102 protein-coding genes and 1 pseudogene (1 of these 103 running past the window's edge) are annotated in these 115,343 nt (G+C 35.2%); 41 read left to right on the top strand and 62 right to left on the bottom strand.

Features of this window, described 5'->3' with window-relative positions; translation table 11 throughout:
• From cheB to ACMAZI_RS10420, 6 genes are all read right to left on the bottom strand, one after another.
• A protein-coding gene (cheB, locus tag ACMAZI_RS10445) for a chemotaxis-specific protein-glutamate methyltransferase CheB (RefSeq protein WP_412475121.1) crosses the window boundary here: on the bottom strand, positions 1–761 show its 5' end (the start). It extends 1,117 nt beyond the left edge of the window; 761 of the gene's 1,878 nt are visible here — the first part of the coding sequence; the start codon lies at positions 759–761; the stop codon falls past the left edge of the window.
• A gap of 26 nt (positions 762–787) precedes the next feature.
• Entirely contained in the window at positions 788–2,884 is a 2,097-nt protein-coding gene (locus ACMAZI_RS10440; RefSeq protein WP_412474057.1) for a methyl-accepting chemotaxis protein, read from the bottom strand.
• 35 nt (positions 2,885–2,919) lie between these two features.
• Positions 2,920–3,393 carry a chemotaxis protein CheW gene (locus ACMAZI_RS10435; protein ID WP_115362070.1) on the bottom strand — a complete coding sequence of 158 codons (474 nt, stop codon included), beginning with the start codon at positions 3,391–3,393 and terminating at the stop codon, positions 2,920–2,922.
• A 25-nt stretch (positions 3,394–3,418) separates the two neighbouring features.
• Positions 3,419–5,377 (bottom strand): chemotaxis protein CheA, encoded by a 1,959-nt coding sequence (locus tag ACMAZI_RS10430; protein ID WP_412474056.1) that lies wholly within the window; start codon positions 5,375–5,377, stop codon positions 3,419–3,421.
• 147 nt (positions 5,378–5,524) lie between these two features.
• Complete coding sequence (locus ACMAZI_RS10425; RefSeq protein ID WP_115362074.1) at positions 5,525–6,361, bottom strand: chemotaxis protein CheX; 837 nt, start codon at positions 6,359–6,361, stop codon at positions 5,525–5,527.
• Between the two features lie 15 nt (positions 6,362–6,376).
• A complete protein-coding gene (locus ACMAZI_RS10420) occupies positions 6,377–6,790 on the bottom strand; it encodes a response regulator (protein WP_115362076.1) in 414 nt (137 codons plus the stop codon).
• A gap of 366 nt (positions 6,791–7,156) precedes the next feature.
• Here ACMAZI_RS10420 and ACMAZI_RS10415 point away from each other — a divergent pair, with 366 nt between their 5' ends.
• On the top strand, positions 7,157–9,130 hold the full coding sequence (locus ACMAZI_RS10415; RefSeq protein ID WP_412474055.1) for a hypothetical protein: 1,974 nt from the start codon (positions 7,157–7,159) through the stop codon (positions 9,128–9,130).
• Between the two features lie 31 nt (positions 9,131–9,161).
• Here ACMAZI_RS10415 and ACMAZI_RS10410 read toward each other — a convergent pair whose 3' ends face one another.
• From ACMAZI_RS10410 to ACMAZI_RS10395, 4 genes are all read right to left on the bottom strand, one after another.
• Positions 9,162–10,193: a pseudouridine synthase gene (locus ACMAZI_RS10410; RefSeq protein WP_115362080.1), complete on the bottom strand. Its 1,032-nt coding sequence runs from the start codon at positions 10,191–10,193 to the stop codon at positions 9,162–9,164.
• 117 nt (positions 10,194–10,310) lie between these two features.
• Positions 10,311–11,840: an SMC-Scp complex subunit ScpB gene (scpB, locus tag ACMAZI_RS10405; protein ID WP_334678751.1), complete on the bottom strand. Its 1,530-nt coding sequence runs from the start codon at positions 11,838–11,840 to the stop codon at positions 10,311–10,313.
• Positions 11,841–11,861: 21 nt separating this feature from the next.
• Positions 11,862–12,758, bottom strand: a complete 897-nt coding sequence (locus tag ACMAZI_RS10400) for a segregation and condensation protein A (RefSeq protein ID WP_115362084.1) — start codon at positions 12,756–12,758, stop codon at positions 11,862–11,864.
• A 25-nt stretch (positions 12,759–12,783) separates the two neighbouring features.
• Positions 12,784–13,443, bottom strand: coding sequence for a site-2 protease family protein (locus ACMAZI_RS10395; protein WP_115362086.1), 660 nt, complete (start codon positions 13,441–13,443; stop codon positions 12,784–12,786).
• Positions 13,444–13,580: 137 nt separating this feature from the next.
• Here ACMAZI_RS10395 and ACMAZI_RS10390 point away from each other — a divergent pair, with 137 nt between their 5' ends.
• The 10 genes and pseudogenes from ACMAZI_RS10390 (at position 13,581) to ACMAZI_RS10345 (ending at position 24,238) form a co-directional block, all read left to right on the top strand.
• The gene (locus ACMAZI_RS10390) at positions 13,581–13,991 is read left to right on the top strand and encodes an NUDIX domain-containing protein (protein ID WP_115362087.1); all 411 of its coding nucleotides are present in this window, start codon (positions 13,581–13,583) and stop codon (positions 13,989–13,991) included.
• Positions 13,979–14,935 carry a hypothetical protein gene (locus ACMAZI_RS10385; RefSeq protein WP_412474054.1) on the top strand — a complete coding sequence of 319 codons (957 nt, stop codon included), beginning with the start codon at positions 13,979–13,981 and terminating at the stop codon, positions 14,933–14,935. The genes ACMAZI_RS10390 and ACMAZI_RS10385 overlap by 13 nt, the downstream gene beginning before the upstream one ends.
• Positions 14,932–15,900, top strand: coding sequence for a hypothetical protein (locus tag ACMAZI_RS10380; protein WP_334678749.1), 969 nt, complete (start codon positions 14,932–14,934; stop codon positions 15,898–15,900). Before ACMAZI_RS10385 ends, ACMAZI_RS10380 begins: the two co-directional genes overlap by 4 nt.
• Positions 15,901–16,035: 135 nt before the next feature.
• A complete protein-coding gene (locus tag ACMAZI_RS10375; RefSeq protein ID WP_115362092.1) occupies positions 16,036–16,248 on the top strand; it encodes a hypothetical protein in 213 nt (70 codons plus the stop codon).
• An 8-nt stretch (positions 16,249–16,256) separates the two neighbouring features.
• Complete coding sequence (locus ACMAZI_RS10370) at positions 16,257–16,457, top strand: hypothetical protein (protein ID WP_115362094.1); 201 nt, start codon at positions 16,257–16,259, stop codon at positions 16,455–16,457.
• Positions 16,458–16,574: 117 nt separating this feature from the next.
• A complete protein-coding gene (trmB, locus tag ACMAZI_RS10365) occupies positions 16,575–17,327 on the top strand; it encodes a tRNA (guanosine(46)-N7)-methyltransferase TrmB (RefSeq protein ID WP_115362096.1) in 753 nt (250 codons plus the stop codon).
• A 21-nt stretch (positions 17,328–17,348) separates the two neighbouring features.
• Positions 17,349–19,232: a DNA primase gene (gene dnaG / locus ACMAZI_RS10360; RefSeq protein WP_115362098.1), complete on the top strand. Its 1,884-nt coding sequence runs from the start codon at positions 17,349–17,351 to the stop codon at positions 19,230–19,232.
• A gap of 18 nt (positions 19,233–19,250) precedes the next feature.
• Positions 19,251–19,592, top strand: a pseudogene (locus tag ACMAZI_RS10355) (RNA polymerase sigma factor region1.1 domain-containing protein); the annotation flags it as partial.
• Complete coding sequence (gene rpoD, locus ACMAZI_RS10350; RefSeq protein ID WP_233500263.1) at positions 19,566–21,002, top strand: RNA polymerase sigma factor RpoD; 1,437 nt, start codon at positions 19,566–19,568, stop codon at positions 21,000–21,002. The pseudogene ACMAZI_RS10355 and the gene rpoD, both read left to right, overlap by 27 nt.
• Before the next feature lie 104 nt (positions 21,003–21,106).
• Entirely contained in the window at positions 21,107–24,238 is a 3,132-nt protein-coding gene (locus ACMAZI_RS10345) for a DEAD/DEAH box helicase (protein ID WP_412474053.1), read from the top strand.
• On the opposite strand, the gene ACMAZI_RS10340 is transcribed toward ACMAZI_RS10345, so the two are convergent.
• The gene (locus ACMAZI_RS10340) at positions 24,231–24,971 is read right to left on the bottom strand and encodes an inositol monophosphatase family protein (RefSeq protein WP_412474052.1); all 741 of its coding nucleotides are present in this window, start codon (positions 24,969–24,971) and stop codon (positions 24,231–24,233) included. The genes ACMAZI_RS10345 and ACMAZI_RS10340 overlap by 8 nt on opposite strands.
• 2 nt (positions 24,972–24,973) lie before the next feature.
• Positions 24,974–25,885, bottom strand: a complete 912-nt coding sequence (locus ACMAZI_RS10335; protein WP_412474051.1) for a hypothetical protein — start codon at positions 25,883–25,885, stop codon at positions 24,974–24,976.
• 330 nt (positions 25,886–26,215) lie between these two features.
• Here ACMAZI_RS10335 and ACMAZI_RS10330 point away from each other — a divergent pair, with 330 nt between their 5' ends.
• Genes ACMAZI_RS10330 through ACMAZI_RS10320 form a run of 3 tightly spaced genes read left to right on the top strand, consistent with a single transcriptional unit; the run spans position 26,216 to position 31,834 of the window.
• Complete coding sequence (locus ACMAZI_RS10330; protein ID WP_115362108.1) at positions 26,216–27,160, top strand: methylenetetrahydrofolate reductase; 945 nt, start codon at positions 26,216–26,218, stop codon at positions 27,158–27,160.
• A 1-nt stretch (position 27,161) separates the two neighbouring features.
• Positions 27,162–30,845 carry a methionine synthase gene (metH, locus tag ACMAZI_RS10325; RefSeq protein WP_412474050.1) on the top strand — a complete coding sequence of 1,228 codons (3,684 nt, stop codon included), beginning with the start codon at positions 27,162–27,164 and terminating at the stop codon, positions 30,843–30,845.
• Positions 30,846–30,853: 8 nt separating this feature from the next.
• Positions 30,854–31,834 carry a glycosyltransferase gene (locus ACMAZI_RS10320; protein WP_162929491.1) on the top strand — a complete coding sequence of 327 codons (981 nt, stop codon included), beginning with the start codon at positions 30,854–30,856 and terminating at the stop codon, positions 31,832–31,834.
• A 15-nt stretch (positions 31,835–31,849) separates the two neighbouring features.
• Here ACMAZI_RS10320 and ACMAZI_RS10315 read toward each other — a convergent pair whose 3' ends face one another.
• Positions 31,850–33,562 carry an ABC transporter ATP-binding protein gene (locus ACMAZI_RS10315; RefSeq protein ID WP_412474049.1) on the bottom strand — a complete coding sequence of 571 codons (1,713 nt, stop codon included), beginning with the start codon at positions 33,560–33,562 and terminating at the stop codon, positions 31,850–31,852.
• An 81-nt stretch (positions 33,563–33,643) separates the two neighbouring features.
• Here ACMAZI_RS10315 and ACMAZI_RS10310 point away from each other — a divergent pair, with 81 nt between their 5' ends.
• Positions 33,644–34,042 carry a hypothetical protein gene (locus ACMAZI_RS10310; RefSeq protein ID WP_412474048.1) on the top strand — a complete coding sequence of 133 codons (399 nt, stop codon included), beginning with the start codon at positions 33,644–33,646 and terminating at the stop codon, positions 34,040–34,042.
• Between the two features lie 3 nt (positions 34,043–34,045).
• On the opposite strand, the gene ACMAZI_RS10305 is transcribed toward ACMAZI_RS10310, so the two are convergent.
• Together ACMAZI_RS10305 and ACMAZI_RS10300 are read right to left on the bottom strand one after the other, a co-directional pair.
• A complete protein-coding gene (locus ACMAZI_RS10305) occupies positions 34,046–34,540 on the bottom strand; it encodes a hypothetical protein (RefSeq protein ID WP_120404112.1) in 495 nt (164 codons plus the stop codon).
• Positions 34,541–34,549: 9 nt separating this feature from the next.
• Positions 34,550–34,855 (bottom strand): hypothetical protein, encoded by a 306-nt coding sequence (locus ACMAZI_RS10300; protein WP_115362122.1) that lies wholly within the window; start codon positions 34,853–34,855, stop codon positions 34,550–34,552.
• Positions 34,856–34,969: 114 nt separating this feature from the next.
• Here ACMAZI_RS10300 and ACMAZI_RS10295 point away from each other — a divergent pair, with 114 nt between their 5' ends.
• Positions 34,970–35,749 (top strand): endonuclease/exonuclease/phosphatase family protein, encoded by a 780-nt coding sequence (locus ACMAZI_RS10295; protein WP_412474047.1) that lies wholly within the window; start codon positions 34,970–34,972, stop codon positions 35,747–35,749.
• On the opposite strand, the gene ACMAZI_RS10290 is transcribed toward ACMAZI_RS10295, so the two are convergent.
• Entirely contained in the window at positions 35,713–36,615 is a 903-nt protein-coding gene (locus ACMAZI_RS10290) for a phosphatidylserine decarboxylase (RefSeq protein WP_115362126.1), read from the bottom strand. The two genes, ACMAZI_RS10295 and ACMAZI_RS10290, sit on opposite strands and share 37 nt — an antisense overlap.
• Before the next feature lie 124 nt (positions 36,616–36,739).
• On the opposite strand from ACMAZI_RS10290, the gene ACMAZI_RS10285 reads away from it, so the two are divergent.
• Positions 36,740–37,828 (top strand): S1C family serine protease, encoded by a 1,089-nt coding sequence (locus ACMAZI_RS10285; protein ID WP_158536878.1) that lies wholly within the window; start codon positions 36,740–36,742, stop codon positions 37,826–37,828.
• On the opposite strand, the gene ACMAZI_RS10280 is transcribed toward ACMAZI_RS10285, so the two are convergent.
• From ACMAZI_RS10280 to lepB, 11 genes are all read right to left on the bottom strand, one after another.
• Positions 37,818–38,744, bottom strand: a complete 927-nt coding sequence (locus tag ACMAZI_RS10280; protein ID WP_120404111.1) for a FecCD family ABC transporter permease — start codon at positions 38,742–38,744, stop codon at positions 37,818–37,820. The genes ACMAZI_RS10285 and ACMAZI_RS10280 overlap by 11 nt on opposite strands.
• Entirely contained in the window at positions 38,741–39,403 is a 663-nt protein-coding gene (locus tag ACMAZI_RS10275) for an ATP-binding cassette domain-containing protein (RefSeq protein WP_412474046.1), read from the bottom strand. The genes ACMAZI_RS10280 and ACMAZI_RS10275 overlap by 4 nt, the downstream gene beginning before the upstream one ends.
• Entirely contained in the window at positions 39,400–40,119 is a 720-nt protein-coding gene (locus ACMAZI_RS10270; protein ID WP_412474045.1) for an ABC transporter substrate-binding protein, read from the bottom strand. Before ACMAZI_RS10270 ends, ACMAZI_RS10275 begins: the two co-directional genes overlap by 4 nt.
• A 75-nt stretch (positions 40,120–40,194) precedes the next feature.
• Positions 40,195–41,205: an ABC transporter permease subunit gene (locus ACMAZI_RS10265; RefSeq protein ID WP_115362136.1), complete on the bottom strand. Its 1,011-nt coding sequence runs from the start codon at positions 41,203–41,205 to the stop codon at positions 40,195–40,197.
• On the bottom strand, positions 41,202–42,161 hold the full coding sequence (locus ACMAZI_RS10260) for an ABC transporter permease subunit (protein ID WP_233500257.1): 960 nt from the start codon (positions 42,159–42,161) through the stop codon (positions 41,202–41,204). The genes ACMAZI_RS10265 and ACMAZI_RS10260 overlap by 4 nt, the downstream gene beginning before the upstream one ends.
• 90 nt (positions 42,162–42,251) lie before the next feature.
• Complete coding sequence (locus ACMAZI_RS10255) at positions 42,252–43,898, bottom strand: ABC transporter substrate-binding protein (RefSeq protein WP_115362140.1); 1,647 nt, start codon at positions 43,896–43,898, stop codon at positions 42,252–42,254.
• A gap of 123 nt (positions 43,899–44,021) precedes the next feature.
• Entirely contained in the window at positions 44,022–44,711 is a 690-nt protein-coding gene (locus ACMAZI_RS10250) for a hypothetical protein (RefSeq protein ID WP_133296941.1), read from the bottom strand.
• A gap of 56 nt (positions 44,712–44,767) precedes the next feature.
• Positions 44,768–45,451 (bottom strand): class I SAM-dependent methyltransferase, encoded by a 684-nt coding sequence (locus ACMAZI_RS10245; protein ID WP_158536879.1) that lies wholly within the window; start codon positions 45,449–45,451, stop codon positions 44,768–44,770.
• Positions 45,429–45,713: a hypothetical protein gene (locus ACMAZI_RS10240; protein WP_412474449.1), complete on the bottom strand. Its 285-nt coding sequence runs from the start codon at positions 45,711–45,713 to the stop codon at positions 45,429–45,431. Before ACMAZI_RS10240 ends, ACMAZI_RS10245 begins: the two co-directional genes overlap by 23 nt.
• A 141-nt stretch (positions 45,714–45,854) precedes the next feature.
• The gene (locus tag ACMAZI_RS10235) at positions 45,855–46,232 is read right to left on the bottom strand and encodes a hypothetical protein (protein ID WP_115362147.1); all 378 of its coding nucleotides are present in this window, start codon (positions 46,230–46,232) and stop codon (positions 45,855–45,857) included.
• Between the two features lie 708 nt (positions 46,233–46,940).
• Positions 46,941–47,705 carry a signal peptidase I gene (gene lepB, locus ACMAZI_RS10230; protein WP_412474044.1) on the bottom strand — a complete coding sequence of 255 codons (765 nt, stop codon included), beginning with the start codon at positions 47,703–47,705 and terminating at the stop codon, positions 46,941–46,943.
• Between the two features lie 136 nt (positions 47,706–47,841).
• Here lepB and ACMAZI_RS10225 point away from each other — a divergent pair, with 136 nt between their 5' ends.
• Positions 47,842–48,234 carry a hypothetical protein gene (locus ACMAZI_RS10225; protein ID WP_120404105.1) on the top strand — a complete coding sequence of 131 codons (393 nt, stop codon included), beginning with the start codon at positions 47,842–47,844 and terminating at the stop codon, positions 48,232–48,234.
• 24 nt (positions 48,235–48,258) lie between these two features.
• Here ACMAZI_RS10225 and ACMAZI_RS10220 read toward each other — a convergent pair whose 3' ends face one another.
• The 3 genes from ACMAZI_RS10220 to groES form a co-directional block, all read right to left on the bottom strand.
• A complete protein-coding gene (locus tag ACMAZI_RS10220; protein WP_120404104.1) occupies positions 48,259–48,666 on the bottom strand; it encodes a response regulator in 408 nt (135 codons plus the stop codon).
• A gap of 547 nt (positions 48,667–49,213) precedes the next feature.
• Positions 49,214–50,857: a chaperonin GroEL gene (groL, locus tag ACMAZI_RS10215; RefSeq protein WP_115362154.1), complete on the bottom strand. Its 1,644-nt coding sequence runs from the start codon at positions 50,855–50,857 to the stop codon at positions 49,214–49,216.
• A 28-nt stretch (positions 50,858–50,885) separates the two neighbouring features.
• A complete protein-coding gene (gene groES, locus ACMAZI_RS10210) occupies positions 50,886–51,173 on the bottom strand; it encodes a co-chaperone GroES (protein ID WP_115362156.1) in 288 nt (95 codons plus the stop codon).
• A gap of 206 nt (positions 51,174–51,379) precedes the next feature.
• Between groES and ACMAZI_RS10205 the strand changes: the two genes are divergently transcribed.
• The 6 genes from ACMAZI_RS10205 (at position 51,380) to ACMAZI_RS10180 (ending at position 59,873) form a co-directional block, all read left to right on the top strand.
• Positions 51,380–53,146 carry a chloride channel protein gene (locus ACMAZI_RS10205; RefSeq protein ID WP_158536880.1) on the top strand — a complete coding sequence of 589 codons (1,767 nt, stop codon included), beginning with the start codon at positions 51,380–51,382 and terminating at the stop codon, positions 53,144–53,146.
• A gap of 139 nt (positions 53,147–53,285) precedes the next feature.
• The gene (locus tag ACMAZI_RS10200; protein ID WP_412474043.1) at positions 53,286–54,452 is read left to right on the top strand and encodes a hypothetical protein; all 1,167 of its coding nucleotides are present in this window, start codon (positions 53,286–53,288) and stop codon (positions 54,450–54,452) included.
• Between the two features lie 63 nt (positions 54,453–54,515).
• Positions 54,516–56,156, top strand: a complete 1,641-nt coding sequence (locus tag ACMAZI_RS10195) for a hypothetical protein (RefSeq protein WP_412474042.1) — start codon at positions 54,516–54,518, stop codon at positions 56,154–56,156.
• A gap of 28 nt (positions 56,157–56,184) precedes the next feature.
• A complete protein-coding gene (locus ACMAZI_RS10190) occupies positions 56,185–56,706 on the top strand; it encodes a hypothetical protein (RefSeq protein ID WP_412474041.1) in 522 nt (173 codons plus the stop codon).
• A gap of 51 nt (positions 56,707–56,757) precedes the next feature.
• On the top strand, positions 56,758–59,400 hold the full coding sequence (locus ACMAZI_RS10185; RefSeq protein ID WP_412474040.1) for a hypothetical protein: 2,643 nt from the start codon (positions 56,758–56,760) through the stop codon (positions 59,398–59,400).
• Positions 59,382–59,873, top strand: a complete 492-nt coding sequence (locus ACMAZI_RS10180) for a hypothetical protein (RefSeq protein ID WP_412474039.1) — start codon at positions 59,382–59,384, stop codon at positions 59,871–59,873. Before ACMAZI_RS10185 ends, ACMAZI_RS10180 begins: the two co-directional genes overlap by 19 nt.
• Before the next feature lie 2 nt (positions 59,874–59,875).
• Here ACMAZI_RS10180 and polA read toward each other — a convergent pair whose 3' ends face one another.
• Positions 59,876–62,542 carry a DNA polymerase I gene (polA, locus tag ACMAZI_RS10175; protein WP_412474038.1) on the bottom strand — a complete coding sequence of 889 codons (2,667 nt, stop codon included), beginning with the start codon at positions 62,540–62,542 and terminating at the stop codon, positions 59,876–59,878.
• A 72-nt stretch (positions 62,543–62,614) separates the two neighbouring features.
• On the opposite strand from polA, the gene ACMAZI_RS10170 reads away from it, so the two are divergent.
• Positions 62,615–63,082 carry a GAF domain-containing protein gene (locus tag ACMAZI_RS10170; protein ID WP_115362172.1) on the top strand — a complete coding sequence of 156 codons (468 nt, stop codon included), beginning with the start codon at positions 62,615–62,617 and terminating at the stop codon, positions 63,080–63,082.
• On the opposite strand, the gene ACMAZI_RS10165 is transcribed toward ACMAZI_RS10170, so the two are convergent.
• Positions 63,079–63,576 (bottom strand): RDD family protein, encoded by a 498-nt coding sequence (locus tag ACMAZI_RS10165; protein ID WP_115362174.1) that lies wholly within the window; start codon positions 63,574–63,576, stop codon positions 63,079–63,081. The genes ACMAZI_RS10170 and ACMAZI_RS10165 overlap by 4 nt on opposite strands.
• A 183-nt stretch (positions 63,577–63,759) precedes the next feature.
• Here ACMAZI_RS10165 and trxA point away from each other — a divergent pair, with 183 nt between their 5' ends.
• The 5 genes from trxA to ACMAZI_RS10140 all read left to right on the top strand — a co-directional run bounded on the left by trxA (position 63,760) and on the right by ACMAZI_RS10140 (position 66,575).
• A complete protein-coding gene (trxA, locus tag ACMAZI_RS10160) occupies positions 63,760–64,098 on the top strand; it encodes a thioredoxin (RefSeq protein WP_330220808.1) in 339 nt (112 codons plus the stop codon).
• Positions 64,099–64,162: 64 nt separating this feature from the next.
• Entirely contained in the window at positions 64,163–64,744 is a 582-nt protein-coding gene (gmhA, locus tag ACMAZI_RS10155) for a D-sedoheptulose 7-phosphate isomerase (protein WP_115362178.1), read from the top strand.
• Between the two features lie 110 nt (positions 64,745–64,854).
• A complete protein-coding gene (locus tag ACMAZI_RS10150; RefSeq protein ID WP_115362180.1) occupies positions 64,855–65,508 on the top strand; it encodes a MotA/TolQ/ExbB proton channel family protein in 654 nt (217 codons plus the stop codon).
• A gap of 14 nt (positions 65,509–65,522) precedes the next feature.
• Positions 65,523–66,050: an ExbD/TolR family protein gene (locus tag ACMAZI_RS10145; RefSeq protein WP_115362182.1), complete on the top strand. Its 528-nt coding sequence runs from the start codon at positions 65,523–65,525 to the stop codon at positions 66,048–66,050.
• Positions 66,051–66,065: 15 nt separating this feature from the next.
• Complete coding sequence (locus ACMAZI_RS10140) at positions 66,066–66,575, top strand: biopolymer transporter ExbD (RefSeq protein ID WP_115362184.1); 510 nt, start codon at positions 66,066–66,068, stop codon at positions 66,573–66,575.
• A 58-nt stretch (positions 66,576–66,633) separates the two neighbouring features.
• On the opposite strand, the gene ACMAZI_RS10135 is transcribed toward ACMAZI_RS10140, so the two are convergent.
• From ACMAZI_RS10135 to ACMAZI_RS10090, 10 genes are all read right to left on the bottom strand, one after another.
• A complete protein-coding gene (locus ACMAZI_RS10135; protein ID WP_412474037.1) occupies positions 66,634–67,917 on the bottom strand; it encodes a hypothetical protein in 1,284 nt (427 codons plus the stop codon).
• Between the two features lies 1 nt (position 67,918).
• A complete protein-coding gene (locus ACMAZI_RS10130; RefSeq protein ID WP_412474036.1) occupies positions 67,919–68,671 on the bottom strand; it encodes an outer membrane lipoprotein-sorting protein in 753 nt (250 codons plus the stop codon).
• Positions 68,672–68,829: 158 nt separating this feature from the next.
• Positions 68,830–70,728 carry an AgmX/PglI C-terminal domain-containing protein gene (locus tag ACMAZI_RS10125; protein WP_120404098.1) on the bottom strand — a complete coding sequence of 633 codons (1,899 nt, stop codon included), beginning with the start codon at positions 70,726–70,728 and terminating at the stop codon, positions 68,830–68,832.
• A 9-nt stretch (positions 70,729–70,737) separates the two neighbouring features.
• Entirely contained in the window at positions 70,738–70,998 is a 261-nt protein-coding gene (locus tag ACMAZI_RS10120) for a hypothetical protein (protein WP_115362193.1), read from the bottom strand.
• Positions 70,995–71,894 carry a hypothetical protein gene (locus ACMAZI_RS10115; RefSeq protein ID WP_412474035.1) on the bottom strand — a complete coding sequence of 300 codons (900 nt, stop codon included), beginning with the start codon at positions 71,892–71,894 and terminating at the stop codon, positions 70,995–70,997. Before ACMAZI_RS10115 ends, ACMAZI_RS10120 begins: the two co-directional genes overlap by 4 nt.
• Complete coding sequence (locus ACMAZI_RS10110; protein ID WP_334678726.1) at positions 71,894–74,722, bottom strand: tetratricopeptide repeat protein; 2,829 nt, start codon at positions 74,720–74,722, stop codon at positions 71,894–71,896. Before ACMAZI_RS10110 ends, ACMAZI_RS10115 begins: the two co-directional genes overlap by 1 nt.
• On the bottom strand, positions 74,722–76,113 hold the full coding sequence (locus ACMAZI_RS10105; protein ID WP_120404096.1) for a hypothetical protein: 1,392 nt from the start codon (positions 76,111–76,113) through the stop codon (positions 74,722–74,724). Before ACMAZI_RS10105 ends, ACMAZI_RS10110 begins: the two co-directional genes overlap by 1 nt.
• Before the next feature lie 11 nt (positions 76,114–76,124).
• The gene (locus tag ACMAZI_RS10100) at positions 76,125–76,838 is read right to left on the bottom strand and encodes an outer membrane beta-barrel domain-containing protein (RefSeq protein WP_115362201.1); all 714 of its coding nucleotides are present in this window, start codon (positions 76,836–76,838) and stop codon (positions 76,125–76,127) included.
• Positions 76,839–76,915: 77 nt separating this feature from the next.
• Positions 76,916–80,119 carry a UvrD-helicase domain-containing protein gene (locus ACMAZI_RS10095; RefSeq protein ID WP_412474034.1) on the bottom strand — a complete coding sequence of 1,068 codons (3,204 nt, stop codon included), beginning with the start codon at positions 80,117–80,119 and terminating at the stop codon, positions 76,916–76,918.
• Positions 80,119–82,425, bottom strand: a complete 2,307-nt coding sequence (locus ACMAZI_RS10090; RefSeq protein WP_412474033.1) for a PD-(D/E)XK nuclease family protein — start codon at positions 82,423–82,425, stop codon at positions 80,119–80,121. The genes ACMAZI_RS10095 and ACMAZI_RS10090 overlap by 1 nt, the downstream gene beginning before the upstream one ends.
• An 82-nt stretch (positions 82,426–82,507) precedes the next feature.
• On the opposite strand from ACMAZI_RS10090, the gene ACMAZI_RS10085 reads away from it, so the two are divergent.
• Entirely contained in the window at positions 82,508–83,356 is an 849-nt protein-coding gene (locus ACMAZI_RS10085) for an Hsp33 family molecular chaperone HslO (RefSeq protein ID WP_115362207.1), read from the top strand.
• Between the two features lie 3 nt (positions 83,357–83,359).
• Here ACMAZI_RS10085 and ACMAZI_RS10080 read toward each other — a convergent pair whose 3' ends face one another.
• Positions 83,360–84,202 carry a hypothetical protein gene (locus ACMAZI_RS10080; RefSeq protein ID WP_412474032.1) on the bottom strand — a complete coding sequence of 281 codons (843 nt, stop codon included), beginning with the start codon at positions 84,200–84,202 and terminating at the stop codon, positions 83,360–83,362.
• Positions 84,203–84,463: 261 nt separating this feature from the next.
• On the opposite strand from ACMAZI_RS10080, the gene ACMAZI_RS10075 reads away from it, so the two are divergent.
• The 5 genes from ACMAZI_RS10075 (at position 84,464) to ACMAZI_RS10055 (ending at position 92,990) form a co-directional block, all read left to right on the top strand.
• Complete coding sequence (locus tag ACMAZI_RS10075; RefSeq protein ID WP_115362211.1) at positions 84,464–86,494, top strand: heterodisulfide reductase-related iron-sulfur binding cluster; 2,031 nt, start codon at positions 84,464–84,466, stop codon at positions 86,492–86,494.
• Positions 86,475–88,415: a hypothetical protein gene (locus ACMAZI_RS10070; RefSeq protein WP_115362213.1), complete on the top strand. Its 1,941-nt coding sequence runs from the start codon at positions 86,475–86,477 to the stop codon at positions 88,413–88,415. The genes ACMAZI_RS10075 and ACMAZI_RS10070 overlap by 20 nt, the downstream gene beginning before the upstream one ends.
• Complete coding sequence (locus ACMAZI_RS10065; RefSeq protein ID WP_412474031.1) at positions 88,402–89,451, top strand: hypothetical protein; 1,050 nt, start codon at positions 88,402–88,404, stop codon at positions 89,449–89,451. Before ACMAZI_RS10070 ends, ACMAZI_RS10065 begins: the two co-directional genes overlap by 14 nt.
• Positions 89,448–90,206, top strand: coding sequence for a hypothetical protein (locus tag ACMAZI_RS10060; protein WP_115362217.1), 759 nt, complete (start codon positions 89,448–89,450; stop codon positions 90,204–90,206). Before ACMAZI_RS10065 ends, ACMAZI_RS10060 begins: the two co-directional genes overlap by 4 nt.
• 117 nt (positions 90,207–90,323) lie before the next feature.
• Entirely contained in the window at positions 90,324–92,990 is a 2,667-nt protein-coding gene (locus ACMAZI_RS10055) for a valine--tRNA ligase (protein WP_412474030.1), read from the top strand.
• Between the two features lie 28 nt (positions 92,991–93,018).
• Here ACMAZI_RS10055 and ACMAZI_RS10050 read toward each other — a convergent pair whose 3' ends face one another.
• From ACMAZI_RS10050 to ACMAZI_RS10035, 4 genes are read right to left on the bottom strand one after another with little or no spacing between them, the layout of a single operon-like run.
• Positions 93,019–93,555, bottom strand: a complete 537-nt coding sequence (locus tag ACMAZI_RS10050; protein ID WP_115362221.1) for a GNAT family N-acetyltransferase — start codon at positions 93,553–93,555, stop codon at positions 93,019–93,021.
• Between the two features lie 51 nt (positions 93,556–93,606).
• Entirely contained in the window at positions 93,607–94,539 is a 933-nt protein-coding gene (locus ACMAZI_RS10045; protein ID WP_115362224.1) for a hypothetical protein, read from the bottom strand.
• Entirely contained in the window at positions 94,520–95,254 is a 735-nt protein-coding gene (locus tag ACMAZI_RS10040; protein ID WP_115362226.1) for an EI24 domain-containing protein, read from the bottom strand. The genes ACMAZI_RS10045 and ACMAZI_RS10040 overlap by 20 nt, the downstream gene beginning before the upstream one ends.
• A gap of 3 nt (positions 95,255–95,257) precedes the next feature.
• On the bottom strand, positions 95,258–95,668 hold the full coding sequence (locus ACMAZI_RS10035) for a DUF309 domain-containing protein (protein ID WP_115362228.1): 411 nt from the start codon (positions 95,666–95,668) through the stop codon (positions 95,258–95,260).
• 130 nt (positions 95,669–95,798) lie between these two features.
• Here ACMAZI_RS10035 and hisC point away from each other — a divergent pair, with 130 nt between their 5' ends.
• The 5 genes from hisC (at position 95,799) to ACMAZI_RS10010 (ending at position 100,453) form a co-directional block, all read left to right on the top strand.
• Entirely contained in the window at positions 95,799–96,932 is a 1,134-nt protein-coding gene (hisC, locus tag ACMAZI_RS10030; RefSeq protein WP_115362230.1) for a histidinol-phosphate transaminase, read from the top strand.
• Positions 96,929–97,933 carry a fumarylacetoacetate hydrolase family protein gene (locus ACMAZI_RS10025; protein ID WP_120404089.1) on the top strand — a complete coding sequence of 335 codons (1,005 nt, stop codon included), beginning with the start codon at positions 96,929–96,931 and terminating at the stop codon, positions 97,931–97,933. The genes hisC and ACMAZI_RS10025 overlap by 4 nt, the downstream gene beginning before the upstream one ends.
• Positions 97,933–99,039, top strand: a complete 1,107-nt coding sequence (locus tag ACMAZI_RS10020; RefSeq protein ID WP_233500258.1) for a homogentisate 1,2-dioxygenase — start codon at positions 97,933–97,935, stop codon at positions 99,037–99,039. Before ACMAZI_RS10025 ends, ACMAZI_RS10020 begins: the two co-directional genes overlap by 1 nt.
• Positions 99,040–99,041: 2 nt before the next feature.
• Positions 99,042–99,671, top strand: a complete 630-nt coding sequence (locus ACMAZI_RS10015) for a flavin reductase family protein (RefSeq protein ID WP_334678717.1) — start codon at positions 99,042–99,044, stop codon at positions 99,669–99,671.
• A 131-nt stretch (positions 99,672–99,802) separates the two neighbouring features.
• Entirely contained in the window at positions 99,803–100,453 is a 651-nt protein-coding gene (locus ACMAZI_RS10010) for a hypothetical protein (RefSeq protein WP_412474029.1), read from the top strand.
• Positions 100,454–100,487: 34 nt separating this feature from the next.
• Here the strand turns inward: ACMAZI_RS10010 and ACMAZI_RS10005 are convergent, their stop codons facing one another.
• The 15 genes from ACMAZI_RS10005 to ACMAZI_RS09935 all read right to left on the bottom strand — a co-directional run bounded on the left by ACMAZI_RS10005 (position 100,488) and on the right by ACMAZI_RS09935 (position 115,210).
• Entirely contained in the window at positions 100,488–101,234 is a 747-nt protein-coding gene (locus ACMAZI_RS10005) for a hypothetical protein (RefSeq protein WP_412474028.1), read from the bottom strand.
• 95 nt (positions 101,235–101,329) lie between these two features.
• Positions 101,330–102,610 carry a trigger factor gene (gene tig, locus ACMAZI_RS10000; protein WP_120404085.1) on the bottom strand — a complete coding sequence of 427 codons (1,281 nt, stop codon included), beginning with the start codon at positions 102,608–102,610 and terminating at the stop codon, positions 101,330–101,332.
• A 111-nt stretch (positions 102,611–102,721) separates the two neighbouring features.
• On the bottom strand, positions 102,722–103,486 hold the full coding sequence (gene truA / locus ACMAZI_RS09995; RefSeq protein WP_412474027.1) for a tRNA pseudouridine(38-40) synthase TruA: 765 nt from the start codon (positions 103,484–103,486) through the stop codon (positions 102,722–102,724).
• Positions 103,473–104,444 carry a hypothetical protein gene (locus tag ACMAZI_RS09990; RefSeq protein WP_120404083.1) on the bottom strand — a complete coding sequence of 324 codons (972 nt, stop codon included), beginning with the start codon at positions 104,442–104,444 and terminating at the stop codon, positions 103,473–103,475. The genes truA and ACMAZI_RS09990 overlap by 14 nt, the downstream gene beginning before the upstream one ends.
• The gene (pssA, locus tag ACMAZI_RS09985; RefSeq protein ID WP_412474026.1) at positions 104,425–105,186 is read right to left on the bottom strand and encodes a CDP-diacylglycerol--serine O-phosphatidyltransferase; all 762 of its coding nucleotides are present in this window, start codon (positions 105,184–105,186) and stop codon (positions 104,425–104,427) included. The genes ACMAZI_RS09990 and pssA overlap by 20 nt, the downstream gene beginning before the upstream one ends.
• On the bottom strand, positions 105,179–105,775 hold the full coding sequence (locus ACMAZI_RS09980) for a hypothetical protein (protein WP_412474025.1): 597 nt from the start codon (positions 105,773–105,775) through the stop codon (positions 105,179–105,181). Before ACMAZI_RS09980 ends, pssA begins: the two co-directional genes overlap by 8 nt.
• A gap of 36 nt (positions 105,776–105,811) precedes the next feature.
• Positions 105,812–106,405: a hypothetical protein gene (locus ACMAZI_RS09975; RefSeq protein WP_412474024.1), complete on the bottom strand. Its 594-nt coding sequence runs from the start codon at positions 106,403–106,405 to the stop codon at positions 105,812–105,814.
• On the bottom strand, positions 106,405–107,955 hold the full coding sequence (rseP, locus tag ACMAZI_RS09970; RefSeq protein ID WP_412474023.1) for an RIP metalloprotease RseP: 1,551 nt from the start codon (positions 107,953–107,955) through the stop codon (positions 106,405–106,407). The genes ACMAZI_RS09975 and rseP overlap by 1 nt, the downstream gene beginning before the upstream one ends.
• A gap of 8 nt (positions 107,956–107,963) precedes the next feature.
• Positions 107,964–108,782 carry a phosphatidate cytidylyltransferase gene (locus ACMAZI_RS09965; protein WP_115362254.1) on the bottom strand — a complete coding sequence of 273 codons (819 nt, stop codon included), beginning with the start codon at positions 108,780–108,782 and terminating at the stop codon, positions 107,964–107,966.
• A 12-nt stretch (positions 108,783–108,794) separates the two neighbouring features.
• Complete coding sequence (gene uppS, locus ACMAZI_RS09960; RefSeq protein WP_115362256.1) at positions 108,795–109,547, bottom strand: polyprenyl diphosphate synthase; 753 nt, start codon at positions 109,545–109,547, stop codon at positions 108,795–108,797.
• A gap of 7 nt (positions 109,548–109,554) precedes the next feature.
• A complete protein-coding gene (gene frr / locus ACMAZI_RS09955; RefSeq protein WP_115362258.1) occupies positions 109,555–110,112 on the bottom strand; it encodes a ribosome recycling factor in 558 nt (185 codons plus the stop codon).
• Positions 110,113–110,122: 10 nt separating this feature from the next.
• Entirely contained in the window at positions 110,123–110,830 is a 708-nt protein-coding gene (gene pyrH, locus ACMAZI_RS09950; protein ID WP_115362260.1) for a UMP kinase, read from the bottom strand.
• 67 nt (positions 110,831–110,897) lie between these two features.
• Positions 110,898–111,782: a translation elongation factor Ts gene (tsf, locus tag ACMAZI_RS09945; protein WP_115362262.1), complete on the bottom strand. Its 885-nt coding sequence runs from the start codon at positions 111,780–111,782 to the stop codon at positions 110,898–110,900.
• A 26-nt stretch (positions 111,783–111,808) separates the two neighbouring features.
• Positions 111,809–112,591, bottom strand: coding sequence for a 30S ribosomal protein S2 (rpsB, locus tag ACMAZI_RS09940; protein WP_115362264.1), 783 nt, complete (start codon positions 112,589–112,591; stop codon positions 111,809–111,811).
• A gap of 186 nt (positions 112,592–112,777) precedes the next feature.
• Positions 112,778–115,210, bottom strand: coding sequence for a DNA translocase FtsK (locus ACMAZI_RS09935; protein ID WP_115362266.1), 2,433 nt, complete (start codon positions 115,208–115,210; stop codon positions 112,778–112,780).
• Positions 115,211–115,343: the final 133 nt, after the last annotated feature.

Raw genomic sequence — 115,343 nt, 5'->3', positions numbered from 1 at the left:
GATAGGCCTAGAAATAAGTATCCCTTATTAACAATACACCTATTAAGACTTTTCATGACCTTGTTAATTTGTGCTTCATTAAAATATATAAAAACATTACGACAAAGAACAAAATCAAACTCTTCTTTATATTCAGGACTATCATCATTTACAAGATTATGTGTCTTAAAACGACAATATTTCTTAAGATCATCACTAACTTTTACAAAGTCAGAAATATCTCCACTTCCCCTATACCAATTCCCGGCAAGATACTCTTTTGGTACTTTTTGCAGCTCTTTCCAATAATACACACCCTTTAGCGCATGCTTAATGGACGCTTCGCAAATATCAGTCCCTAAAATTTCAAATGTAAAACTTGGATCAATCTTTTTAAGATGATATTTTAACACCATCGCCAGGCTATAGACTTCGTCACCTTTACTACAAGCAGCACACCATATCTTAAGCTTCTTACGACCTTTGGATTTTGCTCTTTCAATTATTTTAGGTAATGATTTAACAATGAAATCAAAATGGCCCTTTTCACGCATAAAGAAAGTGTAATGAGTAGTTAGTAGCGATATAAGAGCATTCTTTTCTTGATTGCCTGGTTTTTTGATGAGAGTTAAATATTCATCAACACCATTCAATTTCAATTCAACGATTCTCTTATCAATACGAGATTTGATCATGGCGTTGTTTTGCGCTGTAAAGTGCGCTCCACTCTCTTTTGCCATCACATCAGCAATCTCAATATAGCTTTTTGCCAAACTACCCATTATCTCTATCTCTCAACTACTTCTTCTTAAACCGCTTTATCAAATCGATCATCATCTTCACTTGGATATTCTTCACTTGATACTTCCATAACAGGATCATCTGCTGTTTCGGCAATAGCTACTGGTTCATAACTATCTTCTTCAACAATCTCTGGTTCAAAACTTGGAAAGTCTTCTTCCGTTTTTACAGAGTGACTTGCTGTTGGCTGATAAGTATCTTCTGTTTCAAAACTAGTCGTTCCAATAGAATCAATTAAATCATCTTTAGATACTTGGCTTACATGAACTTTTCCTCCAAGTACTTCACTTTCTAGTTCTTCAACAATATTATTTAAGATAGTAGTCTGTTCAGATAAGCTATCTGCAAATCCAGACGTCTCTTGAGCAATCGTAGAGTTAGAATGAGTAACTTCATCTAACTGATTCATTGCTACAGTGATATTATTAATACCTTCAGCTTGTTCTTGAGATGCTGTAGAGATTTCGGCCATTAACTTAGTAACAGCTTCAACATTGCCAACAACCTGGTCAAGAATTCTCCCACAACTTTCAGATACGTCTACACCTCTTTCAACACTAGATTTTGCATCTTTAATAAGTGATTCAACATTTCGTTGTGTCTCTTCTACAATAGATTGAACTTTCTTAATTGAACCACCAAGTAGGTCCTCAATCTCAAGAGCAGCGTTACCACTCATTTGAGCGAGATTACCAACCTCTTCAGCAACAACAGCAAATCCCTTCCCATGTTCACCGGCCCTAGCCGCTTCAACAGAGGCATTAAAAGATAATAGCTTTGTTTGGAAAACAATATCGTTAATAACATTTGTTTTCTCTGAAATTTCCTTAATAACGTCAACGATCTTAACGATCTCTTCGTTACTACGGCTCATTTCTTTCATGATATCTTCATTATTACCGTTGATTTGATCAATAGCATTTACCATATCATTTACGGCAAGCTTACCTTCCTGAGCAACCTTTTGAGACTCATCAGCTTTTTGAGTTGATGTTCTTGCACTCTCAACACTCTTATTTACCATTGCTGAGATTTCATTTAATGTCGCGACAGTTTCTTGAATAGCACTTGCTTGCTCCGTTACAGAAGACGAAACCTTAGAAGAGGCCATCGACATATTAGTACTCGATTTTGCAGTTACTTGTGATGACTCTCTTAATCTCATACTTAGATCAACAATAGCCTTAATTGATTTAGAGAAGTTATATTGGAAACCAAATGCAAATAGTGCAATAACTCCAAATAAACCTAGAACAGTATAAGTGACTTGATTTTCCTTTACCTTAATCCCAGCAACTTTTTCTTCAATTCTCTTATCCACAAGATTTACTACACCATCAATGAGAACGATTGTCTTACCAGCATACTCTTGCGATAATTTCATATGACGATTTAATTCAAGTTGATTGTCATATAATTTTTTAAATGTGCTTACATAACCATCTATAGATTTATTAAAGTCATCAACAATATATTTCTTATAATTTCTCTTAACTAGCTCATCTTTGATTCTTTGTGACTCGGCCATTGCATGCTTAACATATTTCTCAGTTCTTCTAAGGAGAAAATCTTTTTCATATCTTCTTAGACTTAGGAGAGAAACCATAAAGGAATCACCCAAGTTATAGTTTTTAATATGCTCCTCGATGTTGCGAGCATAACTTCTAAGCTCTCCTCTTAATCCATCTTTAGAATCACCTTCAATCTTAGTATGCCTAGCTATTTCTTTGAAATTGTCTTTATATGCTAAATAGGCTTTATCTAATGCTGGCCAATCGACCTCAGCAGCAAAGTCAAACTTCGTTTCCTTCATTTTATTAAGTAATTTATCATTATAACTTGAAAACTCGTGAAACTGCTCAGCTGCAAATTCATCTTTAGTGATCACAAACTCTTTTTCATATGAGATTTGTTCAACGATATTCTTTGCCACAATTCGAAATGAATCCTTTTTCTCAAGGTCCTTATTAATTGTATCGGTAAGGCTGTCAACTAACCCATTAAAAGAGTAAATTGCAATACCTAAACCAATACCAAACATAAGAAAGATCCCTAAGAAACTAAGAATAGTCTTCTTACTCATTGATAGTTTTGTCTTTGACATAATTTTCCCCAAAATTTTGTTTTATCTTTTCTCTATTAAGCTGCTTTTTTTGCTAAACCAGTTAACTCGTCAATGTTTAGAATTGACTCCAGTTCAACAAGTTGAATAAGAGTGTCTGTTTCACTATGTCGATAAACGCGATTCAGACGATCTCTTTTCTTCGTTTCAATTGATGCAACTTCTTGAATTTTATCCTCATCAACAGGAAGAACTTTACAAATATTATCTACAACTATTCCAAGGCATAATTCTCCAAACTCTACGATAATTACGGCCTCTTCATTTGACTCTGAAGGCTGTACACCAAGCCTTGTACGCATATCAATAATAGAGATAACTTGACCTCTAAGGTTCATAATACCTACATAATACTTTGGACTAAATGGTACACTAGTCGTCTCTGGTAAAGAGATTAACTCTCTAACCTGTAACAGAGGAATTGCGTAGTGCTCTTCTCCAAGTTTAAATTCTAAGTATCTTTGTGTTACATCTGTCATTTCTTTTTCCATAATATCCCCACATCAAATGCTTAAATTAAGCGACGTTTCTTATTGAACTTTTATTTTTTACTTTTGCGACTTTATCAACCACTAATTCTTTTAGGTCTAAAATTAAAGCAGGCTTACCATTACCTAAGATAGAACTTCCCATAAAGCCTTGAGTGTTTTTTATGTCATTACCTAAACTCTTAATAACAACTTGTTGTCTTCTTAGAACATCATCTACAATTATAACGAAGTCCATATCTTCTGTTCTAACAACAAGAGCAATTTCATTCTTATTATCTTCTTGTGGCTTATGTCCTAGTAACTTACTTAATCTGAAAGCCGGCATGACCTGTCCTCTTAGAACAACACAACCACCAACATTATTTACCTTGCGATAATTTTCTTCTGTTACAGATAAAGTCTCATGGATTAAATTAAGTGGAACAACGTAGTTTTCACTACCAACTCTTGTTACCATTCCTTCAATAATTGCCATTGTAAGTGGTAGTTTAATTCTAAAAACAGAACCACTTCCTAATACGGACTTAACTTCAACAGCTCCAGAGATGTCTTGGATATTTCTTTTTACAACATCCATTCCAACACCACGTCCTGAAATCTCACTAACTGCTTCTTTAGTTGAGAATCCTGGAGCAAAAATTAGATTTATGGCATCTTGATCTGCAATTTTATCGGTGCTTTTAATAATACCTTTTTCAATTGCTTTATTTCTGATAACGGCCGGGTCGATTCCCTTTCCATCATCATTAACTTCAATCACAAGACTATTACCCTCGTGATATGCTTTAATTTGGATTTCACCTTTTTCAGATTTACCGACAGCAAGGCGATCCTCGCTAGTTGCTTCAAGTCCGTGGTCAACAGCATTTCTAACGATGTGGACAAGAGGGTCAGAAAGTTGCTCTAAGATATTCTTATCAACTTCAGTGTCCTCTCCAACAATATTTAAATTTACTTTTTTTCCAAGGGCCTTTGATGTATCTCTTACAATTCTTTGTAGTTTTGAGAATGTCGTCTTTAATGGAACCATTCTCATCTTCATAGAGATATCTTGAATTTCTTTTGTGATTTTTGCTAAGTGGCTTACACTCTTTCGTACATGATCATCAATTACTAGATCATCACATTCACTAAGTACTGTTTGAAGAATAACAAGCTCTCCAACATAGTTATTTAATTTTTCAACTCGGCTAACTCCAATTCGAATTGTTTCTTCTGGCTTAGCTGGTTTTTTAGCAGCTGCAGCAGCCTGTTTTGGCTCTGTTTTCTTCTCTTCTTTCTTTACTGATTCAATAGGAATAACATTTTCTTGTGGCTTGTCTGAACTAACAGGTGCTATTAAGTCAACCTCTTCAGCAGCGGCATCACCATATAAGAGGCGGTCTAGATCACTAATATCATCATTACTTGGACGAGTTGCTAGCGCTTCCTCATCTTCACCATTTTCATCACTAGCAAAAATCTCTTCTAATTCTTCTTCCTCAAGATCATCAGAGTCCTCAGACTCATGTGAATCATCTTCAGCAACGACTTCCTCGTTAAAGTCTTCAGATTCCTCAGGAAGATTTGATATTTTTAATTCCTCATGCTCAAAGTCAGCACTACCAACGGATTTGATAAGTTCAATAATTTCATCGGATTCAAAACGGGCCTCAATATCTTCTCTAAGGCCTACGATCATATGATTTAAATGGTCAGAACATTTTAGAAAGACATCAATTACATCAGCAGAGATTTCCACCTCTCCTTTCTTAACTTTTAAAATCAGCTCTTCCATTTCATGTGTGAACTCTGCCACATCACTAAATTCAACGGCCCTTGAAGTCCCCTTAAGGTTGTGAGCAAGACGAAAAATCTTATCAACATGATCATCAGGGTTTTCAACACCTGACTCAAGTTCAAGGAAAGATTCCTCACAGTCTTCTAGAAGCTGAATTGCCTCTTCAAGGAAATCCATTTTTAATTCTAATTCAAACTCATCCATAAATCACATCTCGTTTGGTTTTTATCTCATCTATTTTTCGGACATATTGAAAAATAAATTAGTGTTTTTGGGCACTTATTAAAACTTTCTGTAAATAATCTTTACTTCTTAAATACTTATCATTTCATTTAAAACCTAAGTTATTAACTATTCGTTAACACCTAGGAGAATATAAATATAAAATGAACCCATTTTAGTTGCTAAAGGGATCATTAGTGATTCATATTTGTTTAATTCGATCTCATCAAAGTTCTCTCTCAGTAAAACTGACGGTATCGCTCGGTCTATGACAATTCCTTTATTTTGATTTAGTGTGGCCTTGGCCTGCCCAAGAGTAATATTTGTGAATTCAGCAATAGCGTCCTTCACATCTTCATTAAGTTCCATATACTCTTCACCAAAAATGGCATTATAAATACTAATGAATACAGCATCGGGAAAACAAATCAGTAATCTTCCTTCAAACGCCTCATTTTGAATATCAATTGATCCAATTATTCCTATTTCATAACTTTCAAAGTCCTTGGCCTTAGAGACTTTCCCAGGTAAAACCTTCAAATTTGCCTGAACTCCAAAAGTATCAATAGCTGCTTGAATAAATGGGTTTACAAAGTTTACATCAAGAACAATTCTCTTCTTTTTAAGATTAAGTTCTTCTAACTTACTAGTAATTGAGTCTGTAAAATTGAATTTCTGATCAACGAAATCACTCTTTAATTCTCTAACTAACTTTGGCTTTGCATTGATTGTATAAATTAAGATCTTTCTTTCCTGCGCAGAAGAAAATAACCTAAAAATCTCATTATAGATATTTGGTGAGATATACTCGACTTTTTTAAAGTCTAGTATAATCAACTTATCCTTTTCATCTTCTAAGATAGCATCAAAGATCATTGCAAGTGACTTAACACAATCCTGATCGATATCTCCCGAAAAGACTAATACGGAAAAGTGGTTTTTGGTAATCCTCTCTACCATGCCCATTACAAGCGCTCCTCGTTATCCTTGTGGAAACCTTTTTTTCAGTGCTAACGACAGTCTCTTTTTAAAAGAATCTGAATCGAATGGTTTGATTACGTATCCATCAACGTCACTTGCGATAGCTTCTTGAATTTGGGCAACATCTTGCTCGGCCGTAACCATAACAAATGGCATTTCTTTGAAATTCTCACTCCCTCTTATTGTTTTTAACAAATCAAGTCCGGTAGCATTTGGCATACTCCAGTCAGAGATAATAAATGTGATTTCGTGAGGTCCACCTTTGTTTTCGACAATCTTTTTTAAAGCATCTTTTCCATCAACAGCCTCAACAAACTTGTCGGCACCTAGATCACGCAACAGCTTCTTAACGATCTTTCTCATTGTGCTCATGTCGTCCACAATTAAGAAAGAGAACTTCTTTAAATCGTACATTTCTTTATCTCCTGGGGAATGTATATTTCCTACTATAACACCGTGATATCACTCTAAATATTTGGTACGTTCTTTCCCATAAATATTTATCAATTAGATTCTCACTGAAAACTTAGTAACTATGATGACTTATCGGAGATATTGAGATTTTTTTTATATTGATTTATGTCAATGTTTTACTTTTGCTAACATTTCTATAAATAAATTCCCTTACAAACAATGAGACTTATTTTGACTTTATTTTTTGCCACTAGAAACCATGGCCATATAAGTTCAATACGTTACGGCCGTTTACACACTATACAGTTATAGATAAGGTTTACACACCTACAGTTATATCAGTTAGTTATGTGATACAACCTAAGAATGAAACAATTCACTATCCTCACATTATTCTTAATTAGCTTAACGACCTCTGCTGCAAACCCTGAAATTTCAGAACCAGTGAAGGAACAAAAAGAGAGTAAGTTTACTTATTTTTTAAAGAATTACCTAACCAAAGAGAATATAAAGCGTAATCTTGTGGATGCTTTTAATAGTTTAACTATTAGCCTCGATACCGATATCTTCAAGATCGACCTATATGATGGCCTAAGTTTGAAAGGTAAGTATGAATATGAAGTCGACAAGTCTTATATTCCAGGCCAATACACAAGACGTGACAGATTTGAATTTAAAATAGATCACGATAGCAAAAGAACATTTTTTCCTGAATTACAATCACCTCTATTTTTAAAAGGTAATCGTAAAAACGAAGTTATTATTTCACGTCAATATGTTAAAAAAATTGATGCTATGAAGGCACTACCATTTAACGTTGCCAAGCTACCAATTAGAGCAAAATACGTTGATCGTTTAAATGAAGGAGACTTCATTTCCATACCGGCTTCAATGGCACTTACTACAGGTTTTTCATATAGTGACGTTGCTCCTGTCTTAAAAACTGGTCTCACTGGTTTTTATACATTTGCAGGAGAATTTCTTATTCAAGTCTACAAACTTGAAGATCAAAAAGTAAGAGTTAAGATTATTGCAGAAAAGAAGAAGGCCAGAGGACTTAGTTTTAAAAGTAGCTTTGGTGTCGAATTATTCAGCTTCGAAATTCTAGGATTTGATGTTGATCATGAATATAAAATAGACTGGATCAAACTCGATACATCGAAAACAAAAGGTAATATTATTCTATCTGACTATGTTTTTGATCTCAAAGATGAAGAAGTTCGTAAGGTCTATAATAATCTATTCAATAATGTATTCAAATTCAAAGAAGCAAAACTTCTTGCTGAATCATTAAATACAGATCTTCTCGATCGCTACTACGTAGTAAACCTTGAAGATGTCGATCGTCTTGCAGTTGCAGACAAAGACCAAGAGGCGCCAAGAGTTGAAAGAGTCTTCAAAGGTCACAACCGTTATACCTCAAATTCATCAGGGGTAACTCTAGACTTAGATTTTCTAAAGCTTAGCTCACGTGGCCACTATATTAACAACCGATTCAACTTCGAGAGATTAGATGGCTCTACAATCGCCTTTTATTATCCTAATTATACGAAGAGATCAGAATCCAAAATCACAATTCAAATTTTTGATACAAAAGAAGAAAAGGTTCTCTCTTATTATGGACTTACTTCTTCTCATGAGGATCATAAATTCTTAAATGTCGGGATGAACTTCATAAGACGTGACAATGAATTTAGAAAATCAGAGCAAAGAAGATATAAGAAGGTTCTGGAAGGGATTGTACCTGAACGTTTCAAGAAGGATGTACTAGATAGTATCTCACTAGAGAGGAGATACGTTAACTTTAGTTCAAATCTTAAGATGATTTTTAAAGGCCCTGCCTTTTCAGTATTTGATAAATACACTCTGGAAGAATTCATCTCAATCATGCAAGAAAAGTTAAAAGGTAAAGACGTTATTCGTTTATCAAATCGTCACCTTCATAAGACTGATCACTTTTACACGTGGCAACTTGAGCGTGAGTACTTCAGGAAATCAAAAAAGTTAGCTGAGTACTTCTACAATATTATTAAGAGTGATTCTCCATATCAAGAAAAAGTGGAGAAGTTCACAAAGAAGCTCAAGAGATTAAGAAATGAATACCATGTTATGCAAATACTTGCAGATCTCCTACCACAAGATAATCTGGAGGATTACCTCTATTTTGACTTACTAATTACAGATGATTCTGAAACATTAGTTGATCTACAATTTGGAACTAATGACTATAAAGAAATTTATGGCCAATTAGAATACCTCGATCGATATATTCGACGAAATGGTGAAGACTTAAGAATAGACACAAGAATAGAAGATATCCAGATGTCCATAAATGATTAAAAAAAAGCCGCTTATCTAAGCGGCTTTTTTATTATTTAACAAATTCAACATGAACTGGTTTTTCATTAAGCTCTTTCTTAGCAATTCGAGCCTTCTTCTTTTCCTGTCTCTTCTTATGAGCAGCTTCTTTTTCTTCCCAAGCTTGACGACGAATTTCTTTCTCTTTCGCCTTCTTAGTCTCAGCAATATCAGTTAATGATTTGTAATATGTTTCTTTTCTGAACTTAGTGAAGGCCTTATCATCAGCTGCAGTACAGTTTTGATGACCTTTCTTTTTAAGATTAACTGATTTTTTACTTGAAATATATTCAACAGCTTTTGCCGTTTTATTTCCAACGTTATCGATACCAATAGCTGCAAGAAGACTCTTCTTTGAAACTAAACGATATGAACCTGGGGCAATTCCATCAACTGTTAGTCCACCAATTGCAACACGCTTTAGTTTATCAACAGTTAGTCCCGCACCTTCACACATGCGACGAATCTCACGATTCTTTCCTTCAGTAATTCTGAACTCTAACCAAGTCTTTGTTTCAAGTTGCTTAATAACTCGAACCGCCTTAGGTTTTGTCATAACACCATCAATATAAACACCAGCTCTTAATTTCTTGAGAAGGAATTCATTAACAGCACCAAAGATTTTAACTTCATAGACTTTAGTTAAATCTGAACTTGGGTGAATAACAAGGTTTGCAAAATCACCATCATTTGTCATGAGAAGCAGACCTTCTGAAAGGTAGTCCAGACGACCTACAGGATAGATCCTCTCACTGATCTCTTTACAAAGATCAATAACAGTCTTTCTACCTTCTGGATCATTAACAGTTGTCATAACACCACGAGGCTTATTCATAACCATATAGATTTTTTCAACAGCACCAAGATCAGCTGCTTTACCGTCAACTACGACCGCATCAACTTCAGGTGCTACTTTTGTTCCTAATTCTCTAATTGTGATTCCATTAACTTTCACACGACCTTGAACAATTAAATCTTCGGCCTTCCTACGTGAAGTAATTCCACAATCAGCAATAAATTTTTGTAAACGTACTAGTTTAGACATTTGATACTCCTATCTGCCATCACGGCGGTTAAAAGGTTATAAAGAAAAAGCTTACGCATAGATAGAACTAAACGTAAGCTTTTACAAGTATTTAAGTAATTATTTCTTGATTATATATTACTCAGGACGTGAGTCTGAATCTTCTAAGTCCTTGTTATTTAAGAAATCAAGGTCCAGATCCAAATCACGGGCCCCATTAATTAAATTCTGAGTTGTTTCATTGATGCTATCATCAAGGTCAACGGCCATCTCATCTTGAGGTAGTGAAGTCTCTCCACCAAAAAGTTTAGAGAAGGCATCATCAAGGGCCTGGGCCAGCTCATTAGCTTCATTATCCGTTTTCGTTTCATCAATAATTGCAATTTCTTCAACTTCTTCAACTTTCTTCTCAGTTGATTCAGGAGTTAAGATTGCTTCGGCCACTTCACTAAGAGCCTCATTAACAGAATCTTGAGCTTCAACTTCTTGTGCCTCAATCTCAGACTCATCTTCATTATTATCTTCAAATTCTATTGGCTCATCTTTTATGACTTCACCAGAATCTAGATCGATCATTTCAAAGTCATCTTCCTCTTCTTCAGGTACATTAAATGGACCTTTAGAAAGGTCTTCAATAACTTCAGGACAAGTAATGGCCGTGAATATTTCAGAGCTAGCTGACTCTTTATTAGCACCAGTAACTAGAGAATTATCAAGATGTTGCTCAAGTAGGTCAAAGGCAGTTAGAGATACTTCATCTCCTTCCCCTTTCTTACGTTTTCTTTCTTGAACTCTAAGTGATTTTGTAAATGCTGTTTCAGAATCAATCGACTTAATTGATGCTGCAATATTATCAAGTTCTTCAATTTCATCTTGGTCAAAGCGCGACTTAAGGTCAGCATTAACAAGAGTTTTAATATCTTCAATTTTTCCCACACCTTGAGTAGCAATTTCAGATAGCTCGTGCTCAGGTGGTAGTTGATCAATATTTGCAAGATTAAATACTTCTAAAAACTCTGGAGTCGTTCCATAAAGAACTGGTCTACCGACTTCATCAGAGCGTCCTGCAACTTTAACAAGTCTCTTATCCATAAGTCCGCGCACAATATGAGAACTATCAACACCACGGATCTTTTCAACTTCAATTTTTGAAACTGGCTGCTTATAAGCAATAATAGCGAGTACTTCAAGAGCTGTTGGAGATAAAACAAGCTCGTTAATTTTAAATAAATCTTGAACATATTTAGAGAAAGTTGCTTTCGTTCTAAATTGATAACCATTAGCAACTTCTTGCAGTCGAATACCATGATGCTTTAACTCGTATTCTTCCTGAAGTCTTGAAATTGCTTCGTGAACTACTCTCAGTGGAATATCATCATCAATTAGAGCCTTAATCTTCATTAATGGAACAGGCTTATCGCTCATGAAAACAATTGTTTCAATTGCACCACAAATTGTCTCTTCGTTAAGGCCAGTTCTCGCCTTCCAAAGCTTATCTTCTTGAAGTTTTTCATCTGCAAAGTCTGACTCTAATTTTAAGTATTCCTCTGGATACTCAAGATCATCATCTGAAGGCATAAGGGCCATCTCAAGCTCTTCAAGCATCTCTTCATCTGTCGATACAAACTCTAAGTTTAAATCTTCATTCATTGTGTTGTTTTCCATCATAAATCTCTCTAAATATGTATGCTATTGTTGTATTGCTTGTTCTAGTTCTTGAGCATCAATTTGCTCAGCTGTATTTTCATCTTCAAAGCCATCTGCCTGAGTTACGTCAAAGTCATCGAGTGATCTAACAACATCAACATAGACTTGACCAAAGTTTTCATTTTGAAAAATCTCTAGTCGCTTAAGTCTTGCTAGCTCTAATAATGAAATAAATGTGATAACAACGTTATCAATCGTATTCTTACCATCGGCCGAAACTTTTGCAGTACTCTCACCAGTCGTTGTTGCAATTCGACTATTGCTATCGTTTTCTAAAAGCTCTTCTAAATTAGTTTTCTGACCAACTGATAAATAACTCTTTAAGAATTCTAGTTTTTCTTTAATCGATAAACGATCTCTTTTAACAACCGTGTACTTACGATTTTGACGGAAAATAAAGTCAATCATCGTATCAGTTAACTTCTCGAGATCCATTGGTGTAAGAATTGAGTTTACAATCTCTTTGCGATTAATCTTTGGCTTAACAAAGATATCAACACCTTTTTGTGGTAGCTCCATCAGGCGTTGTCCCATTTTTTGATAAAGAGCTAACTCCTCAAGGCGGCGAACAAGTTCTGCATGAGAAGTGATATTAAGAGAGCCTTCTGCTCCCAATTGATTGTGCAGTTTTGCCTGCTCTTCTTCTGTGACGGCATTCTTAGATTTAAGTAAAACAAGAGTTGCAGCTAAGAATAAATAATCACCTGCAATATCGAAGTTTAACTCTTTCATATTTGCAAGATAATCCAGGTACTGCTTTGTGATCTTTGTAAGATCAAGCTCCTTAATTGACATCTGCTCCTTCTGAATTAATAGAAGAAGTAGAGACAAGGGGCCATCAAACGTATCCGTTTTAACCTTAATCGTTGTGTCTAACATGTGTTAATCCCTCAAAATCCTATTGCTAGGAAAGAATAGCTGCAAAACCATTCATTAAAATCAATCCAAGCCCCATTACTGGTCGAATGACATAGCCTAAAATTGGTGTAAACCAAAGTACTAGGATGAAAACGAAGCTAAATCTTTGGAGCTCTTCATATTTGCGTGCTGTATTGTAGTCTAAGTATGCTGCTACCATCTTTGAGCCATCTAATGGCGGAAATGGAATCAAGTTGAATACTGCTAAGACGACATTAATCATTACAGAGTATTCAAGCATTTGTATGAATTGTGATTTCAGTGAGAATGTTGCAGGAACATAGGCGTAAACCATTCCAAAAAGAAGAGCAGAAAACACCATCAGCAATAAATTTGCTCCAGGGCCTGCAAAGCTAACCCAAAAAAGTCCTGACTTAATATTTTTAAAGCGGCGAACATCCACAGGAACTGGTTTTGCCCAACCAAATGGGATCCATCCAGCAAAAATAGCAACAAGTGGAAAGATAACTGTTCCCACAAGATCAATATGTGGAGCTGGATTTAAAGTTAAGCGCCCAAGTCTATCGGCCGTATCATCTCCATATCTCTTGGCCATCCATCCGTGACCAAACTCATGAAACGAGATTGCCAGTAAGAAGCCTGGTAAGGCCAACGTCAATTTATTTATTATCTGCATTAAATCCATCGCAATAATCTACCAAAAACCACGGGAATCGACAAAAAATTGCGACGCAAAATGAACGGAATGTAAGACAAATTAAAGAAATTTACCCATTTTTTGCCCAAGCCACTGTAATTTCAAAATTTTGCTATAATAAAGATATGAATTCACTGCATAAAAAAGTCCAAATTATCACTCTGCACAAAGAGAAAAAGGCCCTCCTTCTCCTTGAGATGAAAGCCGATCGAGGATTTGGTTGGCAAAATGTAACAGGATCTGTTGAGTCTGGAGAAGATATTTTCACTGCGGCCAAAAGAGAACTCTTAGAGGAAACGGGAATTGAGGAAGCTGAATTAGTTCAACTCTCCCAAGAATTTAAATTTCATGATCGTTGGGGAAAGGATGTTATTGAATATTGTTTTGCGGCCCTCACTAACAAGGATGAAATAACAATATCAAAAGAGGAACACCAAGGTTTTAAATGGCTTCCTATAAACGAAGTCCAATCCAAAGATTTTAAATACGAAAGTAATTTTCTAGCATTTCAAGAGGCTATAAATTGTCTAAGTTAATTCTTCTCCAATTATTGATGATTACTCTTCTCTTTTCAAATGCAAGCCATGCAAATGAAGAGAAGCTCTTTAACGACCTACTAGAGCTTGGTCGAGAAGATAATGCTCAAAAAATCAACTATCGTAAGCGCTTTAAATACACTAAGAATAATTTCAAAGTACGTACATTTCGAAGTGTTATTTTAAAGAACTCTCTCGTTGAAAACCTAGAGGGAACAAAGTTTTACCGAGTGCCAAAGAATACGATTATTCGTACACAAGAAATAAGACCAGGATCAAAATACTATTACCTTGTTCCTAAAAGCGGTGAAATGAAGGATGTTAAATATGTCACACAAGGACAAAATTTAAACCACTTAGAGAATATTCTCACCTTCCATGAGAAAACATTTAAACCCTTTAATCGAGATAAATTTAAGGCCGTGGAATTTGATAAAAAACAGATCCATACCTACTTACACCTTCAAGCAGGAGTTGGTTCTTCATCGCCTAATTTCTTCACAGATGGCCTATCTCTTAATGCTACAAACTTCACTCTTGAAGCAGGTGTCGAGACATTTAAGGACCTTCCAGTATTTGTAAACTTCGAGTACCTCTCACAAAATAGCGGACAAGAAGTTCAATTCAATACTTACTCTATAGGCTTAAGAATTGAATACCGATATCGTATTAACGATGATTCATTTATTACGGCCGGACTTGGGGCCAATCGTTCACTATATTCTTCGGCCGAAGTATATGGTCAGTCAGTAGACCACTCTCTTGACTCATTTGGGGCCAACTTTAGCTATAATTACAAAAGTTATTTCTTAAGTTTTGATTTAAAAAAACAAACATATACATTTGATGCAAATGTCTTCTTTCCAAATACATCACTTACTGATGATAATTCAGCGACAATGCTAAGTCTCAGTATAGGAAAGGAGTTTGAGGTTTCCATATGATAAAAGTGTTCCTAATCCTCTTACTGACTTTTAATACTCTTGCAACTCAAGGAATTATACGAGTTCATGAAGCACCAGTTGTAAGCGAGCCCAATGCTAGTGGAAGAATTCTTATGCGCATCAGAAAGGGTGACAGTGTTTATTTACATCCGAACTATCTAAATAATGAAAACTATTATGTTACGTTAACGAGAGATGGACGAAAGGCCTATATTAGGAAAGACTTCATTAAGCTGGTATTAAATAATGACTCAGAGGAAATTGGAAACACAATCTATGTAAAGAACGACCCAACTGATTATGTAATAGATGAACCAATTCCTGATGAATATCCCCTAAAGGGCCATCCTACAAACCGGGCCCAAGTGGACCTCATATTTAAGCAAGGGCCAACTTCGCGTTACGGCTACACCTCTCAAGTTCAAAGAGAGAGCAATGGTTTTGAGGGTAGTCTAAATATCAAATACTTAAGACCTGCAAGCTTTGATGACGAAAACCGCCTCTACTTTGGCTTCTATGGTGGTATCTCAACAGGACAGAGTGAGTATCAGTTAAATGGAGATATTTTTACGAAAGAAAGTAGTTCAATTTTTACATTAGGACCTGTTGTTTCATACACCTTTCATAAAAGACAATACTTTGAAATCGAATCGATGCTTCAAGTAGGTGTTAATTATCAAAGACGTTTTATTTCTCAGGATGACCAGACAAATTCCATTGCTGAAGAGAAGTTATTTTCTGGCATGATGTTCAATATTCGCCTTGCAGTTAATCTATCTCATAAAAGAGCATTCAGCTCAAAACACACCTACTTCTATCACGGCCCAGTGATTGATATTAAGCTTCCATCAACACTTGACTCTGATGCTCAGTTTACTCATGGGCAACTATGGTCCTCACCTTCCGTTTCAACAGAGCTTGAAGGAACCTTTGGCTATAATGTCGGAATCACCTATCGTTACTAGGGTTTAGACGACCTAGGTAGTTTTTTCCCCGTCTAAAAGAAAACTCATATATTTTTAATTAATAAATTTAAGTGTCGATATAGTTAGTGTCATTGTTTTAGCAAGGATTGCTAAGCATAAATCAGGAGGAAGATTATGACAGTTTCATACAAAGGCACAGAAGTACTATTCCAAAAATTAGGTAATAACTGGTTTATTTTCGCTGAGATTAACGATGAGGTTGTTTACTCAACGATGCCAGACGGAATGGATCCTTATTCAACAAAACTAGAACTATATGAAGTAATTGAAGATCACATGAAAAGAGTATCATCAATGAAAAAGAGCTCAGCTGAAGCTGCAGCTTAGGATATCCAATGGGTGTAAAAAAATACACAAATTTATACATGGGTGCTCGCTCACACGAGCATGAAGCACCCACTACATCAAAAGAGCACAATAAGCAGCAAGACAAACTTGAGATCGAACAATTGAAAAAAGCTATTGCTGATCGATTCAAAGATCCAGAACAAGTCAAAAAAGCTGCACGCATTATTGAAGAAATGCTCAATCGCTAAGAATTCAATAAAATTCTCTTAATCCAAGTATGTAGAATCTCTTAATAGAGCCTATAATACCTTGCCTGAGCGACTTGAATTTGATAACTAGGTGCAATAATCATTTAGGAGTTCAAGTTGCCAGTAAAATCAGACGCTCAAGAAGCGACAAACGATCCATTTGCTTATGAACAAAATAAGGATAAGTCTTTTTCAAAAGACTTCCAATACAAGCATCGTAATCCATACCACGATAAACTAACTGAATTTAGTGAGTTCGTTCTTCGAGATGAAGAGGCCGAAGAATACCAAGGGAAATGGAATAGCGAAGTTTTCAAACAAGATGGTGAATTATGTCTTGAGATTGGATCTGGTTACGGACACTTCATGCTCCAATACTGTGACTCATATCGCGACCAAAACTTTGTCGGACTCGATTATCGTTTTAAGAGAAGCTACGCCCTAGCAAAGAAATTAAAATCACTACCATATAGAAATTTCAAATACTTAAGAGCAAAAGGTGAAAGAATTGAGCATCTTTTTGCTGAAAACGAGCTTGATAAGGTTTTCTACTTCTTCCCTGATCCATGGCCGAAGGCACGTCATCACAAGAAGAGACTTTTTCAACTTCCTTTTTTAGAGAGAGCTTACAAAGTTATCAAGCCAGGTGGATACTTCTTTGTTAAAACAGATCACGATGGATATGCTGAGTGGATGAAGGAAGTTATTGAAAAACAGGATCTATTTGAACTTGAATTAGAAACTAAAGACCTTTGGAATGATGCTCCAGATCACTTACTTTGCCAATTTAAGACGAAGTTTGAGAAAATATTTATCGAGCAAGGTGTAAATATTAAAGCTTTTGTTCTAAAATCCAAAAAAGCAAATTAATTAGCTAGGTTAGTCACACACATGTCTTTACAACAACTGCGCGAAAAAATCGTCAACGAGATCCCGATTTCAGATTTAATCGAGCGCTATGGTGTGCACTTAGTTCGAAAGGGAAATAATCTCTATGGAGTCTGCCCTTTCCATGATGACACAAACCCTTCTATGTCTGTCGTCAACGATAAGCGAATGTATAAATGCTTCTCATGTGGAGCCGGTCACAGTCACTTTGATTTTGTTATGAACCTGCAAAGCATGGAATTCATTGAAGCAATGAAGGATATATGTGACAAATTTGGAATTGATTTTGACTCTTATACAAATAAGAAAGAGAAATCCAAAGAGTTCATTTATGCTGAAAAACTACTTAAGGTGGCATCAACTATATATTTTCAATCTGGCCGAAACCTCAAGCCAGAGCAGTATCTAGACTTTCTAAAAAATCGTCACTTGAGTGATGAGATTGCTGACCTCTATCAACTAGGGTTTGCCCCAAAGAAGAATAGTGTCTATGACTATGTATGCTCTCTTCCCAAAAAAGACCGAAATGAAATTCTTCAAACGGCCTTAAAAATAGGAATTATTAAACACAATAAAGATAATGGGTCCCATTATGATACTTTCAGGGAGCGTATTATGTTTCCTATTTGGGACCACTACGGTAAAGTTATTGGCTTCACAAGCCGAAGAATTCACGAGTATCAACACGCTAAGTACATGAATTCTATAGAATCGTTCATATTTAATAAGAGAAACCTACTCTATGGCCTCCATCTTGCAAAATCTTTCATTAGAAAGCGCGATAGCGTTATCGTCGTAGAAGGAAATATGGACCAAATTGCAACTTACAAGAAAGGATTCGAAAATAGCGTTGCCATCATGGGTACGGCCCTTGGTGATAATTCCCTGCGTACACTTAAGTCTATGACGAAAAATATTTATCTCGCTCTGGATAATGATGAAGCAGGATATAAAGCATCGCAAAGAACAAACCGCCAATTCTTGGAACACGGTATTTTACCTAAGTTTGTCGACTTATCTCCACATAAAGATCCTGATGACTTTCTTGATAAAGAAGGTACTCTTGCTTTCCAAGATCGAATTGATAATGCCCAGGCCTTTATTGACTATGAATTTAACAAGTTGCTTCCTCAGCGACCAATAGAGATTCTCGACGAAAAGTTAAATCTTCTTAAACAAGCCTTTGATATTGTTTCACCTCTTGGCAATGACCTTAATGCCAATGAAAGGCTTGTGTCATGGGCAAAGAAACTTGGCCTAGAGTCTAGTAAAGAGAGTATTCTCGACAACTATGGACAATTCTTAAAAGATTCGAAGAGCTCAACTTTTCAACCTAAAATTACTAATCAAAATACCCCGCAAGAGGAACCTCCTGCATACGATGAAGATTATATGGCAAACTTTGTGGAAGACTCTGCAAACGGGATGCCAAGTTACCCTGAAGAAGAGGATAAGATTTCCAAAACAGAGGAAACTTTATTGCTTGCTATCATTGAACATCCGGATTGCCTTGAGTATGATGAAATGACCGATCTACTTGATTTTATGCAGTCAGATAGGGTAAAAGAATATATTTTGAATCTAAAAAATTTAATCTTTGAGATAGATCAGAGGGAATTTAAAAACTTTGCACTTTCGAGTTCTTCCGAATACGGCCTTGAAGAAATTATCAAAAAAGGCATTATAAAAAATAAAGGAATCCAACTAGAAAAAGAGAAAGCTGTAAAAATAATTAATGACCTTCGAAAAAAATTAATTAAAGAAAATCTTAGAGAAAAAAGACAACTCCTAAAGTTAAAAAGAAGTGAGATAAAAACTCAATCTGAATTAACTGAGTTGTTAAAAGAGATTCACGACATCGAAAAAAAGTTATTTACTTTGAAGTAAAAATTGGAGAAACCGAACATGTCAAGTGCTGCACAATTTTTAAAATCAAAGGGGTTTGAAAAACTTATCTCTAGAGGTAAGGATCAAGACACCCTGACTCCAGAAGAAATCAATGATGCGATTCCAGCAAGTATCATTGCTCCTGAAGAACTTGACCTCATCATGCTTGCTATCAACGAAGCTGAAATCGAAATTACAGAGCAAGAATTTGAAGAAGAAGATGAGGGGATCAAACTTGATGGTACAGAAATTATCGAAGAAACACTTTCTAAAGAAGAGAAAGCTGAACTTAGAAGTGCCTCAACTGATCCAGTAAAATTATATTTAAAGAGAATGGGATCTGTCGCTCTTCTAACAAGAGAAGGCGAAGTTGTAATTGCAAAAGAAATTGAAGAAGGTGAAAGAGAAATTATTCTTTCATGTCTAAAGTCTTCACACGCAATCGCAGAGATCATCACTCTAAAAGATCGTATTACTGAACTAGAAAACCCGACAGAGTTTGTTAGAGAACTTGTACGTGGTCTTGATGACGAATCAACTCAAAAAGATGTTGATAAAGTTAAGAAGACAATCATCAACCTTTGTGATGAATTAACAAGTATCTACAATGAAAACGTTAATGAAGATGATGGAACATTTGAAAAATTCTCTAAATCAGAGAAAGAAAGAATGGACCGTATTGCAACAGATCTTGCTGATCTAACTTTCAATAGAAAAATCATTAATAGCTTTGTTGAGCCAGTTAAGAAATACTATCTACAATTTAAAGACCTTTACGAACAACAAGATCGTATCTTTAAATTCCTTGAAGTAGAGACAATTGAAGCATACCGTGAACTTCATGAGAAGATTATGGAAGACGATGCATTTAAACGTGCATTTGCAAAAGAGCTTTTCACAACAGATGCTAAAGTAGAACAACTTGTTCGTAACCAGGAAGATATCCTTAGAAAACTAAGAAGATTATCTCAAGAAGCTGGAATGAGCTTTGATGATATCGAAACTGTTTATAAGATTATCACTAATGGTGAAGAAAGAGCTGACCGCGCGAAAGCTCAACTTGTTGAAGCCAACTTAAGACTTGTTGTTTCAATTGCTAAGAAATATACAAACCGTGGACTACAATTCCTTGACCTAATTCAGGAAGGAAATATTGGTCTAATGAAAGCAGTTGATAAATTTGAGTATCGTCGTGGTTACAAGTTCTCAACTTATGCAACTTGGTGGATTCGTCAGGCAATTACTCGTGCCATTGCTGACCAAGCAAGAACAATCCGTATCCCAGTTCACATGATTGAAACAATCAACAAGATGGTTAGAACTCAAAGACAACTTATCCAAGAGCTAGGGCGTGAACCAACTCCAGAAGAAATTGCTGAGAAAATGGAAATGCCAGTAGATAAGGTTAAGAAAGTTCAAAAGATCTCTAAAGAGCCAATTTCTCTTGAAACTCCAATTGGAGAAGAAGAAGATTCATCTCTTGGAGACTTCATTGAAGACAAGAAGATCATTTCACCTGCCGATGCTGTAATGAGTATTACATTATCTGAGCAAACTCGTTCAGTACTTTCAACTCTTACACCAAGAGAAGAAAAAGTTCTTAGAATGAGATTTGGTATTGGTGAAAAGTCAGACCACACTTTAGAAGAGGTTGGTCAAGACTTCTTCGTTACTCGTGAGCGTATTAGACAAATTGAAGCAAAAGCGCTTCGTAAACTAAGACACCCATCGAGAGCAAAACTTCTAAAATCGTATATCGAAAATAGTTAAGTATTTTAGGCCCCTATTCAGGGGCCTTTCTTTTTAACAGAACAATGACTATTACATTCTCTAATTTTACGTTATAATAAGACTTTTAAAGATAAAGCTTATTTATGACACAAGAACCTGGACTCGATCTAGCAAAAAAATATTTTACGACGTTGGCCATTTCTAAGGCCAGAAAACTTCTCGGCTATGGAAAAGTATCCCTTTCATTTAAGAAAGGTAGTCTTGATGGTTACCTCATCACAACAGGAATCATTAAAGAAGATCGTCCTTACGAATCTAAAGTCGTCTATAAAAAACGTCTTGAAGGTACAGATGAGCCACCTCTTTCAACCACTTGTGATTGTTTAGAGTGGACAGCTGAGAAACATTGTCATCATACTGCGGCTTTATTTATGTATTATATGGCCACTTCTGGCGACCAAAGTGACAATAGTACACAACTTCCCCCAATCGGAGGATATGGTGTCTACCCTCTTGAGTACGGAACTATTATTAATGGCCCGCATGAATTAGAAAATGCTCCACATGGGCCAACATATTCAACTCTTAATTATTCACTTACTAATAAGAAGACGATTGAGTTTCCAATTCCTGAAACATTGAACGGAAAACTTGTCTTTAATATCGCTCCTAATAAAGAGCAACGAATTGATTTTCAAGACGACTTAAAATCAAGTATTCGCTTTGCTATTAAAGATGACGATAGAACCCATCGTAATATAAGCGTTTTTGAAAACCTTTATCTCTTCAATTGGGATACTGGTGAACTCTTCTCTCTTCCAAGTGAAGTAAGAGAATTTGTATCATCTCTAAGATCTAATATTCACTCTTATAAAATTGATGATGCACTAAATCTCGCCTACTCAGAAAGATTAAAAAAGTATATTTCCTTTGAAGTAGAAGGTAATGAATTTGATATTAATGAAATTGAATCCCCTGATTTAAGAGTTTATATCAATAACTCTCAAAGAAAGGGATATAATAACTTTTCTGTAGAGTTCTTTAATAAGGAAGATAAGAGAACAAGACCACCACAATTCTTCTCTTCCCTTACTTTTGAAGGTGGATACCTCGATTTATTTAGAAAGAAAAGTGAAGCATATAACTTTTTAAGAGAAGTTCAGCACTATTTTGAAACAGGTGTTGATGGTTACAAGAAATCTCTTTCTGGTAAGAGTAAAAAGTCAGCTTGGATTCGTATCATCTCTGAAGTTGTAAGCAAAGAATATACACTTAGCTTTGATCATGAAAATCATAAACTCTATAAATATGACAATAAACTTCAACGATTAATTTTTAAAATCATGGTTACAGAGTTTGGAGATCATTTTTTCCGCTACTCTTATCATTATAGAGATAGTAACGAAGTTATTTTTCAAGTTTCCATGTCTCAAATCACTCAAGGACTTTCAAAACTATTTAGTGTGACTAAACCTTATGGTGTTGAGATCTTTTACGATAATAATGAACTCAAAAGCTGGAACTCTCGTATTCGCTTTGAAAGAAAGCAAATTGGACGTTCTGGCTGGTTTGATCTCGAGTTAGAGATCGATGAGCTCGATCAAGATGTTATAAAGAATGTCGATCTAGAAAATAATATCGCCATTACAAAAAGTGGCGTCGTCCTTTTAAATAATGAGCAAAAGGATCTTTTAAAGTTTGTTCAAAAATATACAAAGTTTGAAGCAAAAGAAGAAATACAGGAAGGTAAATTCAAAAAATTCATCCTACCATTTTCTCGCGCAAGAATATTTGAACTTTTTGAACTCAAAAAGATTGGGCTTGAGGGAGCTCTAACAGATGAAGAAGTTGCACTTTGTGAACGTCTACAAAACCTTGAAGGTATCCCTGATTACCCACTATCAAAGCACTTTGATGATATTTTAAGGCCATACCAAAAAACAGGATATAATTGGCTAAACTTTCTTTATGAAAATAAGCTTGGAGCCTGCCTTGCCGATGATATGGGTCTTGGTAAGACTATTCAGACAATTGCTTTTATCGATAGCATCTATGACGAAATCGATAAGGTTCTAATTGTTTGCCCTGTCTCTCTCCTACTGAACTGGGAGAATGAGTTTAAGAAATTTTCAAATATTGATGTCCATATTTATCATGGCGCAGATAGAGAGCTTCCAGAAGATGGTAAAGCAAAAGTTATTCTAACTTCATACGGTATCTTAAAGAGAGAGCTTGAAGCTGAATTTGAAGAAACAAATTATGACATTCTGGTTCTCGATGAAGTCCAGCATTTAAAGAATATGAGATCTCTCGGTGCTCATTCAGCTAGAAAGATTAAAGCAAACTTTAGAGTTTGCCTCACAGGTACGCCTGTCGAAAATGATTTGGCAGAATTCTATAATATTATCGACTTAAGTATTCCTGGAATTTGGGGAGATCTACGATTTATAAGATCGAGCTCAACACCTAAGTCACGAGTATATGCTAGAAAAACAGCTGCACCTTTTATTCTTAGACGAACAAAGAGCCAGGTTCTGACAGACTTACCTCCGAAACTAGAAAATAATGTTCTTCTTAGCTTCAATGATGAGGAAGAAGAATTTTATAAGAATAAACTTCAGTCAATTAAGAACAATATTAATAATGCTCCAAAGAATAAAAAGTATGGTGAGATTCTAAAAGGTCTTCTCGAACTTAGACAAAGTTGTCTTTGGCAAAATCATTCGAATAAGATGACAAAAAATATTCGAAGCTTGGCCTCAACTAAAGTGGACTACCTCATTGAAAGTTTAGAGCAAATTGTTGAAGAAGGTCATCAAGTCATTATCTTCTCACAGTTTACAACATATCTTGATATCATTGGCTCGGCCTTTGACGAGCAGACTTGGAAGTATTCTAGAATCGATGGCTCTCTTAACGTAAAAAAACGTCAAGCGGCAGTTGATGAGTTCCAAAGTGGAAAAACGAAGTTATTTTTAATCTCTCTTAAAGCCGGTGGTGTTGGTCTAAACCTAACAGCAGCAAGTTATGTATTCATAATGGATCCATGGTGGAACCCAGCAGTAGAATCTCAAGCCATTGACCGAGCTTACCGTATCGGTCAGAAAAATACTCTAAACGTTTTTAGGCCAATTATTAAAGGCTCTGTTGAAGAGAAAGTCTTAAAGTTACAAGAGATCAAAAGAGAGCTATTTAAAGAACTTCTTCCTGAAGATGAAGATGAGTTATTTAGCGGTAAATTAACAATGAAAGACTTTGAAGAGCTCTTTAACTAGACTTCAAGCGCTCAATTTCTTCATGGACAATATCTTTTAGCTCATCACGGCAAAAAATAAATGGCCCATTAAGCTTCTTGTCTGCTAGATCAATGATTTCATCAGAATAAATTCCTCTTGAATGACATATCACTACTCCAGCGGCGATATCCCAAATATTCTTATCGCGAAATGAAATGACACATTCACATGCGCCTGCGGCAAGAAGTCCAAGTTTAAAAGCGATTGAGCCGAGTGGAGCAATACGGAAATTCTTCGAGAAGTCCTTCTTATATGCACCCTTCTCCCACTCTGAACGAGAAATCATTATATTTATAGCATCAGCATGAGCATGTCGACTTCCCAATGGAAACTTCACATCACTTGTAATTTCAAACCCTGTAAATGGATTATAGATCCAACCAAAGTTTCTTTCATCTTTGATATCTGCCGAATACAATATCGCCATCGAAACTGCACATTCACCATAACCTTTGGCAAACTCACGTGTTCCATCAATTGGATCTAGCACAATGACAGGAAATTCAAAACGCTCCTGATCTTCTTCTGAAAAAAAATTATAATTATGACCAGACTCTTCAAAGACCTTCTTTATATAGTCCGAAACAAAAATATCAAATTCAGTAACAATACTCTTATCTGCTTTTCTTTCAATGGACATATCGCCCCAAGACAAGCTTTCTAGTTTATCGTGAATACCTTCTTTTATTTTATCTAATTCATTTCGATACATATCTACCTTATGTGAAAGACGATCTCATGCTTAAAAGTTTTTTCTTGTTCAAGATCAACAAGTCCTTCTTTCATATAGAAATCATTATTTGAATCTAGAGCATCAGTAACTCCAAATGCTGGTGAAATACGAACAAATTTTGCACCTGGATAAGTCCATATCGATAGATATGGTATATTTCCAAAGTCTATATTTACTGATTTTTCATTAACTAAGTTCTTAAGAGTAACATTTGAAGAAATAATGTCCTTAAAGACCATCTCTTCGCCTCTGAAGTTCTCTTGATTAACAAAAATCCTTCGATTATTCATAATCTTCTTATTATCGGCATCATGAAAATTAACGAGATCATTTTCTAAAAAGTAAGCTCCTCTTTCTTCTTCACGATCTAATTCGATAAAGCAGTCTTCGACTCTTTCATACCCTAATGGGAGATTGAATGTAGGCCCAAATCCAAGGGAGAAGAACATCTCTTTCTTATCTAGATTTTTAATAACAAATGAAACAGTAAGTTTTGGCCCATAGACCATATAAGTTATTTCTATACTATAACGAAAAGGAAAGATAAGCTCTGTGTCATTAGTATTTGTGTGGACAAAGGTTATGCGATCGCGCCTCTGGTTCTTTACTTCAAATAGAAGCTCTTTTAAATAACCATCCTTTTGCATGCGATAATACTTACGGCCAAGCCAGTATTGATCATCCTTAAGCTTTCCTACTATTGGAAATTGAATTTGAGGCTTCCATGGATGTAAAGTAGGATGCCCCTGCCAAAGGTATTCAACATTTGACTCGAGGTCAAAGATAGAAAGAAGTCCCGCCCCAAGAGACGATACTGATACGCGAATAAATTCACTTTCTAAATGGTATACTTGATTCTCTTCCATCGATGAATCCTCACTTATTACTATCATATCAGCTTTTCTTTCAACATGAAACTCATAAACCCCTGATAATACTTATATTATTCCAATATGAAATCACCTCTGCATTCCAAATAGAGAAAAGATACGAAATCGAAGAGTCCTTAGATAAAACATCTTCAACAAATTGATGGATTTATTTAAATAAATTTTCCCTCATTCGTCCTGCCTCAATAGTCTAAAAATTCAAATTACTCAGATTCATTCGAATTAACCTAAGGCCTCAAAACTTGAGGCCCCTACCTTCCCTTAAAGCTTTATTTATCACTTATAAATGATTAAAATAAGGTTTCACAACAAGCACATAGGGATTTAGATTTAATGAAAGTAATTGAACACATTGATAAGGCCACAAGCCCATTATTTAGTTTTGAAATTGTTCCTCCACCAAGAGGAAAGAATATTTCTGCAGTAACTGATATTGTAAAAAAACTTTTACCATTCAATCCTTCATGGGTTGATGTAACAGCTCATTCAGCTGGTGCATATTATAATGAAAAAAGTGATGGTTCTGTTGAAAGAAAAATCTATAAAAAACGTCCAGGTACTGTTGGTATTTGTGGAGTTATTCAAAATCGCTTTAAGATCGATACTGTAACTCACCTTCTCACTCAAGGCTTCACTAAAGAAGAAACCGAAGATGCTCTAATCGAACTTAACTACCTAGGCATTCACAATGTATTAGCATTGCGAGGCGATGCTCTTAACTACAATAAGAAATATGATCTTTCTCGAAAGAGAAATTTCTATGCCAAAGATCTTGTTGAGCAAATTAGTGATGTAAATAAAGGTGTATACCTCGACGATATTTCAAATAGTTTTCCACTAGACTTCTGTGTTGGAGTTGCTGGATACCCAGAGAAGCATTTCGAGGCCCCTAATCTTGCAACAGATATCCATTACTTAAAACAGAAAGTAGATGCTGGAGCTGATTATATTGTAACTCAAATGTTTTTTGATAATAGCAAGTACTTTGAATTTGTTGATAAGTGTCGCGAAGCAGGTATTACTGTTCCAATCGTACCAGGAATAAAGGTTATTAAGAGAATGAATCAATTCTCAAATGTCCCTCGTCACTTCTACGTTGATTTTCCTGATGAATTTGTAGCTGAGGCCCATGAAAACCCTGATCACATTATTGAGATTGGGATTAACTGGGCACGTAAACAAACAGAGGAGTTATTAAATGCAAATGTTCCTTCTGTTCACTTCTATGTCATGAACGATTGTGACAATGTATCAAAAGTTTTAAAGGGCCTATACTAAAATGACAAATGTAACTGATATTCGTAGTCAGCTTGAAGACAAAATAAAAAACCGAATTCTATTTCTTGATGGTGCTATGGGAACAATGGTTCAACAATACCATCTAAAAGAAGAAGACTTTCGAGGTGATGTTTTTAAAGATACTAAAATTGATCTTAAGGGAAACAATGATCTATTAAATCTGACTCGTCCTGAAATTATAAAGGAAATTCACCTTAAATATCTCGAAGCCGGTGCTGATATCATTGAAACAAATACATTCTCTGGAACGCGAATCGCACAAGATGATTATAACCTCAGTGAATATGCCTATGAAATAAATGTTCAAGCTGCAAAGATTGCAAAAGAAGCTTGCCTTGAATTTATGGATAAGAATCCTGATAGGAAATGCTATGTAGCAGGGGCCCTTGGGCCAACAAATAAAACGGCTTCGATCTCTCCTGATGTTAATAATCCTGCATTCCGCGGGATTACTTTTGATGAGCTCGTGGATAATTACTACGAACAAACAAAAGGGCTAATTGATGGTGGCGCCGATTTACTTCTTGCAGAAACTTCCTTTGATACTTTAAATCTAAAAGCAGCAATTTTTGCAATGAGAAAGTATCTCGATGACAATAATCTTGATACTCCTATTATGCTTTCAGTTACAATTACTGATGCCTCGGGAAGAACCCTCTCTGGACAAACTGTTGAGGCATTTTGGAATTCAATTGAACACGCAAGGCCATTTAGCGTTGGTATTAACTGCGCTTTAGGTGCAAAGGAGATGCGTCCATATATTGAAGAATTATCGAGAGTTTCAAATTGTTATATCTCTTGCTATCCAAATGCAGGGCTGCCTAATCCTTTAAGTGATACTGGTTATGATGAAAAGCCAAATGAAACAGCTTCCCTTCTAACTGATTTTGCGGAGTCAGGGCTTGTTAATATTGTGGGTGGATGTTGTGGAACAACACCAGAGCATATCAATGCAATTTATAATCATTTAAAAGATATTAGGCCTCGTAGTATTCACGATTTACCTGAGACTCAAAGACTATCAGGACTTGAGCCACTGAATTTAAATCACCATGGGCAAAGACCTTTTATCATGGTTGGAGAGAGAACAAATGTAACAGGCTCTCCTCGCTTTGCTCGATTAATACGAGAAGAAAACTTTGAAGCTGCACTAGATGTTGCCCGCCAACAAGTTGAAAATGGTGCCAATATAATTGATATTAACTTTGACGAAGGTCTTCTGGACTCTAAGGCTTGTATGGTGAAGTTTCTAAACCTTATCGCTTCTGAGCCAGACATCTGCAAAGTACCAATTATGATCGATTCTTCAAAATGGGAAGTTATCGAAGAAGGTCTAAAGTGTGTTCAAGGAAAAAGTATTGTGAATTCAATCTCGCTAAAAGAGGGGGAAGAACAATTTAAAGAACATGCTAAGAAGATCCTTCAATATGGAGCTGCCGTTGTTGTTATGGCCTTTGATGAAAAAGGACAAGCTGCTTCAAAAGAAGAAAAAGTTTCAATCTGCCAAAGAGCATTCAAGATTCTAACAGAAGAGGTTGGTTTTCCAGCAACAGATATCATTTTCGATCCAAACGTTCTGACTGTTGGAACAGGAATTGAAGAACATAATGATTACGCAATTAACTTCATCGAAGCAGTACGAGAAATAAAAGAGACTTGCCCTGGTGCACTTACTAGTGGTGGGATATCAAATATTTCATTCTCTTTCCGAGGAAATAATGTCGTTCGCGAGGCAATGCATAGCTCTTTTCTCTATCATGCAATTAAAGCAGGTCTCGATATGGGGATTGTTAATGCTGGAATGCTTGAAGTCTATGAAAACATTAAACCTGAGCTTTTAGAGAAAATTGAAGACGTTCTATTTAATCGTAAAGAAAATGCAACAGATGAACTAATAGACTACGCCGAACAATTTAAAGGCGTTAAATCAAAAGCTAAAGAAGATGACTTATCTTGGCGTGAAGGCACTCTTCAAGAAAGAATTTCTCACTCTCTTGTAAAAGGGATTGGAAAGTTTATTGAGGAAGATGTCGAGGAAGCAAGACAAGAGCTAGGCTCACCTCTTGATGTTATCGAAGGCCCATTAATGAATGGTATGGGTATTGTTGGAGAACTTTTCGGTGAAGGGAAAATGTTTCTCCCACAAGTAGTTAAGAGTGCTCGAGTCATGAAACAAGCTGTCGCCTATCTTGAACCATACATGGAAAAAGATAAGGAAGGTAAAAGTAAGAAGAATACTTTTGTTATCGCAACAGTAAAGGGTGATGTTCACGACATCGGTAAGAACATTGTTGGTGTTGTAATGGCCTGCAATGGATATAACGTTGTCGACCTAGGAGTTATGGTAAGCTGTGAAGATATAATAAAGGCAGCAAAAGAACATAATGCAAAAATCATTGGCCTTAGTGGTCTGATTACTCCTTCACTTGATGAAATGATCCATAATGTTGCAGAATTTAATCGTCAAGGACTTGAAACACCAGTTCTAATTGGTGGTGCCACAACAAGTAAGACACACACTGCAGTAAAAATTGCACCAGAATGTACAAGTCCAGTCGTTCATGTAGGAGATGCATCTCAAACAGTTGGAATATGTAACAGCTTATTAAATGAAAAGCTTCGCGAAAACTTTATTAAGGATCTTAGAGATAATCAAAAAAGAACAAAAGAATATTTTGAAAATAAAAAAGACTCTGTTCAGGCGACAATACCTCTTGAGGAAGCTCGTAAGAGAAACCGCATTAATCCAGAGGATACCTTTAAGGAATTTACCCCTCCGTATATCGGTGAAAGAAAGTTCGACGATATTGAAGTAAAAGAAATTGCCAAGTATATTGATTGGTCTCCTTTCTTCTGGACTTGGGAACTTAAAGGAATTTATCCAAATATTCTCTCTCATAAAGATTATGGTGAAGAAGCTAAGAAGTTATATCAAGAGGCCCAGGATATTCTCGATGATATTATCGATAATAATCGTTTCAAACCCAAAGCCGTTCTTGGATTCTGGCCAGCATATTCAAAAGAGGAGGAAGTAATCCTTCTCGATGAAAATAAGAATGAATTTGGTACTTTTAATTTCTTACGCCAACAAAAAGAGAAAACACAAAACGATCGACCTTATTTATCTCTAGCAGACTACATTCTTCCTAAAGGGGATAAACAAGACTATATCGGGTCTTTTGTCGTTACAATTGGTAAAGAGGTTGAAGAGTATGCAAAAACTTTTGAAGACAAAGGTGATGATTATACTTCAATTATGGTTAAGGCCGTTGGAGATCGCTTAGCTGAAGCTTATGCTGAATTAATCCACGAAAGAGCACGACAAATGTGTGGAATTGAAAAAGAGCGAGAGCTCTCACTTGAGGAGCTTATAAAAGAAAAGTATACAGGAATTAGACCTGCCGCTGGTTACCCTGCTTGCCCAGATCACACTGAAAAAAGTAAAATCTGGGAATACCTAAAGGTTGAAGAACATACTGGTGCAATCTTAACTGAAAGCTATGCGATGTATCCAGCGAGCTCAGTGTCAGGCTACATTTTCTTTAACCCTGGCGCAAAATACTTTAATATTTTGAATATTGCAAAGGACCAAGTTGAGTCTTATGCCAAACAAAAAAATCAGAAAGTAGAAGAAATTGAAAGATGGCTAAGGCCAATTCTATAGGAATTAATATGCACGTTTGTATTCATCATCACACCGCTCTTCCAATCAAAACATATGGTGGTGTCGAAAGACTTGTTTTTTGGCATATGAAAGAACTCATTAAGTTCGGACATAAGGTTACATTTATTGGACCAGCAGAGAGCCAGGTTACAGAATACGGTATTCAACATATACCTTGGTCAAAGAAAGATAATTGGCAACAACTTGTGCCTGATAACACAGATGTTATTCATCAATTTTTCAATGATGATATAAAACTTGATATTCCTTATTTAATTAATATTGGAGGCAATGGTTTTCCTGGTGAAAAGTTTGATCTAAACACTGTTTTTGTTTCCAAGTCCCATGCAAGAAATCATGGATCAACAAGCTACGTAAACAACTGCCTTGATATGGAAGAGTATCCTGCCATCTATAAAGAAAAAGAGATTAAAAATATTAAGAATCTTCTATTTCTAGCAAAAGCATCTTGGCGAGTTAAGAATTTAAAACAATCAGTAAAGATAGCAAGACAGACAAATAAGCATCTTCATATTTGTGGCGGTGGTTCAAAGTTATTTGGTTGGCATCCCCTCATTCATAACCATGGAATGGTAGGAGGACAACACAAGCTTGATCTAATGCGCGAATGTGATGCACTCTTGTTTGCAGTTCGCTGGCATGAGCCTTTTGGATTAGCAATTATTGAGGCCATGACTCAAGGTCTACCAGTATTTGGCTCAAGTTTTGGCTCACTTCCTGATTTAATTGTGGAAGGTACAGGAAGAACATTCTATTCTCATGAAGAGATCATCGAATACTTTAATACAACTAAAGACATTTATGATCGTGAATATATTAGAAATTATGCTTTAAAGAACTTTTCTATGGAAAACTTCACAAATGACTTTTTAGAAAAGTATAAAATTGTCATGTCTGGTGAAAAGCTAAATAAAGTGGCTCCAGAGTGGATACACCCATTTAGAGCAGGAAAAAGGCTACCATTCTAGGTAGCCTTCACTATCTTAAGATCTCATACTTAATTCATATAGTTTTTTGTACTCTCCACCTAAGGCCATCAGTTCTTCGTGACGTCCCTGCTCAATCTTTTGTCCATCTTTTAAAACAATTATTTTATCGTAATTTTGAATTGTTGAAAGCCTATGAGCAACTGCAACAACTGTCTTATTCTTTGCAAGATCATTTAATGATTCTTGAACGACTTTTTCAGATTCATTATCTAAGGCAGAAGTAGCTTCATCAAATAAAAATACATCATTATCTTGAAGATAAGCACGGGCTATCGTTAACCTCTGAGCTTGACCTCCTGAAAGCCTTACTCCTCGATCACCTATAATAGTCTCAAGCCCTTCAGGTAGTTCATTAATATAATCTGTTGCATGAGCAACCTTAAGTGCTTCCTCCAACTTCTCTTCCGATACATCTTTATCTAACATCAGGTTTTCTCTGATTGTAGTGTTAAATAAGAAAATATCCTGAGAAACAAGACCAAAGTATTCGCGCAAGCCTTTAAGTGTAAAGTCAGAAGAGTCAACTCCGTCAATCTTATAACTTCCCTTTTTAACTGGATAAAGACCTAAGAGAACATTAATCAAGGTCGATTTACCTGATCCAGAAAGTCCAACTAACGCTACTTTCTCACCTTTTTCAATATCAAAGCTTAAGTTATTGATGACTTGGTTATCACCATACGAGAAGTCTAAGTTTTTGAATGAAATTTTTTCTTTTAACTCAAAGTTTTCTTGAGTTCCAGGATCAGCTTCATTTTCAACTTTTAAAAACTTAAAAATTCTTTTCTCTGCCGCTTGTGCCTGATTAATTTTCAGGTTTCCGTCATTAGTTTTTCTAATCGGATCTTGAATCATTGCCATGATACCAATAAAAGTAATAAAGTCTCCCGTACTCATTGAACTTCCAGAAATCTTAATCTGAGCAAAAACAATAACGGCAGAAAGAGTTAAAGTTGTAATAAATTCAACTAAAGGATGAGAAAACTGCCTCATCACTTCTGCTTTCATTTGAAATTCAAAAAATTCTCTCTGATAACTTTTGAAAAAATTTCTTGTATAGTCTTGAAGATTGAAGGCCTTGATAATTTTTTGTCCACCAACACCTTCACCAATAATATGAGTCATGTCAGATAAGCGCCTTTGAACATCTTCTTGATGGGCACGTACCCTTTTTCCAAAGAATGTAAAAACAAAGAGCATTAGAGGTAAGATTGCAAAAGTAACTAAAGTTAGTTGCCAGTCGATATAAAATGCATAACCAAGAAGTACAATCAGCGTCACTGGTTCACGGACCATAGTGATAATCCCACTAATCCCCTGAGAGTAGATCATTGTATCATTTAAGATTGTTGAAATGACATCACCCTGCTTTGTTGTTGTATAAAATGAGATTGGAATATCTTGGATTTTTGAATAAATCTTCGTTCTAATCTCACAGATAGCGTCATTCATTGAATATTCCATCCAATAAAAATGAAAGAATCTTACCGGTAAGTTAATCAAGGCAAGTAAACATAGAAGACCCACAAGACTCAAGATATCTTCCATAGTCGAATCAGGTGATAAACCTTTATTAAATAAAGGACCAATGAGCGCAACTTGCCCACCTTTAATCAAGGCCATTCCAACACCAAAGAGCATACTTCCGATAACTCGTAGGCGATGGCGATGTATCAATGGCCATATATTTTTAATAGTTTCAAACATGTAAAACCCTTGCTAAATTATAAATAGATAACTTCGTTAGTTTAGAACAAAATTATTAATTTGCACACCATGTTAGGTACTATGACTGAAAACTATTTCCAAAGACTCAGGGCACAATACCCAATTAGCTTTTTATCTGATGAAAGGCTGGAATTATTACTGAATAATATAAGAAGCGAAGATGAATTAAAAACAATCTTTAGTTACCTACAAAAGCATCTAAAATCATCGCCGAATCATAAAGAAAATGGAGAGCTCCTTTTTTCTTATATTGATAAAACTCAATACTCTGTTCGTGAATGGATTGAAGCAATAATTCTATTTGATAATTGGTTAGCAAATCAAGGCCGAAAAACTGACTTCAAAAAAATGATTGGATATATTGAATGTTCAACAATGTCTCCAGAAAATAAAATGCTAAAATACAATTTAAAAGAACTCGTTGAAAAAATGCTCAACGAGTTCGGATTCGTTGGTTAAATATTATCTTGCTAATTGAAGAGAGCTTTCAATTAAATCGTTATAATTACCGTGCCCCCACATAAGAACCTTTTGTTTTTTTACGATATTTCTTGAATTTTTCTTATGATTTTTCTGTAAGTCTTCAACGAAGCGATTTAATTGATCAAGCATTGAGTTTAAAATTAATTCTTCTGTTTTATCAACATATACTTTTTGTAGTTTAAGAGAGCGATTTTCTTTTCTTGTAAAGTAATTCTCAATCATTGAATTTGTTACTTCTCGAACTTCTTTTCTTATATTCTCTGGAGAATTCGCAACGACTAAGCTATTTGCATCTTTATTTATATAATAGTGATTCTGATTTCTCGCTAATATTCCTTTTTTCTTCAAGCGAATACAAAGGGTACCAATCATGGAAATATCAATACCTGTTTCATCAGCGATCTCAAATATTGTTTTTTTACTATTTCCACAAGATTCTAAAATAGCTCTTTCAATCATAAGTAAACGTGTCATATCAGCTCCCTAAGCACCAATTAATTTTCTAAGAAATAATTTATTTTCAATTTCACTTTTAAACTCAATACAATCATTACGACTTAAGCCAAATGAATGCTTTTCTAAGAACTGGATTAATTCTCCAATCTCAGATGAATTCGATTCTAATTTTTCTTTGATAATAAAGTATTCACTGGCCTTTAAATCACAAGCACCAGTCATCAAGCGAAATAGTCGTGTTTGTTGAATTTCAAATAAAGCTGATAACTTTTTATAGGTATAATCAGGGTACCTTTTTCTTACTTCATTAAATAATTCGATTTGTTTAGACATCAGTCCTCCTTAGTTAAAAGGAAAGTAAATGTAAGAGATAATTAAGGCCAAGAGTGCTGAATCTGGTGTTTTCTATTTTTCTATTGATGAAAAATATGTTTTCATTAATGAAATATGTTTAAGTTCACAGTAATTACATCAAATATTCGCTTCGATAATCCAGCAGATGGAGAGCACGATTGGCACAATAGAAGAAAGCTTCTGGCATGCGCAATTAATAGCTATCATCCTGATATTATTGGAACCCAAGAAGGATGGCAACCTCAACTAAAGGACCTTGAAGGACTACTCCAAGGACTTAAGATTGTTGAAGAAAATCGACAATGGATCGATGATCGAATGTATCCCTCTATATATTATAGGCCTTCAAAATTTAAACTTATTCACTCTGGAGACATCTGGCTATCTGAGACGCCGTATATTGCAGCTTCAAAATCATTTGGAAGTGCATTTCCTAGAGTATGTACATGGGCAATTTTAGAAGCAAGAGCGAATAATAAGAAATTCTTTGTTGTGAATGCTCACCTTGATCATTTAAAGACTAATACAAGACAAGAGCAAATAAATGTTCTTATCAATGAAATAAACCGTCTAAGGTCTGATTATCCAGTCATACTGACAGGAGACTTTAACGAATCACCTTTTGAGCAAGTGCGCTCAATTATCAATCAAAGAATCCCCGAGCTCATAGACCCATGGCTTGAGCACAAGCATGAAGAATGTGAAAGTCACCATAGCTTTAAGGGACAACGAGAAGATGGCTCACGCATTGATTGGATTCTTTGTTCAAAAGATAAATTAAAATGCGAAGAGATCTTAATGCACAAGGAAGAAAGTGATGGGATATACCCGTCGGATCACTTTCCTGTAGTTGCAACGATATCTGCTAAGTGAATATAAGTTTCAATACCATTTTTTGTATTATTGATTATATCGTCTGAAGGTGACCACTTACCTTTTTCACCTAATACAATTACAGTCGATCCACCAAAGAGGAAGTAACCTTTTTCCTGACCTTGCTTACATTCTTTAAGATCACTTGTTTGAACAATACGGCCAACCATCGTGGCCCCTACTTCAACATAAGCTAATTTTCCGAATTTTTCAGTCTCGATAATCGTTACTTCACGTATATTCGTAGAAAAAATATCATTTTTCATTTTTAAAGCGATGGGATTTACCGAGTGATAAGTACCATCAACTTTATAATAGTCAATGACTTGTCCATCTAGTGGATAGTGGAATCGGTGGTAATCAACTGGACACAATCTTGCCAATAATAATGGGCCATCATTAAAGACATCCTGCCACTTCTTATTCTGGAGTAATTCAGTTGAATTTAAATACTTTCCTTTTACTGGAATTTTATAACTATTCTGAATTGATTCATATCCAAAATATCTCGCTTCACTAAAAGCAGGCATTTCGTTTTCAGCAGCGTTAAATTCACGCTTACCATCTTTGAATCGTCTAATAAAGAATTCGTTGAAGCTACCATATGGATCATCTAATGAACGGCCTTCAGCTGGCAAATAGTCATCAAGGTTAATTTCAAAATCTTTTACAAATTTTGGAATTTTATTCTTTGTAAATGTCATACTTTGTAATTCACCATAGAAAGTCGACACTATAGATGAAGTAACAGCACCAGACAAAAGCTTTCCAATAGGGTTTGAGTATAAAAAACGAACAGCTCCATCTCCATAAACCTTTTCAACTTCAACCTTATTCGTATATCGATTATAATAGCGTATATCCACTTATCCCCTCAGAGTTCTTACAAAAATTTGACATTTATCTGAATCAAGAATTCATTAAATATGATTATATATGTATAATGGGATAAGCGTCAAAAGAGTTAATAAAAAGAATATGAGGATTATTATGAGAACAAAAATAGGACATTTTTTCTTAACTTTTTTATTACTAGCTTCGTTTAATACACATGCATTATTTAACGAAGGCCAAGCAAGATTAGAGTCTGAAAAGAATACCATTTCTATATTTAAAGATTCAGTGAATTCTGTTGTGAATATCTCTAGTCTTGGCAAACTAAGAGCACGTCGCGGCTTCTTCTTTAGCTCATCAACAAGAGAAGTCGTAAAAGGTGAAGGTTCTGGATGGATCTGGGACAAAAATGGACATATTATTACCAATTATCATGTCGTTGAAGGCGCCGATAATTTCTTAATTCGTTTTAATAATAATAAAAAAGAATACAAAGCAACACTTGTCGGAACTGAGCCAGCAAAGGATATCGCTGTATTAAAGTTACTAGAAGTCCCTAGAGATATTACTCCATTAAAGACTGGAGATTCAAATAATGTTCAAGTCGGTCAAAAAGCAATTGCCATAGGATCACCATTTGGTCTGGATGCAACAGTGACGACAGGAATAATTTCAGCAAAACAAAGAGGAATACAAGGAATTGGTGGAGTAGAAATTCGCGGAATGTTACAAACAGATAGTTCAATTAATCCAGGAAACTCTGGTGGACCACTTATTGATTCTTCTGGAAATGTTATTGGTGTTAACACAATGATCTTTTCAAGCTCAGGATCATCGGCAGGAGTTGGATTTGCTGTTCCAATTAATATCGTTAAGAAAATTGTCCCTCAAATAATCAAGTTCGGAATGGTTAAAAGACCAGGACTAGGAATTGCTATTGCTGAAAAAAGAGAGCTTGCTTACTTCTACGGAATAGACCTAGAAAAAGGGCTCCCAATACAAAGTGTAAGGCCAGGCGGGCCATCTGAGAAGGCCGGACTAAAAGGTCTTTCACAAAATCCTAGAACAAGAGAAGTGAAGCTAGGAGATGTTATCTTAAAAGTAGATGGTAAAGAAATTAACGATTTTGATGATATTTTTAATATTCTCTACGAATACAAAGTTGGTGATATTGTGGAAGTTCTTTACCGTCGCGGTAGCGCACTTAAGAAAGCAAAAGTTAAACTAGAAGAAATTAAGCGCTAGGCTTTTTAAACAGTTGGAGTACTAATACTGGTGCTCCAACACATGCTGTAATCGCACCAATTGGAATAATACTATTCTCCAATATAACCCTAGATAAGAGATCACAAAGAACTAAGAAAGCGCCTCCAAAAATAAAAGTTGGAAGTAGATTCTTTTGATAATTTGCACTTATCAAGCGTCTTGTAATATGCGGAATAATAAGCCCAACAAAGCCAATTGGTCCACATTGCCACACAATGATTGCAACAAGAAGATTTGAAATTAAAATCAGAGTTGCATTAACTTGACGAGTTTTTACTCCTCTTGTTTTTGCAAAGTCTTCACCAATTGATATCATGGCCAAATTTCTTCGATTCGCGATAAAAAAGACGAGGCCGATTAAGTAGAGAGGTAATGTATAAGTAAAGCTTTCAAAACCAACAATTGAAAGGCTTCCCATCATCCATCTTATTAGACGTGCAATACTTTCATTTCCAAGTAGACTTTGAACAAAGACGATAGCGCTTGAAGAAAATATTGATAAGCACACTCCAAAGAGAAGAACTTTTTGAGACGAAAACTTATTTAAATATAGGAATAGAAGAATAAATAGAAATGTTGAAGATAGGGCAATATAAGCACCTAATGAGTAACTTTCAAATCCGAGTTCAGCAATTGCTAATCCGAGTGCAGCAACACTTGAAAAACCTAATGTATAAGGTGTCGCCAAAGGATTTCTAAAAATGACTTGTGTAGTATTTCCAATAATAGAAAGAAGTCCACCAACAATAAAGGCCAAATAAACACGAGGAAATCTTAAGTTTTCTAATATATAGAGACCCTGCTTATCAAAATCAATAAATCCGCTACGTCCTAAAAAAGGCGCAAGAGCGATTACTATAATAGCGACAAAATAAAGCAGGATACCTTTTTTCATAAAATATACCTTCTTCCATCAAAGCTTTGATAATTGAATTCTTTTAAAAAGACTTTATCAAATGCTTTGTCATCTAAAGCTTTTGAAGTTTTCCCATCAAAGCTCACACAACCATCATTGAAGGCAAGAAGTTGTTGGCAATTATCAATTACAAAATTTAGATTATGACTAACGATAAAAAGAGACTTCTCCCAGCTCTTTAAAAATTCAGAAAGTAAGTCAACGTATATAGGATCTAAATAATTAGTTGGCTCATCTAAGAGCGTATAATCACAATCATAATAAAAAATTGAAATTATATTTAATCGCTGTTTTTCACCACCACTTAATGTTGAGACAGGGCGATTGAGTAATGTTGTAAAATTAAAATGTTTTATAAGATGATTTAAAAAGTCTGAATTTTGGGCCTTATTTCCACGTGCATAAAAAAGAACCTCACTAGCAAGCATATCACTCTGCAAAGAGGTTGCGTCACCACAATAGGCAACATCACCTTCACATATGATACTCCCTTGAAAGTCTTCAAGTTGTGCAATCATTTTCAAAAAGCTAGACTTACCTGCTCCATTTGGACCGATGACACCACAGCTTTTCTCGCTCAACGTGAAGCGCTCCACTTGAACTCGACTGTCAATGGATGCATTTTCTAGTTTAATCATTTTAATATTTCTCTGAAGTCTTCTATTAAGTTTAAAGTTCGAGGTCCAAGAACAACAGCATAGTCCTTTTCGTATAGGTATATTTTATCCTTAAATATTGAAGATCTCCAATTCTTTGCATTTTCAATCTTTCGATCTGAGACTCTAATTAGAATATCGAATTTGAGCTTTAAAAGGTTTTCAAGATCTAACAAAGGATAACCATTACTAGAGATAACATTTGTTGCGCCAAGCCTGGTAATAATTTCATTGAAGTAATTACCAGTTCCAATGGCCCTCAATTCATGAAGTTTAGAGTTTTTAAACTTCTCATCGATAACCATTAAGACCTTTTTCTTCTTCTTTAAAGGACTTAATAATGAATTCATTTTTGATTGAAATAATTTTATTTGCTTATCTTTATCTAAATTGAAACTTTTATTAATAGTTTCAAACATTGCCGTTGCATCAGCTAACTTCTTATATGGTATTACAATTGTCTTTATTCCTACCTTTTCAAGATTTTCTTTTATTCGACTCCCTTGAACTTCGGCCAATAGGACAGTATTCACATTCTCTTTAATGAGCTTCTCTAGGCTAATTTCAAAAGAAGTACCAAAGCGCGGTAACTTCTTAGCATCAGACGGGTAATTACAATAATCCGAAACACCAACAAGAAGATCTTGTGCATCTAGAAAATACATTGCTTCTGTGTAACTAGGAAGTGTTGAAATCACTCTAAATTTTTGTGCGAAAATATTATAGAAAAAGAGAGCGGAGAATATTAAGATGAATATTCTCACGCTTACCTCTTATTGCATTTTTGGATCAAGTGCGTCTCTTACTCCGTCTCCAACGAGTACAAGTAAGAAGAGACTTGTAAATAGTGCAGCTGATGGATAAACAGCTAGCCACCAAGCAATTCTAAAGTTTTGATGTGCCTGATTTAATAACTCACCCCAAGATGGCGTTGGAACAGCAAGTCCAAATCCTAGGTAATCAAGTGAAGCTAGTCCTGAAATACCAGCAGCAATTGAAAATGGAGCAAAAGTAATAATTGGCCCAAGTGAATTTGGTAGAATATGTTTTACAATAATTCTTGAAGTCGATGCTCCCATTCCGCGAGCAGCTTCAACAAATTCTTGCTTTCTATTCTTCAAGAACTCTCCACGAGCATAGTAACTCATTCCCATCCATCCAAAGATAGAAGAAATGAAAATTAGAAGCGTTAGAGTCGGCTTAAAAATTGAAATCATTGTTAGAAGTAATAAGAATACTGGAACTGTACTGAAGATCTCAACAACACGTTGTCCGAAGAAGTCAACTTTCCCACCAAAGTATCCCATGATACCACCAAAGAAGACTCCCATTACAGTCGAAAGAAGCCAAACTAAGAATGCATAAGCGATTGAATACTTATAACCGTAGAGAAGTCTTGTGAATACGTCACGTCCTCGATCATCTGTTCCCATGATATTTTCATCACTTGGAGGAGCTGGATACTCATATACATCTTTATTCGATTCGTATGGGTCCCATCTAACAATTGGCCAAATAGCACTATCCATATCAAGCTTTCGGTAGTCAGTTACATAAACATTTGTGATACCAAAATCTCTTGGATGATAATCTTTAAACACAGGGAAATATGACTTTCCTTGGTATGTCATATAGATAGGCTTACTATTTGCAATTAAAGGTGCAGCTGCCGTTAGGAGCAATGATGCAAATAAGAAAATACAAGCTGCGATAGCAGATTTTCTTTTCTTAAAGCGTCTCCATCTTTTAAGTGTAAGTTCATTTTCAATAAATTTTTCAATCATGAGAAATCAATCCTTGGATCAACAACAGTGTATAGAACATCACTGATTAAGTTTCCGATGAACATTAGAACAGTCTGAATGAAGAACAGTCCCATAATTACGTTATAATCTCTTTCTAAAAGTGACTGATAACCAAGTAGTCCAATACCATCAAGGTTAAAAATACGCTCAATTAGAAGTGATCCAGCAAAGAATAGTGATAGGAAGTGTCCAAAACCTGTAACAATTGGAATAAGAGCATTTCTTAAAGCATGCTTCATATAGACCATCTTATCAGATAGACCCTTCGCTCTTGCAGTACGTACATAGTCTTGAGAGATAACATCTAACATTGAGTTTCTCATAAGAAGAGTAAGAACAGTGAACTGACCTACCATGTATGCGATTAAAGGAAGCACAAAGTGCCAAATACGATCTGTAATTTTTCCAAAAATCCCTAGATCATCGTAGTAGTCTGAAACGAGGTCTCCGATTGGGAACCAGTCAACAAAAGTACCACCGGCAAAGTAAACTAAAAGAAGAATACCAAGCATGAAAGGAGGGATTGAGTAAAGCCCTGATAAAATGAAAGATGATACAGCATCAAACTTCGTTCCACTCTTAACGGCCTTAATTACTCCAAGCGGAATACATATCAAATAAGACATGATGAATGAAACAAGTCCAAATTGAATTGAGACCGGAAGTTTACTCATGACAACATCAATAACTGGCTCTTCATAAGTAAACGATTCACCAAAGTCTAACGTTGCTAAGTTTTTAAGCCAAATTACATAACGAATATGTAATGGTTTATCAAAGCCGTATTGCTTCTTGAGTGCTTCAACAACTTCTTGTGAAACAGCTCCATTATTTGAACTTGTATCCGATGTTGTTTGTCCTACTCCACCAAATCTCATTTGCTGAAGTTTTTGCTCGATTGGAGAACCTGGTGCCAGGTTAACCATCGCAAACATAAGGATACTGACCCCGATCAACGTCGGGACCATAATCATTAATCTTCGTACGATATAGTTAAACAACTTCTACTCCTACCTACTTAACTTCTACTTAGGTTGCTTAATTGACCACTTACTTCCGTAACCAATTCCGTAAGTGTAAGTGTCTTTTTCTTTTTGCATACGCTTAGTGTTTCCATAGAAAGCAAAGCGATCGTTAAAAAGGAAGATATATGGATAATCTTCTGCAATTAACTTATAAACTTTCTTAAGCATCTTCTTTCTCTTTTCTTTATCAAGAGTAAGCTGTGCTTGATCAATTAACTTATCAACTTCTTTATTTGAATAAGAAATGAAGTTAGATCCATTATTTGCTGCTGAGTCTGAGTGCCAAATTTGTTTTGGATCCCAATCTAGAGAACCACCTGACCAAGCAAGTGTTACAGCATCAAAGTTTCTTTCATCAAGAGCCTTAATGAATGAGTTCCACTCAATATACTTAACTTCAATATCAACACCAGCTTGTTTAGCATCTTGCTGATACATCGTTAGGTATTTAGAAAAAGTTTTTGAAGGATTTAAGATTGTAAAAGAAAGCTTTGTCTTCTTTCCATCAATTACCTTATCTAGAATAGCGTCTTGATCAGTATCGGCCCAACCGTCAGCTTTAAGAATCTTAATTGCCTCACCAACATTAAATGGAATTGGCTTAACATCTTTGTTTGCATATTCAGACTGAAGATAAAGTGGACCTGTCGCAAGTGCAGAGTATCCAAAACGGAACTTCTTATTCATCTCTTTACGATTCATTAAGTAGTTCATTGCCTTACGAACTTGCTTTGACTTAAAGATTGGATGCTTAAAGTTCCAACCAACAAAACCGTAACCTTTAACAGCTTTATTTTCTACTTTTACTTTTAAAACGTCTTTACCCCATTTTGGGCCATTCGTTTTCTGCTCATATTCCTCTGGAGAAAGAGCATTGAAGTCTAAGTCACCTTTTTCAAGTCTTTGAATAGCAACTGAAGACTCTTTAATAAATCTCATGAAGATTTCGTCATATGAGTAATCATCTTTATAAAGGTCTGTTTTATAACCCCACCAATCTTTATTCTTAACTAGAGAAATACCTTTCCCTCTTTTAAGCTCTTGAAAGATATAAGGACCTGTACCAATAAGAGTCTTATTTAGCTCTTTTTCTTGTTCTTCTGTTGGGTTCTCATAAATATGCTTTGGTACGATGGCAAGGTATCCACCACTTGCAACAGACATTAAGTTACCAAAGTACTTTTTCTTGGCCTTAAAACGGATTGTTCTTGGACCTTCAATGACTGCTTCTTTGAAGTTAGCGAAGTATGACTTCATGTGAGCTGTTTTGTATTTATTTTCAGGGTGCATAATTGCATCAAAAGAAAACTTAACATCTTCTACTGTTAATGGTTTTCCATCATGCCACTTAACGCCTTCTCTAATTGTGAAAACGAAATCAAAACCGTCATTTTCAATTTTCCAAGACTCAGCAAGCCCAGGCTCCCACTCATTTGTGTCAATATTCTTATTTAGAAGTCCTTCTAAAACATAAGAATGTACATTTGATGAGTAAGCATCAGTTGAAGATAATGGATTTAAAGTAGTAGGTGTACCACTAAGATTGTAATAGAAAGTGTTATTAGCCTTTTTTGGTCCACCTTTATTACAGCTTACAACTGAAATTAAAAGTGTACTTAATAGAGCTAAAAAGATTCCTTTTTTCATAAACTTATCCCTTTTTATGTTTAGCGAGTCACGATATAAGATTTTACACCAATTGACTAGAGGCCACATTAAGATGCGTGCTCTTGTCTGTCTAGAGGCAAAAAATATTAAATATTTAGATGATTATTTTATGATGTAATTTCTTGGATCCAAGGACCAACGGTCTTCTTTCAAATTTTTAGACTCAACGCGATATTGTTGAAGCTTAAAGTCCACTTCATTTAAACGTGTTTGAATTCCCTCAGTATTTCGAACAAGCTGTTGATGGTCTTCTTCGAGGCGACGCAGCTCGTCGCGCCATTCTTTCTCAAGCTTTTCACGAAGAACAGCATACCTTGTATTAACAGTTTCGACTCTCTGCGCATACGTCGTTAGACTTTTTTTATTGCGTTTAATTTTTGACTTAAGTGCCAATCTTTTCTTGGCCAAAATCTCAATTAATTCTTTACCCATCGCAATATTATTTACAAGATCTTGTGAGTAAAAATTATAGTAGCGGCCTGTCACAAATGTTGAGTGTCGATTACAAGAGTCAAATTTTGGAACCCTAACTAAGAGGTAATCACTTGTTCTACCCATTACTATTGCACGACATTTCTTATCTTCTTGGTGAAGTCCCCAAAGATCGATTTCGTCCAACTTATTTACATACTTAATATTATCAAAATCAAGTTTGAATCGAACAAGCCTCGCCGCTTCTTCAACATGCGAAACTCTACCAGAGAAATACCCCAATTCTTTATTGAATTCCAAAGTACTGGAAAAACCAACTTGATTGCTAAGGAATATAGAAAATAGAATGAAGTACTTCACACTTTTATTTTGCCACAGATGTAACTTATTAAAAGATAAGGGAAAGAGATGCCCTTCTACATTGGTTTTCGGGCAATAATTGATTGAGTTAACTCAGAACCATGCACAGGCTCCTCAAACTTCAAGATTTTAAAGTCATTAAACATATTAAGTAACTCAGCAGACTTTAAAAAATAAGAATCAATGCTATCGTCATTGAACTTCTTCTTATGGGCGACAGTATAACCTTCGTAAATGATTACACCACCTGGCTTTAACCATTTCTTTAGTTTTTCAGAAATTTCTCTGTCTACAAAATAAAAGCAAATAATTGCATCTAATGAATTATCGGCAATTTTTAAATGATCAACTGACTTGTGAATTGTTTTAATTCGGACACCTGCTTGTCTTGCAAGTTTTAATGACTTTTCAATTGCTACAGAACTAATATCAACACCTGTAACTTTATATCCTTTTGTAGCAAGAAAAACCGCATTTCTTCCTTCACCCATTCCAATATCAAGAACGGTTGAGCCGCGAGGGATAAATTGATAATTCTTAGCAAGAAATTGTGCCGGAGATTTTCCATAAATATAGTCATGATTAGCAAATTTCTTATCCCATACATTAGAGATTTTTTCTTTTGCTTTTTGCCCCGTTAATATTTCAAAGCGACTTCCAGAAATAACTCCTCTGGCGCTAACGATTTGAACGAGAAAAATATTTATCAGAATGAATTTAAGCAACATCGCTTTCTTCATGAGTCTCCAGCTCAGCATTGAGATATAAATTTAATTGATCATACTTGTTTTTTACATCTCTTACCATAGCATGGACTCTATCTTCAATAGTAGCAGGCATATCTTCCGTATGAACTAAATACCAATGCATATCGTCGATAGTATTATAGAAGTCTTCTAGATTTATAATGAGCTCTTCAGATAAGAGCATTAATTGTTGAACGGTTATTGTTTTAAAATTTGAACGAAAAACAGCATTAAAGTGTTCACGCGTTCGCTTCATTGAAAGTATATGGAGGTATTCTTTTTCACGAGTAATAATTCGATCCGCAAGCCTAGCTGCATCTTGCCTCAATATAATCAATAAACGGCTAGTATCTTTTGAAACTCTCATTCTCTCCCACTTTTTTCTAAGGCTTCCCGATTAATATTCTGGAAGCTTCGCCCTACGGCCACCTGGCCAGCGGCTTGAATTGGTAACAAGCTTACTAAACATGTTTTGGCCAATAAGATCGGCCATACGAAACATACTAACAGGCAGTCTTTCTTGAAAAACGCGCTTTGTTTTTAAGATTGAATCATCATGAACAATAGAAAATGAACTAAATTCAAATAGAGTTACACTTCCTTGTCTGAGCATATAATTCAGATATCTCTTCAATAACTTATTGTAATTTACGAATGATCGAATATCGCGAACAGAAGCAATAATAAATTGATGCTCACGCATTCTGATAGACTTAAAGTCACCTAACTTCATTGGAACAAGCTTTATTCCAAATTCAGAAAATACTCTCGACATATAGAGGAACTCCTCGCCAAGCTTCTTTTCAAATTGCAAATAGATTACATAGTTAGACTTTCTCACAATGAACACATCGGTTCTATTGGAGTGGATGTTTATGTTGAAATACTAAGGGGAAAAAATTGCCGGTAAATAATAGAAAAGCCGAGAGCAAGATTAAATAAATACCACACACATTGCTCTCGGCTTCTTAAGCTTTGGATTAAATCATAGGGAGAGAGGGATGTATCTCCAAAGCTTTATAACTTCCATGTTTCTTCTGTGTCCATCCGTGGACACCAAGTTTTATCAATGTTTTAAAAGGGCCTAGAGGTGGATTAATTTCAAGCTTCGTGCTTTTTACAATTCTGTCGCCCTAACCTCTAGGCCCGTTTTTTCCCGAAAGATACCTTAAATTCATAAGTGTAACTCTCAGTAACCACTGCAACGTCCTATTGCAATTAATCCAAAATCGTCCTAATTCTGGAAGGGTCCCGATGCCCCTTGGTTACTTATATATAAGCAGGAAGTGTGCCAAAATTAACTAATAGTAGATTCAATAACTTACAAAAAGTTGACATTCAAAATGAGCAAAACGCCCCACAGGCCGCGCCAAAGAAGATTAAGCGGTCCTACAAAAACAAGGACTTACGGTAGGACCAAAAGGAAACTAGTACTTGAGTAGTTTCCTTTCTGGCACCATAGAAAATTTATTGTCAGGTTTTCTTAAAGAGATGTACCGATTCGTTCTGGCCTAAAATGAAATGGTTTATCTGACCAAGGGTAGACAAGAGACATCCAAACCATGAACGCCTTCCCTCTAATATTCTTGATAGGAACAAATCCCCAAACTCTGGAATCACTTGAGTAATCCCTATTGTCACCCATCACAAATACATGGCCATCAGGAACAGTCACCTTATCTTGATTAAGGTGTCTAAAAAATGTTGGGTTCTCACCAATTGTAAATTTCTTATCACCAATTTTTTGATAGTAGAATTTGATATCTTCAGGATTAAGAGTTGGCTCTTTGTCATAAAGGCTTCGAAGTTCTTTCTCCTTCTCACCACTTATAACTTCTTTCTCAACTTCTTTCCCATTTATGAAAAGTTTATTTTCATAAACTTCAACAGTATCACCTGGAAGAGCAATTGTTCTTTTTACAAAAAGAATCGCTGGGTTTATTGGATATTCAAATACAACAATATCTCCTCTTTCTGGAAGAGACTGACCACCGAGATAAATAGGGTTAAAGAATTCAGTGAAAGGAAGTTTAAATCCATAGGACATTTTATTTACTACAATTGAATCACCAATTGCATTTGTAGGAAGTAGAGAGCCTGTTGGGATATGATAGTGATCAACAAATGTCGATCTAAAACCAAAAACAATTAAGATGATTTTGATCCATGACCACGCTTCATCCTTAAACCATTTCGCAGATAAGAATGCAGGTTTTTCAACCTCTACTTTACTCTCTTTATTAAACATAATTCCTCACTTGATAATGCTAAGTATTATAACCCCCAAAGTCTTCATTGTAAGGCTTCACGCGTTAGAAAACTTAAGTTGCCGAATGATTTTCTTTAATCATAAAATTGTATTTATAAATAATTAGGGAGGATTTATGAAGAAATATCTATTAGTTTCAATTTTTTCACTATTAGCATTTGTTTCTGTTAGTGCAAGTAATGCCGAAGAAGAATCATTTTTTCCATCACACTGTTCTAACTATGGAAGCACAGTAAGCTTAAGTTTCACGAATTGTATTAATTCAAACTTTCGTCGTTTAACATTTGATCTACCAAGAGAGTTCTTTTCTTACTGTAATAATTTTGGAGATGATTTAAGCTTCTCATTTGAAAGCTGTGTAAATAACAACTTCAATAAAGTAGAAAGAAGCCTTGGTCTATTCTTAAGCCACTGTATGAATTTTGGAGATGGTGTTAGCTTCTCATACCAGAGTTGTATCAATTCAAACTTCAGAGAAATTCAATACGAATTACGTCGTCAAGAATAAGATAAATTTCATGTGGCTTATCTCTTAAGCCACATGATCTACTTTTAAAACACTGTGAATTTTCTTTTCTAAATTATCCGATGTGAAAGGCTTTAATAAGTAGCTATCTGCCCCCATCAAAATAAGCTTTTTAATTATCGACACATCCGATTCAGAACTAACCATAAGTACAGGAACATTCGCGACCCTCTTATCTGAGCGGATTCTTTCCAACAGTGAAATTCCATCACAATTTGGCATATGAACATCACACAGAATCACCTGAAAAGGGGCTCCGCTTTCATATTCATTAAGAATCTTTTCTAAGGCAATTTCTCCATCTTCTGCTTCTTGGATATTAGTAATTCCCATATCACCAAGCAGGCTCAAGAGTGAACTTCTAATATAATCTAGATCATCAACCACTAAGGCCTTAATATTTGAATAGTCCATTTTTGATTCCCCCAAAAAGAATAGAACGTAATAAAAATTATATCGGAATTCTGGAAAATAACTTTATTTAGTTTAATTAAAGCGCGTAATGCGTTGAAATGATTGAGATTGAAAATTAAGTGTAAAAACATTTTACGCCTCTGGGGGTGGGCGTGGGTTCGATTCTCCGATGTTCGGCTATTTAAGAGAGGTTTTTGCTAACTTTCACTTCGTGAACATCTTGCGGCAAAAGTGCCCCAACGGGCAGTTTTGAAGCAAAGATGGATGTGACTCAAGAAACAAAGAGCGTAGCTCGCGTGTTTCGGTCATTTGAAAAAACTTGGTCACTCATTTTCACTTCGTGAAAATATCGTTTTGCTTTGCGATTGCTTTCCCATTGCTCCAGTGGCAACAAAGCCGGGCTTGAACCCGGCTTGTTGAAATAGTTTTTTAGCTAAAGACTGGGGAGCTAGCGCCGCAAACAATAGCCCGCCTTTGGGCGGCCAATTTTGCGGGGCGCTTACCTGGCAATGCCAGATGATGAGACTTTTGAGCTTTGCTCAAAAGGCTACATCATCCCTGGCATTCCGCCCATTCCACCACCCATTGGTGGCATTGCTGGACCATTATCTTCTTTTGGAAGATCAGCGATCATTGTTTCAGTTGTAAGCATAAGTCCTGCAACTGAAGCAGCATTTTGAAGAGCTGAACGAGTAACCTTAACAGGATCAATGATACCTGCTGCGATTAGATCTTCATATCTTTCTTCACGAGCGTTGAATCCATATTTTGCATCTTCATTCTTCTTAACTTCGTTTACAACTACTGAACCTTCAAGGCCTGCATTTGTAGCGATTTGTCTAAGAGGAGCTTCAACAGCTCTTTGAACGATCTTAATCCCATGCATTTCTTCTTCTCTATCTGTCTTAAGACCTGCAAGAACGTTTGCAGCTTTAACAAGAGCAGATCCACCACCAACAACAATACCTTCTTCAACAGCAGCTCTTGTTGCATTTAGTGCATCTTCAACACGGTCTTTCTTTTCTTTCATTTCTGTTTCAGTTGGAGCACCAACGTTTACAACAGCTACACCACCAGAAAGCTTTGCAAGTCTTTCTTGTAGTTTTTCTCTATCGTAATCAGAAGTTGTCTCAGCAATTTGTCCCTTAATTTGAGAAACACGAGCTTCAACTGCAGATGCTTCACCAGCACCGTCTACGATAGTTGTATTTTCTTTATCAATTGAGATCTTCTTAGCTGAACCAAGGTGTGCAAGGTCAGCAGTCTCAAGGCTCATTCCAAGCTCTTCAGAGATAACTGTACCACCAGTTAGGGCAGCAATATCTTTAAGCATCTCTTTTCTTCTATCACCAAAACCTGGAGCTTTAACAGCTGCAACGTTTAATGTTCCTCTTAGCTTATTAACAACAAGAGTTGTAATTGCTTCACCTTCAACATCTTCAGCGATGATTAAAAGTGGCTTAGAAGTTTGAACTGCTTTTTCAAGGATTGGAAGAAGCTCTTTCATATTTGCAATTTTCTTATCAGTAATAAGGATATTTGCATTATCAAATGAAACTTCCATCTTTTCAGAATTAGTTACGAAGTACGGAGAAAGGTAACCACGGTCAAATTGCATACCTTCAACAACATCTAAAGTTGTTTCAGCAGTCTTTGATTCTTCAATTGTGATAACACCATCTTTTCCAACTCTATCCATAGCTTGCGCAAGAAGTGTTCCGATTTCTTTATCGTTATTTGCAGAGATTGTTCCTACTTGTTCGATCTCTTCATTTGTTTTGATCTCTTTAGAAACATTTCTAAGTTCTGAAACGACTTTTTCAACAGCTGTATCAATCCCTCTTTTAAGATCCATTGGGTTGTGACCAGCAGTTACAAGTTTTGCACCTTCTGTGTAAATTGCTTGAGCTAGAACTGTTGCAGTTGTTGTTCCATCACCTGCATCTTCATTTGTTTTTTGAGCAACCTCTTTAACCATTTGAGCGCCCATATTTTGGAAGTTATTTTCTAATTCAATTTCTTTTGCAACAGAAACACCATCTTTTGTGATGTGTGGAGCTCCAAATGATTTTTGGATTACTACGTTTCTACCTTTTGGCCCTAGAGTAACTCTTACTGCATTAGCAAGTTGGTTAACACCGTCTAGGATTAGTCCTCTTGCTTCTTCTGAATACTTTAATTCTTTTGCCATAATTATCTCCTATATGTAATCGATTCGATTAAACTAAAATTCCTAAGATATCTGATTCTTTCATAATAAGGTACTCTTGACCTTCAAGCTTAACTTCGCTTCCTGAATACTTTCCAAAAAGAACCTTATCTCCTTCTTTTACAGCAAGTTCTGCTACAGATCCATTATCTAAACGGTAACCTGGACCAACAGCAATAACTTCTCCCTGAGCAGGCTTCTCTGAGTGGTTATCAGGAATAATAATCCCTCCAGCTGTCTTCGTTTCGTCTTCAACTCTTTTAATAAGAACTCTATCTTGTAATGGTTTAACTTGCATAATTCCTCCAGTTAAATACATTTTTTGTTTAATTCATAATCTTTATACATAACTTGGTAGCAAACGGATACATGTCAAGGTTATGTATCAACTTTTTTTGATGGCACCAAGCACAATTTCCTTCACGGAATCTTAAGAATATGAGATATTGCGAGAAATTAACAAGTTATCCTATAAAAATAAGGATTGAGACCGATAAATACTGTATGAAGCTAAAGTTTAACCAAAAACTTTTAGGCAAATTCCTGCAGGATGAAACTGCAGAAGAGAGAACATTTTTTGTCCTTACGCTAATTACAGGCGTTTTATCAGCTTTCGTGGCCGTAGGCCTTCAAAAAGGAGTCCACTGGCTCCAACATATACTAAAAACTGATTCAACTTTTACATGGGAATCCGTTCTACTTGGAGGCGTGGCCCTATTTATATCTGGCTGGTTAACCACAAGAAAGTTTCCATTCACAGAGGGTTCTGGAATTCCAAAAGTTCGAGCGGCACTAGTTGTTGATCATGGAAAAATTAGCCTTAGAGACACTTTCGCAAAAACAATTACAACATTAATGGCCCTTGGCTCAGGTGTTTCACTTGGACGAGAAGGACCGACTGTAACAATAGCGGCCGGAATTGCATCTCGCTTAGGTTTTTCATTTCATCTTTCTAAAAAGAAAATAAAGGCCCTCGTTGCCGTAGGTGCAGCTGGTGGTATTGCTGCCGCTTTTGCAACTCCAATTTCCGCTGTTGTTTTTACACTTGAAGAAGTTGTGGGTGATCTAAACGCAAAAGTACTTGGTTCAATTGTTATCTCTTCTGTTGTTGCCTCTGTTACAGGACAGATCTTAACAGGACAAACTCACATGTTTGAGCAACTTTATTATAAGATGCATGATCACCGTGAGTTATTATTCTATTTAACAATTGGTATTGTGTGTGCCTTTATTGGACCACTGTGGATGAAGTCAGTTCTTACCTTTAGAGAATTTAATCGAAAATATATGAAAAGCCATAAGCTAACATATATGATGATTGTCTTTTTAATCATTGCACTTATGACCCAAGTTCACTCTAGCGTAATTGGTAGTGGTCACGGAACGATTGAAGATACTCTACTATCGTTAATTCTTGATCCGAAAATTCTCTTTATCATGTTCTGTCTAAAGTTTCTTGCCACATCACTTTGTTATTCAGCTGGAATATCTGGTGGTCTATTCATGCCAACACTTTTAATGGGAGCAACTCTTGGGAGTTTAATTGGTTCACTTGCCAATGCCTTTTTTCCAGAGATTACAACAAACACTGGAGCTTATGCATTAGTTGGAATGGGAGCTTTTTTTGTAACAGTTATTAGAGCTCCATTTACTTCAATACTCATCGTCTTTGAATTGACGAGAGACTACAATATTATTCTTCCACTTATGATTGCAAATATCATTGCCTATATGCTCTCTTCAAAACCAACAGAGAACGAATCAATCTATGAACAAATATCTGCACAAGATGGAATTCATCTACCAACAAAAGAAGACCTAGAAGTTCTTGATCAACTACATGTTGAAGATGCAATGATTAGAGATATTATTACCTATGGTGCAAGTCTATCTGTTTCAGAAACACTTAAAGATATTGAAGAGCACAATCCAAAACTACAAGGATTTCCCGTTTTAAAAAATGGAAGACTACTTGGAATGATGTCAACATCAGAGCTTCGAGTTCAACACGCTAAGGGCAATGGTGAAATGAAAATTGAACATTGTTGCGAAAAGAAAATTATAAAGATTTATCCTGATCAGAGTTTATATATTGCACTTCATAGACTCAAAAGATTCCATATCTCCCGTCTACCGGTCGTCTCAAGACTTGATGAAAAAAGAATCATTGGAATCCTAACCCCAAAAGATATCGTCAAACAATTTGGTTACCAAATTACAGAAGCGAAAGAATCGGAAGAAGTCTCTAAAGAAAACCTTCAATCTAGTTAAGCAATTCTTAAAAGGCAGTTAATTAAAGTCAAATTCACCTTTCCTAACCTTGACCCCTATCGACTTTCAAAAATTGGGTTGCTACAAATTTCTTCATCAATATTTTTTGTCTAACAACCTAACTAAAAAGGAGAGGGTAATGAAGAAACTTCTACTAGCATCCGCTATGTTTCTAACAACATTCTCGTCGCAAGCGGCGCGAGTACAATTCGATTTTGATGTACTATCATCTGGTGCATCGATTTATCCATGTAATGCTGGTTTAAAGCACAAGCCTCAAAGAGGAAAGATTTGCTACAATCCAGAAACGTTTCAATCTTGTAATCCAGATGGCAATGGTGTAGCTGGTCAGCCAACTAGTGGTCAAAATGGTGGCGGCTTTCCATTCCCAGGCGGTGGAGCAACTGGTGGTCAATTCCCAGGTAATGGCCCATTCCCAGGACAAGGTAACGGACCAGGTCTATTGGCAGATATTGGCTTACAAGAAACTCCTCCACCATCGAATAACTGTGATCCACAAACTGGTGTAGGCTGTGACTGTGTATGTACAGGAGATATGGATGGGGATTACGACAATACTCTTGATGTAATGAAAGCTACGTATACAGCATGGAGAGACCATGGCGACCCAACTTTTGGAATCGATAGAGACCTAGAGGTAATCGCTGGAACTCATAGTTACAATGAATTAGAAGATGAGTATTTTACTGGAAACAAATTTGCAGCAAGACTTAAAGAACTTTCGTTCAATCTAGGTTCAGAAAAGTATGGTTCTAAATACTTTGTTGATATTTGTTTCAGAGCGACTCAAATTGATTACTTAACTGAAAATCAAGATGAATCATTTAACATCAATGTTGATGAAATTGTTAAGTATGCAGATAACAATCAACAAGAGTCTCTAACTCCATTCTACAAAGCAGAAAGAAAAGTTACAGCAACTGACTTAGCAGGTTCTCCTACTATTGATCTAAACTGGGACTTAAACAATGGACCAATCGTATGGTCAGCACACAGCTACCAGTCACTTGCAAATCTACATGTTAAAACAGTTCTATACTGTAAAGACAAAAATGGTGGAAGTATTTTCGTAGATGGGCCATCAGCTTCTCTTGCTAATAATTCAACTGTTAACTTTCCAGATCTACAAGGTCCAGCAGACCTTAGAGGATGTGTGGTTCGTTATGTTTTCAAAGAAAAAAGCGGACATTCTCCTAACATGATTGATCGAGTCAGAAGATGGAAAATGCATGGTGCAAATATTTGTACTGACACAGCAATTACAAGTCTAAATGGCGGATTATAAGAAATAGTTTATTGGGTGAAGTCTAGGCTTCACCCTTTTTTATCAATTTGTGAGGGGGGGAATATGAAAGGAATACTTCTTATATTAGTAACTTTAATTAGCTTTAGAAGCTATGCATGCGTAAATATTAATGCTCCAGAAGCTATTAATGTTTCTCTTTCATTAATTGATAAAAAAGCGATGATTTTTGATGAAGAAGGTATTTTTCAAGATGAAATGCCCTCTCTTCTAGCATCCTCATGTCAAAAGGCTGCAAGCCAAAAAAAGTTCATGATGTTTGCAATTGGTATAGAGAATTTTATATTATCTGATGAGTTTTTATCTTTCAGTATAAATGACACTCTAACGTTTGGCTCCAAAGATCAGTGTAGAATTGAGAATGTCGAAAAAATCAATGGACTAAAAAAAGAAGATCGAAATAAAAGACTTCAAAGAAGAAGATATCTTATTAATCATTGTGTAAGCTTTGATGTAGAAGATAAATCAAAAACAGGATTGGAGCTTCCAGAGGAAGGCCAACCAGGCTGTAAACTAAATCGCATTGATAAAAACAGGGCTAACTTCTTTGGGTTTTTCTGCTTTTTTAAACCAAAGCCAGATTCTCAATTTAAAATTACTCCAAAAGTAGCTCAAAAATGCCTTGAAAAAGAATTCTACGATGAGAATAAATTTGCACTACAAGATATCATGGGAACACTTGAACTTTATGCCGCAGGAGATGCCACGGGAAGGTCTGCAAAACTTGAGTTTTTGGAAGATATAAAATTTAGATTTACTCAAAACCCAGATCCTATAGTACCAACAAATAAATCTCGTTACGAGGATATTCCGAAGTGGCCAACACAATGGAAAATAAAAAATACAACAGTAGGAAAAATAAATATAAACAAAATATCGGATGAACTTATAACAATTAAAGCTCCGATTTTGGTCAACAATCAATGTGAAGAATCCAAATGTTTGAATGGAGTTTGCACTTCTTCATGTGATTACAGCCAACCAGTTGCAAGTGAATATGCTCTTTTTGATATCACAAACCCAAAAAAGAAAGAGTATATAAAGTCATGGTTTGATGGTGGTATAGCTCCAGCAGATTGGATCGGAATGATAAGTGGTTTAGGAATATCTCTTAACAAAAACTCTCTTGAAAAAAACCGACGCTATCGTCTTGAAGTCGATATGAACGATATCGAGTATAATTATATGATGTTTAAGGGACAAATTGAAAGTCGCCTGCTCTTAAATCCTAATACAATTCCTAACATTGCACGAGAGGGGCAAACTATTGGTTCAATCAATCCAATTGGAGAAATTCAGCGCTATAATAGCTTACCTAGCTTTCCTGTTTTCGACACAATTAGGTTTACCGGTGAAAACCATGTAGGAGTTAAAAACTCCGTTAACTCAATAAGTAGAGTCTTTAAAAATACAGTATGGCCACCATACTTCACAGACTACTGTGAAAATGGGCAATGTATTCTTAAAAAAGATCATCGTTTATTATTTGCACTAGAGTTTAATATAGATATCGACAAGAACGATAAATATATTATTGAAAATGTTTCATATAAAAAAATATCTAATCATAACAATCAAACAACAATACAGAACTTTAAAGGACCATATTTCACGTGTGAACCTCCTGGATCAGACCAAGATGACGATGGATGGGATGATGATGACTTTGGGGATATTGATTTCTAAAAAAGACTTACTAAAAGAGGAGAATGAAATGAAAAAGTTATTACTAGTATTAATGATTATGACTACTTCAGTATTTGCAAATGATGTCGATGACATGTTTGGGGGAGGTGAAGACCAATTTGAATTCGAAAAATTTTCAAATGAAGAGATATTACTAAAAATTGAAGAAGACATTAAAGTCTCTTGCCGAAAAGGTCTTTGTACTTTATTTGCTTCTGAAAATAAATTTGGAGGATTTGAAGTAGGATTTAATATCGGAGAGGGTATGAACCAGCAAGCTGGTAGTGGTGTGAATATCTACACAGGAGGATACGGTGGACAAATCAATGGTGAATACTGGGGAGTTAACGTTAGATACTACAATGGGAAATGTACTCAGCGCATCAAAGTACCTAAGTCTGTTTATATTGCTATTAATCGCTACATGTATGGCCTACTTGATACAGATGGCAATACTCGCCGCGGTTTCACTCCTGCCGATGAAGCAATGATCCTTTTCTATACGACAATCATTGGAAAATCAGGAAATTGTGGCAAGAGCAATCAATAATTAACTTTTTCTTTAATTGTTAAGAAAAACTCAAAATTATAAAACCTCTCTATGAAGAGAGGTTTTATAATTGCTTTTATTTTTTGGGTCTCACTAAGTACTCTTGCTGGTACGAAGTGGAATGAGTGGAAAAACTTAGATCTTAATGATCTAGATGTGGAATTAAGTAAGGTTCAGTTAAGAAATCGTGCTTCATGTGCCATTGATTCCAAAAAGCCAACACGATCCATGTTTATTTTTCTAAACAATACGATTGCAGCAAAAGCGGCATATCGTCTGGCTAATAGGACAGGACAAGATAGAGCAACAATTACCAAAGAACTTATACGAGACTTTCGAAATAAAACAACGAGACTAACACAAGAGATTCATGAGAAATTACTTTCCGGCCAGCTTCCACTCCTCCCACATCTTGATAGTGAAAATAATATTCCTGTTAAGTACCGAACAATGCTTAAAGAATGTTATGGAAAGTTACAATGTCCGCAACTTAATTATTATATTGAAAATATTTGGACTTCTTCCCATCGATTAAAGCATCGTCTTTATGACAGTTTTGAGGATAGCAACTACTTCAACTCTAAGTACATTAAAGATAGTAATACGTACAAATGTTTAAAAGTAAAAAAATTTGGCCCATTACAGGCAAATCTCTTTGGACAAAAGCCAAGTATCCAAGACCTGAATAGGATTGCAAAACAACTTAGCGACATAGGTGAAACAGTAGACGAATGTCGCATGGATGGAATTGATACACTTGAGAACTTACAAGTAGCTGGTTATCAATTTGATATTAAAAATATAAAAGAGCGTTATTGGGATAAAAAAGTTGGCTTTGATTACTGGAATTCGATGAAACTCTACTTTGCATGGGCAATGAAGAATCTGAAAGTCGAAAACACAAAATATGAAAATATAATTCGCAATTCAAACACTCAAGATTATATTCTGTTTTCTCCTAATGGATGTCGTAGTGATATCATGCCTACTTGTAATAATAAGAGACTTGCAGAGAATTCATTCCGCGAGTTTTCTCGTAGAAACTTTGAAAAAGAAGCGCTTGAACTCGATATTCTATCCCCTATTTCAGAAGGCGTTCAAAATGATTTATTAAAAGATCCATTTGCTAATGTTAATAAAGATATCTTAGACCTTGGCTCTTACGATGATGCAGATGCCTGGATTCAACATATATTCAAAAACCAAACACAGACTAAGAATTATGTAAAAAACAAGCTAATTGATGCCTTAACATTTTATACCCTAGTAAGAAAAAGGCTCGATCCAAAAGAAGTTAGAGATCAATTAGATTTTTACTTTCGAAATCTTGATGGAAATATTATTAAAAATGACCTCTACTATCTTTGTGCAGAGGCATCTGTTATATCTGATGATATATTCAGTTTTACGAAAAAGCATATTGAAGGACTTAAAGGAACTGAGTTAATTGATAATCTCGACATTCTCTTTACAGACTCTCCCTACAATAAAATCATTGATTACTACAAAGAACTAATGGATGAGACGAGATCATATTGTAAAGGTCTTAAGCAAAAAGAGATTTGGGATGAAAGTTTTGAAATAGAATATGAAGGTTTTCATCAATGGTATATTGACAAAACTCGTGCTGATCAGTCATTTGAAACCTTTCCAGACAAGCATTATGAAAGTGACGCTCTTTCACAAGACTTCATCATCTACAAAAATGGTGACATTATTTGTCGATCAATTAGTCACTGTTTAAGAAAATCAATCATCAGTATCATTGAAACATCTCGTGCTACTTACTATGGTGACTTATTTTGGAAATCAAAATTCTCACAGCCATCTTCAGACCTCTTCAATCCCTATGCTGAAAGGGTTGCTTGTAAAGTCTACGACCCTTACTTTAAAACAAAACAAGTTATGACTCGATTTGTATCCGATATTGGCCAAGGACTCATGAGCTGGTTTACTCCAGGTGTACTTTACACACGTGTAAGTCTAACTCCTGGTTACGTTACTTCATTTAATAAAATGATCGAAGATGGACAAATTGAATTTAATAAAGAATATGAAAAATCTAAGGTTAATGTAGAATTGATTACTGAATTTGGTCCTCTAATTGGTGTACCATGTGCAGTATCAATTACAGGAAGTAATAAAAGCCCTACAAATCTATATCACTTTCGAGGAATATCAGTGGGTGCATGTGTTGACCGCCAAGGTGGTGATATTATCGCCAACAGTGGTTCCGATATTAGTGATAAACAAACAGATGGTGTCGCGGCATGTGCTGCATGTAGAATTAACTTTGAAGGTATTTCAAATACACTAACTTACTTCAACTCTAAACTTGGTCCATTTTTCTATATCGCTCGGGCACTATACAGCCTCTATCAGGGACTCACTGATTTTGATAATATTCCAAGAAGATGGGAACTTGACCTGAACAAATTAAAAACGACATACCAACGCTATGGCGAGATTCCAAAAAGCTGCCGTTCAACTCTTTTAAATGGTCGAAATTGTCTTAAAGATAAAGAAGAACTCGCAGCTGTCGAACTCATACAAAGGAATGAATTAACAATCCTAGCATCTAAAAAGATTATAAACGGATATAAGTTTAAGGTTCAAGAATGTAACAATGAACTTACCGTCATGATTGATAAACATTTCACAAGGCTATTTTCAAAATGCAAAAGAAAGCATTAATACTTCTATTCATGCTTCTTACAATCTCAAATGCTTTTGCAATAAAGCTTGATATTGTTTGGACAGAAAATTTTGAAAAAGAAATACATCTTGAATGTAGGGAGCCGGGGTGTCTTGATGGTTCGAGTCGAGGTATCATTTTCGAATCAATATGCGATGAATGTTTTTCTGACTCTATTAATGCAACTTTCATCTTTAATGACATCACAACGTATCTACATCGTGGTGAACTTATAAGCACAGATGAATTTATTAATTATTTATTTGAAGAGGAATACATAACTATCCAATACGATACTCCATACGATGTTGTATCAAGTAGATCTAAAGAAATCAAAAAGCTCCTATTTCAAAACTTATGTCCAAATGAATATGATGCTATTATTTTCTTTGAAAGAGGCTATGGAAATATGTTTTCCTCCCCACAATTAATTTACTGTGGAGAGGAAGTTTACTCGGCTTTATTATTTTAGAGTTATTTTAAGTCGTACCAGTTAACACCAAGAGAAGGCTCAACTTTTAATGGTACTTTAAGCTTAACAACGTTTTCCATTCCCTCTTTTACTAATGTCTTCATTTCATTTAATTCGTTTTCAGGTACATCAAATATAAGCTCATCGTGTACTTGAAGAAGCATTTTCGATTTTAATCCACGCTTTTGAATTTCTTCATGGATATTAATCATTGCACACTTAATTATGTCAGCAGCAGTACCTTGAATTGGTGAGTTAATCGCCATTCTTTCAGCATTTGCTTTTACCGTACGATTATTAGAGTGAATGTCTGGTAAAAAACGCTTTCTACCATACATTGTAATCGAATACCCTGTCTTTTCTGCATCTTCCTTAAGCCCATCTAAGAAGCCCTTAATTTTAGAAAATCTTTCAAAGTATTTTTCAATATAGGCCTTAGCATCTTTTCTTGAAATCTTAAGTGCTGAGGCCAATCCAAAAGATGATTGTCCATACATTAGACCGAAGTTTACGGCCTTGGCCTTCGATCTTTCATCCGAAGTTACATCTTCTAAAGCAATATCATTAATTTCACTTGCTGTTTGTGCGTGAATATCTTTGTCCTCATTAAATGCCTTTATCATTGTTGGGTCTTCACTGTAATGAGCAAGAATTCTTAGTTCAACTTGAGAATAGTCGGCAGCTAGTAGCATATTTCCAGGTGTTGCGATAAATGCCTTTCTTACAAGTCTTCCTGTTTCTGAACGAATAGGAATATTTTGAAGATTCGGATTCACACTAGATAATCTTCCAGTTTGGGCAACATGCTGATTAAAACTTGTATGCACCTTTCCAGTCTTCTCATTAACGATTTCAGGAAGAGCCTTAACGTATGTTGATAAGATCTTACCTAGTTCACGATATTGTAAAATCAAGCCTGGTACTTCATTTATATTCTTCGCTGCAAGTTCTTCTAAAACCGAAGAGTCTGTTGAGTAGCCAGTTTTTGTTTTCTTTACAACAGGAAATGATAATTCGTTAAATAGAAACTCTCCTACTTGTTTTGGAGAATTTAAATTAATCGTGTCATTTACAGAGAATGAATCAACTTTCTTTTGAATAACTGAAAGCTTCTCCTCTAAGTCTTTCGCCATATCATAAAGGAATTCTTTATTTAGACACACTCCCTCGAACTCCATCTCTGCAAGAATAGGAATTAGCTTATTATCAATATCTTCATAAACAGAAACAAGCTCTTTTTCTTTAAGCTCTTCTTTTAAAAGATTTGCTAGTCTAAATATAGCAATTGAGCGAAGGCCACTATAAGTAGATCTTTCTTCAATTGTTTCAAGAGAAGTTATATATGGATTCTTCTTATCAAGCGTTGTGACATTAACATTTACATTAGTGCAAATAGCCTCAATATTATGCCTCATACTTGGACTTACATTATAATGGGCTTGAACGATATCGAAATTCTTTGCCTTAAATGAAACCTTATGCCTGAATAAATGCGAATAATCCCTCTTTGAATGTTCACTATAAACTTCTTTTGAGTCATCACTATAAATTAACTCTAAGTATTCTTTTTCATTCTTTTGGTCAACTTCGAGAAAGTACGACTTGTTATCATCAAATGAAAGGTTTAAGGCCACGAGATTACGAGCATGAATATCTGAACTATCAAACTCAGTCTGCACTGCAAGTTTCTTGCTCTCTTTAATTAACTTTTTAAACTCATCTTCTTTAATATCTTTTCCAACAATTAGATGTTCGAAAGGAGATGCGACTTCACCTTCTTCACCTTCACCATCAGCAATAGAAAGCTGATACTTTAGATCCTCCATTCTTTTAATCATGGAATTCATTCCAAGCTCTTTTAAGAATGCAAGTAACTCATCTGTAGGATAGAACTTTAATTCGGAATCTTCTGACTTACATTTTAAATCGATATCTGTAACAATCTTAATTAAATCACGTGATAATTTTGCATCATCAACATATTCAGTAAAGGCAGTTGTTAATTTTTTACCTTTAAACGTATCTGAAATCTCAAAGCACTTATCTAATGTATCGTGTTCTGCCAGAAGCTTTGCCGCTCCCTTTGCTCCGATCCCACGCATACCAGGGATATTATCTGATGTATCTCCAACCATTGATAAGTAATCTACAATTTGGTCAGGGCGAACACCCATCTTTTCAAAGACGCCTTTTTCATCGTAGGTAACATCTTTCATCGTATCCAGCATCTTAATATTGCCACCTACAAATTGCATTAAATCCTTATCACCTGAGGCTATAAGAATTTCATCAAAATCATCCTTCCACTGAGTCACAGATGAGCCGATAATATCATCAGCTTCATAATTTTCATCTGCAACATTTAGAAGTCCCATTTTATCAATTAACTCTTTAATAAGAGAAAATTGAGGAACTAAATCCTCTGGTGGTTCTGAGCGATTGGCCTTGTACTCTTCATACATTTCATTACGAAATGATCCTCCCGATGTATCTCGAGCTAAGAGCATATGAGTCGGCCTATAATTGGCCATAATTTTAAGAAGCATTGAAAGAACACCATACGTTGCATTAACAGGTGTACCATTTGGTGCCGTCATTGGACGGATTGCGAAAAACGCACGGAATATAAAGTTACTGACGTCGACGACGATTAATCTTTTCTTTGACATATAATCTCCAATTTATGCTATAAATCTAGCCAATTATGTTGAATCTGTTAATGATTAATATAGGACCAAGTTATGGACAATGCACAAAAACAAGAGCTGTATAATAATGTAAAAAGAGATATCTTTGCGATTTGCGAAGGTGAATCGAATACAATTGCAAAAATGGCCACAATCTCTTGTGTATTAAAGCAGGCTTTTCCACACTTTTATTGGTGTGGGTTCTATAATGTTGATAACTCAAAAGAATCTGAACTCGTTGTTGGCCCTTATCAAGGAACTCTTGGCTGTTTACGTATTCCATTTGGTAAAGGAGTGTGCGGAACAGCTGCTCAATCTTTAGAAACACAAATTGTTGAAGATGTTTATGCAATTGAAAATCACATCACTTGTGATCCTAAGAGCCAGTCTGAAATTGTTGTGCCTGTTTTAGAAAATGGAAAGCTAATCTCAGTGTTAGATATTGATAGTGATGTGAAAGCAAGTTTCAATGATATAGATAAAGAAAACCTCGAAGAGATAATTAACAGAGTATTTAATTAGGTTGGAGTTCCTTGATCTTCAAACCAATTCGCCTGTCTCTTTTTAATAGCGAGCATCGTGTCATCATTGGCCATAACTGTAGTATCGGCCATAACATCACCTAATCTGTGACCTGAATCTAGTTTATATAAAAGATATAATTCAATTCCGACCATTGGAATACCAATTATCACGGCCATAAACCAACCCAGAACTGGAATAATGGCAAAAATAAGTGGAATAATAAAAGGCAGATTACGAACAAAGCTCTGCTTCAATGAACAAGGTGTTCCATCAACAAGAGAGATAACGCGAAAGCCAATAAACTTCTTTCCTACCGATTGACCATTTTGGATCGCATCTGCAAATGTTAAATAAACAATGGAAAAAAGAATACCGATTGGATAGAGAAATAGCGACAACACAAGAACAATAAATAGGTCTATTGCCTTTGCTAATATCCTTGAAAAACGTGCAACCTTTATGGCCGACTTCAATAAGTACTTTCTATCCATAATAAATATCTTATCCTATGAATTTTATTAGAAAACAAGGCATTTTTTGCACCACGTTCAAATAAGGAATATTAAGTAAAGAAATACTTTAACTTCTCTATAGACCAATAGATGATCACTAATAGCCAAAAATAATATTTTAAGTTATAAATGTAGACTGAAAGAAAGAAGAGCAAAAAAGCTCTGGAGGATAATTATATGAGTACTGTTGGTAAAACTGACGTAGCAAATTTTGAATCTGATGTATTAAAGAACGCAAAGCCAGTTCTAGTTGATTTTTGGGCAGAATGGTGTGGACCTTGTAAAACTCTAGGGCCAGTTCTAGACGAAGTTGCATCAGAAATTGGTGAAGGTGCAAGCATCGTTAAAGTTAACGTTGATGATAATGGTGAGCTTGCTCAACAATATGGAATCCGTGGGATCCCAACAATGATTTTCTTCAAAGATGGACAAGCAACAAAGACACTTGTTGGTGTTCAGACGAAAGAAGAAATTAAAAAGTCTTTAGAAGAATTAATGTAATATAAAGCCTCTATCAAAGAGGCTTTTCTTTTATCTTTATCAAGGATCGAAAAGGTATCTAATAATGAATGATTTTATTTCTCACGCTTTTAATCACGCTCAAGAAACATTAACAAAGTTTATTGCTAACGAAGATAATTTCAAAGTTATGCAAGATGCAATTGATGAAATGGTTTCAGCTATTAAAAATAATGGCCGAGTAATAAGCTGTGGAAATGGTGGTTCAATGTGCGATGCCATGCACTTTGCAGAAGAGCTGACTGGACGCTTTCGTAAAGATCGTCCCGCGATGCCAGCAATGGCGGTAGCAGATCCTTCACACATTACTTGTGTTGCAAACGATTACGGATTTGAGTATATCTTTTCAAAATATGTTGAAGCACATGGACACAAGGGTGATGTTCTTCTTGCAATTTCAACTTCTGGAAATTCTCCAAATTGTCTTGAAGCAGTTAAATCGGCTCACGCAAAGGGAATGAAAGTTGTTGGCCTACTTGGAAAAGGTGGCGGAAAGATGAAAGACCTTGTGGACTTCCCTCTTGTGATTGAAGCTGATCTTTCTGATCGAATTCAAGAAATGCACATTAAAATTATTCATACGTTTATTGAAGGTATTGAAAGGCAAGTTTTCCCAGAAAACTACTAAGCAATTCAAACAAAACCGGCACAAACTTCCAAGTCTTTAAAATCAAGTATTTGACGCGATTATGAGTTAAAATAATCTTAAGTTAGTACACAATTTTAAGGAGCTATATAATGGAAGGCACTGCTGTATCATCCGTAAACACAATCGCTGCTTTTTTTCAAAACGGCGGACTTTTCATGTGGATCATTCTATTCATCTGGGCCGTAGGTCTGGCAATTGGATTAGAGAGATTCTTTAAATTAAGTTTTAAATTTGATGTTGATGGAGCTTCTTTTATGAATGAACTTCGTCGCTACATCATGGCAAATGATGTTGAAGGTGCTTCACGTGTTTGCTCTGGATCGAATGCGGCCCTACCAAAAGTTCTAAGAAGTGGACTTGAAAGAGCGTCAGCAAAACCAGAACAAATTCAAAATGCAATTGATGCTACTGCACTTGAAGTTATCCCTAAGGTTGAACTTAGACTTAACTATCTTCAGTTAATTGCGAATATCTCAACTCTATTTGGACTACTGGGAACAATTCAAGGTCTAATCGCTTCATTCGCAGCTGTTGCTGCAGCTGATCCTACACAAAAAGCAGAACTACTTGCTAAAGGGATCTCACAAGCGATGAATACGACTTTCCTAGGTCTACTTGTTGCCATCACAATTATGATCATTCACTCTTTTCTAAGTTCAAAGTCTGAAAAGATCATTAATGAAATCGATGAATATTCTGTAAAGCTAATGGATATCCTAAGCACAGAAGAAAGTAAGCAGTAAGAAAGAAATTAATTATGTATAGAAAACCGAGTCGAAAATATAAGAATAAGAAAGTTGAGAGGCTGAATCTAATTCCAATTTTAGATTCGGTCTTCATCTTTATCTTCTTCCTTCTTATGTCTGCTAACTTTGTTAGAATCTATGAGATTGGCTCTGATGTTCCAATTATCTCAAACAGCCAACCTCCAAAAACAGATAAGAAGAGACTTGATCTTACTTTAAAGATCAATCAAAGCAATATTAGCCTCCACTCTGGACCTAATGAAAGACGAATCTTCAGCGCAGGTAAAACCGCCAGCGGAGAATATGATCTTTTCAAACTTCGTCAAAAGCTCATCGAATTAAAGAAAAGCTATGTTGATGAAAAAGAAGTCATCTTTATCCCTAATGCAAATATTACTTATGAAGAACTCATTAAGATTATGGATGCAGTACGCGATCTAAAGAAAACAGATCCAGAGATCTGGACGAAGAGAAATGGCGAAGACACAAAAGTCACTGAGTTATTTAATAATATTATCTTTGGTGACACGCAGTCTTAAGACAATAGGTAAAGTATGAGAAAACGTTCGATAAGAAATAGAGGAATAAGAAGAAAGAAGGAACCACTTGATATTGATATCACTTCCCTTCTTGATATCCTTGTTATCTTACTTGTATTCCTAATTAGAAGTTACGATACAACTGGTGTAATTTTAAATATTCCAAAAGATATTACAATTCCTCACTCAGTTTCTAAATCAATTAACGAGCAAGGAGTTGTTGTACAAGTTTCACCTAAGGTCATTTGGGTTGATGACAAAGAAGTTCACAACACTGAAACTTACAAGGGACGTCTCTACTCTCAAGGCGGAAGATTAATTCTTCCTCTCTACAACGAGTTAGTGGCCAAAAAGAAAGAAATTGATGATATTGCAAAGACGACACCTAATGCGAAGAATTTCTCTGGTATAGTTAATCTCGTAATTGATAAGTCTTTGAAGTACAACTATATCAAAAAACTCATGCATACTGCTGCTGAGGCAGGGTTTCAAAAGTATAAATTCGTTGTCCTTGGACAAGAATAGAATAAAAAAAGGCTCCGTAAGGAGCCTTTTTATTTTCATTAATACTATTTTGATAAATCTAAAAGAAACGAGTTAGGGTAACACCTAATTCATCATCTCCATCTAGGATATAGAGACCACGACGATCACTTTCTGCATCATCTCCAATTGTAACTCCTCTAAAGTTAACCTTGGCCTTCCATGCATTATTTAGGCGTCTCTCATAGCTTAAGTAATACAAAGCTTCACCGTTTCTTTCAAGGTCAATATACAGCCCAAGTGTAAACTCATTTGAATAAGCATCATTTAAAGCAAAACGATGACCGATGAAGAGATCATTTTGAAAAATCTGGGCCTGGCCTCTCTTCTCTTTTCCAACTCCTAGAACATATTGATATTCAGTATAAAAACTAGAACTCCAATTATTAGCGTAGTTATGAGTATATTCATGACCTATAGAAGCTAATTGATAATCAAAAACTTCTCTCGTTCCACCTGTATAATCGAGAATAGCAACTGAGTCATCTGCATTAAAATCAGAGTAGAGGTATTCAAATTTAAAAGTTTGCTCACCCCAAAAAAATGTTGCGGCAGCTCCAATATCTAAAACATCAACATAGAATGCTTCAAGCGTTGTCGGTGTTGATGGTCTAGCGCCAAAAATAGGTCTCGTTCGATCAATATGATCCATGGCAAATACAGTTAGATCGAGATCTCCAAACTGATGAGCGTAATAAACTGCGAATTGATTATACTGATCTTCTTCGTCACTACTTTTAACTTCATTTCCTGAAACGACATTCTGCCTTACCGGCTCTAGCCCATCAAAAATTCTCATTAATGGATCAGGATAAAAGCCTTCCGTAAAATATGGCATATAGATGAACTTCATCGTACCGATACTTGTATAATGACTGGCAACAATGGATTTCTCACCAAGCTTTTCAAATCGCTCAATATTTCCATCATTTATGCGCGAGTTAAGAACATCAACAACATGATATGCCTCTAAGCGAGACCACATGAACATGTGATAACCAGCAGAGAATTGCCAATTACCAAGACTGCGTACAATATTTAACTCATTAAAGTCCACATAACTATTTTCTTGATATTTTTCATCGGCACGAGCAACTAGAGAAAGATTGTATTCCCACCCTTTCCAATCATCACGTTCCTCAAGACTTAACTTAACAAACTTCAAATCAGTGGGCTGTTTCTCATTTCCCAATAAAACATCAGTATACTTCTTTTGAGTATAGTAACGATAATTTAACGATATCTCTCCCCTGCCATCTGCATATGCAGTTTCAGATACTAGAGAGAGGGCCCCAATAATTACTGTAAAAAATATATTCTTCAATTTACTTCAACTTCCTCTTAGTAAGATCGTTCTCATTTACTTTCTTACCAATAACTCTATTTTTCCATTTAAATATTGATTTCTTCTTATTATTTAAATTAACCATATCAATTTGGTTAGCTCGCCACATCTTTCTTTTTCCAACTGTGTAAGATTTAAACTCACTCATTGTCGAAGTCTTAATATGTTCATTTCTTTTGTTGTAGTACTCAGTTTTTACTGGCGCTAAATACTTCTTTGATACATGTAGAATAACTCTTAGATATGAACTCTTTCCCTTTGCTTTACGCTCTAGAGTCCAAGTATTCTTATCTTCACTTAAGAAATTATAATTATATTTTTCGATTGTTTGACCACCGATATCTTCGAATGAAAACTCAGATCCCATAAATGAGCTCCCCTTAGATCGAGAGTTGATTTTCTTTACTCTTCTTAGAGAAGGTAAGTATAACCACTGGTCATCATCTTTATCAGAACTCTTCCATGTCCAAGTTAAAAGCTTTGTCCCTTTTACATCTAATGGCTTTCTAAACTCCATAAGACTTTTATCAACGCCTTCAAATTCACCAGATGTACCAAGCATTTCTCTAACAATCTCAACGCCACTTGTATCAACTAAAATAAGCTCCATTGTCGATGTGTCACCGATATAACCTTTATTGGCCGCATCCATCTTCTTTGCAATCTCAAGACCTTTCTCATCTGCAAGAACTGCAAGAGAAAACATTATTAAGAAAAATTTAACAAATTTCATTATCCTACCTCATTATCGTTGGTCTATTTCCACAAGATACTATCATTCACATCACAATGATTGAATATTTAGTATTGATAATAGTAATGGATTCATTAAATAGCTGAAAATATGCCCCTTATTTACAACAAGGGGCATCATATATTGATTAAATATACTTAGTAAGAGCTTGGATTTAGGTTAAGAGGTACGTGAACAGCAACCTCAGCTCCACCTTTTGGTCTTGGAAATTGAATTGTTTTAAGGTGATTTGCAACACAATTCTTAACACTGCGTGGCACGGCCTTATCTGCTTTCGTCACCTTAGCTCTTGTAACATTCCCTGATGCACCAATGACAAAGTCCATAGCAAGAACACCTGAAATGGCCTTTTGCTGAACATCTAATTCCTTTTGGTAGCAGTAACGGAATTGAGGAACGTTCTCCATTAGAATTCTCATAATATCATTACGATCCATTGATCCAAGAATAACTTCACGGTAAGGGACACCAGCAATATAAACTTTCTTTTTATGAACTAGTCCATCTGTACCAAACGAAGAAGAAAGTTTTCCACGAGTCTTACTACTTAGCGAGCCAACCTCTGCTTTAACATCAGCCTTTTGAACTTGGGCCGACTCACCCGTTGAAAGAGCATTGCTATCATCTTTAAAACTTTCAGTCGTACCAGCATCAGCAAAAGAACTTAGTGATCCGCCCTTTGCCATCAAAGAGTTCATTGAAGATGTGAAAGACGGTGACTTATACACATCGACTTTTCCTCTACTCTTTCTGTTATTAGAAAGCTTCTTAACTTTAGAGGCCTTCTTAGTTGTTCGAGAAGGTTTACCTGCTTTTTTATTGGACTTTCTCACAACCTTTTTATCATTTGTTGGTCCCTTCTTAGGAGCAGCTTTTTTTGGAGTAGAATTTGAAGCCTTAGCAGTTCGGTCCCCCCTACTCTTTGAAGGCTTCTGCTCTTTAGGAGTATTTGAAACCTCTTGCTTAACTGGTGCCTTCTTTTGTACTTTCTTTGGTGTTTCCTTCTTAATGACATTTTTCTTTTTAGTCACTCTAAGCTGTTTTGGCTTATATAAGATTTTTGCAATTCTTTCAGGAACTTTCTCTTTCTCAATCTCTTTATCGACTTGGAAGTTAAGCATTCCCCCCATAAAAACAGCGAATACTAGTACACAAAAAATCAGGTACTTTCTTAATTCCTTATCTCTTCTAAAGATTGGTGCCGATTTTACAATTGGAGGTGCTTCAGTACCTCTGATAAATACTTTTAAATTATCTTTTTCAAAAATATGAATATCATCACGACGTAATGAATTTTTAGCATTTTTATTATTTAAAAATGTACGATGTTCAAATCCAGGAATTCTTCCTACAGCAACATCATTTTTCTTTATATCTAATAGCTCAACTTTATCTTTTTTTCCTAAATATGGAAATTCAATATCATTGCCACGTGGGTTCATTCCAACGAGATTATACTTTCCGTCTTTATGTGGAATATAATCGAGTCCAACAATCTTTCCATTAAAAAGAATAATTACTTCAGCAGCTTCTTTATCGACACTGTATTTAAAGATTGGATAAATCTCATCTGGTTCTTCAAAAATATACTCAGAGAACTTAACATTATCATCCATACTTAAAGGATAATTTACTTGGTAATCACTATCCTTTTGATTCTTTTGAATGACTTCATCGTTAAACTTAGGTTGTTTCGGTAAGTTTCTAACAACTTCTTGTGGATGTATTAATTGCTGAGGAGGTAGTTCACTACTTTCACCAAAGGTAAAAGAGTAATTACCAATTGTAATAGTCTCTCCCCCTCTAAGTTCACACGTTACGACTTCTTCATTATTTATTTTGACGGGATTCTTTGTCGACATACTATATATTGATGTCTTATCTTGTGCGAATTCAATAAGACAATGAATATCATCTATTCCTGCCCCTCTCATTCTTACATCACAAGAGTCACTTGCCCCTAGGATAATTCTATTCTTACGAGGTAGACGTATATCCTTTTTACCTTTTAAATAAAATGATCTTCCTTGATCCACGAGGTCTCCCTATCTAATTCGATCTAATCCCTTCATCATTTCAAGATGAAAATTAGGTTTCGATGGTAGTTTATTTTTAAATTGTCTAAGATAACGACTTGAAACAGTGATTTCGCCAGGAGCACCCAGCTCACCATCGACACTAATTTCATCTAAATTAAATTTCTCAAACTTCTTGTACTTATAAATAACTTTATCGTTTACAGACTTTTGACCAAACGATGCTTGTGACAACAAGATAAATAAGGCCGTTGTTATAATTCTTTTCATATTGTTAACCCTTTAATCTGCTGAAAGATTGTTTTATCTTTTGCATTTAAATCCATATCTTCGATATCTTCTCTTACCCTCTTAGCGTGTTCGCTTTTAAGTTGTTTTAGAGAATAATATAAAGCGATTTTAAGACTTGGAATTTCAAAGTAATCAGAATTCATTTCTTTTAAAATCGTATAAGCAAACTTAGGTTTCCCATCAAACAAATAAGAATAAACCAGCGAATTTATCACATCGCGATCTTTTTTATTAACGCGATATAAGTTCTTAAGCATTGCTGTTGATTTACTATAAAGCCCATACTTGATGTATATATTTGAAAGATTAAACATTGCTGTCTTATTGTTTCTCTTAATTAAAAGAACTTGTTTAAAAGCTGCAATGGCCTTGCGATCTTTACCTTCATCAACTGAGATAACACCAATATTATTAATAGCTGGAATATACTTACTATTTAAAGCGACAGCTTTATTAAAATATACCTTCGCTAATCTCTTATTACCTGTTTTATAAGAGCAAATCCCCTGCTGATTCCAATATGCAGGATTCTTCTTATTTTTTTCATAAAGAGAGTCAAGCTTCGCAAGACCTTCTTTTGTATTTCCAAGATAACAAAGTCCAACTAGGCCTGTTTTCTTCTCATCAATGCTTTCTAATCTTTCCTTAGACACCTTATCTAAAGATTCATCCTCTAAAACATCATCAACTAGATCATTAATAAGATGATAATCGGCATCAGCATTATAACGAACTTGCTTCTTCGGTTTAAAATCTTCATTTGATAGGTTTTCAATTTGCTCAGCTTCTTCGCCACCTAATTTCTGTACAGTCTTTCCACCAGAGGCGCATGATGCCAAAAGTAATATCAAAAGAGAAATATTAAAAAATTTCATTACTGATTCCCCCTCTTATCCATTAAGACAGCACCTGTCATCGATGGAAGGCTTAACCCCTGTCGAGAAAGTGTTCCAAAGTTTACTGTTAGAACATCATTCTTATTAATCAAAGAATCTAGTTCTCTTTTTAATTGTCTTGATTTTGAAGCTAGGTTTGCTGATACATTTTGCATACTTCCCTTAAAAGAGTTTACATATTCCTGAGACTTCCCAGTCGGTGTAAAAGTAGCGACATCTTTTGAGAACTTATCATATGAACTAATAAGTAATGAGTAACTCTTAACCATCGCTTCACCAGAGCCCATGGCCACAATCTTTGTTACTTGATTTTGGATACTTTCAAGACGTGCAAACTTGCCTTTCATAGTGTTATTGAATTTATTCTCAGGAAAGCTTAACTCAATTGCATTAAAGCTATTAACAGCTCTTTCTACATCTGCAACTTCAGCGAGGGCAACTTCATCGATCGTCTCAATTGCAAGTTTTTTCTTATTTTTAACCCTACGATAAATATAATTAAGCTCATTGTTGTAACGAGAGCTATTACCTTGTTCACGAGATAACTTTGCTAACTTTCCAACATATTCAGACTTACGATATAGATTTTTTGTATATGCTGACAATCTTTCACGATAAATCTTATCTGCATTAGTAATTTGTTTAAAGTCTATATAGTAGTCAAAGATTTGTTCATAAGAAGCTAGCATCGTTGAATTATTAAATCGACATTTTGATTGTTGATCAACAAATGCTACGGCCTTGGAATCATTACGAGTTGCTAGTCCCATAACGATATAGTTCTTTAGAAGTTTTTCTTTATTCTTATTATTGATACCACATGTCTTACCGAGTAACTTTTGTGTTAATGACATTCCATCAGCAACTCTCTGTCTCAAAAATAGTTCACTTATAATACTATTAAAAGATTCATAGAATTTTACTAATTCAGTAGTGGTCATTTCCTCAATTGCTCGATCCAACCATTTAGCAGTTAAGCCGACATTTCCTGACTCATAAAAAAGAACGGCAATATTATAAGCAGCGTTTCTCTTAGCATCTGCGGTACTTTCTGGATCTTTATAAATGAAAAGATATCCCTTTAACGCAGTGATCTTATCACCACTTTTATTGGCCTTTTGAATATCTGAAAATTGTGCAACAAGAATAATCTTATTTAGATGATTTACAAATCCTCTCTTTAAAGGAATTCCCTGACCTTTTAGCTCCCCAACAAAGGACATAAGTCCCTTTTTATTTTTTTGGGTTTTATACATGTCTACAATACGGCCAATCATTGCTTCATTTTTAGATATATTTCTTGGATTCTCTTTTGCATACACAAAGAATGTCTGTTTTGCTTTTTCAACATCTTTCTTTTCATCTACGTAGAAAGAAAATAGTTTTTCTACTGCTTTATTCTTTTTCGATTTAGATTCTTCTGTTTTGATATAGTTTGTGAAGATTGTTTCAAAATACTTATTACGTGTTGATTTAGAAATCTTACGATCATTTAGGACAATCATCATCCCCGCTAGAGATCTTTTATAATAAGTTGAACCTGGTTGAGCAGTAGATAAGACTTTATCATACATATAAAGTGCCTCAGGATATTCATTAGCTGCATAATATGACTCACCAGCAAAAAAGAGTGCTCTTTCACTTAGCTTAGGATCAATTTGTTGTGAAATAAAATATAACTCAGCAGCTGTTTTACCCTTAGACTTCATTACCTTGGGACGCTTCTTATTATGAGACATCTCTAATTCTTTTTGGAGTTGTGCCGCTCTTTTCGTAACAAAATATAGTGCTTCTTTCTTTTGTTCTGCATTTAATGGCGACTTTGTTATCGCTCTTGCATATCTAAGGAAATATGAATTATTCCCATATTTATCGTAAATCATTAATAGCTGAACTAATGACATTGCTTTATACTTTGGATTTTTGCCATTGAATGCTCTTCCAAACATATCTGCAGCTTGAGAATATTTTTGTTTTCCTATCAGGATCATTCCCATGTCATAGAAGTTTTTCTCGGCATCTGTATTTTGATTCTGATAAAACTTCAGGGCCTTATTTGTTTTACCGCTTTCTGCGTAGAAATAACCGACATCACGTGATGCCATATCTTGTTTATCTATATATTTAGGACTTTTAGAAAGTTCAAAAACCTGCTCCATTTGCTTTACCGCAGTATTTTTTCGCCCTACCCTAAAGTTTGACCATGCAAGGTTATAAAGATACTTCGTATACCATTTATCGTCTCTAATTTTACCAATTGCTGTATTGTAATACTGTCTAGATTTATTAAAATCACCTTCACGATAGTAAATATCACCTAGAGCAAGTCGAGACTTAGTTTCGATGAAGTCACCTTTGGGAGCTGATCTTACTGATTTTACAAATAACGACTTTGCATCTTCCATGTTTACATTCTCTAATTCATTATAAGCAAGAATGTAGTAGATATGAGAGCGGGCCCTTCTGTTAGGTTTTTTCTTTAAAATAGAAATACCTATTCCACGAGCTTTCTTATAGTATGAGTCAGAAACAGAAAAAAACTTTTTTCTATCGATTTGATTCTTTTGTTTTGGAGTTAGTTTAAAAAAGTTTTCATTTTCTTGTTCACGAATGATACGACCTTTTTCAAGGTTTAGTTCGGCCATTCTAAGATCTAAAGTATTATCCCTCTTTGTATAACGCTTCATTCTACTAATTTCTTTAAGTTCCATATCGATAACAGAGACGATACGGTCCCTTTTTGGACTTAATTTAATTCCATAGGAACTGAAGCTTATAAGAGATGCTAGTAATAATACTTTAATCATTATTGACACTCCGATCGAAGAGCAAATACATAGTCACCCATTTCATCGGCCCAAAACTCACCGTTAAATGACCAAAAGTATTGCTTCGAATTTCTTTTTAAATATTTAATATCGCCACGTGCACCTGTATCAGCAATCCCACTATACAACTTAGCCTTTCTTGCATTTAAAGCTTCAAGCCTTAAATAACTTAGACCAATGAATGACTTTTCAAGTTGTGCTGAAACTAACTTAAATGTTCTCTTAGTATATGAACCAATAAGTTTTTGTTGAAGCATCAGAGAGTCTTTAAGGTTTATAGCAAGAATCTTTCTAAGACGACGATTACGTACTTTTTTGATATTTGATATTTCTCTTAAGCCAGCTTTATAACTTTGAAAAAGCTGTATAAATGCTGGGTCTTTAGAAACATTTCTAAGAACTTTATTTGTTAAAGGATCATAGTATTTCTTTCCATCAACAAATGAATTAATAAAGTTAAAATACCATTCAAGAGAATGCTTACGGGCAATCATCTTATCAATGACTTGTTTAGATTTATCAAACTCCGCATAGTGATCATCAATAATCTTAGACATATCATCGTATAAACAAAGTTTAAAATAACTCAAAGCCTTTAAAACATTAATTTCTGGATTAACTATATAGTTAAGTACCGGTGCTTTATATGTAACTAACTTACCAAGCGTTCTATTGTAGTCACCCTTGTAATAACTATTCCAAGCCTCCTCAATTAGAAGCTCAGGCCAAATATATGATCTCTTATCGACATCAATGAATGATAATTCTGCATCATCTAACTTTTTCTGCTCATATTTAACACGAGCAATACCTGCTAAACAATAGTCATGATTTATTTGTAATTGTCTGGCCCTCACCTCATCATCACTTGAAGTGGACATATCAACACATCTTTCAAAAGCTGAAATAGCGGCGCGGAAACCTCGTTGCATTGTAAACGCCATCCCTTCAAGGTGAAGAGAGAATGCTTTTACAGGATGCCCTGCTGGAATCGTTCCATTTAATGTTTGTAGAGCCTCTTTATACTTTCTTCTCTTTAATAGTTTTTTTGCAAGTAAGTACTTTAAAGTCGGAGAATCAATCTTGCTAAGATATTGCTCAGGTAAAAGAACAAATTGTCTATCACCTACTTTAGAGACAACCTTTTCAAAAAGTCTTTCAAAGTCTTTATTAGTACGTCCCTTATATGTAACCAAGTACTCTTTCACATATGGAACAGCAGTATGATACATTTCCTTTTCGATTAGGAGTTTAATAATATGGGGATATCGTGCGATGCGATTTCGAGATTTGGTTAAGTCTGTCCAAATAGACTCGAGAGCAAAGACTTGCCCCATGAGTAAAAATGCAATGATCGATTTCTTTAACACAACAGCTTCCCTTAAATATCAAATTGAACAGAAAAAGTTAGATCAATATTTGAATATAGTTGATCTGACTCTGATCCCGCTTCTCTAGCAGGTGCCGCTTGATATAAGATTCCGTTAATATCTGCTCTAACACTCCAAGAAGTGTTTACATAAAACTTAGATGAAACATTCCACATTAATCCAGTATGCGACTCATCAACCGTTAGGCCAGGGTTTGGTGAACCAGCTCTAACTTCAGGACCATTATTTGTTTCGTTCAGTTTTGCAAAACCAAGACCGAAGATCCAATCAACATAGACAATAGAGTTAAATGTATTAATTTTTGAATAAAATGGTGACCACAGGGCCATCGCACCGATGTAATCATTTACAATGCGACGAAATGGAATAGACCCACTTCCTCCTCCATTACTATTACGTACTGAAGCGGCCGTATCATTTTCTTCACCTGAGTTAGAAGCGTAAATAAACTCTGCCCCCCACTCTTCATGAAAGAAATAACCAGCTCTTAATTGTAGAGATGTAGAATCAACGAAAGCACCTGATAGTGTTTTCCCAAAACCTCCACTAACGTAGAAACGATTTACTTTTTTAAATTTACGATTTTGTAAAACATAAATTTCTTTATCTTTATCAAGCCATGAAAAATTATAAAGATCCGTTTCTGCCGCGAAAGTTTTCATCGTTAGAAAAGTTAAAAATAATACAAAGATCATCCTAATCATTTTAGCGTCCTGCCTTTCAAATAGTTGGATTTACAGAGATTATTTTAACATAAGATGTTAAGTACTAATTAAGTCGCTTATTGGTGGCATAAATTTCCATACAAACAAGATGAACAGTGCTTAATTCTTTTTCCGACCAAATCACTTAGTGTTCTCCACACTTCGAAGAGATCATTTTCAACATTACTGATTTCAATTTTCTCTTCAATAATTCTCTTCTCATCAAGGGCCAAAACTTTAAGATTTATAGTACTTGCCATATTTTCATTGATTAATTTCAGACCAAAAGCATAGGTTTTTAACTGGAAGAAATATGATCTCAGCTTATCCTCATCAATTAGACCTGACTTAAAATCCCAGATCTCCACTACTTGATTATTTTGATAGACTAAAGCATCTATAATCCCAGTTATCATCTGGCCAAAGAAAGAAAACTTAATTTGATGCTCACTTAGAATCTTTTCATGGGCCGATTTTTGAATATATTCATTTACCCACTCCACAATCTCTTGTTCCTGAGGACTGTTAAATTTTAAGTCCTTGCCCTTAATTAAATTTTCAACAAGAAAATGCAGACGATTTCCACGGTCGACATCAGAAACACCGAATGCAGAAGGAGTTTCAATTTCATTCTCTTTTGTGAATTCTTTAAAGTCTTCATCTAATTTCAATACTTGGTTTAAGTAAAACTTTCGTGAGCACAAGGCCAGTTCAGATAACTTTGTAACTGATAATTCTGATATTAGTCCTAGCTTTGTAGTTGATTCAACATTTTTAATTCCAAGTGCATCCATGAAATAGATTGGTGGACGATTTGACGAGCTAACTTCATATGCAACTGAAAAGTCATCACATTCTACTTCGTTTAGACGATGAGTCCGAAGAGGTACAATCCAGCTATTATCTGAATGCTTTACTTCCTTCCCATTTACACTGATATCAAAATACTCAATATTTTCAACGGCCCGAGTACAGGCAACATAGAATAGTCGTTTTGATTCTGAAAACTCTTTTTGCTTTTTGATTAGTTTTTCTAGAATTAAATTAGGAGACGAGTTTAACTTCTTTGTATGTATATCAGCTCCCCAAGACAAGGCCCCAGGAAGTGAACCAAACTTTGATGTATCAACAACAGTACGTCCATTAGTATGAATACCACCTAATATAATTGTATCAAATTCAAGACCCTTTGAAGCGTGAGTCGTCATAATTCTTACATTCGCATTAGATAGATATGAAAAGCTTGCACTATAAGAGTCCTTCTCAAGAGACTTCAAGATTTTATAAATTTGATCAATATCTCCTTTAGCGCCGCCGATAATTCCATTTATCTTTTCTGAATTATTCTTATATGTAGAACTCGATAGTCCCAGGTCAAATACAAAAGACCAAAATGCATACTCCACATTACTATTCTTGTACGTACCCTTCATCTTAGCGAGATCTTCAATTGTAAACTCTCGATACTCGTCGTAGTAATGTCGACATACTCCATTAATTATAAAATTATAATAACGAGCAATGGCCTGCAACCTCTTTGAATCCGCCCCTTCTTTATCTGCTTCAATCAAGAAATTAATAAAAGCCTTAAAGATAATTACCAACGGATCTTCACCATATGGAATTTTAACCTGAGCAACAAACGGTATTTTCTTACTCATTAAATTTGAAATCAATTGCTTTGACGGGGCCAGAGTACGATAAAGAATACAAATTTGTTCTTGTGGATTTTCCTTGAACTTCTTTTCAATTAATTCAGCAATTGAGCTGGCTTCAATATCGTCATATACAGTAGAGGTAAGTCTTCCTTCGACCTCCATTTCAAGATCAACAATATGCCCTTTGACACTACCTAGAGCGGACTCTTTCACATCGGCTGGAAAGTTTTGATAATCGACCTTTACACTATATTGATCGTGCCCTTGGTATTTTTCACCCAAACCAAAGATGGTATCAAAGAATTGGTTATTAAATTTAACAACTGCTTCTTCTGATCGATAGTTATTAGACATATAGAGATTTTGAGGAATCAGTTTTTCTGTTTGATTAAAGACGGCAATCTCACCTCCACGAAAACCGTAGATGGCCTGCTTCCTGTCACCAACACACATAAGCTTTTTAAAATTATCACCTATTGCATGACGTATTATTTGGAATTGTCCTGGTGAAGTATCTTGATACTCATCAACAATAATATAATCAAAATTTTCCTGACAGAGCCTTCTTGACTCTTCTGACTCCTCTAAAGATTTCAAAGTTAAATATTCAATATCTGAGAAGTCCATACCGGGGTAATTATAATAATGTTCCTGAATATAATTAAATAGTTCTTTATATAAGCTTAACCACTCACGATATATATTTTCATTAGCAAAAAATTGATCGAAGTTTTCACCTTCTTTTTCAACAAACTTTAGTAATTTATTTGCATCTTCAATTAACTCACCAACTTCAAGTGGTATCCCCTTGGATTTACGTGGCTTATTTGCCTTATAGACTTCGCAAAACTTTTTAATATTTTCCCAATCATACTTATTAGAAGAAAAGAATGACTCGCTTGCATTTAAATGCTTCCACCATGCTTTTTTTGCGTGTTCTTCTGAATAGGTATCACTCGAGTAATGACATTTAAAAATTTCGGAACATCCCAAAAGACCTAAAATATTCTCAAAGTATTCTTCTTCATTAAATTCAACATGATCAACATCAAGTGTTTGCCACTCATATCGTAACTCAGGACTAGCAAATACAAATTGCATCGAACTAGTAAGTGCATCAATATTTTTTAGAAATATTTCTATTTTTGGATTATTAAGATTTCGATTAAACCACTGCTTTGTAAGCTCTTCTATTTTTACATTTATTTTAAAGCGATCGACGATATCAAGATTAGCAGGTGCACCAAAGATATAGCCTCTCTTGATTAGTTTTAAACAGAAGCTATGGATCGTTGAAATACCTAAGGATTCGAGAGCCTCATCGATTATTTTCTTCTTATTTTTATCCTCAACATCGTTAAAGCGATCAAACATACGAGATTGAAGCTCACCAGCGGCTTCTTTTGTGAATGTCATAACGACTATTTTAGAAAGATAAGCTTTCAAGTATTGACCAATATCTGGAACCTGTTGTTCTTCCAAGGCCGTATACTTTTCCTCTATTAAATAAGCCAAGTGTTCGATAATTACTCGTGTTTTCCCTGATCCTGCACCAGCGTTTAGAAGAACACCACCATCATGCTTTACTGCTTTTTCTTGTTCTGCATTTAATTGAATGGCCATTATTGCATCTCTCCTTTTGCACAGACAGGATTAGCGACACAGAAAGTACATGTTTGATTACTCATTGGTCTTGCAGGCCAAGTCTCTACCGAGCCCATTTCTTTAATAATTTCTTTCATATGATCCTGGAATTCATCAAGATCAACTTCTTCGATCTGTTTAGACTTTGAATGAAACTCTCCAAAGAAAACTTCATCCCCAATAAAGAATGAGTCCTTCAAGTTTTCAAGACAGAGATATCCGCCACCTTTTAATGAATGTTCACGTGACCATGCTCTATAATATGCTATAAGCTGAATTTTTCGATAATCAACGATATCTGTTTTATTAGGTATTGAACCTCCAGATGTCTTAAAGTCATAAATATAAAAGTCATCTCCTTTTTTAATTAGAAGATCAATAAAACCTTTATACTCTTCATTAACTTTTGAAATATCTCTTTCAAAAATTAATTCGACATCTTTGTCTTTCTTTATTTCTAACAACTTTATAATAATAGACGAACAATATGATTCAATCGCAAGCCTTAAACTTTCAATATCAATTCTTTCTGGAAGTAGCGAGTTCTCAACAATAAAACGATTCAATGTGTTTTTAATTAACTCTCTCAATATAGATTCACTAAAGCTTTCATGCTTTTCAACATACGCTTCAATTACACTGTGATTAATTGTCCCAATATATCTTCTATCAATGAACGCCGAAGATGAAACATCAAGATCAACCCCTTGTGCATATTTCAAGTGCCACTTCTTTGGACAATCAATATAAGTTTGAATAAATGAAGGTGACAACTTCTCACCTACACTCGCTTTTTGCTGGGCCCTCTTTTCAAAGCTCAGTCTCTTACTTACTTCTAAATTATAATCGTTAAGATTTACGCCATCAAAAAGAGACTCTGCTATAGAGTTACCGTGGAGCAAACCTTCCTCAAGAATGAGCTTTCCACCACTTTGAATAAATTGTCTTATCAATGATCTCAAACTTGCAATATCTAAGGCCTTACTTTGAAGAGGACCAAAAGCACTAAAGATAACTAAGACATCATTTGAGAATCTTTGTGCTGTTGTTAAAGCTCCTAAGTCATCCTTTGAAATATAAAGATATTTATTTTCACAATCTTCTAAACTTAAAAGATTATCTCTTATTCCAATCGTTCCCGTGTCATCTTTAGTTAAATTAACAACAGATGTTCTTGGAAGATTTAGCCCTAATACTTCTTTAATTAACTTCAGATCTGAGCTTCTGAGTTCTTCGTTAATCGTCGCTTTTTCTGAGTAAGCCTTAATTTCATTTTTAAAAGACAGGATTGTTTTCAATTTAATAAAATTATCTTCATTGAAATTTAGAAGACTTAATTTAGTTAAAAACTTTTGAATATCATCACAACTTAAAACTCCACCATTGAGATTTAGTTGTTCTTGGATTTTTGAAGTAATTTGATCAACGCTACTAAAAAATAATGCAAAATCAGTTTTAAACCTTTTTTCAGGTATCAGTAACGAATTGACTTGAGATAGATCTAAGCTGTTTGAAAAACTAATTAATTGTTTGTCCTGCCTTATCAATTCACTAAAATACTCTGCACTTCGTCCAGATGGAATTGAAATATATTCGCAATCAATATTTTCAAAATCAATTTCCTTTTTCAACTGTTGCGTCTCTATCCAATTTGGCCAAAAGACTTTACCATCACATTGGTTGAAGACCTCCTTACTAATTGGAACATAGACCTCTGCTTTATTCCCCATCCCTTTCAGCATATCTATTTGATTTGCATTAAGGTGATCAAATCCAATGAAGATATACCCGATATTCTCTTCGGCCCTAAATTGCTCACTTACTAATTGATACGATTTTTGTTCATCTACTATATTGAAATTTTCAACATATGTATGAAATCTCATCAGCCCAGCAATACACTCCTTCTCCAGGGTCTCTAACTGACCTAATTCTTCAATAAGATTTTGACTTAGATCATAAGAGCGTACTTCAGTGAAGAGTTCGAAACTAAAATGAAATTTTTCGTAGTCATCATTTACAGCAGACTTCCAAAAAGTCCATAGGTCTACCATTAATTCAGATTTTGATAATTTTGTTTGAGATTCACTAAGTTCTAGGTGATCTGATAAGAATTTTGCAATTGTTATGGTTTCACAAGTGGAAGCGAGTCCGCGACGAATAAGAATATCTCGGTAGAGATCGGCCCTTTGTGGTGAAGGACAGATAATTTGCCAATTTTTAATGTTCTCATTGCTGGCCAGCAATTCATCGAATTGATTCTCGTATAAGTAGAGATTTAACACGTAACGTTACCTTTTTTTAAGCTTCCTAATGACACTTTACTCGAAAAACGATATATAAAGCGCATACAAGGAGAATTTTACTGTGATTAAAGAAAGTCGTCTATTCAACTTCATTAATAAAGAAAAAACATTTGCAATCTCTTTCTTAGAGGGGCAGAAGGTTATTCACGATCTTGCACTAATTCACGGTGTCAACCAGCAAGGCTTTGCATTTTTAAGAGATATTACTCTTTCAATTCTTCCAATGATCAACTTTCTTAAGCCACAGGAAAATATGGGGATCTTTTTAGATTCACAAGAACCATATTTTAGATTCAAACTTGAAATGAATCAGGCAGGCTTCTTTAGAACTCTAATTCTTCCAGAAGAGTTACCAGAGATGCCAAAAAAGATCTCAGGACACCTTAGAACTGCTAAGCAATTTCCTCATTCTAAATCTCCTTATACAAGTATCATTGAAGTTAAAAATAAAAATGTAAATGGAATCATTAATGACTTTTTTAAAAGATCATATCAAATGAATTCAGCAATTATTCTTAGTGAGGATAGTGACCAAGTTGCACTGATAACAAAACTTCCAGAAGTAAATGTCGATAAGGAAGAAGTTATTGAGTCTGTCAGCCTTGATCAATTTCTTGCTGAAAACAAAGAGTCTTTAGATACAATATTCAAAGAAGCACTTAATGAAGAAGGTCCAATTCAAGAGAAGTTTGAATCACTAGGTTATGATTACCTTACTTCAACTGAGATTAAATTTAAGTGCAGCTGTTCTCGTGATCGTATGGTAACAGGAGTGGCCAGTGTTGTAAGATCAAGTGGCTTTGACGATGTTTTCCACGAAGACCTATCGGTAGAAACAAAATGTGACTACTGTAAAACTGCATACCTTATTACAAAAGAAGAAGTTACAAACTTACTTAATCTACAATAGAGCTTAAAACGGTAATGTCGTTTCTTCTGAACGCCAGAAGAAGCGGCGATTTAAGTCAGACTCTAAATATAGTCCACAAAAATTTTCTGCCAAAGCGCCATCTGCCCAAACAGGGGACATTAACTGTGACTTTTTATTTGTAGCGATAGGAATACTTCTCCATTTTTTATTAATTCTTTTCCAATCAATGGCCTTTGGAGAAGCCGAACTAACGACAATTAAATAATCGTTTGTTTTACTAATTCTCTTTCTTACTTGGATAAGAAAGTTATTTAGATTAGACATATAAGAGGTAAACCCTTTCACATCTTGCTTATTCAAAATATTAAGTAATTCGTAATCAACAATATTAATGAAGCGACGATTCGAATCATTCATCGCAGTTAGGACATGATTAAATAAATCTGTTGTTGTAGAGAAGCACTTATCTCTTTTGCACGATTTATCGTAGTAAGTACTGCCTTTTTGATATTCTTTCTTTTGTTGAAAGTGAAAAGTTTCTTTATCACTTGCAACTTTTTCTTTGGCCCCTGAGACGAATAGTCGAGTATTTTTGTAGAAATTTGTATTACATTTATCAATTTCTTTAAATTTAGGAGTTTTGCCACGATAAATAACCGAAGAACTATAGCCAGATCCATTTAAAACATCCCAAATTGCTCTTCTCTGATATTTTTCACAACTATTACTTGGAAGTGAATATCCATTTAGCTGTGTTAAAAGCTGGTCGTCGATGTCTGGAGTTACAGTCATCATATTATAAGACCACATCTTTCCAAAACAAGAATACTTTTCAAGCTCTGTTTGAGCATTGAAATTTAAGTTCTTAAAGTGCAAGTAGCCCATGTGCTCTTCACTCAGGCCAGGTATCTGAATAAAAACTAAATTTGAGGGATAGTTATTGAAAGAATGATTTTTTAAATTAATGGTTTTTACTCTTGAACAAGAAAAAAATAAGCCGAAGAGTATTAATAATATTAAGTTTTTTTTATTGTACAACATAATTTCTGACTCTTTAAATAAGGATACTTATGGTATATTACCATATATATAAGATTGAAATTATTAAAAATGTTATTCACCTACAAAAAGTAAGCGAGGGAAGAAATGAATCAAACTCTTGATGCTGCTACGCGAGAAATATTTTGGAATATTCCATACTCGTTTAAGGTTGTCATGTACATCCTATTTTTTGCAGCGGTCTTTGTTATGTTCAAAGGGCTTTATGAAAAAGCCAAATTTATTACAGGTAAGAAAGGATTCGATGCTGTAAAAGGCTTAAAAGATCTTTTCCCTGAAAAGTTAAACTGGAGTTCGTTTTTCAAAACGATGCTTCTAACAGGAAAAGTGCCTCGTTTCTTAAATGTTGCAATCTTCCACGGCCTTATTTTCTGGGGATTTGTAATTCTCTGGATTGCTACTGACCTAGTTGCAATTCATGCCGATACACCTTTTAAAATCTATAAAGGTAATGTTTACATCGTAATCTCATTCCTCGCTGATATTGCAGGTCTAATGGTTCTTACCGGAATCGCTCTTGCATACAAAAGAAGATATATTGATAAGCCTGACTACTTAAAAGCGACTAAGCCAAAGCAAGAATTATTTATGTACAGTATGCTAATTGCTCTTGTCGTTCTTGGTTACTTAATTGAAGGTGTAAGAATCATGGGAACAGGTATGCCTGTTGGTGAAGCAACATGGTCTCCTGTTGGATGGTTCCTTGCTACATTATTCCAAGGCATTCCACTTTCAGAGAAAGCTTGGGCATATACTTATCGTGGAATGTGGATGGTTCACATGGCAAATACAATGCTATTTGTTGCTGCTTGTGGAACAACTAAATTTTCTCATATTTTTGTTCTACCATTTGCTGCCCTTGTTACACCAAAAAGACGCGGGGCCCTTCTTGATCCAATGGACTTTGAAGATGAAACAGCAGAAACATTTGGTTTAGGTAAACTTTCTGAGTTAACAATTAAAAACAAGCTTGATCTTCTAGCATGTGTTGAATGTGGGCGTTGTACACAAGTATGTCCGGCCAATATCGCAGAAAGACCACTAGATCCAAAAACAATTATCACAAAAGCACGTGATCTTGCTTTTGATACAGCAGCTAAAGGTGAAACTGATGCTGATTTCTGGGAAAACTCGACTTACTCAGCAATCGAGCTAGACTCTTGTACAACTTGTGGTGCCTGTATGGAAGAATGTCCTGCAAATATCGAGCACGTTGACATCATCATGGGTGCAAAGAGATATAAGACTCTTACACTTGGTGAAGTTCCAGCAGATGCTGCGACAGCTGTTCAAAAGGTTCAAATCAATGGAAACCCTTGGGGGATCTCACAAGATGATCGCTTTAAGTGGGCAGATGGACTTGATGTTCCTGTAATCGAAGCTGGAAAGAAAGTTGATTATTTATACTATGTTGGTTGTGCTGGTTCATACGATGCATCTAACCAAAAAGTAGTTCAAGATACTGTTAAACTCCTAAAGAAGGCAGGCGTAGACTTTGCTGTAATGGGGAAAACTGAAAAGTGTAATGGTGACCCAATCAGAAGAATTGGTGATGAATACTCTTTCTTTGAAATCGCAATTGAGAATATTGCCAACATGAATCAATATGACTTTGATAAGGTTGTAACTCACTGCCCTCACTGTCTTCATACTATTGGTAAAGAATACGCGAAATTTGATGATGGTGACTTCGATACAGTTCACCACACAGAACTTCTCGCAGACCTTCTACGCTCAGGAAAACTAAAGCCAGAGAAAAAAGTAGAAGAGAATCTTACTTTCCATGATCCTTGCTACCTTGGTCGCCATCACGGTGAATACAACGCACCAAGACAAATCCTTGAAGCAACAGGTGTTGAAATCAAGGAAATGGATAAGACTAAAGACACTGCTCTATGCTGCGGTATGGGTGGTGGAAACATGTGGTACGAAGTTGAGGAAGGAAATGATCCTGCCGTTAACAGACTTGCCCATGTTGGAGAGAAGAAAGTTGAGAAATTAGCTACGGCCTGCTCTTTCTGTATGATAAACTTTAAGGGTGGAATTAGCGAAAAGACAGGTACAGAAAACCTTGAGATTGAGGACGTTGCCTCAATTCTTGCAAAAACTATCGATTAAATTAATTATACTAGGCTCAGTACTAACTGGGCCTAGTCTATATGCTCAATCAAATACACCTCAAAAAACAAAAGCCAAATTAACATTACCAGAGAAAGGACTCCTTGAATCATTTGAGGAAAAGCTAAACCTGTATCGTCAGGACATAGGTCAAAAAATTTTAAATCCTTCTAATGAAGAGAAAATAAGACAAATCTTTAAAGATGAAGAAAGAATTGAATTATCAACACGCCAAATAAATACAATTCTTCTTTATTCACCAGACTATTACAAAGAATTGTATCGTATAAATAATTGTTCAATCTATACTCTATTAAAAAACCGACTTATCAACATTAACGGAACTCCCCTATTAAATGTGGAAGCTACGGTAACAGAAGGAGAGAAAAAGACAAAGGCAATTGTCCCAATTGATTCTTTCTTATCTCACTATTATAAAAGTAACTGTCGACTTTCTTTTAAACAAAGTCGTGTATTTGAAAAAGGACTCCTAGCAGATACTTTCAAAAAAATTACACCAAAGTTTCCAACTTCCAAAGGACAATGCCTAGATCAATATAATAATTTAAGTGCAAATATAAATGTCGATCATATTTGTAGTGCCCCCTATACAATTGACCTTGCCTCTAAACTTAGTCAAAATTTAACAGAAAATGATCTTTCAATTAGAGAAAGAAGTTATATAAACTCACTTAGAAGACAAGCAAAGACTTATACTGAAGAAATTAAGGAAAAAGATCTTCTATACTTTAGAAACTTCTGTTCTAACCTAAATCGAAAAGAAAAATTCTGTAATAATTATGCTCAGCAAGACTTTTGGGCATTAATAAGAAATAAACAAAGATCAAGAGATTATATTAAGCAAAGATGTCAGAACATCTTTAAGAAAGAAGACTTAAAAGATGTTGAATATATAAAATGCATAAAGCTATTAAGACAAAGACCTGAAGTATGTGAAACGAAAGGACCTAGAGAAGGAAGTGTTCTCTATCCAATGCCAGACTGTCAAAAAGTCTCTGAGACATTAATGGTTTCGAGATTAAAAAACAATTTTAATGATTGTCCAAAGTTCATAGGAAATCTTGCCATTGTAAATGGAGCAAGAGTGATAAAGCACTTTGCAACAAATGATATAAAAAGCAATGACTGTGTATTTCCAAGCTATGAAAAGATTTATGGGCTCTATCTTGAGTCAGATGAAGAAGATAAGTGGCCTCTAAAGATTTGTTATACTTCGATAAGTAAGGAGAAAAAATGTCTTCCTTATATTCCAGGTAACTCAAAAGAAAATTACAATGCTTTAAATATGGTTGTAGCTAATATGCTCTATCAAACCAAAACTGTATCAAATAGAATCAAGTGCCAAGAAGTTTCCAAAAAAGAATACAATCCCCTTCGCTTAAAATATAAAGCAGGATGTTGGATTGTTCCTGAAGAAGTAGCATGTCGTACTGTATCTTGTAAGTACAAAATCATGTTAGACAATAGAGCGATTAAAGAAATTTGGAGTGAAGGACAATTAACCTTTGATTATTTTAAAACAAAGTATAATTCAACTGATTCCTCAATTCATGATCGAATGATCAATCTTTTAAGACTAAAGGAACAGGAGATTAACTCTCTTTCTTCTCTTAAGTTCTTTTTAGATAAAAAGAAAAACGGAATAATTCACGGAATGGGCTGTGGTGAAGATCTTTATCCATCACATTACCAAAGCACTAAACTTGGAATCTGTACTCCTATGCCATTTATAATCGATGGCCATAAAGAGATTAACAACAATACCTACTTGAGTTTCAGAGGGGCAATTGACGATGTGAACTCCCCAAGACTTATGCTCTGGGCAAACGTCTTCACTGCATTATCACGTTATTCAACCCTATCACCTTTAAAAGCATGGGAGTTTTATGGCATTTACTAAAGCTCTTTTACTTATCTTGATACTATCGAATAGCTTAGTTATGGCCAGGACTAAACTCCTTGAGTTTTCAACAAGGCAAAACGTTCATAACTTAAAGCTCGACAGCCTTACAGGTGTGACATTTTATCTAAAGGGTAAGAACACTTTAGCTTATTCAGCAAAGAATAGAGCAAATGTTGTGATAGAAAAGAAGTCTAATAGCGAGTTTGATGTAATTAAAGTTAATGATGATCTTTATATTATCAGTGTGAAAGATAATCATTTTAAGAATTTTAGTTTCTTTCAAGATTCTGAGATATATTTTTATAATATAAAGTCCAACGAACTTAATTTTATCTCTAAAGGCTCATATCCTAAGTTCCATAAAAAAAGTGGCTATATTTCATTTACGAAAGAAGACAAAGATAAGCTCTTTATAGAAGTTATCAATACAAGAAACTATTTGGATCGCTTCCAAATCCCACTTAAAACAAGGGATCTTCTCTATCGTCCACAAACGATTATTTTTGATGACAGTCTCATCTACTTCACTGATAGAAATAAAGACTTTTACGAATATGTTTCAATCTATAACAACAGATCCAAAAAGCAGTTTTTATTACATGAATTTGATACGACAAATTCTAAACTAAGCCTAACAAGTGATAATGAAAAAATTTATATTCTTGAGACTGCCATATCAAATAAGTCATATGTACAACTCTCAAGCCTTGAGAAAGGCTCAATCGACTATACTAAAAAGACGCCACTCTTTAATACAACATACGGTCCAGCTTATAATCTTCAATATAATAGTGGTGAATTAAACTTTATTTTGACTTTAAAGAGTAAAAATTCAAATCTAATTAATCAAAGAGAGCTCGTCTCATTTGATCTTAAAGAAAAGAAACTTTTTAAAAGAACAGACCTAAATTATGTTTCGACATATACGATTCAAAATGAAAAAGTTCTTATTCCTTATAAAGATAAAATCTATCTACTAACAAATAAAGAAGGGAAATATTCAATAAACGAGGAGATTAAATCACAATTATGAAATTAATTATTTCGTTTCTATTTACTCTTTCAATTCTAGCATCTGCACCTAGCGAGAAGGAAATCAAATTTGCTTCTAATGTAAGTCCATATCTCAAAGACCTTATCTTAGAATTATATTTAAATAGTAAAATCACACAAGAAGAGGTCGTTATACTGGGAGAAAACCTTTTGGCCCCTATTGATAATGATTTTATTGAGCTTTCTATCATGGATACTGTTTTAAAAACAAAGACGACAAAAGAATACAAACATATAGATATTTCTCAAGGCCTTTTTAATGAACTGGAAAAAGAAGTGCTTAAGTTAAATCAAGAGATGTATTTTTCTAAAAGAATCGCAAAGAAAATTCTAAAAGACTTGGGGGAGCTACTAACTAACCAAACTCTTCGAGAATATAATGCTTATATAAAAAGTACTGATAGAAATAAAAAAGCTTCAAAAGAGCTTTCCCAATTCATGAATCGCATAAGCTATCTTCAGTTTTGGATTCAGACACTAAGGAAACCAGCTGCAACAAGAAAGCAAACATTACTTGATACAAACTTAGAAGTTTTTAATGTTGTTAACAGAAACCTTCAAGTAGCATCACGAACTGGTAATCAAAATACTAAAGGCCAGTATATTTCAATTAATGACATTGATCTTATTAAGGCACGCCGTGCAGTTGATAAACTCTTTTTTGACACAACTCCCCAGAAAGATCCTGACTATCAAGCACCTGAAGAACTCCCAGATCCCGTGGATTCTTGGTAGATCCCATCAATATATTTTTTGAAATTTCAATAGTTTACCCATCTATTTTTAAAAGAAAAAATGTGTATCATATGATATATAATTTCAAATATTTAAATCGATAAAAGGAAGAAAGTTGTGACAAAATCATTCGAAGATTTACCGAAGACTTATAGCTCAAATGATGTTGAGAAAAAGTGGTATAAAAAGTGGGAAGGTGAAAAGTACTTCGCTCCAAAAGCCGGAAAGACAGGTGAGTCTTTTTGCGTCATCATGCCACCTCCAAATGTCACAGGTATTCTTCACGCAGGTCACGCTCTTGATATAACAACACAAGATGCCCTTATTCGTTTTAAAAGAATGAAAGGATATGAAACTCTGTTCCTTCCTGGTATGGATCACGCAGGTATTGCAACTCAATCAAAAGTTGAAGAGCTAATTTGGAACGAAGAGAAGAAAACAAAGCACGACTATTCTCGAGAAGACTTCTTAAAGAAAATTTGGGAATGGAAAGAGCAATATGGTGGTGTTATTGCAAACCAACAAAAAGTAATGGGTGCAAGTTGTGATTGGGATTACTCAATGTTCACAATGGACCCTGAGGCAAATGATGCTGTAAGACGTGCATTTGTGACTCTTTATAATGAAGGCCTTATCTATCAATCAGATTATATTGTTAACTGGGATCCAAAACTACAATCAGCAATTTCTGATGCAGAAGTGGATCACAAAGAAATTAATGGTGCCTTCTATCATATTCTATATTCTGTAAAAGATAGTGATATTAAGCTAGAAATTGCAACGACACGACCAGAAACTCTTCTTGGAGATACAGCTGTTGCCGTTAATCCAAATGATGAAAGGTTTGCTCACTTAATTGGTAAGAAAGCGATTGTTCCTCTATGTAATAGAGAGGTTCCAATCGTTGGTGATGAGCATGTTGATATTGAAAAAGGAACTGGTTGCCTTAAGGTTACACCAGGTCATGACTTTAATGACTTTGATATTGGAAAACGACATAATCTTGAAATAATCAATATTCTTAATCTAGACGGAACTCTTAATGAGCACGGACTAGAGTGGCAAGGCCTACCTTGTAAGAAAGCTCGTAAAGGCGTAGTTGAAAAGTTAAAAGAACTAGAGTTATTTGTTAAAGAAGAAAAGCACGTACATCAAGTTGGTCATGGAGAAAGATCAGGCGTTGTTATTGAGCCAATGATTTCAAAGCAATGGTTTGTTGATGTAAATTCTATGGCCAAAGAAGCTGTAGAAAGAGTTGAAGATGATACAACTCGATTCTATCCTAAAGGGTGGGAGAACACTTACTTTGCTTGGCTTCGTGAACCAAAGAATTGGTGTGTTTCACGCCAGCTTTTATGGGGACACCGAATTCCAGTATTTACTTGCAACTCTTGTGAGCACCAATGGGCAGACGAAGAACTTGAACCAAGCTCTTGTCCAAAGTGTAGTACAAAAGATTATACACAAGATCCTGATGTACTAGATACATGGTTCTCTTCTGGGCTATGGCCAATGACGACACTTGGCTGGCCAAATAAAGAAAGAATGGAACAAAGAGGATTCGATAAGTTCTATCCTACTTCAGTACTTATTACAGGTTTTGATATCATTTTCTTCTGGGTAGCTAGAATGATGATGATGGGAACAAAATTCTCTAACAAGGTTCCTTTTGATAAAGTTTATATCCATGCAATCGTTCGAGATAAACTTGGTCGCAAGATGAGTAAATCTCTTGGTAATGGAATTGATCCGATTGAAATGGTTGAGCAATATGGTGCAGACGCATTTCGTTTTACACTAGCAGCAGGCTCTGGCTACAATCGTGCCATTAATCTTGATCCAGAAAGAATCGCAGGATACAGAAACTTCATTAATAAAATATGGAATGCTTTCCGTTTCATCTCACCATTCTTAGATCTTGCAAATAAAGAACTTCCTGCAAAGCTTGATGATCAAGAGAAATGGATACTATCAGAACTTAATGATGCAACGAAAGTTGTCAATGAATCACTCGATGCTTTCCGCTACGACGATGCATGTTCTGAAGTATATTCATTTGTATATGATAAATTCTGTTCTTGGTTTATTGAACTTTCTAAAAACACTCTTAACGGAGATGATCAAGAAGCAAAAACTCAAAGAGCAACTGTTCTAAAGTACTGCTTTAGAAAGATCACTGCCCTTCTTCACCCAATCACTCCTTTCATCACTGAAGAGCTTTGGGGATACTTAAAGGAAGAAAACGAAGACCTACTAATCTCAGCCGATTACCCAGAATACGATACATCTCTTAACTACCCAAGTGAACAAGTTAAGATGAATAAGTTTATTGAAGTTGTTTCAAGTATTCGCTTCCTAAGGCAATCAGTAAATATTAAACCTAAAGATGAGGTTGAAGTTGTCCTTTTAACAGATGATGAAGAAGCATCTTCTTACTTTGCAGACAATATGGCAGGCTTACAAGATCTCGCTCGTGCAAAAGATGTAGAGATTGCAGCCAAATCTACTGAGAACCCGAAAAAGTGTATTATGAAAGCAACAACTCACACGGATATCTTCTTAAAGCTTGATGGTGTAATTGATCTAGATGCTCAAATCAAACGTCTTGAAAAAGATTATGATAAGACAAAGAAAGAGCTAGATAAAATTGGCAAGAAATTAAATAACGAAAAGTTTATGGCAAATGCACCTGATGAAGTCGTTACAGAAGTTAGAGAAAAAGCCGCAAGCTTTGAAGAAAAAATAAAATCGCTAGAAGAACAAATCGAACAATTCAAATCATAAAAAAAGGCCTCTTTAAAGAGGCCTTTTTTTATATTTCAAAGTAAAAATACTCTTCTTGGTAAACTTCCCCGTTGAACTCAAATGGAGACTCTTTCAACAACTTAGCACCGTTATTAATAAAGAAGCCTTTTGATGGATTCTCTTTAAATGTACAAAGATAAAAGCAATCATAACCACGGTTTTTAAAATCTTTCACAACTGCTTCAAATAACTGTTTACCCATTCCTGACTTTTGATATTTTTTTAAAATATAAAAATCATAAATTTCACCAGGGATACCATGCTCATGCTCTCTCGCTGGCCCATAATCGATAAATCCAGCAACATCACCATCAGGGCCATGAAAGACAAGTGTCCCCCCCTCTGTTGGGCGTCTTGGAATTTTTCTTTCCCAAGCTTGTTGAACGTCGGAGTATTTAAGTGAGTAGAGATATTCTTTTGAAAGAATGCCTTTGTAATTTTCCCAAAAGCAATCAACATAAATGCGGGCCAGAGATTTGATATCATCAACCTCGACAGGAAGGATTTCAAATGGTGCAAATGTATGATCTTTTGCGGCCGCCATAGGTTTATTTTATCAACTTTCCCACTGGCCCGCAACGTTGGGTCTTTGTGCTTAAGGAACGAGCCTAAGTGACTGATAATTTAAGATATAATCTTCTAAATCAGGAAAAGCTTTCAATGAGATCGTCTCACTTATACCGTATGAAAGAAGAGAACTTCCGCTAAAATTAAGTCGACCAATTGACTCAGGCATGTACTTCCACTGTGGTAGTTCATCATCTTCGTCACAAATAAGAAATGCTAACTGACCTCGGTTTCGAGACATTTGAGCGATGGCCAGATTATCAGTTATAACTCCATCAAACTCATCGATTCGACGGGCCAAAACATTTGAAGACTCACTAAAAAGGCTAATTGCTCCATGAACTTTAACTGCATCATAGATATCCACACTTTGTGAGGATATGTAACCATGTAGTTTTATCGTAGGTAAACATTCTGCGATAAAATTAATTTTTTCAATGAATGCTACATCCATTTTATGTGGAAAAGAGATAAATATATTTCTTATATTTTGATGAGTGAAAGAATTATCGATTGCAGGGTTATTAAAGTCACCTTCGATAGCATTTAAACTGCTAACTTTTTTTTCATCAAGAAATTCTCCTGAGAACTCAGGAAGTGAGACCTGATAGAAAAAGCTCTTTGGCCCACCTTGTAATCCTATTTTTATATTTGCTCTAAAGGCCAAGCCTAAGAATGCAGAATACATATCGCTAATAAAGTCGATATAGTAATCAGTATTAAAAATATCGTGAAGATTTGCAGCAAATTTATGTGCAGCAAACATCGATTCTGTTTCCTTTTTAGATATTGGATAGGCCCAACAACGAGAAGGTAACCAAAAGTCTTCTAATTCAAGCCCATCATTGTAAACGATGGCCACTTGATTATCTTCATTCTCATTCAATATCGCTTGTACTACAGGTAAAACAGAGGCGAACTCTGTTGCATCTCCTGTAACCCTAAGAAGAAACTTCTTCATTACTTGCCTGCTTATTTATTCTTAACTCACAAAAGATAACAGTAAAAAAGACAACTGCCAGAGGTAAGAAAAATAGATTTAAAAGAGGAATCGAAATAAGAAACATAAAACAAACTCCACCAAGTAAATAAGGGAGAAAGCCTTTTCTTACATCTCTAATGCATTCTGAGACTCTAAGCTCATGTCTTGCCCATGAGTAGTCGATAAAAGAAATTGCTAAGATTAATCCACCTAAAATAAAAGTAACTGGTGGAAAAACAAATCCAAACGCGATGTTTATCACTGATAAAATAACAATGACTCCTACTTTCTTTACTTCGTTTAAAAGAATGCTAGGTAATCTTTTAAATGTAGCAACAAGAGTGTCTGACTCTTTTTTTTGAAGATTATATATAACTTCAACTCTTGCACTTAACATGTCATTAAATGGAGAGGCGATAAAAGAGATAACAAGGAAAAAAGTCCAATTAATAATAACGCCTAATAAGACAATCAACACACCAGAGAAGACAGTACTCACCCATCCTTGATCTGGATACTTTTCATTAATATAACCATGACCCCATGTTGAGACTTCATTAAATGCGTATTGTCCTAAAAAGTAATAGAGAGCAAAGCCAATTATTACCGGACATAATGCAATAAGAATCATCTTCTTATCTGATTTTAATATATTCATTGAGCGAAAAAAGAAATATGGAATTTTACTTACCATTTTTTATACACCTTGTTTTAATGGAAATTTAAAAGACTTTAACTCTTTAAAGTCTGAAAGCTTTGGAGAATGTGGAATCTTCTTTACTATTCTCTTAAGCCTTTGCCAGTCTAAATATTTATCCATTATATCTGACTCCACGTGATTTTTTTCGATGAAGTCAATTTTACCTTTTGCTTTATTAACCATCCCACTTGCTCCATTAAGATTGTCATCCTCATGGTGATAGAGAGACGTAGCTAGTTGAATAACTACCCAATAGACATAACGAGCATTATCTCCCATTGCATCCATCCATAGATCTTCAATAACTTCATGGCACATCCAATAGTGCCCAGTGTTATATAATTCTAGACCTTCTTGAATAAGCTCTAGATGTTCAGGGGTAAATTGTCCAAAGTGATATTTCGTCATAAATGATAGTCTAAATCATCCTAATCCTAAGTACATGATGCACCGGTCAAAACTATTCAATTAGCACTAAAGAAGTTAGAATCACTCAGGTTAATATCAATTTAAATTACTTAGAAGAATAAGGAGCAACATGCACCGCAAAGACCTTGTCCCAGAATATTTAAAAAACTTACAAGTTTACCAAGCAGGTAAACCTATTGATGAAGTTGTAAGAGAGAAAGGACTAACAAGAGTTTCAAAACTTGCCTCAAACGAAAATCCACTTGGGCCATCTCCATTTGCTATTCGTGAAATGACAAGAGGACTCTGGGATCTTCATCGTTATCCAGATATGCATGCATATGCTTTAAAATCTAAACTGGCAGATATATACGATTTAAAACTTGAGAATATTATTTTAGGTAATGGCTCTGAAGGTATTATGGCCTATATTGCTCGAGCTTTCCTAAGACCGGATGATGAAGTCTTAACATGTGATAATACTTTCATTGGTTTTTATATTCTTGCACGAAGTGTGGGAGCAAAACTTAATAAAGTTCCACTCACTGAAGACTATCGCTTTGACGTAAAGGCATTAGCTAAAAATATTACAGATAAAACGAAAGTCATCTATATTGCAAATCCCAATAATCCGACTGGAACTTATATTACAAAAGAAGAATTTGATTATCTAATGGAGTACGTACCTCCACACGTTCTCGTAATACTTGATGAAGCCTACTTTGAATTTGCTCAAGATCAAGAAGATTACCCAGACTCAATGAATTACCGATATGACAACGTTCTTACTTTAAGAACTTTTTCTAAAGCCTATGGCCTATCTGGAATTCGCGTCGGATACGGTTTTGGCCATGCAGAATTAATAGGCTATCTTTCTAGAGTTAAGCTTCCATTTGAACCTAATTTAATTGGACAACTTGGAGCTGTTGGCGCACTTGAGGATCAACCACACCTAGATCGTACACTTAGAAATAATAGAAAAAGATATGATGAACTAATGAGCTTTTTAGAAGAGAGGGACTTCTCTCCTATTAAGTCCATAACAAATTTTGTCACAATTAAAACAGGCAGTAGTGAAGCAAGTGACTTCATGTTTGAGGAACTCCTTAATGAGGGTGTTATTATAAGAAAACTTGTGGCCAATGAAATGCCAGAATTCGTACGCATCAGTATTGGAACGAAGGATGAGATGAAGCACTTCTTTGAAGCTTTTGACAGAATACTACCTGCATATAACAAAAGATTTAGAAAGGATCTCGTATGAAAATTTGTCAGTATATAACTCATGGATCAAATCGACCAGAAGCAAGACTTGGAATTCTCACTGATGACGGTCTTGTCATTGACCCTAACAACGTTTGGGCATGTGATTATGAAAGAGAAGGTTATTTTAATTTTTGGCAAAGGGCCAATCATGTTTGCCCTCCTTCTCTATTAGAGATTCTTCAAACAAAAGATGATCCAATTGATTTCTTAGGGGAATGTTATGGTCTCTATCTATTCTTAGAAAAAGTAGGTGATCTTACTCTTAAAGATGGTACACCAATTGCCTTTAAAACTGATGATGTTAATTTGAGAACTCCTATTGATAAAATTCCAAATTATCGCGACTTCTATGCACATGAAAAACATGTTGCTGCAGGATTCAAAAAAAGAAAAGAGCCAATTCCAGAAGCTTGGTATGAGATTCCTGCTTACTATAAAGGTCCAACACATGGTTTTATTGGCCATCAACAAGAAGTTCTTTGGCCAAGTTATACAGAAATTCTCGATTATGAATTAGAGCTAGGAATGGTAATCGCAAAAGATGGAATTAATATTCGTGAAGACGATGCAAAGGATTATATCTTTGGCTTCACTATCCTAAATGATATATCAGCTCGCGATATTCAAAAGAAAGAAATGGCCGTCCGTCTTGGGCCGGCCAAAGGCAAAGACTTCTGTTCAGTCATTGGACCAGTTATTACAACATTTGATGAATTTGATTTTAAAGAACCAAATCTTAAAATGACTGCAACGGTCAATGGAGAGAAATGGTCAGAAGGATTCTCTGGAGACTCTCATTACAGTTGGGCACAAATGATTGCTCACGTCTCTCAAGACGAATGGGTACTATCTGGTGATCTTTTTGGTTCAGGTACAGTTGGTACAGGATGTGGACTTGAGATCGATAAATGGCTAAAGCCTGGGGATGAAATCACACTTGAAGTAGAAGGTATTGGAAAGTTAACCAATAAGATAGGATCTAAAAGAGGTACTAGATAATGGCAACTGATAATAAAATGGAAAGTTTTAAAGCAAGCGGTGTCTACACTAAGCAGGCACACGTTGATATCCCAGAGGGGTTATATGAAGAAGAACATGGACGCAATGGCTTCTTTGGGCGAGTCAGCCAACTTTATCACACACAACCACCAGTTAACTGGACAGATATTTCGGGAGACTTAAAACCTAAGAATCTTCCTTCACTTTTTTCACATCCAGATCTTAAAGATGACTTTCAAACGATCTTAGCTAATACAGATTGTGAACTAAGTCTTGGAACACTGACAAAGTCTCTGGACTTCTTTTTAAGAAATGCAGACTTTGATGAACTTTACTTTGTTCACGAAGGTAGTGGAACTTTTGAAACAATTTATGGACACATACCTTTTGTTAAGGGTGATTACATCGTTATTCCTCGCGGTACAACTTATATAATAAAGATTACTGAAGAGGCTAAATTCTTCCAAGTTGAGTCTCGCTCAGAATTTGAAGAGCCTTCACGTGGACTTCTTGGGCCAAATGCACTTTATGATCAGACGGCGAAGTTTACGCCTGAAGCTGCACTAGGTTCAGATCAAGATTGGTCAGAATATAAGGTAAGAGTTAAAAGGCTTGGTGAAATTACAACCATCACTTATCCATTTAACCCTCTTACGGCAAAAGGATGGAAAGGATCAGTCTATCCATGGAAGATTTCAATCTATGATATCTGCCCTATCATGAGTCATCGCTATCATGTTCCACCATCAGGTCACACAACTTTTGTAGCAAAGAACTTTGTGGTTTGCTCATTTGTAGAAAGACCACTTGAGGATAAGAAACATAAGGTTCTTAAAGTTCCTTTCTATCACTCTAATATCGATTTTGATGAAGTCCTTTTCTATCATCAAGGAGACTTCTTTTCTCGTGATAATATCGATGCGGGAGCTCTTACATTTCACCCTCAAGGCGTTCATCACGGGCCACACCCAAAAGCCTTTAAAGCAGGTGAAGATAAATTATACACTGACGAGTATGCTGTCATGGTTGATACTCGCTACCCTCTAAAACCAACTAAGTGGTTTGAAGAGAATGAAAATAAAGACTACTGGAAAAGCTGGATGTAATTATGGCAACTTTTGATACAACAAAACAAGAATTTAAAGATAACTATAAACTACTAATTGGATCAGTCGTTCCAAGGCCAATTGCTGTGGTTTCAACTGTAAATGAAGATGGAACAAGTAATATTGCACCATTCTCGTTCTTCACAGTTGTTAGTGCAAACCCAATGATTATTGGGTTTACTCCAATGATTCGCTCAAGCGATGGAGAGCAAAAAGACACATTAAAAAATATTCTTCGCCAAAAAGAGTTTGTCGTAAACTTTGTTACAAAACATAATTATGAAAAGGTAAATCTTTGCTCAACTGAGCTTCCTCATGGTGAATCAGAATTTGATTTTGCAAAATTAACAGAACTTGATTCAGAAGTTGTCACTCCAAAAAGAATGAAGGAATCGCCAATACATTTTGAATGTAAGTTTAGAGACTCTCTAAGTTATGGTGATGTTCCGGGAACAGGAACATTCGTTACAGGTGAAGTTGTGAGAGTTCACGTTGAAGATGAGCTTCTTGATGAAGGGCGAATTGATCAAGATAAGTATGCTCCAATTGGACGTGGTGCCGGAAATGACTGGATTGTCTGTGATCACAGAGTTCAAATTGAGCGCTTAATGAAGGCACAAATCCAAAAATAACCAATAAATTCAAGCCCTTAGGGGCTTGAATACTTTCTTTACACCCCTAGTAATTTTTCCAATTTCAGCCACTTACCTCCCATTATTAGCTATTCTCTTTATAGAAACACACAATTAGAAAGAGGATAAATATGAAGAACTTACTTATTTTAACAATGCTCCTATCAACATCTGCTCAAGCAGACCTATTTGATAATTTAACAGCAAACTTAAACTTATCACCTTCTCAATCACAAAACTTAAGAAATGGACTATCTTCAATTCTTAATGGAGGTGGAAGTTCACAAGTAAAGATTAAAGAAAACCTAAGCTTTAATAAATGTTTTCAAATGCTTGAAGCCGCTAAGAATAAACAAATTAGTAACGATCAAGCACTAGTTAATATTGGTTATTCAACAAGAGCATTTTATTCTGATGTAATTGAAGGTGATTTTCGCCAATTCCATATAGAAGATACTCGTCAATTTGGTATTCAATTAATGCGTGGGCTCTCTGATACGAGAAGCATCCATATCAATTCATACTCTTCGGTAGAAACTGCTCCACAAAATGATCGTGATTGTTCAAATTATATGGATATTGAAAAAGTATCAAAAGTTAAGATTGATGGAAAAGTATGTCGAAAAGTAGATCTTGTCTTAAATGCTATCGATCCAAATACTCAAAAGAAGTATAAACAGCAAGCATCTAATATTTTCTGCGAAGGTGAAAATAATATTAAGGCCGATTTCACTGGAAAAGACTTTGATGTAATTTATGAAATGAATGAAATTATTGATTAAAAGATAGCCGCTGAAATCAGCGGCTTTTTTATTTTTAAAATGTATAACCTAAGCTTAATCCGTAAGTAAAATCATCAGAGTTATTCTCTTTATATGAAGAATTCAAGAAAGAGTAACCTGACTCTATTTGAACGTAGGCACTATCAAAATCAAGCCTCAATCCTGGTAAAACAAGAATAACCTCAGGTGACTGTTCTCCATCATACTCAACGGTAGCGCCATCTTTTAAAACACCGTCAACTTTATATTCCATAAAAACAGTATTCAAATAAAATAACAACTCTGAATTAACACGATAACCGATATTTAAAGAAGCTCCTAATGACTTCGCCTTAAGGTCTGTTGTGTATGATTTCGAATCTGTATTTAGTGTTCCATTCTCATGATAGCCAAAGCCAAACTCTCCTTGAAGAGATACTTTAAGACCACTTGTTGAACGATCTCCTCCTACAAATTGGTATTTAACCTTTAATAGATCAGATGTATCAGGGTAGGTTTGAAGTCCAATATCAAGACGAGGCATCAGTCCAACATTCCCTTTAAAAGTTAATAAGGGTTCTGGCCCTGTTACTGATTCCTGTGCCGTCGTTCCACTAATAACAAAGTCATAAGCTTCAGCAAGATCCACGTCGTATCCACTTGCAGCACCTATTGCAACATCAAACTTACCAAGCCCACCAGCTGTTTCCGGACTATCGAGACGAGAAGTTGGGATATTGTAATCGAGTTGAGCACAGCTCATTAATGATAATAAAATAAAGGTAAAAATAATCGATCTCATAAACTCTCCAAAAAAACATATTTAATAATTATATTAGAGATTTGAGATTTTAAAAGAAGGAATAAAAAAGCCCGCTTTGAGCGGGCCTTTTTTAATTATTTGATTTTTAGTTCTTCATGAAGTTTTGCAAAAGTTTTTTCTTCACGGATTGCATACATAAGGTTTGCTTTCATGCGCTCATCTCTTGTGTAGAATTCTTTTACTTGATCAGCTGTAAGTCCTGAAAGACCTGCACTTTCTTCAATTTTTGCATCAAAGTCAGCTTCAGTTGATTCAATTTCAAATTTAGTTGCAAGATTCTCAAGAATAAGACCTGACTTAACTTGGAAAAGAGCTTTCTCATCAAGATCACCGGCCCATTTCTCAAAGTATTCACCTAGCATATCTTCTGTAAAACCTTGTTGCTTTAGGTTATTAGCAAGATCGTTCTTTAAGTGTTCTTTTTGTTGAGCAACCATTGTTGAAGGAACGTCAAAAGAGTTCTCTTCAATTAGTTTTTCAAGGATTTCTTGATTTAACTTTTCAGCAGCTTGTCTTTCGTTTTGCTTAGTTAGGTTTTCTCTTGTTTTAACTTGGAAATCTTCTACAGATTCAAAACCAAGCTCTTTTGCAACTTCGTCAGTAAACTCTGGAAGTTTTCTTTCTTTAATTTCTAGAAGTTCAACATGAAACTTAACTTTTGCATCTTTAAGTTCTTCTACGTGATACTCAGTTGGGAAAGTAAGTTCAATTGTCTTCTTCTCACCTGCTTTCATACCGATCATTTGATCTTCGAAACCTGGAATAAATTGACCAGAGCCAATCTCTAGAAGGTATTCTTCACCTTTCATATTTTCTGGTTTTTCACCGTCAGCTTTTTCACCTTCAAAGTTCATTACAGCGAAAAGTCCGTTCTCAAGAGCAGTACCTTCTGCAGCTTCAACCATTTCAGCTTTAGGAGCTAAGTAGTTTGTACGTACTTTTTCAATATCTGCATCTGTTACTTCTACTTTATCTTTTGTGAAAGAAAGTTTTGAGTAATCTTTAAGTTCAACAGTTGGGAATACTTCAACGACAGCATCAAAAGAAACTGATTTTCCATCTTTGTAATCCATGTTTTCGAAGTTAGGGTAACCAACTACTTTTAGATCTTCTTTATTGATTGCTTCAAAAAGTTCTTTTTGTACGAAACGATTTAGAGCATCACCTTCAACTTGTGGACGATATAGCTTTTCAACCATAGCGATTGGCGCTTTACCTTTTCTGAAACCTTTAATTGAAACAGACTTTTGCTTCTCTTTAAGAGCTACAGTAATTTGCTCTGAAAGGTCTAGGTTATCAAATGTAAAAGATAATTTCTTAGTACAGTCATTAACTTGTTCTACTTTATAAGTCATGAATAAATCCTCACTACGCTATGCGACATTATTATAATTAAGAATAGCCGAAATTAGCCAGAATAGGCCAAAAAGTCAATGAATATCAGGGTTTTAGGTGTATAAGATTGGTTAATACTGAACATCAAAGAGGTAAAGACCTTGTGGTGGTGCTGTTGGAGCGATCTTATTCTCACTCGGATTGTTAAATTGATTAAGAATATCTCTCTCTTCAATCTTTCCTTCAGCATATGACCAAACTGCTGACACAACTAGTCGAACCATTTGCTTAAGAAATCCACTACCAGAAACCTCAAAGATGTAAACATCTTCACTTAACCCTGGTCCATAATTTATATTTTCTTTAAAGATGTGGCACTTAGTTATCTCTCTGATAGTCGTCTTAACAGGAGTTCCTTTAGTGGAAAATCCCTCAAAGTCATGACTGCCAATAAAGATCTTACATGCCTCATTCATCTTAGTTAGATTAATATCCTTCCCAATAAAAGAGACCGTATCTTTTAAAAATGGATTGGAGATTTTATTTAAACTAAAGACATAACGATAGGTTTTTGATTTTGCATCATACACAGGCTGAAAGTTATCATGGGCCATCTCAACATGGCTTGCTCTAATACTTTCAGGCAATAAGCTATTTAATGCATTTTTTAAATTATCTTCTTCAATCTTCAGAGGCATTTTTACTCGGGTAACTTGTTTAACAGCATGCACTCCTGCATCTGTTCGTCCACATCCTACAACCTGAATATCTTGAGATTTAGAAATTTTTTGAACGACTTTTTCAATTTCACCCTGAATGCTTTTTTGATCTATTTGCTTTTGCCAACCGAAGAAGCCGCTACCATTATATGAAAAAGTAATCTTATAAGTATTCAAAGTTAAAACCTATCCCGAAAGAGGTTCCAGTTACTTTAAAATCTTCTCTTTTAAATCCAGATAATTCCATTGTTCTGGCCACTAAACTAATGCTCATATCAGATACATCACTAAACTTTTTCAAGCTTAGGCCAAACTCAGGGAATATATTATAAATAGAAAAATCAAGAGATGCAGATCCATTAAAGCCATATCCAACTTGTCTTATATCTTTTCCATCTTCACCATCTTCTCTGTCATCTCGATTTTGCCATATTGGAGCGATAGTTGGTCCACCTTGCAGAGTTAAAGAAAAATAGCGACTCGGATTAATCTTTAAACCAAGATTTAAATCGATAGGAAAAATCCATAAGTTAAATGTCGTTTGAGATAAGGCCCCTGTATTAAAGCTTCCTTTTCCCGAATTAAAAGAGACACCAACATTTCCTTGAAAGAATGTTGAAATATAATTTCTTTGGAAATAGTGCTTATAACTTGCAAATAAATAACCGGCTTGGACTGAGTCAGCTTCTGCTGAGCTATTATTAAAGGTATTTTCGAATGTTCCAGAATTATCATAATAATCAAACGTATCATATATATAAGAGAAGCCAATCTGCGACTTTGTTGCTTGATAGCTATCTTTTAGAATTTCTTCAGTCGTAAATTCTGCGTATTCATTCTTATGAGATTTAAAAAGAATTGAGTCCTCTTCAGAAGCACTTTCGAGCCACTTCTTATCCTTGGCAGACATTTGAGCACCCTTAAGCTCCTCTTCTGTATACTGTTGAGGAACAGAACCAAAAATATTAGGTACAGAAGTATTATCAGATGGTTCACTAGAGTCTGAGTTTTCATAAGGAGAATCTTTAGGATCCAACTCTCCTGAAACAGTATGGCCAGATATTTCAGCAAAACCATTAAATGAAAATAATAATCCTATTAATAAAATATAGAGATTAAGATTCGTTTTCTTCATCATTGTCTTCCCAGTCAAATATTTCAACTTTTGTGTCTTTACTGAATATATTATACACCATACATCCAAGCACATAAGCAGAAATGAGCACGAAAATCATCAGTTTCTCGTAAATAAAGACCATAACAAGGATTAGAAGTATTAAAGCTAGAACCTTTCTTCGATTCTTTCTAACATAATCAGAATTCTTAAAAGAATTAAACGGAATATTTGAGATCATTAGTAAGGCATAGAAAACAACATAAGCGGCTGCATAGTAATTTCTATACATTCCAAAGTCGAATTCCAATGTCACCATAATAAAACCAATTATAGCAATGGCCGCTCCAGGAATTGGTAACCCCTGAAAGTAGTTAGAAGGAACTTTATTAATATTAGCATTGAATCTTGCAAGCCTAAGTGCTCCACATAGGAGATAGAGGAAAGAGATGATCATTCCCGCACGACCAAGATCCTGAAAATATTTAAAATAAATCATAAAGGCCGGTGCCATACCAAAAGAGATGACATCACTAATTGAGTCAAACTGCTCACCAAATTCTGATTGAGTGCCTGTTAATCTAGCGATACGTCCATCAACACTATCAAAAATTGCACCCAAGATGAGAATCATACAAGCACCATAATAAAGGCCCTTTGTTGCCATAATGATAGCTGCAAAACCACAACCCATATTTAATGCTGTGAATGTATTTGGTAGAAAAAATGTTAATCGATGTGGTTGTGTATCATATTTATTCATGTGATTCCTCATTGTAGCGTCCAATAATTGTTTCACCACCACGAACTTTTTCATGAAGCTTAACCAGAGATTGAACGTTGTCTAACTCCATTTTAACGGTGGCACCAAAAGGATAAAATCCAAAATCAACTTGTCTTCTTCCTAAATCACCTGGAAGAACAACGAGTTCTGGATTTCTTTTAAATATAGAATTGATAAAGAAAAGACGAATCTTTCTATTGTCTCTATCTTCTATCGTTACTTTATTTCCGTGTTCTTTATTATTAAAAGAGACATTATTAAAGCGGCCTGAAATTGGTAAATAAATACCATATCCACTTAAGAGATTCATTTTTATAGAAATTTCTGTCTTCTGATCATCAATCGTTTTAATCTCTGAGATCCTTCCTGAAACGGGTGCGTAAATCGTTCCAGCAGTTGTAACCTGATCCTCTTTGAAGAAAATAAATTTTCGACGAAATAAAAACAGAAAAAGACTAACTAATAAAAGATAGATTAATAAAATATAAAAGCTAAACAAGAGCATCAGAAGAAATGCTATGACAATTATGAAATTAATAGTCGACTTAGATAGATAAAATATTTTCACTCTTATAAAGTACCAATATTATGCTGACATGTCATACTAAGACTTTTTAAATTCAACATGTAGGGGTCTAAAATAATAAGGTCTCTTCCTCATCTTTTCAGAAATAACCTTCTTAAATATGGACTGTGGCCGTGAGATTAGAATATCTCGAGTATCCTTAGCACATTGAGAGCTTAATTCATTTTCCCCATGAGTATATAAGAGGGACTTATCAACACCAGAGGCAAACGCTCCAAAGTCTTCTTCACTTAGAAGTTTTTCCTCGCCACTTGTACGAATATAGTACTCCCTTTTAAAGGCAGGAAAAACCCAATGCCCATCTGTGTCTCCGAGCATTTCAGGGATATCTGAACTATAGAATGAAAATACCGGTAATTTTTCTAATTCAAAGATTTGTGCAAAACCTTCTCCAACTCTCATGCCAGTATAGGAACCGGGCCCCGCAATAGTGACTAGTCCTTTTAGATTAGCTATTTCTATGCTGTGCTTTTCTAATAAAGAGTGAACTTTTGCATGCAGAATTTCTGATGTCTTCTTTGTTTCAACAACTTCACTTTCTATCCATGAGAAGTTCTCATCAAGAAGACCAAAGTGAAGTAAATGTGATGTATCAATAAATAAGTATGCCATTAGAAAAATCTAGTAAAGTCGTTAAACAGTGCTCCAATCATTAATAGAAGAAGTACTGAAAGACCAAATTGTTGAGCGATCTCAAGCTTTCTTCGTGAAAGTGGCCCACCATTTATAGCCTCTAAAATAAGAAAAACAATATGCCCACCATCCAAGACAGGGATAGGAAATAAATTAATAACTCCAAGATTAATTGAGATTAATGCCATTAACTGAAAGAAATACGATATTGATGTATTAAAAGAGTCAGAAGCAACCTTTCCAATTGATAAAGGGCCTCCAATATTCTTTAAAGATACCTCTGCCGTAATTAACTTCTTGAAGCCTTCAAAAGTTTTAACAACTCCATCCCATGTACGATAGAAACTTCTTGGTATTGCAGAAAAGAAATTCATTGGCTCTGTTGTAACATATCTACCAGGAGCATAAATACCATAACTATAAACACCAATTAACTTAACTGTTTCATCACCTTGAGTTTTCACTTCTGGAGTGATCTGAAAATCTTTAAGCTTACCATTTCTAATAACTTTTAAGCTTGCTGCCCCATCTGTATCCTGAATTCGACCTCTAAGTCGATCAAAAGAGTAAACTCTTTCTCCTCCAACATTTGTAATAATGTCACCGGCCAATAAACCGGCTTTGTCTGCAGGAGACTTCATTTGTACACTCTTAATGATTAAGTCCATTGGATATAAGTCATTAGCGACAAGAGATTCTTTTAAGTCACCACTTACTTCGATCTCTCTTACAACTTTAGCGTTCTTATCAAATATTGGTTTATTAGTTTCACTATCAATACTTTTAACTGGAAATACGTAAACTTTCTGTGTGTTAATTGATAACTCTTCTAAGCTATATTTTGTATTAGGCTTGTTGCTATTAGAAATTAAGAAAATATCGCCATTCTTTGATTTTACTATTGGAAGAAGTAAAAACGGAGGATAGTTAACTAGCTCTTGAAAGAATTGTTCAGGCTTCATATCAACTGAAACCTCTTTTGATTCTCCTAAACGATTAACTGTAATCGAATGAATATGGCCATCACTCTCTAACACGATATCACTTGGAGAAGTAATACGATGCTCATTTACTTTATTAACAATATCTCCACTTCTGAAGCCTAGCTTATAAAATTTTGACTCTGTCGTAACATTTCCAATCTTTATCTCAGGAACTTTTTCTCCTGTTAAAAATAATGCAAAGAAAATAAAAAATGCCAAAATAAAGTTTGCTAATGGCCCACCAAAAACAATCCAAAATCTTTGCCACTTTTTCTTATGAATAAATGAGTATTTTCTTTCTTCTTCAGGAACACCATCTTTATTAAATGGATCGTCCCCATACATTTTGACATATCCCCCCAGAGGGATTGCAGAAAACGCGTACTCTGTATCACCTTTTTTCCACTTAAATAATTTAGGGCCAAAGCCAATTGAAAAGACTTCAACTCTTACTCCAAAAAGTCTGGCAAATAAGAAGTGTCCCAGCTCGTGAAAAAATACAAGAGGTCCTAAAAATAAAATAAAAATGACGACTTTTTCTAACATGGTATTCCTTATAAAATTTTATCGCTTAATAATAAGGTGTAAAAAGGGATGACAAATAATAGGCTATCAATCCTATCGTAAACTCCACCATGCCCAGGTATTAAATTTGAGCTGTCCTTTACACCAATCTGTCTTTTAAATTTTGACTGAACTAAATCACCAACTTGACTTAAAATTCCCAAAATAAAAAAGATCAGTATATATTTTACCTCAAAATTACCAATTAAATAATACCAGGCCAAAGTTCCTAGGATACCTGAAGTTAAGGCTCCACCAATAAGCCCTTCTATTGTCTTATTAGGACTGACCGCTTTCCACAACTTTGTTCGGCCAAAGTTCTTACCAAAGAACCAGGCCCCAGTATCCATTCCAAAGTTAAAGATAAGTAGAATGATTATAAGGCCTTGCCAATTTTCTCGATGAAGAAGTGAATGTAAGTTCAAAAATGGAATCAAAAAGATAACCATCGACATTATAGAAATACTTTTTAGAAACTTAACAAATCTCATGGAGTCCATTGGTGAAATGAACAAATATCCCATAAGTAAAATGTTCACTAAACATCCCGCCAGAGGGATCAGCTGATTTCCAAAAATCTGTGGATTCAATGTTGCCCAAGACTGAACACCTATTAGAATAAAGAAATTTAAGATAGAAAAAAGGCTTCCAATTTTTAAAGAAAGGAAATTAACACTAAACTCAAAAAGACAGGCGGCACTAACAAGGATGAGTAAAACTTCAATCCCGATAACACCAATTGAATAGGCAATGGCCACAATTCCTATCATCACTATCGCAGATAGGATTCTTTTCTGAGTATTTGTCATTATTAAGTCCGTTTAATTAATTAATCTAAAATTATTTTTCACTTGAGTCTTTGTTGCTGCCAATGACTCTGTTTCTGTTACTTGGCCAAAGCGTCTTTCACGTTTTTCAACTTCCATGATAATTTTTTCAAATTCAGTACAAGTAAAATTTGGCCACATTGTTTCAGTGAAATACAACTCACCATAAGCAATTTGCCATAATAAGAAATTTGAAATTCTCTGATCGCCACCAGTTCTAATCATTAAGTCTACATCACCAAGTTCAGGCGCATGAAGAGCATTTGAAATACTCTCCTCAGTTACCTCAATATCTTCAGCAATTAATTTATTAACAGCACTAATAATTTCAGCTCTCCCACCATAGCCAAACGCAAATGTGAGCTTTAAGCCTGTATTATCTTTTGAATCTCGTTTTAGATCATCGATAATCTTTACTGTATCTTTTGGAAGCTTAGAGATATCACCAATGATATTGAATTTGATATTATTCTTTAAGACTTTATTTCGTTCTTTAATTAAGAACTTTTTTAGAAGTAGAAATAAGGTTCTAATCTCAGAAGGGGGACGTCCCCAGTTTTCTGTTGAAAATGCATAGAGGGTTAAAGCCTTAACCCCCATATCATCTGCTTTTTCAACGATATTACTTACAACAGAACTTCCACGAACATGACCCCAAACACGACGATGGGCGCGGTTCTGTGCCCAACGCCCATTTCCGTCCATTATAATTGCGACATGTTTAAGTTTATTAACTTGAAAGTCCATATTTCTATTAGAGAGTAAGTAGCTCTTTTTCTTTTCCTGCTACAATTTCATCAACTTGTTTTGTAAACTTATCTGTAACAGTTTGAATTTCAGCTTGAAACTTCTTTGAATCATCTTCAGAAATTTCTTTTGCTTTCTCTGCCTTTTTTACCGTTTCGTTTCCATCACGACGGGCATTTCTTATTTGAATCTTGCTATCTTCACCAATCTTTTTGATTTCTTTTACCTGCTCTTTTCTTCTTTCTTCTGTTAGAGCTGGGAATTGAATTCTAATTAGGTTTCCATCGTTTGATGGAGTTAGTCCTAAATTTGCATTGATAATTGATTTTTCAATTTCACTTATAAGTGTTTTATCAAATGGTTGAATTTGAAGTAATCGAGCCTCTGGAGTTGAGATTTGCCCAACCTGATTAACTGGAGTTGGAGCTCCATAATACTCAACCATAACACCATCAAGAACAGATGCTGATGCACGTCCAGTTCTTACTTTTGTCAGTTGATGCTTTAGAGAATCAATTGCTTTTGACATATCTGTTTCAAGGCCAGCTTTAATTTCATTAATCATTTTATACCTCTTATTTAATAACTTTTGTTCCTATTGCTTCACCTCTTACGGCCTTTGCAATATTTCCATTTTCAAACATATTAAATACCACAATTTCCATCTCATTATCCATACAAAGTGAGATAGCGGCAGAATCCATAACTTTGATTCCCTTATTTAATACATCGATATATTTTAATTGATCGAACTTAACTGCGTCATCATATTTCATAGGATCTTTATCATAAATTCCGTCAACTTTTGTTGCTTTAAAGATTACCTGTGCGTCAATTTCATTAGCTCTTAACGCTGCCGCTGTATCAGTTGTAAAATATGGATTACCTGTTCCAGCTGCAAAGATAACAACGCGTTTCTTTTCTAAATGCCTTTCAGCGCGACGTCTGATATATGGCTCACAAATCTCTTGCATATCAATAGCTGACATAACTCTTGTAAACACACCTTTTTGCTCTAACGAGTCTTGCATTGCAAGTGCATTTATAACAGTGGCCAGCATTCCCATATGGTCAGATGAAGTACGATCCATTCCTCTAGTTGCTCCAGCTACACCGCGGTGAATATTTCCTCCACCAACAACGATAGCTACTTCAACACCCATCTCTACAAGATCTTTAACTTCCTCTGAGATTTGATTTAGAACATCGTGTGTAACACCGTAACCAGCTTCCCCTGCTAAAGCTTCACCTGATAGCTTTAATAGAATTCTTTTATATTTCATAAGTCCCCAAAACCTTGCAAAAAAAAAGGGCTTATAAAAGCCCTTTTCTTATATTTAGTAATTATTTTTACTGTTGAGTCATCTTAGCAACTTCGTCTGCTAAGTTATCTTCTTTCTTCTCAATCCCTTCACCAAGGTTGATTTTATGGAAAGCTTTTACAGTAATGTTACCACCAACTTTACCTGCTACATCAGCAACAAGTTTCTTGATAGTGAAGTCTGGGTTCTTGATGAATACTTGCTCAACAAGACAAACTTCTTTAGCAAGTTTTCCTAGTTTACCTTTAACGATCTGATCGATCATGTTCTCAGGCTTCCCTTCTTCTTTAAGTTGTGCACGGTAAACTTCTTCTTCTCTCTTCTTGTATGACTCATCAATGTCATCAGAAGTTAAGAAAGTTGGAGCAGCAGCTGCAACGTGCATTGCGATATCTTTTGCAAGTTCCGCAACTTCTGGAGCATCGGCCTTATCAGTATCTAGATCAACTAGAACACCAATTTTTCCACCGTGGTTATATGAACCAAGAACACCTGTAGTTTCAACTGCAGAGAATCTTCTTAGATCAATCTTCTCACCACATTTCATAGTAAGTTCAGTTGTTTCAGCATTTTTAGCTTCTTTAAGTTCATCAACAGAACCAGGCTTGTTAGCAAGAGTCCATTCAGCAACTGATTTTGCGAAACCTTGGAAGTCGTCACCTTTTGCAACGAAGTCTGTTTCACAGTTAACTTCAAGGATTACACCTTTGTTACCATCAACTACAGATACTACAGTACCTTCAGCAGCAACACGGCTTGCTTTTTTAGCAGCTTTTGCTAGACCTTTAGTTCTTAGGAAATCAACTGCCGCTTCTAGGTCTCCGTTTGTTTCTGTAAGAGCTTTCTTACAGTCCATCATACCTGCACCAGTTTTTTCTCTTAATTCTTTAACAGCGCTTGCCGTAATAGCCATCTTATACCTCGCTAATTATGATTTAATTATTCTTCTTCACCAGCTAAATCAATATCGTTCTCGTACTTAGAAAGAATTTCTTCTTCTAGAGCTTTATCGGCAGCTTTAGTTCCTGCAGCAGCTTTAGTCTTTCCACCACTTGCAGAGATCGCACCAGCGAAGTACTCAGAGAATAGAGTAATTGATTTGATTGCATCATCGTTACCTGGAACAATGTAGTCAACACCTTCTGGGTTACAGTTAGTATCAACGATTGCAACAACAGGAATACCTAGCTTGTTAGCTTCTTTTACTGCAATTCTTTCGTTATTTGGATCAACGATAACAACTGCACCTGGAAGCTTTCTCATATCCTTGATACCACCAAGGTTTTTCTCAAGCTTTTCAACTTCTTTTCCAACTTTGATTCTTTCTTTCTTAGTTAGAAGCTCGAAGTCACCTGTTTCTTTCATCTTTTCAACTTTTCTTAGTTTATCGATTGAAAGATTAATTGTTTTGTAGTTTGTAAGCATCCCACCTAGCCATCTGTTAGTTACGTAGTAAGCTCCACAAGAAGCAGCAGCATTCTTTACTGTTTCAGATGCTTGTCTTTTTGTAGCTACGAAAAGAATTGGCTTACCTTCAGAAGCAGTCTTCTTTAGGAAATCGTGAGCTTTCTTTGCCATTGGAATTGTTTTAGCAAGATCTAAGATGTAGATACCGTTTCTTTCACCAAATACATATGGCTTCATTTTTGGGTTCCACTTGTGTGTTTGGTGACCGAAGTGAGCACCAGCTTTTAATAGATCATTGATGTTTAATTCTGACATTATTACTCCTAAGTTGGTTAATTACACTAACTCGAACCGAACGGACCAACCCTTCGAGCAGCTGTTTATTTCGCGATATTGCGATGGTGCATTTTTAACACGATGACTTCAGGGATTCAATATTTTTTTGTAATATTTTTAAGGATGTATAGGCCTTGAACTAGACTCGCACAAGGCCTTTCGAGATTATAATGATGCCGAATTACCATCGACGAGGACGCGACGCGGCTTAGCCCCTTGAGCAGGACCAACTACACCACGCTTTTCGAGTTCCTCAATAAGATTTGCTGCTCGGTTATAACCAATTCTCAATCTTCTTTGTAACATTGAGGCTGACGCTGAGCGTGACTCCATGACAATTTTTACCGCATCATCATAAAGTGCATCTCCAGAGTTCGATGAAGATGGAGTCGAGATATGAGAACCATATGTATAATCATCTGTTTCAACCTCTCCACCATTCTCAAGAAATTCCATTGCTTTTTCATCAAAGCCTGGCTCAAGTGCTTCTAACTTATTAGTTAGTGCTTCAATTTCATTTTCATCAACATATGAAGAGTGAACACGTTGTGTATTAATTCCGTGTTTATATAGCATATCCCCTTTACCAAGAAGTCTTTCTGCTCCTATTTTATCAAGAATAGTACTTGAGTCCGTACGAGATGAAACCCTAAAGGCAACACGAGTTGGGAAATTAGACTTGATAACACCAGTAATAACATCAACTGATGGTCTCTGAGTTGCTAATACTAAGTGGATACCGGCAGCACGAGCTTTTGCAGCAATACGTGCAATATTATTTTCAATTTCTTTCCCAGCTTTTGTAAGTACGAGGTCTGCAAACTCATCAACAATAATAACAATATAAGGAAGTTCGTAATTTTCAGCTGTCGTATCCTCATAGTGATGATGAATTTTTGCCAGCATCTCCGGTGTCGCACGCTTAAGCTTTTCGTTGAATCCAGAAATATTTCTAACACCAAAATCTGCAAGAATTGAATAACGTCGATCCATCTCTTGGCAGGCCCACAATAATGAAATTGATGCTGTTTTGGCATCTGTCACAACAGGCATCAATAAGTGAGGTAGTTTCTTATAAAGTGCCATTTCTAGTTGTTTAGGGTCAATAAGAATTAACTTCATTTTCTCAGGTGACTTCTTCACAAGAAGAGAAACAAGTAGAGAGTTAATAAATACTGACTTACCGGCCCCTGTTGCACCAGCAACTAACATGTGTGGACAAGTCGCTAAGTCGATAACAAATGAGTCTCCGAATGCATTCTTCCCCATTGCAATTGGAAGAGAGTATTTAGAGTCTTGAAACTCTTGAGAACTTAAAACCTCATCTAAATATATGATATCACGAGGATTTCTAGGGACTTCAATACCAACGGTATCCTTACCAGACATCGCTGGAACAACCCTAATTGGGGCACCATAAAGGGCCAGAGATAAATCATCTGCTAATCCCGTAATTTTTGAAACCTTAACACCTGCACCTGGTCGGTACTCAAAAGTATCAACAACAGGACCTTTTAATACGTTTACAATTTCACCTTCAATTTTGAATTCTGTAAGCTTTGATTCTAGAAGTGTAATAATTTGTTCAAAGTAAGCTTTATCTGGCTCATTTGAAACCTTATCAACAGTACTTTCTTTTGCCGTATCAACAATATCAAAATATTGATTATCATTTTCACTATCAGCGATTCTATTTAAAGGTGCAGTAACATGGATCTTCTTAACCTGAGGCTCTCTTTGCGGTGATTTCTCTTCACTAGAAGCCTGTTGCTGCTGAAGATCGACTTGCTCAGCCTTTTGACTTTCATCTACTTTATCCTGCATATTAGTATTTGCAGTTAAAGTAGGCTTGATAATAGCATCTTCAATATCCTCATCTTTTGAATCATCTGATACATCATCGTCTTTTTTAGATTTTAAAATAGATGGAGTTTTAATTTTATTCAAAGAATCAAATAAGCCACTTTTTTCTTTTTTATCTTTTTTAGAGTCATCTTTAAGAATATTATCCATTCTCCTTTTTAGACTATTATCGTGCTCAATCTGAGCAATCGATTCTTTTTTAGCTAAGGGAGCAAGAAGGACCTGCTTAGCTTTCACTGTTTTGGCCGGTACAGATTTAGCAAAATAGAATGTTTTTACAATAGAATCCTTAAATCCAGTTCTGAAAGTCCCAAATAGAAAGGCAACAAAAGCTGCTGCTGTATAGATAGATAACCAAAGTGTTGTGAATCCATTTTTAAATGCGTATTGAAGGCCAAATCCTAAACTGTCTTGGAAAAATAAGAATGAAAGACTTCCAGAAACAAATACTAATGGAAAAAAGTTCAATACATCGACTAAATACTCTCGCTTATCATAAATGAAAGTATGACAAATAGAAAAAATGAAGAAAGGTATTAAAATCCATGGCCCACTAAAATAAGAAGCTAACTTTACCAATGAAAAAAAATAATAACTTAATATATTGCCTGAGTTTTCTGAAGTAATTGTAAAGTAATTATCAGGTAGATCATTTCCGAAATAGAAAGATGTAAATGAAAATAACGTGAGAACAAATAGTATAAGTAGTTGAGTTTTAAGGATATTTTTCTTCATATTAATATTGTATATGAAATGTTGCTAAAGGCAAAAGAAAAGGCTTATAGATAGGATTTAAAAGATTTTTAACCCCTAAAACAAAAAAAGCCAGATCATTGATCTGGCTTTTTATATAGAAGGTGCATCTTCC

It is taken from the genome of Halobacteriovorax sp. YZS-3-1, assembly GCF_047084945.1.
Lineage (GTDB): Bacteria > Bdellovibrionota > Bacteriovoracia > Bacteriovoracales > Bacteriovoracaceae > Halobacteriovorax_A > Halobacteriovorax_A vibrionivorans.
The sequence above is the reverse complement of the archived record's forward strand: the minus strand, read 5'-3'. Positions and strand labels throughout refer to the sequence as shown.

What these genes read in the sequence shown, in the direction of transcription:
- ACMAZI_RS10440 (WP_412474057.1), bottom strand. Translation starts at nt 2,884, where the DNA reads ATGTCAAAGACAAAACTATCAATGAGTAAGAAGACTATTCTTAGTTTC.
- ACMAZI_RS10435 (WP_115362070.1), bottom strand. Translation starts at nt 3,393, where the DNA reads ATGGAAAAAGAAATGACAGATGTAACACAAAGATACTTAGAATTTAAA.
- ACMAZI_RS10430 (WP_412474056.1), bottom strand. Translation starts at nt 5,377, where the DNA reads ATGGATGAGTTTGAATTAGAATTAAAAATGGATTTCCTTGAAGAGGCA.
- ACMAZI_RS10425 (WP_115362074.1), bottom strand. Translation starts at nt 6,361, where the DNA reads ATGGGCATGGTAGAGAGGATTACCAAAAACCACTTTTCCGTATTAGTC.
- ACMAZI_RS10420 (WP_115362076.1), bottom strand. Translation starts at nt 6,790, where the DNA reads ATGTACGATTTAAAGAAGTTCTCTTTCTTAATTGTGGACGACATGAGC.
- ACMAZI_RS10415 (WP_412474055.1), top strand. Translation starts at nt 7,157, where the DNA reads ATGAAACAATTCACTATCCTCACATTATTCTTAATTAGCTTAACGACC.
- ACMAZI_RS10410 (WP_115362080.1), bottom strand. Translation starts at nt 10,193, where the DNA reads ATGTCTAAACTAGTACGTTTACAAAAATTTATTGCTGATTGTGGAATT.
- scpB (WP_334678751.1), bottom strand. Translation starts at nt 11,840, where the DNA reads ATGATGGAAAACAACACAATGAATGAAGATTTAAACTTAGAGTTTGTA.
- ACMAZI_RS10400 (WP_115362084.1), bottom strand. Translation starts at nt 12,758, where the DNA reads ATGTTAGACACAACGATTAAGGTTAAAACGGATACGTTTGATGGCCCC.
- ACMAZI_RS10395 (WP_115362086.1), bottom strand. Translation starts at nt 13,443, where the DNA reads ATGGATTTAATGCAGATAATAAATAAATTGACGTTGGCCTTACCAGGC.
- ACMAZI_RS10390 (WP_115362087.1), top strand. Translation starts at nt 13,581, where the DNA reads ATGAATTCACTGCATAAAAAAGTCCAAATTATCACTCTGCACAAAGAG.
- ACMAZI_RS10380 (WP_334678749.1), top strand. Translation starts at nt 14,932, where the DNA reads ATGATAAAAGTGTTCCTAATCCTCTTACTGACTTTTAATACTCTTGCA.
- ACMAZI_RS10375 (WP_115362092.1), top strand. Translation starts at nt 16,036, where the DNA reads ATGACAGTTTCATACAAAGGCACAGAAGTACTATTCCAAAAATTAGGT.
- ACMAZI_RS10370 (WP_115362094.1), top strand. Translation starts at nt 16,257, where the DNA reads ATGGGTGTAAAAAAATACACAAATTTATACATGGGTGCTCGCTCACAC.
- dnaG (WP_115362098.1), top strand. Translation starts at nt 17,349, where the DNA reads ATGTCTTTACAACAACTGCGCGAAAAAATCGTCAACGAGATCCCGATT.
- rpoD (WP_233500263.1), top strand. Translation starts at nt 19,566, where the DNA reads ATGGGATCTGTCGCTCTTCTAACAAGAGAAGGCGAAGTTGTAATTGCA.
- ACMAZI_RS10345 (WP_412474053.1), top strand. Translation starts at nt 21,107, where the DNA reads ATGACACAAGAACCTGGACTCGATCTAGCAAAAAAATATTTTACGACG.
- ACMAZI_RS10340 (WP_412474052.1), bottom strand. Translation starts at nt 24,971, where the DNA reads ATGTATCGAAATGAATTAGATAAAATAAAAGAAGGTATTCACGATAAA.
- ACMAZI_RS10335 (WP_412474051.1), bottom strand. Translation starts at nt 25,885, where the DNA reads ATGATAGTAATAAGTGAGGATTCATCGATGGAAGAGAATCAAGTATAC.
- ACMAZI_RS10330 (WP_115362108.1), top strand. Translation starts at nt 26,216, where the DNA reads ATGAAAGTAATTGAACACATTGATAAGGCCACAAGCCCATTATTTAGT.
- metH (WP_412474050.1), top strand. Translation starts at nt 27,162, where the DNA reads ATGACAAATGTAACTGATATTCGTAGTCAGCTTGAAGACAAAATAAAA.
- ACMAZI_RS10320 (WP_162929491.1), top strand. Translation starts at nt 30,854, where the DNA reads ATGCACGTTTGTATTCATCATCACACCGCTCTTCCAATCAAAACATAT.
- ACMAZI_RS10315 (WP_412474049.1), bottom strand. Translation starts at nt 33,562, where the DNA reads ATGTTTGAAACTATTAAAAATATATGGCCATTGATACATCGCCATCGC.
- ACMAZI_RS10310 (WP_412474048.1), top strand. Translation starts at nt 33,644, where the DNA reads ATGACTGAAAACTATTTCCAAAGACTCAGGGCACAATACCCAATTAGC.
- ACMAZI_RS10305 (WP_120404112.1), bottom strand. Translation starts at nt 34,540, where the DNA reads ATGACACGTTTACTTATGATTGAAAGAGCTATTTTAGAATCTTGTGGA.
- ACMAZI_RS10300 (WP_115362122.1), bottom strand. Translation starts at nt 34,855, where the DNA reads ATGTCTAAACAAATCGAATTATTTAATGAAGTAAGAAAAAGGTACCCT.
- ACMAZI_RS10295 (WP_412474047.1), top strand. Translation starts at nt 34,970, where the DNA reads ATGTTTAAGTTCACAGTAATTACATCAAATATTCGCTTCGATAATCCA.
- ACMAZI_RS10285 (WP_158536878.1), top strand. Translation starts at nt 36,740, where the DNA reads ATGAGAACAAAAATAGGACATTTTTTCTTAACTTTTTTATTACTAGCT.
- ACMAZI_RS10280 (WP_120404111.1), bottom strand. Translation starts at nt 38,744, where the DNA reads ATGAAAAAAGGTATCCTGCTTTATTTTGTCGCTATTATAGTAATCGCT.
- ACMAZI_RS10275 (WP_412474046.1), bottom strand. Translation starts at nt 39,403, where the DNA reads ATGATTAAACTAGAAAATGCATCCATTGACAGTCGAGTTCAAGTGGAG.
- ACMAZI_RS10265 (WP_115362136.1), bottom strand. Translation starts at nt 41,205, where the DNA reads ATGATTGAAAAATTTATTGAAAATGAACTTACACTTAAAAGATGGAGA.
- ACMAZI_RS10260 (WP_233500257.1), bottom strand. Translation starts at nt 42,161, where the DNA reads ATGTTTGCGATGGTTAACCTGGCACCAGGTTCTCCAATCGAGCAAAAA.
- ACMAZI_RS10255 (WP_115362140.1), bottom strand. Translation starts at nt 43,898, where the DNA reads ATGAAAAAAGGAATCTTTTTAGCTCTATTAAGTACACTTTTAATTTCA.
- ACMAZI_RS10245 (WP_158536879.1), bottom strand. Translation starts at nt 45,451, where the DNA reads ATGAAGAAAGCGATGTTGCTTAAATTCATTCTGATAAATATTTTTCTC.
- ACMAZI_RS10240 (WP_412474449.1), bottom strand. Translation starts at nt 45,713, where the DNA reads ATGAAGCGAACGCGTGAACACTTTAATGCTGTTTTTCGTTCAAATTTT.
- ACMAZI_RS10235 (WP_115362147.1), bottom strand. Translation starts at nt 46,232, where the DNA reads ATGTCGAGAGTATTTTCTGAATTTGGAATAAAGCTTGTTCCAATGAAG.
- lepB (WP_412474044.1), bottom strand. Translation starts at nt 47,705, where the DNA reads ATGTTTAATAAAGAGAGTAAAGTAGAGGTTGAAAAACCTGCATTCTTA.
- ACMAZI_RS10225 (WP_120404105.1), top strand. Translation starts at nt 47,842, where the DNA reads ATGAAGAAATATCTATTAGTTTCAATTTTTTCACTATTAGCATTTGTT.
- ACMAZI_RS10220 (WP_120404104.1), bottom strand. Translation starts at nt 48,666, where the DNA reads ATGGACTATTCAAATATTAAGGCCTTAGTGGTTGATGATCTAGATTAT.
- groL (WP_115362154.1), bottom strand. Translation starts at nt 50,857, where the DNA reads ATGGCAAAAGAATTAAAGTATTCAGAAGAAGCAAGAGGACTAATCCTA.
- groES (WP_115362156.1), bottom strand. Translation starts at nt 51,173, where the DNA reads ATGCAAGTTAAACCATTACAAGATAGAGTTCTTATTAAAAGAGTTGAA.
- ACMAZI_RS10205 (WP_158536880.1), top strand. Translation starts at nt 51,380, where the DNA reads ATGAAGCTAAAGTTTAACCAAAAACTTTTAGGCAAATTCCTGCAGGAT.
- ACMAZI_RS10200 (WP_412474043.1), top strand. Translation starts at nt 53,286, where the DNA reads ATGAAGAAACTTCTACTAGCATCCGCTATGTTTCTAACAACATTCTCG.
- ACMAZI_RS10195 (WP_412474042.1), top strand. Translation starts at nt 54,516, where the DNA reads ATGAAAGGAATACTTCTTATATTAGTAACTTTAATTAGCTTTAGAAGC.
- ACMAZI_RS10190 (WP_412474041.1), top strand. Translation starts at nt 56,185, where the DNA reads ATGAAAAAGTTATTACTAGTATTAATGATTATGACTACTTCAGTATTT.
- ACMAZI_RS10185 (WP_412474040.1), top strand. Translation starts at nt 56,758, where the DNA reads ATGAAGAGAGGTTTTATAATTGCTTTTATTTTTTGGGTCTCACTAAGT.
- ACMAZI_RS10180 (WP_412474039.1), top strand. Translation starts at nt 59,382, where the DNA reads ATGCAAAAGAAAGCATTAATACTTCTATTCATGCTTCTTACAATCTCA.
- polA (WP_412474038.1), bottom strand. Translation starts at nt 62,542, where the DNA reads ATGTCAAAGAAAAGATTAATCGTCGTCGACGTCAGTAACTTTATATTC.
- ACMAZI_RS10170 (WP_115362172.1), top strand. Translation starts at nt 62,615, where the DNA reads ATGGACAATGCACAAAAACAAGAGCTGTATAATAATGTAAAAAGAGAT.
- ACMAZI_RS10165 (WP_115362174.1), bottom strand. Translation starts at nt 63,576, where the DNA reads ATGGATAGAAAGTACTTATTGAAGTCGGCCATAAAGGTTGCACGTTTT.
- gmhA (WP_115362178.1), top strand. Translation starts at nt 64,163, where the DNA reads ATGAATGATTTTATTTCTCACGCTTTTAATCACGCTCAAGAAACATTA.
- ACMAZI_RS10150 (WP_115362180.1), top strand. Translation starts at nt 64,855, where the DNA reads ATGGAAGGCACTGCTGTATCATCCGTAAACACAATCGCTGCTTTTTTT.
- ACMAZI_RS10145 (WP_115362182.1), top strand. Translation starts at nt 65,523, where the DNA reads ATGTATAGAAAACCGAGTCGAAAATATAAGAATAAGAAAGTTGAGAGG.
- ACMAZI_RS10140 (WP_115362184.1), top strand. Translation starts at nt 66,066, where the DNA reads ATGAGAAAACGTTCGATAAGAAATAGAGGAATAAGAAGAAAGAAGGAA.
- ACMAZI_RS10130 (WP_412474036.1), bottom strand. Translation starts at nt 68,671, where the DNA reads ATGAAATTTGTTAAATTTTTCTTAATAATGTTTTCTCTTGCAGTTCTT.
- ACMAZI_RS10120 (WP_115362193.1), bottom strand. Translation starts at nt 70,998, where the DNA reads ATGAAAAGAATTATAACAACGGCCTTATTTATCTTGTTGTCACAAGCA.
- ACMAZI_RS10115 (WP_412474035.1), bottom strand. Translation starts at nt 71,894, where the DNA reads ATGAAATTTTTTAATATTTCTCTTTTGATATTACTTTTGGCATCATGC.
- ACMAZI_RS10110 (WP_334678726.1), bottom strand. Translation starts at nt 74,722, where the DNA reads ATGATTAAAGTATTATTACTAGCATCTCTTATAAGCTTCAGTTCCTAT.
- ACMAZI_RS10100 (WP_115362201.1), bottom strand. Translation starts at nt 76,838, where the DNA reads ATGATTAGGATGATCTTTGTATTATTTTTAACTTTTCTAACGATGAAA.
- ACMAZI_RS10095 (WP_412474034.1), bottom strand. Translation starts at nt 80,119, where the DNA reads ATGGCCATTCAATTAAATGCAGAACAAGAAAAAGCAGTAAAGCATGAT.
- ACMAZI_RS10080 (WP_412474032.1), bottom strand. Translation starts at nt 84,202, where the DNA reads ATGGGCTACTTGCACTTTAAGAACTTAAATTTCAATGCTCAAACAGAG.
- ACMAZI_RS10075 (WP_115362211.1), top strand. Translation starts at nt 84,464, where the DNA reads ATGAATCAAACTCTTGATGCTGCTACGCGAGAAATATTTTGGAATATT.
- ACMAZI_RS10065 (WP_412474031.1), top strand. Translation starts at nt 88,402, where the DNA reads ATGGCATTTACTAAAGCTCTTTTACTTATCTTGATACTATCGAATAGC.
- ACMAZI_RS10060 (WP_115362217.1), top strand. Translation starts at nt 89,448, where the DNA reads ATGAAATTAATTATTTCGTTTCTATTTACTCTTTCAATTCTAGCATCT.
- ACMAZI_RS10050 (WP_115362221.1), bottom strand. Translation starts at nt 93,555, where the DNA reads ATGGCGGCCGCAAAAGATCATACATTTGCACCATTTGAAATCCTTCCT.
- ACMAZI_RS10045 (WP_115362224.1), bottom strand. Translation starts at nt 94,539, where the DNA reads ATGAAGAAGTTTCTTCTTAGGGTTACAGGAGATGCAACAGAGTTCGCC.
- ACMAZI_RS10040 (WP_115362226.1), bottom strand. Translation starts at nt 95,254, where the DNA reads ATGGTAAGTAAAATTCCATATTTCTTTTTTCGCTCAATGAATATATTA.
- ACMAZI_RS10035 (WP_115362228.1), bottom strand. Translation starts at nt 95,668, where the DNA reads ATGACGAAATATCACTTTGGACAATTTACCCCTGAACATCTAGAGCTT.
- hisC (WP_115362230.1), top strand. Translation starts at nt 95,799, where the DNA reads ATGCACCGCAAAGACCTTGTCCCAGAATATTTAAAAAACTTACAAGTT.
- ACMAZI_RS10025 (WP_120404089.1), top strand. Translation starts at nt 96,929, where the DNA reads ATGAAAATTTGTCAGTATATAACTCATGGATCAAATCGACCAGAAGCA.
- ACMAZI_RS10020 (WP_233500258.1), top strand. Translation starts at nt 97,933, where the DNA reads ATGGCAACTGATAATAAAATGGAAAGTTTTAAAGCAAGCGGTGTCTAC.
- ACMAZI_RS10015 (WP_334678717.1), top strand. Translation starts at nt 99,042, where the DNA reads ATGGCAACTTTTGATACAACAAAACAAGAATTTAAAGATAACTATAAA.
- ACMAZI_RS10010 (WP_412474029.1), top strand. Translation starts at nt 99,803, where the DNA reads ATGAAGAACTTACTTATTTTAACAATGCTCCTATCAACATCTGCTCAA.
- ACMAZI_RS10005 (WP_412474028.1), bottom strand. Translation starts at nt 101,234, where the DNA reads ATGAGATCGATTATTTTTACCTTTATTTTATTATCATTAATGAGCTGT.
- tig (WP_120404085.1), bottom strand. Translation starts at nt 102,610, where the DNA reads ATGACTTATAAAGTAGAACAAGTTAATGACTGTACTAAGAAATTATCT.
- ACMAZI_RS09990 (WP_120404083.1), bottom strand. Translation starts at nt 104,444, where the DNA reads ATGAAGAAAACGAATCTTAATCTCTATATTTTATTAATAGGATTATTA.
- pssA (WP_412474026.1), bottom strand. Translation starts at nt 105,186, where the DNA reads ATGAATAAATATGATACACAACCACATCGATTAACATTTTTTCTACCA.
- ACMAZI_RS09975 (WP_412474024.1), bottom strand. Translation starts at nt 106,405, where the DNA reads ATGGCATACTTATTTATTGATACATCACATTTACTTCACTTTGGTCTT.
- rseP (WP_412474023.1), bottom strand. Translation starts at nt 107,955, where the DNA reads ATGTTAGAAAAAGTCGTCATTTTTATTTTATTTTTAGGACCTCTTGTA.
- ACMAZI_RS09965 (WP_115362254.1), bottom strand. Translation starts at nt 108,782, where the DNA reads ATGACAAATACTCAGAAAAGAATCCTATCTGCGATAGTGATGATAGGA.
- uppS (WP_115362256.1), bottom strand. Translation starts at nt 109,547, where the DNA reads ATGGACTTTCAAGTTAATAAACTTAAACATGTCGCAATTATAATGGAC.
- frr (WP_115362258.1), bottom strand. Translation starts at nt 110,112, where the DNA reads ATGATTAATGAAATTAAAGCTGGCCTTGAAACAGATATGTCAAAAGCA.
- pyrH (WP_115362260.1), bottom strand. Translation starts at nt 110,830, where the DNA reads ATGAAATATAAAAGAATTCTATTAAAGCTATCAGGTGAAGCTTTAGCA.
- tsf (WP_115362262.1), bottom strand. Translation starts at nt 111,782, where the DNA reads ATGGCTATTACGGCAAGCGCTGTTAAAGAATTAAGAGAAAAAACTGGT.
- rpsB (WP_115362264.1), bottom strand. Translation starts at nt 112,591, where the DNA reads ATGTCAGAATTAAACATCAATGATCTATTAAAAGCTGGTGCTCACTTC.
- ACMAZI_RS09935 (WP_115362266.1), bottom strand. Translation starts at nt 115,210, where the DNA reads ATGAAGAAAAATATCCTTAAAACTCAACTACTTATACTATTTGTTCTC.